At 72.1% G+C, this 113106-nt stretch carries 106 protein-coding genes and 1 pseudogene (1 of these 107 only partly in view); 55 read left to right on the top strand and 52 right to left on the bottom strand.

Annotated elements, in window-relative coordinates; all coding sequences use genetic code 11:
* Positions 1–585: the 5' portion of a tRNA(His) guanylyltransferase Thg1 family protein gene (locus tag AB0K00_RS17550; protein WP_363521912.1), read on the bottom strand. Its footprint begins 192 nt before the window's first position; 585 of the gene's 777 nt are visible here — the first part of the coding sequence; the start codon lies at positions 583–585; its stop codon lies beyond the left edge, outside the window.
* 25 nt (positions 586–610) lie between these two features.
* Between AB0K00_RS17550 and AB0K00_RS17545 the strand changes: the two genes are divergently transcribed.
* Positions 611–751 (top strand): hypothetical protein, encoded by a 141-nt coding sequence (locus tag AB0K00_RS17545; protein ID WP_363521910.1) that lies wholly within the window; start codon positions 611–613, stop codon positions 749–751.
* A 55-nt stretch (positions 752–806) separates the two neighbouring features.
* On the opposite strand, the gene AB0K00_RS17540 is transcribed toward AB0K00_RS17545, so the two are convergent.
* From AB0K00_RS17540 to AB0K00_RS17520, 5 genes and pseudogenes are all read right to left on the bottom strand, one after another.
* Entirely contained in the window at positions 807–1580 is a 774-nt protein-coding gene (locus AB0K00_RS17540) for a maleylpyruvate isomerase N-terminal domain-containing protein (RefSeq protein ID WP_363521907.1), read from the bottom strand.
* 180 nt (positions 1581–1760) lie between these two features.
* Positions 1761–2011, bottom strand: a pseudogene (locus AB0K00_RS17535) (IS630 family transposase); the annotation flags it as partial.
* 78 nt (positions 2012–2089) lie between these two features.
* Positions 2090–2599, bottom strand: coding sequence for an HIT family protein (locus tag AB0K00_RS17530; protein ID WP_363521904.1), 510 nt, complete (start codon positions 2597–2599; stop codon positions 2090–2092).
* Between the two features lie 5 nt (positions 2600–2604).
* Positions 2605–3174, bottom strand: coding sequence for a hypothetical protein (locus AB0K00_RS17525; protein WP_363521901.1), 570 nt, complete (start codon positions 3172–3174; stop codon positions 2605–2607).
* A gap of 12 nt (positions 3175–3186) precedes the next feature.
* A complete protein-coding gene (locus AB0K00_RS17520) occupies positions 3187–3714 on the bottom strand; it encodes a VOC family protein (RefSeq protein WP_363522142.1) in 528 nt (175 codons plus the stop codon).
* Between AB0K00_RS17520 and AB0K00_RS17515 the strand changes: the two genes are divergently transcribed.
* Positions 3635–4216 (top strand): hypothetical protein, encoded by a 582-nt coding sequence (locus AB0K00_RS17515; RefSeq protein ID WP_363522158.1) that lies wholly within the window; start codon positions 3635–3637, stop codon positions 4214–4216. The genes AB0K00_RS17520 and AB0K00_RS17515 overlap by 80 nt on opposite strands.
* Before the next feature lie 76 nt (positions 4217–4292).
* Positions 4293–4538, top strand: a complete 246-nt coding sequence (locus tag AB0K00_RS17510; RefSeq protein WP_363521899.1) for a hypothetical protein — start codon at positions 4293–4295, stop codon at positions 4536–4538.
* A 763-nt stretch (positions 4539–5301) separates the two neighbouring features.
* Here the strand turns inward: AB0K00_RS17510 and AB0K00_RS17505 are convergent.
* The gene (locus AB0K00_RS17505) at positions 5302–5496 is read right to left on the bottom strand and encodes a hypothetical protein (RefSeq protein ID WP_363521896.1); all 195 of its coding nucleotides are present in this window, start codon (positions 5494–5496) and stop codon (positions 5302–5304) included.
* 33 nt (positions 5497–5529) lie between these two features.
* Here AB0K00_RS17505 and AB0K00_RS17500 point away from each other — a divergent pair, with 33 nt between their 5' ends.
* Entirely contained in the window at positions 5530–5964 is a 435-nt protein-coding gene (locus AB0K00_RS17500; RefSeq protein WP_363521893.1) for a hypothetical protein, read from the top strand.
* Between the two features lie 322 nt (positions 5965–6286).
* Here the strand turns inward: AB0K00_RS17500 and AB0K00_RS17495 are convergent, their stop codons facing one another.
* The 12 genes from AB0K00_RS17495 to AB0K00_RS17440 form a co-directional block, all read right to left on the bottom strand.
* The gene (locus AB0K00_RS17495; protein ID WP_363521891.1) at positions 6287–6583 is read right to left on the bottom strand and encodes a hypothetical protein; all 297 of its coding nucleotides are present in this window, start codon (positions 6581–6583) and stop codon (positions 6287–6289) included.
* A 407-nt stretch (positions 6584–6990) separates the two neighbouring features.
* Complete coding sequence (locus tag AB0K00_RS17490; RefSeq protein ID WP_363521889.1) at positions 6991–7353, bottom strand: VOC family protein; 363 nt, start codon at positions 7351–7353, stop codon at positions 6991–6993.
* Between the two features lie 81 nt (positions 7354–7434).
* Entirely contained in the window at positions 7435–9876 is a 2442-nt protein-coding gene (locus AB0K00_RS17485; RefSeq protein WP_363521886.1) for a PQQ-dependent sugar dehydrogenase, read from the bottom strand.
* 204 nt (positions 9877–10080) lie between these two features.
* Positions 10081–12261 carry a peroxidase family protein gene (locus tag AB0K00_RS17480; protein WP_363521883.1) on the bottom strand — a complete coding sequence of 727 codons (2181 nt, stop codon included), beginning with the start codon at positions 12259–12261 and terminating at the stop codon, positions 10081–10083.
* Positions 12262–12808: 547 nt separating this feature from the next.
* A complete protein-coding gene (locus tag AB0K00_RS17475; protein ID WP_363521880.1) occupies positions 12809–13054 on the bottom strand; it encodes a hypothetical protein in 246 nt (81 codons plus the stop codon).
* Positions 13051–13371: a peptidyl-tRNA hydrolase gene (locus tag AB0K00_RS17470; RefSeq protein ID WP_363521877.1), complete on the bottom strand. Its 321-nt coding sequence runs from the start codon at positions 13369–13371 to the stop codon at positions 13051–13053. The genes AB0K00_RS17475 and AB0K00_RS17470 overlap by 4 nt, the downstream gene beginning before the upstream one ends.
* A 24-nt stretch (positions 13372–13395) precedes the next feature.
* Positions 13396–13938 (bottom strand): adenylyl-sulfate kinase, encoded by a 543-nt coding sequence (locus tag AB0K00_RS17465; RefSeq protein WP_363521874.1) that lies wholly within the window; start codon positions 13936–13938, stop codon positions 13396–13398.
* Complete coding sequence (locus AB0K00_RS17460; RefSeq protein ID WP_363521872.1) at positions 13935–14468, bottom strand: ferredoxin; 534 nt, start codon at positions 14466–14468, stop codon at positions 13935–13937. Before AB0K00_RS17460 ends, AB0K00_RS17465 begins: the two co-directional genes overlap by 4 nt.
* Complete coding sequence (locus AB0K00_RS17455) at positions 14465–14767, bottom strand: hypothetical protein (protein ID WP_363521869.1); 303 nt, start codon at positions 14765–14767, stop codon at positions 14465–14467. Before AB0K00_RS17455 ends, AB0K00_RS17460 begins: the two co-directional genes overlap by 4 nt.
* 51 nt (positions 14768–14818) lie before the next feature.
* A complete protein-coding gene (locus AB0K00_RS17450; RefSeq protein ID WP_363521866.1) occupies positions 14819–17632 on the bottom strand; it encodes a glycoside hydrolase family 9 protein in 2814 nt (937 codons plus the stop codon).
* 64 nt (positions 17633–17696) lie between these two features.
* The gene (locus AB0K00_RS17445; protein ID WP_363521864.1) at positions 17697–18110 is read right to left on the bottom strand and encodes a DUF2809 domain-containing protein; all 414 of its coding nucleotides are present in this window, start codon (positions 18108–18110) and stop codon (positions 17697–17699) included.
* Positions 18103–18777: a hypothetical protein gene (locus tag AB0K00_RS17440; RefSeq protein WP_363521861.1), complete on the bottom strand. Its 675-nt coding sequence runs from the start codon at positions 18775–18777 to the stop codon at positions 18103–18105. The genes AB0K00_RS17445 and AB0K00_RS17440 overlap by 8 nt, the downstream gene beginning before the upstream one ends.
* Before the next feature lie 59 nt (positions 18778–18836).
* On the opposite strand from AB0K00_RS17440, the gene AB0K00_RS17435 reads away from it, so the two are divergent.
* Entirely contained in the window at positions 18837–19721 is an 885-nt protein-coding gene (locus AB0K00_RS17435; RefSeq protein ID WP_363521858.1) for a helix-turn-helix domain-containing GNAT family N-acetyltransferase, read from the top strand.
* A 117-nt stretch (positions 19722–19838) separates the two neighbouring features.
* Positions 19839–21401: a hypothetical protein gene (locus tag AB0K00_RS17430; RefSeq protein ID WP_363521855.1), complete on the top strand. Its 1563-nt coding sequence runs from the start codon at positions 19839–19841 to the stop codon at positions 21399–21401.
* Positions 21402–21405: 4 nt separating this feature from the next.
* On the opposite strand, the gene AB0K00_RS17425 is transcribed toward AB0K00_RS17430, so the two are convergent.
* On the bottom strand, positions 21406–21717 hold the full coding sequence (locus tag AB0K00_RS17425) for a hypothetical protein (RefSeq protein WP_363521853.1): 312 nt from the start codon (positions 21715–21717) through the stop codon (positions 21406–21408).
* A gap of 142 nt (positions 21718–21859) precedes the next feature.
* Positions 21860–23524, bottom strand: coding sequence for a lectin (locus tag AB0K00_RS17420; protein ID WP_363521850.1), 1665 nt, complete (start codon positions 23522–23524; stop codon positions 21860–21862).
* Positions 23525–23793: 269 nt separating this feature from the next.
* Between AB0K00_RS17420 and AB0K00_RS17415 the strand changes: the two genes are divergently transcribed.
* Positions 23794–24924 carry a hypothetical protein gene (locus AB0K00_RS17415; RefSeq protein ID WP_363521847.1) on the top strand — a complete coding sequence of 377 codons (1131 nt, stop codon included), beginning with the start codon at positions 23794–23796 and terminating at the stop codon, positions 24922–24924.
* 20 nt (positions 24925–24944) lie between these two features.
* On the opposite strand, the gene AB0K00_RS17410 is transcribed toward AB0K00_RS17415, so the two are convergent.
* The gene (locus tag AB0K00_RS17410) at positions 24945–25820 is read right to left on the bottom strand and encodes a 2OG-Fe(II) oxygenase (RefSeq protein ID WP_363521845.1); all 876 of its coding nucleotides are present in this window, start codon (positions 25818–25820) and stop codon (positions 24945–24947) included.
* Between the two features lie 241 nt (positions 25821–26061).
* On the opposite strand from AB0K00_RS17410, the gene AB0K00_RS17405 reads away from it, so the two are divergent.
* Positions 26062–27207 carry a glutamate-cysteine ligase family protein gene (locus AB0K00_RS17405; RefSeq protein ID WP_363521843.1) on the top strand — a complete coding sequence of 382 codons (1146 nt, stop codon included), beginning with the start codon at positions 26062–26064 and terminating at the stop codon, positions 27205–27207.
* A gap of 58 nt (positions 27208–27265) precedes the next feature.
* Here the strand turns inward: AB0K00_RS17405 and AB0K00_RS17400 are convergent, their stop codons facing one another.
* Positions 27266–28462: a HAMP domain-containing sensor histidine kinase gene (locus AB0K00_RS17400; protein WP_363521841.1), complete on the bottom strand. Its 1197-nt coding sequence runs from the start codon at positions 28460–28462 to the stop codon at positions 27266–27268.
* A complete protein-coding gene (locus AB0K00_RS17395; RefSeq protein ID WP_363521838.1) occupies positions 28459–29115 on the bottom strand; it encodes a response regulator transcription factor in 657 nt (218 codons plus the stop codon). The genes AB0K00_RS17400 and AB0K00_RS17395 overlap by 4 nt, the downstream gene beginning before the upstream one ends.
* Before the next feature lie 155 nt (positions 29116–29270).
* On the opposite strand from AB0K00_RS17395, the gene AB0K00_RS17390 reads away from it, so the two are divergent.
* From AB0K00_RS17390 to AB0K00_RS17365, 6 genes are all read left to right on the top strand, one after another.
* Positions 29271–29756, top strand: a complete 486-nt coding sequence (locus tag AB0K00_RS17390) for a hypothetical protein (protein ID WP_363521836.1) — start codon at positions 29271–29273, stop codon at positions 29754–29756.
* Positions 29753–30808, top strand: a complete 1056-nt coding sequence (locus tag AB0K00_RS17385) for a peptidoglycan-binding protein (protein WP_363521833.1) — start codon at positions 29753–29755, stop codon at positions 30806–30808. The genes AB0K00_RS17390 and AB0K00_RS17385 overlap by 4 nt, the downstream gene beginning before the upstream one ends.
* The gene (locus AB0K00_RS17380) at positions 30805–31476 is read left to right on the top strand and encodes an ABC transporter ATP-binding protein (RefSeq protein ID WP_363521830.1); all 672 of its coding nucleotides are present in this window, start codon (positions 30805–30807) and stop codon (positions 31474–31476) included. Before AB0K00_RS17385 ends, AB0K00_RS17380 begins: the two co-directional genes overlap by 4 nt.
* Positions 31473–32675, top strand: coding sequence for an ABC transporter permease (locus AB0K00_RS17375; RefSeq protein ID WP_363521827.1), 1203 nt, complete (start codon positions 31473–31475; stop codon positions 32673–32675). The genes AB0K00_RS17380 and AB0K00_RS17375 overlap by 4 nt, the downstream gene beginning before the upstream one ends.
* Before the next feature lie 79 nt (positions 32676–32754).
* Entirely contained in the window at positions 32755–33132 is a 378-nt protein-coding gene (locus tag AB0K00_RS17370; protein ID WP_363521824.1) for a nuclear transport factor 2 family protein, read from the top strand.
* Positions 33129–33710 (top strand): hypothetical protein, encoded by a 582-nt coding sequence (locus AB0K00_RS17365; protein WP_363521822.1) that lies wholly within the window; start codon positions 33129–33131, stop codon positions 33708–33710. The genes AB0K00_RS17370 and AB0K00_RS17365 overlap by 4 nt, the downstream gene beginning before the upstream one ends.
* Positions 33711–33749: 39 nt before the next feature.
* Here the strand turns inward: AB0K00_RS17365 and AB0K00_RS17360 are convergent, their stop codons facing one another.
* The 4 genes from AB0K00_RS17360 to uppS all read right to left on the bottom strand — a co-directional run bounded on the left by AB0K00_RS17360 (position 33750) and on the right by uppS (position 37638).
* Positions 33750–34763: a transporter substrate-binding domain-containing protein gene (locus AB0K00_RS17360; protein WP_363521819.1), complete on the bottom strand. Its 1014-nt coding sequence runs from the start codon at positions 34761–34763 to the stop codon at positions 33750–33752.
* 64 nt (positions 34764–34827) lie between these two features.
* Positions 34828–35607, bottom strand: a complete 780-nt coding sequence (locus AB0K00_RS17355; RefSeq protein ID WP_363521816.1) for an amino acid ABC transporter ATP-binding protein — start codon at positions 35605–35607, stop codon at positions 34828–34830.
* A complete protein-coding gene (locus AB0K00_RS17350) occupies positions 35608–36606 on the bottom strand; it encodes an amino acid ABC transporter permease (RefSeq protein ID WP_363521814.1) in 999 nt (332 codons plus the stop codon).
* A gap of 249 nt (positions 36607–36855) precedes the next feature.
* Positions 36856–37638, bottom strand: a complete 783-nt coding sequence (gene uppS / locus AB0K00_RS17345) for a polyprenyl diphosphate synthase (RefSeq protein ID WP_363521811.1) — start codon at positions 37636–37638, stop codon at positions 36856–36858.
* A gap of 217 nt (positions 37639–37855) precedes the next feature.
* Here uppS and AB0K00_RS17340 point away from each other — a divergent pair, with 217 nt between their 5' ends.
* The 12 genes from AB0K00_RS17340 (at position 37856) to AB0K00_RS17285 (ending at position 49936) form a co-directional block, all read left to right on the top strand.
* Positions 37856–38608: a hypothetical protein gene (locus AB0K00_RS17340; protein ID WP_363521809.1), complete on the top strand. Its 753-nt coding sequence runs from the start codon at positions 37856–37858 to the stop codon at positions 38606–38608.
* A gap of 1 nt (position 38609) precedes the next feature.
* Positions 38610–39830, top strand: coding sequence for a phage tail sheath C-terminal domain-containing protein (locus tag AB0K00_RS17335; protein WP_363521807.1), 1221 nt, complete (start codon positions 38610–38612; stop codon positions 39828–39830).
* 12 nt (positions 39831–39842) lie between these two features.
* Complete coding sequence (locus tag AB0K00_RS17330; RefSeq protein WP_363521804.1) at positions 39843–40334, top strand: phage tail protein; 492 nt, start codon at positions 39843–39845, stop codon at positions 40332–40334.
* 1218 nt (positions 40335–41552) lie between these two features.
* Complete coding sequence (locus AB0K00_RS17325; protein ID WP_363521801.1) at positions 41553–42281, top strand: hypothetical protein; 729 nt, start codon at positions 41553–41555, stop codon at positions 42279–42281.
* Complete coding sequence (locus AB0K00_RS17320; RefSeq protein WP_363521799.1) at positions 42278–43780, top strand: phage baseplate assembly protein V; 1503 nt, start codon at positions 42278–42280, stop codon at positions 43778–43780. Before AB0K00_RS17325 ends, AB0K00_RS17320 begins: the two co-directional genes overlap by 4 nt.
* A complete protein-coding gene (locus tag AB0K00_RS17315; protein ID WP_363521798.1) occupies positions 43777–44115 on the top strand; it encodes a hypothetical protein in 339 nt (112 codons plus the stop codon). Before AB0K00_RS17320 ends, AB0K00_RS17315 begins: the two co-directional genes overlap by 4 nt.
* Positions 44116–44200: 85 nt before the next feature.
* Positions 44201–44593 (top strand): GPW/gp25 family protein, encoded by a 393-nt coding sequence (locus AB0K00_RS17310; protein WP_363521796.1) that lies wholly within the window; start codon positions 44201–44203, stop codon positions 44591–44593.
* The gene (locus AB0K00_RS17305; protein ID WP_363521794.1) at positions 44590–47160 is read left to right on the top strand and encodes a baseplate J/gp47 family protein; all 2571 of its coding nucleotides are present in this window, start codon (positions 44590–44592) and stop codon (positions 47158–47160) included. Before AB0K00_RS17310 ends, AB0K00_RS17305 begins: the two co-directional genes overlap by 4 nt.
* Positions 47147–47620, top strand: a complete 474-nt coding sequence (locus AB0K00_RS17300; protein ID WP_363521791.1) for a phage tail protein — start codon at positions 47147–47149, stop codon at positions 47618–47620. The genes AB0K00_RS17305 and AB0K00_RS17300 overlap by 14 nt, the downstream gene beginning before the upstream one ends.
* A gap of 14 nt (positions 47621–47634) precedes the next feature.
* Positions 47635–48696 carry a PASTA domain-containing protein gene (locus AB0K00_RS17295; protein WP_363521788.1) on the top strand — a complete coding sequence of 354 codons (1062 nt, stop codon included), beginning with the start codon at positions 47635–47637 and terminating at the stop codon, positions 48694–48696.
* On the top strand, positions 48696–49148 hold the full coding sequence (locus AB0K00_RS17290; RefSeq protein ID WP_363521785.1) for a hypothetical protein: 453 nt from the start codon (positions 48696–48698) through the stop codon (positions 49146–49148). The genes AB0K00_RS17295 and AB0K00_RS17290 overlap by 1 nt, the downstream gene beginning before the upstream one ends.
* Positions 49149–49150: 2 nt before the next feature.
* Complete coding sequence (locus AB0K00_RS17285) at positions 49151–49936, top strand: hypothetical protein (protein ID WP_363521782.1); 786 nt, start codon at positions 49151–49153, stop codon at positions 49934–49936.
* Positions 49937–50044: 108 nt separating this feature from the next.
* Here the strand turns inward: AB0K00_RS17285 and AB0K00_RS17280 are convergent, their stop codons facing one another.
* Positions 50045–52681, bottom strand: a complete 2637-nt coding sequence (locus AB0K00_RS17280; RefSeq protein ID WP_363521780.1) for a CHAT domain-containing protein — start codon at positions 52679–52681, stop codon at positions 50045–50047.
* Positions 52682–52764: 83 nt separating this feature from the next.
* On the opposite strand from AB0K00_RS17280, the gene AB0K00_RS17275 reads away from it, so the two are divergent.
* From AB0K00_RS17275 to AB0K00_RS17265, 3 genes are read left to right on the top strand one after another with little or no spacing between them, the layout of a single operon-like run.
* On the top strand, positions 52765–53925 hold the full coding sequence (locus AB0K00_RS17275) for a S8/S53 family peptidase (protein ID WP_363521777.1): 1161 nt from the start codon (positions 52765–52767) through the stop codon (positions 53923–53925).
* On the top strand, positions 53922–54524 hold the full coding sequence (locus tag AB0K00_RS17270) for a sigma-70 family RNA polymerase sigma factor (protein ID WP_363521776.1): 603 nt from the start codon (positions 53922–53924) through the stop codon (positions 54522–54524). Before AB0K00_RS17275 ends, AB0K00_RS17270 begins: the two co-directional genes overlap by 4 nt.
* Complete coding sequence (locus AB0K00_RS17265) at positions 54521–54994, top strand: hypothetical protein (protein ID WP_363521773.1); 474 nt, start codon at positions 54521–54523, stop codon at positions 54992–54994. Before AB0K00_RS17270 ends, AB0K00_RS17265 begins: the two co-directional genes overlap by 4 nt.
* Before the next feature lie 21 nt (positions 54995–55015).
* On the opposite strand, the gene AB0K00_RS17260 is transcribed toward AB0K00_RS17265, so the two are convergent.
* Positions 55016–56137: a YafY family protein gene (locus AB0K00_RS17260; RefSeq protein ID WP_363521770.1), complete on the bottom strand. Its 1122-nt coding sequence runs from the start codon at positions 56135–56137 to the stop codon at positions 55016–55018.
* Between the two features lie 99 nt (positions 56138–56236).
* Here AB0K00_RS17260 and AB0K00_RS17255 point away from each other — a divergent pair, with 99 nt between their 5' ends.
* The 4 genes from AB0K00_RS17255 to AB0K00_RS17240 all read left to right on the top strand — a co-directional run bounded on the left by AB0K00_RS17255 (position 56237) and on the right by AB0K00_RS17240 (position 58705).
* Positions 56237–56659 carry a VOC family protein gene (locus AB0K00_RS17255; protein WP_363521767.1) on the top strand — a complete coding sequence of 141 codons (423 nt, stop codon included), beginning with the start codon at positions 56237–56239 and terminating at the stop codon, positions 56657–56659.
* 73 nt (positions 56660–56732) lie between these two features.
* A complete protein-coding gene (locus AB0K00_RS17250) occupies positions 56733–57464 on the top strand; it encodes a sulfite exporter TauE/SafE family protein (RefSeq protein ID WP_363521765.1) in 732 nt (243 codons plus the stop codon).
* Positions 57465–57534: 70 nt separating this feature from the next.
* Positions 57535–57930 carry a VOC family protein gene (locus AB0K00_RS17245; RefSeq protein WP_363521762.1) on the top strand — a complete coding sequence of 132 codons (396 nt, stop codon included), beginning with the start codon at positions 57535–57537 and terminating at the stop codon, positions 57928–57930.
* A gap of 124 nt (positions 57931–58054) precedes the next feature.
* Positions 58055–58705, top strand: coding sequence for a hypothetical protein (locus AB0K00_RS17240; RefSeq protein WP_363521759.1), 651 nt, complete (start codon positions 58055–58057; stop codon positions 58703–58705).
* Here the strand turns inward: AB0K00_RS17240 and AB0K00_RS17235 are convergent.
* Together AB0K00_RS17235 and AB0K00_RS17230 are read right to left on the bottom strand one after the other, a co-directional pair.
* Positions 58671–59261: a hypothetical protein gene (locus AB0K00_RS17235; protein ID WP_363521756.1), complete on the bottom strand. Its 591-nt coding sequence runs from the start codon at positions 59259–59261 to the stop codon at positions 58671–58673. The genes AB0K00_RS17240 and AB0K00_RS17235 overlap by 35 nt on opposite strands.
* A gap of 107 nt (positions 59262–59368) precedes the next feature.
* On the bottom strand, positions 59369–59935 hold the full coding sequence (locus tag AB0K00_RS17230; RefSeq protein WP_363521753.1) for a TetR/AcrR family transcriptional regulator: 567 nt from the start codon (positions 59933–59935) through the stop codon (positions 59369–59371).
* A gap of 60 nt (positions 59936–59995) precedes the next feature.
* On the opposite strand from AB0K00_RS17230, the gene AB0K00_RS17225 reads away from it, so the two are divergent.
* The 5 genes from AB0K00_RS17225 to AB0K00_RS17205 all read left to right on the top strand — a co-directional run bounded on the left by AB0K00_RS17225 (position 59996) and on the right by AB0K00_RS17205 (position 64565).
* Positions 59996–60475 (top strand): DUF1772 domain-containing protein, encoded by a 480-nt coding sequence (locus AB0K00_RS17225; RefSeq protein WP_363521751.1) that lies wholly within the window; start codon positions 59996–59998, stop codon positions 60473–60475.
* A gap of 100 nt (positions 60476–60575) precedes the next feature.
* Positions 60576–60986 (top strand): hypothetical protein, encoded by a 411-nt coding sequence (locus AB0K00_RS17220; protein ID WP_363521749.1) that lies wholly within the window; start codon positions 60576–60578, stop codon positions 60984–60986.
* 3 nt (positions 60987–60989) lie between these two features.
* The gene (locus AB0K00_RS17215) at positions 60990–63137 is read left to right on the top strand and encodes a bifunctional polysaccharide deacetylase/glycosyltransferase family 2 protein (protein WP_363521746.1); all 2148 of its coding nucleotides are present in this window, start codon (positions 60990–60992) and stop codon (positions 63135–63137) included.
* Positions 63134–63817, top strand: a complete 684-nt coding sequence (locus tag AB0K00_RS17210) for an RNA polymerase sigma factor (protein ID WP_363521743.1) — start codon at positions 63134–63136, stop codon at positions 63815–63817. Before AB0K00_RS17215 ends, AB0K00_RS17210 begins: the two co-directional genes overlap by 4 nt.
* Positions 63818–63839: 22 nt before the next feature.
* Entirely contained in the window at positions 63840–64565 is a 726-nt protein-coding gene (locus tag AB0K00_RS17205; RefSeq protein ID WP_363521740.1) for a hypothetical protein, read from the top strand.
* 78 nt (positions 64566–64643) lie between these two features.
* On the opposite strand, the gene AB0K00_RS17200 is transcribed toward AB0K00_RS17205, so the two are convergent.
* The 3 genes from AB0K00_RS17200 to AB0K00_RS17190 form a co-directional block, all read right to left on the bottom strand.
* Positions 64644–65243 carry a hypothetical protein gene (locus AB0K00_RS17200; protein ID WP_363521737.1) on the bottom strand — a complete coding sequence of 200 codons (600 nt, stop codon included), beginning with the start codon at positions 65241–65243 and terminating at the stop codon, positions 64644–64646.
* A gap of 57 nt (positions 65244–65300) precedes the next feature.
* Complete coding sequence (locus AB0K00_RS17195; protein WP_363521734.1) at positions 65301–68171, bottom strand: AAA family ATPase; 2871 nt, start codon at positions 68169–68171, stop codon at positions 65301–65303.
* Between the two features lie 86 nt (positions 68172–68257).
* A complete protein-coding gene (locus AB0K00_RS17190) occupies positions 68258–69364 on the bottom strand; it encodes a hypothetical protein (RefSeq protein WP_363521732.1) in 1107 nt (368 codons plus the stop codon).
* A gap of 206 nt (positions 69365–69570) precedes the next feature.
* Between AB0K00_RS17190 and AB0K00_RS17185 the strand changes: the two genes are divergently transcribed.
* The gene (locus AB0K00_RS17185) at positions 69571–70587 is read left to right on the top strand and encodes a M36 family metallopeptidase (protein WP_363521730.1); all 1017 of its coding nucleotides are present in this window, start codon (positions 69571–69573) and stop codon (positions 70585–70587) included.
* 114 nt (positions 70588–70701) lie between these two features.
* On the opposite strand, the gene AB0K00_RS17180 is transcribed toward AB0K00_RS17185, so the two are convergent.
* From AB0K00_RS17180 to AB0K00_RS17170, 3 genes are read right to left on the bottom strand one after another with little or no spacing between them, the layout of a single operon-like run.
* A complete protein-coding gene (locus AB0K00_RS17180) occupies positions 70702–73080 on the bottom strand; it encodes an FdhF/YdeP family oxidoreductase (protein ID WP_363521727.1) in 2379 nt (792 codons plus the stop codon).
* Positions 73055–74308, bottom strand: a complete 1254-nt coding sequence (locus AB0K00_RS17175) for a cytochrome d ubiquinol oxidase subunit II (protein WP_363521724.1) — start codon at positions 74306–74308, stop codon at positions 73055–73057. The genes AB0K00_RS17180 and AB0K00_RS17175 overlap by 26 nt, the downstream gene beginning before the upstream one ends.
* Entirely contained in the window at positions 74301–75620 is a 1320-nt protein-coding gene (locus AB0K00_RS17170) for a cytochrome ubiquinol oxidase subunit I (protein WP_363521722.1), read from the bottom strand. The genes AB0K00_RS17175 and AB0K00_RS17170 overlap by 8 nt, the downstream gene beginning before the upstream one ends.
* A 159-nt stretch (positions 75621–75779) precedes the next feature.
* Here AB0K00_RS17170 and AB0K00_RS17165 point away from each other — a divergent pair, with 159 nt between their 5' ends.
* Entirely contained in the window at positions 75780–77171 is a 1392-nt protein-coding gene (locus tag AB0K00_RS17165) for a hypothetical protein (protein WP_363521720.1), read from the top strand.
* A gap of 30 nt (positions 77172–77201) precedes the next feature.
* Here AB0K00_RS17165 and AB0K00_RS17160 read toward each other — a convergent pair whose 3' ends face one another.
* The 4 genes from AB0K00_RS17160 to AB0K00_RS17145 all read right to left on the bottom strand — a co-directional run bounded on the left by AB0K00_RS17160 (position 77202) and on the right by AB0K00_RS17145 (position 81890).
* Positions 77202–77654: a hypothetical protein gene (locus tag AB0K00_RS17160; protein ID WP_363521717.1), complete on the bottom strand. Its 453-nt coding sequence runs from the start codon at positions 77652–77654 to the stop codon at positions 77202–77204.
* 102 nt (positions 77655–77756) lie between these two features.
* The gene (locus AB0K00_RS17155) at positions 77757–78953 is read right to left on the bottom strand and encodes a cupin domain-containing protein (RefSeq protein WP_363521715.1); all 1197 of its coding nucleotides are present in this window, start codon (positions 78951–78953) and stop codon (positions 77757–77759) included.
* A 125-nt stretch (positions 78954–79078) separates the two neighbouring features.
* On the bottom strand, positions 79079–80200 hold the full coding sequence (locus AB0K00_RS17150; protein WP_363521712.1) for a hypothetical protein: 1122 nt from the start codon (positions 80198–80200) through the stop codon (positions 79079–79081).
* A gap of 166 nt (positions 80201–80366) precedes the next feature.
* The gene (locus AB0K00_RS17145; protein ID WP_363521709.1) at positions 80367–81890 is read right to left on the bottom strand and encodes a hypothetical protein; all 1524 of its coding nucleotides are present in this window, start codon (positions 81888–81890) and stop codon (positions 80367–80369) included.
* 190 nt (positions 81891–82080) lie between these two features.
* On the opposite strand from AB0K00_RS17145, the gene AB0K00_RS17140 reads away from it, so the two are divergent.
* The gene (locus AB0K00_RS17140) at positions 82081–83553 is read left to right on the top strand and encodes a catalase (RefSeq protein ID WP_363521706.1); all 1473 of its coding nucleotides are present in this window, start codon (positions 82081–82083) and stop codon (positions 83551–83553) included.
* Positions 83554–83561: 8 nt separating this feature from the next.
* Here the strand turns inward: AB0K00_RS17140 and AB0K00_RS17135 are convergent, their stop codons facing one another.
* On the bottom strand, positions 83562–84908 hold the full coding sequence (locus AB0K00_RS17135) for a serine/threonine-protein kinase (protein WP_363521703.1): 1347 nt from the start codon (positions 84906–84908) through the stop codon (positions 83562–83564).
* A 204-nt stretch (positions 84909–85112) separates the two neighbouring features.
* Between AB0K00_RS17135 and AB0K00_RS17130 the strand changes: the two genes are divergently transcribed.
* Positions 85113–85784 carry an aquaporin gene (locus AB0K00_RS17130; protein ID WP_363521700.1) on the top strand — a complete coding sequence of 224 codons (672 nt, stop codon included), beginning with the start codon at positions 85113–85115 and terminating at the stop codon, positions 85782–85784.
* Here the strand turns inward: AB0K00_RS17130 and AB0K00_RS17125 are convergent.
* Both AB0K00_RS17125 and AB0K00_RS17120 read right to left on the bottom strand, forming a co-directional pair.
* Positions 85732–87264 (bottom strand): ATP-binding protein, encoded by a 1533-nt coding sequence (locus AB0K00_RS17125; protein ID WP_363521697.1) that lies wholly within the window; start codon positions 87262–87264, stop codon positions 85732–85734. The genes AB0K00_RS17130 and AB0K00_RS17125 overlap by 53 nt on opposite strands.
* Positions 87242–87979, bottom strand: a complete 738-nt coding sequence (locus AB0K00_RS17120; RefSeq protein WP_363522140.1) for a response regulator transcription factor — start codon at positions 87977–87979, stop codon at positions 87242–87244. Before AB0K00_RS17120 ends, AB0K00_RS17125 begins: the two co-directional genes overlap by 23 nt.
* Before the next feature lie 209 nt (positions 87980–88188).
* Here AB0K00_RS17120 and AB0K00_RS17115 point away from each other — a divergent pair, with 209 nt between their 5' ends.
* The 3 genes from AB0K00_RS17115 to AB0K00_RS17105 all read left to right on the top strand — a co-directional run bounded on the left by AB0K00_RS17115 (position 88189) and on the right by AB0K00_RS17105 (position 92421).
* Positions 88189–89055 (top strand): FAD:protein FMN transferase, encoded by an 867-nt coding sequence (locus AB0K00_RS17115; protein ID WP_363521694.1) that lies wholly within the window; start codon positions 88189–88191, stop codon positions 89053–89055.
* 52 nt (positions 89056–89107) lie between these two features.
* Positions 89108–90382, top strand: a complete 1275-nt coding sequence (locus AB0K00_RS17110; RefSeq protein ID WP_363521691.1) for a serine/threonine-protein kinase — start codon at positions 89108–89110, stop codon at positions 90380–90382.
* A gap of 149 nt (positions 90383–90531) precedes the next feature.
* Entirely contained in the window at positions 90532–92421 is a 1890-nt protein-coding gene (locus tag AB0K00_RS17105) for an FUSC family protein (RefSeq protein WP_363521688.1), read from the top strand.
* 37 nt (positions 92422–92458) lie between these two features.
* Here the strand turns inward: AB0K00_RS17105 and AB0K00_RS17100 are convergent, their stop codons facing one another.
* Positions 92459–93229: an alpha/beta hydrolase family protein gene (locus AB0K00_RS17100; protein ID WP_363521685.1), complete on the bottom strand. Its 771-nt coding sequence runs from the start codon at positions 93227–93229 to the stop codon at positions 92459–92461.
* 21 nt (positions 93230–93250) lie between these two features.
* On the opposite strand from AB0K00_RS17100, the gene AB0K00_RS17095 reads away from it, so the two are divergent.
* From AB0K00_RS17095 to AB0K00_RS17080, 4 genes are all read left to right on the top strand, one after another.
* A complete protein-coding gene (locus AB0K00_RS17095) occupies positions 93251–94528 on the top strand; it encodes an MFS transporter (protein WP_363521682.1) in 1278 nt (425 codons plus the stop codon).
* 218 nt (positions 94529–94746) lie between these two features.
* Entirely contained in the window at positions 94747–96696 is a 1950-nt protein-coding gene (locus tag AB0K00_RS17090) for a glycosyltransferase (RefSeq protein ID WP_363521679.1), read from the top strand.
* Positions 96693–97817 (top strand): glycosyl hydrolase, encoded by a 1125-nt coding sequence (locus tag AB0K00_RS17085; protein WP_363521676.1) that lies wholly within the window; start codon positions 96693–96695, stop codon positions 97815–97817. Before AB0K00_RS17090 ends, AB0K00_RS17085 begins: the two co-directional genes overlap by 4 nt.
* Before the next feature lie 13 nt (positions 97818–97830).
* A complete protein-coding gene (locus tag AB0K00_RS17080; RefSeq protein ID WP_363521674.1) occupies positions 97831–100206 on the top strand; it encodes an Hsp70 family protein in 2376 nt (791 codons plus the stop codon).
* Between the two features lie 3 nt (positions 100207–100209).
* On the opposite strand, the gene AB0K00_RS17075 is transcribed toward AB0K00_RS17080, so the two are convergent.
* The 3 genes from AB0K00_RS17075 to AB0K00_RS17065 all read right to left on the bottom strand — a co-directional run bounded on the left by AB0K00_RS17075 (position 100210) and on the right by AB0K00_RS17065 (position 105134).
* The gene (locus AB0K00_RS17075) at positions 100210–100926 is read right to left on the bottom strand and encodes an SDR family oxidoreductase (protein ID WP_363521671.1); all 717 of its coding nucleotides are present in this window, start codon (positions 100924–100926) and stop codon (positions 100210–100212) included.
* An 82-nt stretch (positions 100927–101008) separates the two neighbouring features.
* On the bottom strand, positions 101009–104569 hold the full coding sequence (fxsT, locus tag AB0K00_RS17070) for an FxSxx-COOH system tetratricopeptide repeat protein (protein ID WP_363521668.1): 3561 nt from the start codon (positions 104567–104569) through the stop codon (positions 101009–101011).
* Positions 104570–104684: 115 nt separating this feature from the next.
* Positions 104685–105134 carry an HIT family protein gene (locus tag AB0K00_RS17065; protein WP_363521665.1) on the bottom strand — a complete coding sequence of 150 codons (450 nt, stop codon included), beginning with the start codon at positions 105132–105134 and terminating at the stop codon, positions 104685–104687.
* Positions 105135–105271: 137 nt separating this feature from the next.
* On the opposite strand from AB0K00_RS17065, the gene AB0K00_RS17060 reads away from it, so the two are divergent.
* Both AB0K00_RS17060 and AB0K00_RS17055 read left to right on the top strand, forming a co-directional pair.
* Positions 105272–106210, top strand: a complete 939-nt coding sequence (locus tag AB0K00_RS17060; RefSeq protein ID WP_363521662.1) for a hypothetical protein — start codon at positions 105272–105274, stop codon at positions 106208–106210.
* Positions 106211–106273: 63 nt separating this feature from the next.
* Positions 106274–107287 (top strand): DUF6461 domain-containing protein, encoded by a 1014-nt coding sequence (locus tag AB0K00_RS17055; protein WP_363521659.1) that lies wholly within the window; start codon positions 106274–106276, stop codon positions 107285–107287.
* 90 nt (positions 107288–107377) lie between these two features.
* On the opposite strand, the gene AB0K00_RS17050 is transcribed toward AB0K00_RS17055, so the two are convergent.
* On the bottom strand, positions 107378–108274 hold the full coding sequence (locus AB0K00_RS17050) for an Hsp70 family protein (RefSeq protein WP_363521656.1): 897 nt from the start codon (positions 108272–108274) through the stop codon (positions 107378–107380).
* Between AB0K00_RS17050 and AB0K00_RS17045 the strand changes: the two genes are divergently transcribed.
* A complete protein-coding gene (locus AB0K00_RS17045; protein ID WP_363521653.1) occupies positions 108212–108394 on the top strand; it encodes an SRPBCC domain-containing protein in 183 nt (60 codons plus the stop codon). The two genes, AB0K00_RS17050 and AB0K00_RS17045, sit on opposite strands and share 63 nt — an antisense overlap.
* Here the strand turns inward: AB0K00_RS17045 and AB0K00_RS17040 are convergent.
* A complete protein-coding gene (locus AB0K00_RS17040) occupies positions 108307–108966 on the bottom strand; it encodes a Type 1 glutamine amidotransferase-like domain-containing protein (RefSeq protein WP_363521650.1) in 660 nt (219 codons plus the stop codon). The two genes, AB0K00_RS17045 and AB0K00_RS17040, sit on opposite strands and share 88 nt — an antisense overlap.
* An 84-nt stretch (positions 108967–109050) precedes the next feature.
* Positions 109051–110550 (bottom strand): HAMP domain-containing sensor histidine kinase, encoded by a 1500-nt coding sequence (locus tag AB0K00_RS17035; protein ID WP_363521647.1) that lies wholly within the window; start codon positions 110548–110550, stop codon positions 109051–109053.
* A gap of 256 nt (positions 110551–110806) precedes the next feature.
* Between AB0K00_RS17035 and AB0K00_RS17030 the strand changes: the two genes are divergently transcribed.
* From AB0K00_RS17030 to AB0K00_RS17020, 3 genes are all read left to right on the top strand, one after another.
* Positions 110807–111520, top strand: coding sequence for a lytic polysaccharide monooxygenase (locus AB0K00_RS17030; RefSeq protein WP_363521645.1), 714 nt, complete (start codon positions 110807–110809; stop codon positions 111518–111520).
* Positions 111521–111612: 92 nt separating this feature from the next.
* Positions 111613–112473 carry a molybdate ABC transporter substrate-binding protein gene (modA, locus tag AB0K00_RS17025; protein WP_363521643.1) on the top strand — a complete coding sequence of 287 codons (861 nt, stop codon included), beginning with the start codon at positions 111613–111615 and terminating at the stop codon, positions 112471–112473.
* Between the two features lie 166 nt (positions 112474–112639).
* On the top strand, positions 112640–113106 hold a 467-nt coding region (locus tag AB0K00_RS17020), incomplete at its 3' end, for a carbohydrate-binding protein (protein ID WP_363521640.1).

The following is a 113106-nucleotide window of genomic DNA, read 5'->3' as shown; positions in this document are numbered from 1 at the left end:
GCCGGCCGGGTAGTCGTTCCAGTTGATGCCGTGCTCGGCGAACAGCAGCTCCTGCGCCTGACCGGAGTGGACACCGTCCAACCGCTGGTACGGGATGACCGCCCGCGCCGCCATCGAGATGCTGTTGCGCACCGCGTCGCGCTGCCGCCAGATGAAATACCTGGCGACCTCGACCGGGTCCGCGACGGTGAACACCCGCGCGTCGAACATCGCGAGCTTCCCCGGCCGCCGCGCGTTCAACGTCACCGTCGCCACCGAAGCGGCCACGGAACACCACTTCTGCACCTCACCGCCGAACCACGGCTGCGTCCCGGTCGCCGCGAAGTCGATCGCGAGCACCGAGATCTCATCCGACTGCACGTAGGCGAAGACACTGCCGGAGATCTCCGCACACAACGCCTCGGCAACCGCGTCCATGTCCGCCATGAACGCCAGGTCGTACGGCTTCTGCGCACCACGCAGATAGCTGCCGAACGCCCGGCCGTCCACCCGCAGCACCGTGTGCGTGCGCCGCGGCAGGACCGCCTGCGTCACCCGCTCGTACGCCTTCATCCGGTCCCCGAGCCCGTCCCGATCGACGCCCATGCGCTCCCCCCGCCTCCCGCACTCGATGGCAACACGCGAAGACCACCCGGCGCACGCGGTTTTGATCGCCCAGTTGGTGCCGGCTGACGAGGACACGGTGCGGGACGTGATCCTGCGCACGGTGCACGGCCGGGTGATCCGCATCGGCCGCGAGGCCCTGCGCTAACCCCGGGCCCTAGCGGCGCCCGCTCACAACCGGCAGATGCGTCACAAGTGCGCGTTTACGCGTTTGGGTCCCAGTCTGCGAGCTGCTCCATCGGCTCGGGGTCGCCGGTGATCTCCAGGCCGTCGAGCGGGACGCGCTCGTAGAAGTAGAGGACCAGTTCGCTCGCAGCGCCTCGCATCGCCATATCGCCCGGCTCCGCGTCGGCGGCGAGGTCGTCGCAGCGGACGCCATCGGCGTTGAGGGTCAGGCGCCAGGAGCGGCCCTCGGTCGTGTGCAGGTCGATGGTCGCCGGCTTGAACGGCCAGGGGACGGTCGTCGCCGAGACGGTCATCAGGAACTCGTCGACGCCCTCGACCGCGACGTCCGTCGGCAGCGGCTGTGCGGTCCCCTGGGTGAGCTGGGCGTCGTAGGTGTGGACGGCGATCTCCTGGACCTGGTGCCGGGCCACGGCTCCGCTGGTCTCCGGGGCCTGCGAGTGGCCCCACCAGGTCCAGCAGCCGCGGTCCGGGCCGGCCTCGCGCATCGCATCGAGCATGAGCTCGGTCGACTCGGCGAGCCAGGCGTCCAGGGCTTCGCGGTCGCGAGGCGCGGTCGGGGCGCCCTTCGGGTCCGTCCTCGCCGGGGGCTCAGCGCCCGGGCCCGCCGCGATGATGGCGGCCTGGCGGCGGCGGCCGTCGCCGAGGTGCTGCACCAGTTCGCGCAGCGTCCAGTCCGGGCAGGTCGGGACCTGGACGTCAAGGTCGGGGGCGGACGCGATCGCGGCGCGGAACGCGGCCGAGCGGTCTTCGATCAGCCGCAGGACCTCGGGGAACTCCAAAATGTTTTGCACCTCAGCTGTGTATCAGTGCGCTCCGGCCGACGGGTAGCGAATTTGCCGGACGAACGCGTCGACAGCCGGCCGGAGCGCCGGCGCCGAAGCCGTCCTGAAACTCCACGCACTGCTCGCCAACGGCGACTTCGGCCGCCACTGCTTCCAGATCGGAGTACAACCTCTATGAGGACCACTGGACCGGCGGTTGATGCTCCGCAGGGTGTCGTCGCCGATCGAGTAGCAGCCATGGAAGTAGGTCACGCCATGGGTGCGCTTGTAGGTCGCCGGGAGCCGGTCGGGCCGTCCCTGCTCGACCCAGCTGCAGTCGGCGGTCGGGCGGATGCCGAGCGGGCCGAACTCGTCGAACGCGAAGTCCGGTCCGGGAAGCGGTCCAGGACGCGCTCGATCCGGTCGAGTTTGGCGTGGTAGCCGGGGTCGGTGGACTCCTTCCGTCTCGTCCAACCGGTTCCGGCCCCGCCGCCGCCACCGCTTCGACGTCGAGCCATCGGCGCCGCCGGATGGTGTTCTCAGCCGGCCGCCAGTGCCGCGCGGATGCGGGTGGCAAGGTCGGTGCGTTGCTGCGGGGTCTGCGGCAGGACGCCGTGCTCGGCCATGAGGGCGTGGTACTGCTGCCGCTCGTACGGCACGCCCGGTGGCAGCGGGGCCACGTGCCAGTGGACGTGGGCGTTGCCCTGCATGCTGCCGAGGGACAGCACGTAGGTGCGCTCCGGCTGGAGCACCTCGCCGACGGCGCGGGCGACCTTGTGCACCACGGCCTGCAGGCGCAGGTACGCCTCCGGGGTGAGGTCCCTGATCACGTCCTCGACGTGCTCGCGGGGCACCACCAGGGTGTAGCCGGGCAGCGTCGGATAGCGGCTGAGGAACGCGGCGTGGGCACCGTCGTCGTAGAGCAGCTCGTGCTCGTATCCGGGCTCGCCGTCGAGGAACGCGCAGATGAAGCACGGCCCCGACCGCACCCGCCGCTCGTACGCGGCAAGGTCCAGCGGCACCCGAGCACCCGGCTCGTCGAGGGGCATGCGTTTCAGTCCTCGCGGAAGCCGGGAGTGAAGGTCCAGGACGGGAACGCGGCGCGCAGCACGGGCAGGCGGTCGTCCCAGGCCGCCGGGCCGACGTGCATCGGGTGGATAAAGGTGAGCTGGCCGTCCCGGCGTCGGAAGCCCCAGCTGAAGCCGATCGCGGCGTGGACCCGGCGGCTCATGACGGCGTCGGGGCTGAAGCACAGGAAGTTGTACGCCAGCCAGTCGAGGTCCCCGGTGCCGGCGCGGAACGGGGCGTCGAAGAAGACCGGTTTGATGCCGAAGAACGCGTACGGGGTGTCGACCCCGCGGAACACCGCCAGGGGGTCGAAGGCGAACCCTGGGCCGCCGTCACTGCTGCGTACCAGTTGGATCCATCCGCATGCCGCGGCGTAGCCCTGCGCGGGGTGCTGGATCTGCGCCGTACACACCGGGAAGCTGAACGCGGCGGCGGCCGGGACCGACGCGTCGAGCAGGCCACAGCCCAGCTCGACCGGGTGATTGTTGCGAACCACGCCGGCCTCGACGGTGCCCGCGACCGACCGCAGCCGAAACGGGATGCTGGTGCTGCCCATCAATGCATTGTGTCAGCCGCCCCGGGGGCCGACGTGCAGCAGACAGAACTCGTTGCCCTCGGGGTCGGCGAGGACGGTGAAGGGCTCGGCACCGGTCTGACCGACGTCGACGGGGCGGGCGCCGAGGCCGAGGCCGACTGCCAGTATCGAAAACGAAAGGACGAGAGTCGTTCGGCCTCCGGCTCGCGGACGTACCGCGCCTGCCTGATCGAGAAGCTCCGCACCACCGATCTCAGTCCCCGGTTTGCGTTCAGGTCCGGCCAGTGGTCCAGCCCCGCACTGCTCCACGTATCGCCCTTCGACCGACGTGCCGACCTGCACCGACCGGCCCGATCGGTGCCCGCCGGCTGTTCGCCGGCTGCCCCGTACGGCCGAACGGCGGGCTAGTCCGCCCGGGTGACCCACTGGCACGCCGCGGTCACAGTCGGCAGGATCGGGGATCCCGACAACAGGAGCCCCCGTGCGCCGCGCCCTGCTCGCTGTACCGCTTCTGCTCGCCGCCTGCGGTTCCACGGAGACACCCAACGCCGCGACCACCATTGCCGCGGCTACGTCGCCGGCCTCGAGCACGGTTGCGGCCACCACCTCGCCCGCCGCTCCGTCACCGTCGTCGACTATTGCCGCGGGCCCGAAGCTCGGTACCGCGCAACCGTTCAGCAGTGACGGCAGCAGCGCCCGCCTGACCGCGTTCTCCGTCCGGCAGCCGACCGCGCTGAAGGCACCTAAGCCGCAGGCAGCGGGGATGGAGTGGGCATCCGCCGACGTGCAGGTGTGCGCCGACGTGCTCGGCCCGAACTACGACTACCTGTACGTGACGAACGACCCGTGGTCGCTGGTGTACGCGGACGGGACGACCGCAACCCCGTCGTCGGTGACGTACCAGCAGTTCGACGCCCCGGAGTACCCGATCACGGACCGGACGATCAAAGTCGGGCGGTGTATCCGCGGCTGGGTGACGTTCACGGCACCGGCAGGGAAGAAGGCGACGATGGTCGAATATCAGTCCAGGGACGGGAACGTGTTCGACTGGTCGACGGAGTGACGTTGAGCCGGCCCGCGACGCGCCGGAACCCCCACCCTGCCCGGCGTGTCGCCCATCGACGGTTAAGGATCCGCTCATGGCTGACCATCCTGTTGTCGCCGCCGCCCGAGGCCGCAAGGGGCGCGTCTACCAGTTTTCGCTGACGCTGCTGCCGCATCAAGGCGAGCAACCCAAGCACCGCACGTATCCGACGAAGGCCGACGATGATCCGAGCTCGATCCTGTCGGAACTTGCCGACATGGGCTGGATTCCGGTGTCGATGTCGACGGTGTCGTTCCCGGACTCGTCGGCGGTCCTCTGCGTGTACGTGTTCCGCCGCTGAACCACACCGCTGTAGTTCCCCGCCGCCTCTTGACCTGCGCGAACCCGGCCCGATCATGGACCTGTAACGGTTCTTCACGCCCCGGGTTGGCGGGTCGAGGAGACGTGGCTGGACCTTGACGGCCGCGGGGCTCGCACCTGGTACCGCGGTGGACCGGTGGGGCGCAGAACACTGGTGCACGACCGCGCGGCTGCAGGAGCTGTTGAGGGCGAGCGGCTGCGACTTCGGCGACTTGACGTTCGTAGAACCGGAGCGGCTCGTCGACGAAGGCGACGGGTGCGAGTAGCTACACGACGATCAGGGTCACGATGCCGGGGGCGCATACAGGCTCGTGTCACGGGTCATGGGCGGACACTCCAGCTGCCGAGCCTCCCACAAGGAATGGCGGGCCCCGATCGTCGACCCTGGCGGCCATTCCCCGATCTCAACCGCAGCGGCGGCGCCAAGCGGTAGCACCTCGACACCCGGCGCCCGCAGGATCGCATCCCATGCGGACTTCCGGACACCTGCCATCACTGCCGCTTCCACCATCGCCGTGGTGGGGAACCCGATCTTCAGGCGGTCCTCGTTGGCGCGCTTCCACGCCGTCCACGGCTCACGGTACGAGGCGAACAGCGATGCGATGGCGGTGGCGTCGAAGACGAGCGCCGACCGACTCTACGCCGTACGGCGCATCCAGCGTGCTGCCCATCGGCTACGGCGAGGCCGCCGAAATCGCCGTCCATCATCGCAGGTCACGGCGTTTCGGTCATCGACCGGCGACTTACCGCCGCGCCGTACACAGCGACGCATGTCTGGTCAGCCACTGCAGCGCGGGCGCCAACGCCACCGCCGGCTCGGCGGTGCCGCACCCGGTGCACCGCTCCGTCAGGTACCCGGACAGGTCCATCTCGATCCAGGCTTCTCCCCCGCCATCAGTACGGAGGATCTCCGACACGATCTCCCTGTACTCGTTCATGCTTCCATCGTCCTGCGGGCCGGATCAGGCTCCGTGTCGAAGCACATGCTCGGCAGGTGGCGCGCAGCAGGACGCCCGGCCGCTCCATGGCAACTGGACACGCGCGCTCGACGGCGTCTCTCAATCGAACAGTGCCAGCCCTTACGGACCGCTGACGAGCTGGACGACAAGTGCGGAAACGACCGCGACCACAAGCGTGATGAACATGACCAGGCTGAGCGTCGTCCGGCGCTTGACCAAGCCATTGAGGGCGAACAGGTCCGGAGCGAGGTCGCCACTTCCGGCGGCGGACCGGCTGACCTTGCGGGCCGGGTCCAGGAGTCCATCGGCGGCGGGTTGATGATATGGACCGCCGCGACCGCCGATAGGAGTTCGCTGAGGTTCTGGCAGGTCTGGCAATCAGCGCAGTGCTCGGCATGTTCCTTCGCGGCCCGCACGATCATCGCCGACATCCAGCCGGACGCGTAAGCCTAGACGCCGACCTCGCCGTTCTTCATGACCTGACCGGACGGCACGGAGCCCGACCACCCTGCTCCGATGGTCGGGCGCCTCCCCGCGGCCCCCACCGCCTCGACTCGGTCGGCTCCGGCTACGGAGCAGTCAACTTCGAGATTTCCGGGTCGGGCGCGTCGAGGTCCACATGCCGAATCTCCGGCAACGGCATCCCGGCGGGCGCAGCGTCGGGTCGTTGCGGAGGATCATCAGGAACCGATCGGCGTCGGTGGGCTGCTCCTCGCCGAAGAACTCGATGCGGTGGTAGTCGCAGAACGGGCCGCCAGGCAGGACGCGGTCATCGCCGCCACTTGTACGGCTTCTCCCCGCCACACGTGTAGACGACCCCGTCGAGGACGAACTGCTTCCCGAGCCGGTTCGTCGAGCATTCCGCGTCCGGGGTGCCGCAGCCCATGTCCTTCCCCGGCGAGCACAGGTTCGCGACCATCGGCGAGGCCGTATTGCCGCCGGACGTCGAGCCGGAGGTCGGGGCGGCCACCGGGGTGGAAGGCGTGGCCGGTGCCGGCGAGGGGTCAGAACCGCAGCCGGACAGGACAGCGACGAGAAGGACAGCCGCGGCGAACGAGGGCTTCATGCCGCTGATCCTTCCGGTGCGACGGTCGCCGTGTCGAACAGGCGGGGCACCGCGCCCAACGCCGGCATCACCGGGATCGTTGGAGCACCTCGCCGATGGCGCGGGCGACCTTGTGCACCACGGCCTGCAGGCGGCAGGTACGCCGCCGGGGTGAGGTCCCTGATCACGTCCTCGACGTGCTCGCGGGGCACCACGAGGGTGTAGCCGGGCAGCGTCGGATAGCGGCTGCGGAACGGGGCGTCGAAGAAGACCGGTTTGATGCCGAAGAACGCGTACGGGTGTCGACCCCGCGGAACACTGCAAGGAGGTCGAGGCGAACCCTGGGCCGCCGTCACTGCTGCGCACCAGCTGGATCCACCCGCACGCAGCGACGTAGCCCTGCTGGTGCTGCCCATCAATGCATTGTGTCAGCCGCCCCGGGGGTCGACGTGCAGCAGGCAGAACTCGTTGCCCTCGGGGTCGGCGAGGACGGTGAAGGGTTCGGCGCCGGTCTGGCCGACGTCGACGGGGCGGGCGCCGAGGCCGACGAGCCGGACCACCGCGGCCTCGACGTCGCCGTCCGCGACGAGGTCGAGGTGCACGCGGTTCTTGGCAGGCTTCGGGGTCTCGGCGCGCTGCAGGAAGACCGACGGCACGCCGTCGGCGCCGAAGAGGTGGATGCCGCCCTCCTCCTCGGGTCCGGCGGTGTAGCCGAGGGCGGCGGACCAGAAGCGGGACATGACGACCAGGTCGGTGGCGTCGATCGCGCACTGTGCGATGTGTGCGGACATACCCGGTCTGCTACCCGGCCGGCGCCGGACCCTAACGGCGGCGGTGCGGGCCCGTGGCATGTGGCCACGGGCCCGCACCGGTCACGGTGTGAAGCGCAATCGCACGATGACGTTGTTGAGCACCGTCGGTGTGCCGCCGTTCATGTCGTTGTTCGTCGAGGTGAGCCAGAGCCCGCCGTCCGGGGTCTTGACCACCGTCCGCAGCCGGCCCCAGGAACCGTTGAAGAAGGCCCGCGGCGTGTCGGTGGTGTTGCCGGTGATCTTCATGACCCACAGCCGGGTACCCCGGACGGCGGCCATGTAGATCCAGTCGTTGACAATCTCGATGCCGCTCGGTGAGGCGGACGAGGTGCTCCACTGCCGCACCGGGTTGACGAAGCTCGGGTTGCTGCAGGATCCCTCGCAGGTCGGCCAGCCGTAGTTGGAGCCCGGGGTGATCAGGTTGAGCTCGTCCCAGGTGTTGTCGCCGAACTCCGAGGACCACAGCCGGCCCTGGGAGTCCCAGGCCAGCCCCTGCGGGTTGCGGTGGCCGAGGCTGTAGACCCGGGTGCCGAACGGGTTGCCGGGCGCGGGCGCGCCGGTCGTGGTGACCCGCAGGATCTTGCCGTTGAGCGAGTTGAGGTTCTGCGCGCGGCTGCTGTCCTGACCGTCGCCGGTGGTGATGTAGATGTAGCCGTCCGGGCCGAACTTGACCCGCCCGCCGTTGTGGAACCGGTTCTTGGCGATGCCGGTGACGAGGGCCTCACGCGGGCCGATGGCGCCGTTCTCGAACTTGAAGCGGACCAGGCGGTTGTCCGACGCCGCCGTGTGGAAGGCGTAGACCCAGTGGTCGGTGGCGAAGTTGGGGCCGACGGCGAGGCCCAGCAGGCCACCCTCGCCGCTGGTGGTGACGGCCTCGGTGATGGTGCCGACCACCGTCTTCTGCCCGGCCAGGGTCACCCGGACGATCTCGAACCGGTCCCGTTCGGCGACCAGCGCGCTGCCGTCGGGCAGGAAGGCGATCCCCCACGGCAGGTCCATCGCGGTGTTGACGTTCCGGTCGAAGATCGGGTCGCCGCCGCCGGCCTGCGTCGAGGTGGTCACCGCGAGGGCCGGGCTGGCCGGTGAGGTGTTGCCGTTGGCGTCGTAGGCCAGCACCGTGTACTGGTACGTGGTCGCGGCGGTGAGGCCGGTGTCCGACGCGGTCAGGTCCGGCACGTCCGCGATCTGGGTGCCGTTGCGCGAGACACGGTAGCCCCGGACGCCGACGTTGTCGGTGGCGGCGTTCCAGGCCAACGACACCGTGTTCGCGGTGATCGCGGTGGTACGAAGGTTGCCCGGCGTGGTGGGCGGCTGGGTGTCGGTGCCGGGCGGGGTGGTGACGGCCAGGTTGTTGCTGCCCTGCGACGGGTTGCCGGCCGCGTCGTAGGCCAGCACGCTGAGCACGTAGGACGTGTTCGGCTGCAGCGTCACGGTGGCGGCGACGATGTTGCCGCCGACCTCCGCGATCACGTTGCCGCCGTTGTAGATGACGTAGCGGGCCACGCCGACGTTGTCGGTGGCGGCGTTCCAGGCCAGGTCGGCGCCGTTGGGCCGGACCGCGCCGACCACGCGCAGGTTGCTCGGCGCGGTGGGCGGCTGGCTGTCCGAGGGCGCGGTGACCCGCAACCGGTCCAGGTTGGGCCCGCCGTTGACGGTGGTGGCGGCGGCGCGGACCGTGTTCGTGCCGGCGGCCAGGTTCGCGGTGACGGTCTTCTCGGCCCAGCTCGTCCAGGCGCCGGTGCCGGGGAAGGTCAGCCCGGGCGCGGCGGGTGTGCCGTTGACGGTGATGTCCATCGGCCGGTCGACGGTGGTGCCATTGGCGTACCGCAACGTCAGCGGGTAGTTGCCGGCCGTGGTCACCGACACGGTGAACTGGACGTAGGAGCCGGTCACGTTGTCGTAGTTGACGAACCCGGTGCCGGTGTAGCCGGCGTGGTTCGACTCGACCAGGCCCTGCGAGATCGTCGCGCTCTCGGCCTGGTAGTCGGTGAACGCGGGTGGCGGCCCGGTGGTCAGGTTCCACTGCTGGCTGCCCAGCGCGGCGATGCAGGTCCAGATGTGCAGCTTGGCGGCGTCGGCGGTGCTGCCGTTGACCACGTCGACGCACTTGCCGGTGGCGGGGTTGACCAGCGTGCGGGCCGAGCTGCTGTAGGTCCACTGCTGGTTGGGGTTGGTCGCGGCGCAGTCCCAGATCTGGACCTTGGTGCCGTTGGCGTTGACGCCGCCGGCGACGTCCAGGCACTTGTTGCCGAGCGCGCGGATCGTGCCGTCGGTGCCGACGGTCCAGGTCTGCGCGGCGCTGGCGTTGCACGTGCCGAGCTGCACCTGGGTGCCGTTGACGGTGGTCCCGCCGGGGATGTCGATGCACTTGCCGGACGCGACGCCGGTGATCGGGCCGACGGTGTCGGCGAGGGCCGGGGTGGAGGCCGCGACCTCGAGGGCGGCGACGCAGATCGCGGCGGTGAGGACGGCGAGGATGCGCCTGATCGATGGGGAGTTCATCGGGTCTCCGTTCCTGACGCCGGCGCCGCAGGGCGGCACTCCGGTCGTTCGGCAGCGGTCCGTAGTTGTTAGTCAACTTTCCTTATCGAAGTCGCACAATATGTACCGTCGCGAATCCGGTCAAGTGGAGGGCCCGAAATGGCACACCGCAGGCCGTGAGGATGCCGAGACGGCGCAGGGCATCCTCAGGCCCGCATTGTCAGGTCAGCCGAGTGCGCAGCGCTTGCCGTTGACCGTGAAGTTCACCGGCAGCGCGCCCGTGACATTGTCCCAGGTGCCGTTGAAGCCCACCCCCGTCAGCGTCGCGCCGGCGGCAAGCGTGCCGTTCCAATTCGCATTGGCGATGGTCGCCGTCACCCCGTTCTGGCTGAACGTGCCGTTCCAGCCCTGCGAGAAGTTCTGGCCGTTGGCGAACTGCCACTGCAGGTTCCAGCCGTTGAAGGGGGCGCCGGACTGGTTGGTCAGGCTGATGTCGACCTGGAAGAACCCGGTCCAGGTCGTGATCACCCGGTAGGCGACCTTGCACGTGGTGGCGGGCAGGTCGTCGTCCGGGACCAGGAACACGTTGGGGTTGATGTCGGCGGCCGGCGTGTCGGTGTTGCGGGCGATGACCTGGGCCAGCGTGGTGTGGAAATCGATCCCGTACTGGCTCGCGATCGACGTCAGCCCCATGTCGTTGCCGTAGAAGAACCGGTCGCCGTCGCGCAGCGCGAGGAACTGCCTGGTCCAGATCGCGCGCTGCAGCTCGCCGAACTCGCTGCCCGGCACGTGCCGCTCGGCGATCATGCCGGTGAAGGCGTCGACGTTGTTGACGTTGCCGTAGACCGCGCGCAGGCGGGCGGCGGTGGTGCTGCGGCGCACCCCCGAGGTCGAGCCGTCGGCATCGCCGACGACCGTCGCGGTGCCGTCGATGTCGGCGGTCCGCAGGAACTCGAGGCTGTTCGGGTTGTCGGCGCCGGAGCCGGCCGGGAACGCGTCGGTGGCCTCGCCGGTGATGGCCGTGAACGAGGTCTTCGCCGGGAGCCCGTACGCCTGCCGGAGCTGGTTGTAGCTGGGCATGCCGTGGTCCCGGCCGCGCTCGATGTCGATCGCGCCGAGGTCGACGACCCCCTTGAAGCACGCCGGCAGCGTGGGGCCGTCCAGGCACGCCGGGTTGCCCGGGACAGGAACCTGGAACAGGACGCTGCGCAGCTGGTTGTCGATCATCTCGTCGTTGTTGTATTGCGACTCGGACAGGCTGGTCATGAACGGCCCGAGGCCGATGGCCGGCAGCAGGTCCGGGTTGAAGAACGCGACGTTCAGCGGGATGCCGATGGACACGTCCGCGCCGTCGACCTCCACCTCCAGGCCCTGCGCCCGGAAGGCGTTCAACTGGGCCGCGCTGTAACGCGACGCCTGCGTCTCCGCCGTGAACTCACCATGGATCTGGCTGTGCGCGCGGTATCCGACGACGGCGAACTCGTTGCTCAGCGCGGTGTTCACGTTCGCGTTGTAGCCGGTGTACCGGGGCAGGTTGACGCCCATCGCGGGCAGGAACTCGTTGTAGGTGATGTACTGCTGCTCGGCGATCACGATCCGCCGGGCGATCTGGAACCGGTCCTCCGCGCTGAGCGAGCCGGGCAGCAGGGCCGCGATCCGGTTGTGCTCCCTGGCGAAGAGCGTGTGCGTCGCGGTGAGGGCGACGTTCTCGTTGGCTCGCACGTCGCCGGCGACGGCGGCGTTGTTGGGGTTGGCCGCGAGCCGGCCGTCGACGTTCATCGTCGGGGCGGCGGCCGGGTTGCCCCGGGCCGTCCTGCGCGGCAGGTAGTTGCCCGGCAGCATCAGCGTCGCGGCGTTGTTGGCGATGTTGTTGTCATACGGCCCGTCCCGCATCCATTCGAGGCGCTGCTGCGTACCGCCGTACACGGCCCACGCGTCGATGTAGGAGCTGACGGTGTTGATCTGCTGGCGGGGGTTGGTGACGCCGGTCCCCGTCGCGGCGAGGTCCCGGGTGAACGGGATCACGCCGAGCGTGTTGGTGAAGGTTTCGAGGGGGTCGCCGGCGTTGAACGGGATGTTCGCGGACTCGGTGCCTCCCGCGGCCAGGCCGAAGGTGTGGTCGAGGAACTGACCCCACGTCCAGCCCCACTGCGTGACGCGGCGCTCGGAGAACAGGTTCTGGTGCGTGTCGTTGAAGATCCGGTTGCTGACCTGGCGGCTGTTCGGCCCGGTCACCGGCTGGCTGCGGCCGTCGGCGTAGCGCGCGGCGGCCACCCTGGAGTAGGCGGTGCCCACCTGGCCCTGGGTCGGCCGGGCGAGGTTGTTGCGGCTGCCGTCGAGGCTCTCCACCTCGAAGGCGACGGCGCCCTGGGCTGGGTGGGCGCCGAGCACCAGGAGGCTGGTCATGGTGCCGCCGAGTGCGACTAAGTGGAGCGCGCGCCGGAGTCGCCGGCGCAGGCGGGGGTTGCCCGGGTGATGGTCCGGGCTGGAAGAACGAGACATGGCTCCTCCCGCGTGGCTGGGAAGCCTCGCGTGTGGCGTGCCCGATGTTCGTGTCCGTGCCCGAGTTTCCTGCTGAACGCACAGTGCGTCGCGTGCCGTTCAGCCGGGAGGACGGCGAAGCAGGAGGACACGCAGGGAATGTGGGGTCTGGTCCGATGACGCGTCACGCGTGTCGGCCGGGTCTCGGCTCGGCAGGCGGGATGGCCGGCGCCGTGGGGCCAGTCTGGACCTGCTCCAGACTGGGGTCAATAGATGCGCATGAGTTTGACCAGTTTTTGTTAAGAACCTTGATTGTTCAGTTCGTGCGGCGCCTCAGACGGGAATCGAACCCGCTACACGCTGTTTTAGAGACAGCTGCCCGGCCGTCGGGCCCCTGAGGCTTGGATCAGGCTTGATCAGGGCTTGGATGGGGTGGCCCCGCCCCGTGCCGGGGCCACCCCAGTGTGATCGATCAGGGCAAGAGGGCCTCGTCGATCCGGTCACGGTGCCGGTCGTCGGCGACGCGGTCGCGGGCCGCGCGGAACTCGTCCGCGGTCAGCGACCGGCCGAGCTCGTCCAGCGTGCGCAGCACGAGCCGCTGGGACACGACCCGCCGGTTGAGGGTGTCCAGCGCCGCGGCCTGCCGCAGCACCTTGGCCTGCAGCCAGCGGATCGCCTTCGGCAGGTCCGAAGGGTCCGCGATGAGGTCGGTGGTCATGATTTCACCTCCCCTCGTGCTCCACGAAGGGCAACAGGGAGGTGCGAGAGAAGCCTGTATGCGGCCGGTTCGAGCGCGGCGGCGGTCAGCGCGCCGTCGAGGTCCGGCTCGTGAAACCTGACGTGCCGGTGGCCGGCGGCGCTCGCCTTGGCGCACAACCGATCCAGGGCGTCCTCGTCGCACGCGGCGAGCAGGACGAGCGTGTTGGAATCGGTGTGCCAGTCGCGGAACGCATCAGGGTGGGCGACGGCGAAGTCGAGCGCAGCGTGGGTCGCTTGCGTGGCCTGGGTCCCGGGCGGAAGATCGGCGCGGGTCACCAGATACAGACGCGGAATGCGGACCTAGTAGTGCGGCATGCCTCGATGGTAGCGATGCCAGCCGGTCAAGGCCAGCACCTCGGCTGCGAGCTCGCTGACAGTTCTGCCGTCGGTGGGGATCCGGTGTACCGACGGCGCCGCGGACGCATCGAGCGCCCTGGCCGCGGCGTCGCTGCGCTCGACGTGGCGCTGCAGGGCGGTGCCGATCTCACGCCGGGCGAGCCGCTCCCGGGCCGTGGCGTCGGACGAGGTGAGCAGGACCGCGGTGACGCGCGGGTCGTCGCCCATCGCGGCGGTCAGCTCCGCGACGTACCGGACGCTGACGGTGTTCGTGTAGATCATGCGGCGGTAGCCGAGGTCGCGGTAGTTGGCCCACATCGCGGCGAGGTTGCGCTCCGCGAGCCGGTGCTCCCACGGCGGCGGATGGGCAAGGTCGAGGTTGTCGCCCTCGATGACGCAGTGCCGCACCCCGGCGTCGGACAGCTGGACGTGCAGCTCGACGGCGACGCTGCTCTTGCCGACCCCGGACCTGCCGCCGAGGAACAGCACTTCGCTGCGGTCGCTCACAGCTCGGGCAGCCGTTCGCCGTCCCGGGCAGGCCGGCCGTGCTCGAGCCAGAAGGTGTACTGCCGCAGGTGCTCCAGCAGGGCACCGCTGTCGAAGGACGCGCCGTATGCCGTGAGCCCGTCGACGACCTCGCGCTCTTCGGGGCGCTCGGAGATCCGCCAGACGGCCGCGGCCTTGACGGTCCATTCGATGATCCGCTGCCGGTCACGCCACCATGCCGTGACATCGGCCGGGGCCCAGTGCTGGTCGCCGTCCATGGCGTAGCCGCCGAACGGATCCGCCAAGACGGCTTCGAGCAGGTCGCAGGTCTCGAGTTCGTCGCGCGGCTGGCGGTAGACGAACTCGGAGCCGTAGCCGTCGTCGTAGAGGACCAGGTCGGGCGCGTGCAGGCGGCCGGTCCAGCAGTTGTCGGTCTCCGCGCCGTAGAACGGGCCGGGGACGTTGCGCCAGTCCCGCTGCGGCCACGTGCCGAGGAATAGGGATCCGGCGTCCAGCAGCGCCACCGTCGGCAGCGGGTCCCAGTAGGTCATCGGGGCGAGCGCGGGCAGGGGCCGGTGCTGATGACGGTCCGGGTGGGGCCGTCGAGGATGACGTAGATGCCGCCCTCGACGATGTTGAGCCGGCCGCCGGGCATCGGGGCGCCCGTGCAGTAACTGGGGATCGGCAGCTGGTGCGCGACCGACATCGGCACGGGTGCGGTCGCCGGCGCCGCGGCGAGCAGGCCGAACGCGGCGACGGCGGCGAAGCGGACCGCAGCGCCGCGACCGCGGGCCGGCGACGGGCCGGACGCGGGCGGTGGCGTGTCGAGGTCGATCACGACGTCGGTCATTACACCGATGGTAGCCCCGGCGCGGGGAACGCCGGGGCTACCGAAGGGGCGTCAGGTCGCGGTGCAGGTGACCGTGGCCGGGTTGGTGTTCGTGCCGGTGAACGAGGCGCCGAACCCGGCCGCCGTCGACGCGGCCGGCGCGAGGGCGCCGTTCCAGTCGGCGTTGCGGACGGTGACGGCCGCGCCGGTCTGGGACCAGACGCCGGACCAGCCGTTGGTGACGCGCTGGTTGCCGGGGAACGTGAACGTGACCGTCCAGCCGGTGATGGCCTGACCGCCGGAGTTGCGCACGGTCACCTCACCGTTGAAGCCGTCGCCCCACTGGTTCGTGACGCGGTAGGTGGCCTCGCAGGATTTGCCCGTCGAGGTGCCGGTCGTGGTGACCGCGACGGGGTCGGACACCGTGGACAAATTGCCGGCGGCGTCGCGGGCGCGGACCGCGAACTGGTACGCCGTGGACGCCGTCAGCCCGGTGACCGCGGCGGTGGTGCCGGTGGCGGTGGCCACGACGACCGGCCCGGCGGTGCCGCCGAGGCGCAGGACGTCGTAGCCGGTGACGCCGACGGCGTCGGTGGACGCGGCCCAGGTGAGGGTCGCGCCGCTGCTGGTGACCGCCGACGCGACCGGGGTGCCAGGCTTCGACGGCGCGGTGACGTCACCGGTGGACGCCGCGGTGGTGACGGTGCCGGCCGCCGACGCCGCCGACGCGTTGCCCGACGAGTCCACGGCGACGACCGTGAAGCTGTACGCGGTCGACGGCGTCAGCCCGGTGATCGCCAGGGACGTGCCGGTCGTGGTGCCGACCAGCCCCGTGGGCGAGGAGACCCGGTACTGCGCGACGCCCACGTTGTCGGTGGACGCCGCCCAGCCGGCGGTGACCGACGTCGACGTGACGTTGGTGAACGCCGGGGTGCCGGGCGTGGACGGCGGGGTGGTGTCGACCGGGCCGGCGCCGGGGGCGTCGCCCCAGACCTTGGTGGCGCCGTCGTACAGCGTGATGTGGGTGTTGGGTGCCTGGGTGGCGCCGCCGGTCGGGAACGACCAGTCGTTGGTGGTGTCCCAGCTGCCCGCGGACGTGATGCGGAACTGGACCTCGCGCCGCCACGCGGACTGCCCAGCGGGTGCGATCTTCTGCCCGGCGCAGCTGACGGTGACGTAGTAGGTGCTGCCGCTGAGCAGGGTCGGCCCGGTGGGCGCGGAGCACTGGTTGTAGGCGCTGGTGAGCGAGATCTGCGACGGCGTGGTGGTGCCGTCGAGGGTGAAGTAGTAGCGGAACGAGCCCTGGTCGAGGGTCCGCGCCGGCCACGCCGACTTGTTGTAGACCATCGCCTTGACCTCGGTGAAACCGTTGCCGGTGGTGTTGAGCGAGGACTCGACGTACATCTCGGGGCCGTCGGGGGTCTCCGCGACCGGGAAGCCGGTGAGTGCGGTGCCGCCGTATTCGCGGTACATCCGGGCCAGGGCCGAGGTGAACCCGGCGTTGTAGTCGGTGGCGACCTCGTTCATCACGTAGTCGGAGCGGCTGTCGGTGTAGGCGTCGTTCGGTGACGAAGGTCCGCCGACGAGCGCGCCGTACAGGGTGTGCCGGGAGATCTCGGGGTTGGTGATCTGGTCGGTCCACGAGCCGTGCGCGGTGCGGTGGTGCGGGTTGCGCGGCGGGCTCGCCCCGAAGCCGATCATGTAGCTGGCGTGCCGCGGGTTGTCGCCGAGGATGTAGTTGATCTGGCGGACCCCGAAGTCGTGGTAGCGGGCCTTGCGGGTGGCGTCGGTGATCCAGTCGCTGTACAGCAGGGCGACGAAGCTGGTGTTGGCGGCGTACCGCAGCGAACCCCAGCTGTCCAGGACCGCCTGGCCGCCGGGTGAGGTGGGCACCTTCTGCCCGTTGACGCCGACGCTCCAGTAGTCGAGCCAGCGGTTGGCGTCGTCGACGTAGCGCTGCTTGCCGGTGAGCTTCGCCAGCAGCACGTAGCAGCCGTACGACTTGTCGTCCCAGGCGATCGTCCACTTGTAGGACTTCGTCGTGGTCTGGTTCTCGTTGCTGAGGTTGTCGTAGCCGGCCTCGGCCTTGGCGAGGTAGGTGGCGTCGTCGGTGGCGCGGTAGAGCCAGATGGCGCCCCAGACGAGCTCGTCGTTGAAGCCGCTCCACGAGTTGTAGTAGCTGGCCGCGTCGGTGATGCAGTCGCTGTACTTGCGCCGTACCGAGTCGGCGAACGCGTACAGCTGCTTGGCGTGGGTGACGAGCTTGTCGGCGTAGGTCGCGTCGGTGGGGCGGATCACGATCGACGAGGCGGCCATGGCGGCGGCGGTCTCACCGGCGAGGTCGGAGCCGCCACAGGTGGCGTCGATCTTGTACGACGGGCGTGCCATCGGCATCACCTCGGCGGGGCCCCACCAGGCGTGGTCGGGGTTGCCGGCGCCGATCTGTCCATAGAGGACGTTCGCCGACGGGTGCGCCTTGATGAAGTAGTCGTTGACGAACTTCAGGTTGTTGACCAGGTTCGTCAGCTGGCCCGACTGCACGTAGGCGTCGCGGTACTCCACGGCGCCCCACGCGAGCATGGTGGTGGAGAACGCCATCGGGAAGCCGAACTTGACGTGGTCGCCGGCGTCGAACCAGCCGCCGGTCAGGTCGAGGCCGACGTCGGCGCCGTCGGTGGTGGCGGCGTTGCCGCGCCAGCCGACGCGGTTCCACGCGGGTTTCGTCCCGGCCTGCTGGGCCTCGTAGAACCAGATCGACTTCTGCAGTGCCTCGGCGTAGTTGTATGCGGGGGCGGCCGCGGCCGGGGTCGAGGCGGCCACGGCGATGATCGTCGTGGCGGCGGCGACCCCGAGCGCCGCGACTGCGCCGAGAATCCTCCTGCGCATGGTGGTGCTCCTCTCCGGGTGCGGTGCGCGGATTGAACCCTGCCACCGCCCCGGAGCGGGGGTTTCACCGTCGTGCGGCGGTGTCCGCCCTGGTCGCGCTGTGAAACTTTCGCAGCACCAGCAGGTGCGCCAGGACCAGGGGCACGACGCCGACGGGGTACCAGGCGAGGTCGACCGGGTCGAACTTCACGCCGAACACGTACCGGGCCAGGAGGCTGCGGTCGGACAGTTCGGCCGGGACGCCGGTGAGCTGGAAGACCTCCATCGCCCAGCAGAAGGCGACCGCGGCGGCACCGGCCACCAGCGGGGTCGTTCGGGGCCGGATGAAGAACACCCCGGCGTAGATCATCGACGCGTAGAGCGCGGTGCCGGAGTACTGGCGCAGCGCGCCGTCGTCGACGGCCCGGATGGCGAAGGCGAGTGCCAGGAACGCCCCGGCGGCGGCGAGGGCCCACAGGCGGGCGGCGCGGTCAGACACGGGACGGGAACTTTACGGCGCGGCCGGTGTGCAGGTCGACGGCGGGGTCGCCCTGGCGGGGCCGGTCGCCGCTGAGCAGTGCGGTGAAGCCGAGGGGGACGCGGACGGCGAGGATCGCCGACGGGATGGCCGCCGCATCGTCGTCCACCAGGATCCAGTCCGACTCGTGGACCGTCCGGGCGCAGGGATACGGCGATGTGGGCGCCGCCGACGGGGTCTTGCGCGGGGACGGCGACGCGGACGGGCTTCCGGTCGTCGGCGGGCACTGCGTGAAGGTGAAGACGGTGACGACCGACGACGGGCGGACCTTCGGGTCGGCGCCGGGCAGACGGGTGACGAGTGCGAGGACGTACTCGTGGGTGTCGTCGGGGGCGATCAGCCCGTCGCCGTCGCGGTCCCAGACGACGCCCTGCTCCACGGCGGCGTCGAGCTGTTTCGTGGTCGCGACCGCGTCGACCCGGAACTCCGCGAGGTCGCCGCCCTGCACCGGCGTCACCGGTACGCCGGCGAGCTTCTCCAGCATCACCCGGTCGGCGCCGACGCAGCACTCGTCGTAGTCGGCCGGGGTGTCCTGGACCGCCTCGTCGAACGTGTCCGCGAACGGGCCGATGCAGCCGAGCAGCATCAGCGCCGCCAGCGCGAGGATCCATCCGGTTGATCGAGTCACGGCGCCGAGTATGCCTGCCCCTTGCCACCACCCTCGGTTACCTGACTATAGTCAGACATGTGAACGACGAACTGGTGGCGACCGTGCGCCGCTTCAACCGAACCGTGACGCAGCGCGTCGGCGCGCTCGACGACGAGTACCTGTCCCGCGGCCGCCCGCTCGGCCAGGCCCGGCTGCTGTGGGAGATCGGCCCCGGCGGCGCCGAGGTCGCCGCGCTGCGCGCCCGCCTCGGCCTGGACGCGGGCTACCTGAGCCGGCTGCTGCGGTCCCTGGAGGCCGACGGTCTCGTCGTCGTCTCCGCCGGCACGGGTGGCGACGCCCGGGTCCGCGAGGCCACCCTGACCGCCGAGGGCCGGGCCGAGTGGGCGGTGCTCGACCGCGAGTCCGACGACCTGGCGCAGTCGATCCTCGGCCCGCTCAGCGCCGGCCAGCGGGGCCGCCTGGCGACCGCAATGGCCGAGGTGGAGCGGCTGCTCATGGCCTCGATGGTCGAGCTCGCCCCGTGCCCGCCCGGCGACCCGCGGGCCCGCTCGTGCCTGCGCGCGTATGCCCGGGAGCTGTCGCAGCGCTTCGACGACGGCTTCGACACGACGGTCAGCAACCCCGTCGACGACGAGGACCTGATCCCGCCGAAGGGCGTGTTCCTGCTCGCGACCCTGTCCGGCGAGCCGGTCGGCTGCGGCGCGCTGAAGCTGCACCGGGACGGACCCGCCGAGATCAAGCGCCTGTGGGTGTCCGGCACCGTGCGCGGCCTCGGCCTCGGCCGGCGCATCCTCGGCGACCTGGAGCGGCGCGCCGCCGAGGCCGGCCGGCACTCCGTGCGCCTGGACACCAACCGCAACCTCGTCGAGGCGATCGCCCTCTACCGCTCCAGCGGCTACAAGGAGGTCCCCGCCTACAACGACGAGGCCTACGCCCACCACTGGTTCGAAAAGCCCCTCTGATCCGTCGGATCCCCGGCACTCACGGTCCGTAGTTCTGCTGATGCCGGCGCGTGCCCGGCCGGAGACGATGGTCCGGTCGGCGGCGAACCACGCGGCCCGAACGGCAAGGGGAGTCCGATGGCTGGCCCACCGCTGATCTACACCGCCTTCGCGGCCGCGCCCCGCTGGGTGATCCTCGAATGGGTGCTGCCCGACGACGCGACCGGCGTCGCCGTCTTCCGGGATCCGCCGCCGCCGGCCGGCGCGTGGATGACCGGCTGGATCTCCCGGAACAGCCTCACCGACCAGTCCTGCGAGCCCGACACGACCTACACGTACACCGTCTGCGCCTACTACGGATCCCCCGACGGCGAGTGCTCGACGAAACGGGTGACCACACCACGGACCCCGGTCACGCCGACCCCTCCGCCACCGCCGGCCACGGCGGCCGCGGTGATCAACCCGCAGGCCACCCTCGTCCCCCCGAACCTGGTCCGGCTGTCCTGGGGCACGATCAACGACCCGAACACCGTGAAACTCAAGATCTACCGCGAAGGCCCGGACGGCCGGCTGCTGCGCTACACCTATCCGCCGGATCCGCAGCCCGGACCGCCCGAGCATTTCGCGACCATGTACTGGGACCTGGTCCAGCAGCTGGCGGCGGACTACCGGTACACGTTCACCACCTTCAACCGCAACGGCGACTCGACGTCGGTCAGCACCAGCATCCGCGTGCCGGCGCCGCCGCCCATCCCGCACCTGCCCGGGTGGGTCGAGCCGTCGTCGAACATCCCGCACGCGGCCATCGGCTTCCCGTCGGTCACCGCGGTGTCGTGGGCGCCCGACCGCGTCGACGTGTTCTGGGTGAACCGCCGGGCCCCGGGAGCCGCCGCCATCGGCAGCGGGCCCAACCCGGACCCCGCGCAGATCACGCACGCCGTCGGGGTGTCGGAGCACTGGCGCGCCCCCATGACCATCCGCCTGCCCAACGCGGCGCTGGACGTCGCCGCGTCCTCGGACCGCGCCGGCAGCCTGGACGTGTGCTACCGCAGCGGCGACGAACTGTGGCACACGCGGTGGGCGCCGGAGCTCGGGCTGCCGGAGGACGCGAACGGCACCGGCTGGGCGCCACCGCAACGCCTCGGCGGCACCATGGCGTCCGGCCCCGCGGCGATCAGCGTCCGCGGCGGGCGCACGGACGTCTTCTACCGGACCCCGGACGGCATGCTCGGCCGGCGCTGGTTCGCGGACGGGCAGTGGCACGACGAGCAGAAGATCGCGGCCTCCATCGCCGGCAAGCCCAGCGTCGTGTCACTGAACCCGGCCCACCTCGAGGTCTACTACCGCACACCGGCGAAGCGGCTCGCATATCTCACGTCGCTGGACGACGGCCGCACCTGGCTGCCGGAGCAGGACCTCGGCGGCAACCTCGCCACCGACCCGATCGCGCTCGCCCTGGACGCCAAAGTCGTCAACGTGTACTACACACCGGCCGGGGGCGTCTACCTCAAGGTGCGCGCCTGGACCGACGGGCGCTGGTACGACGAGATCGACGAATCGGCGACCATGTCGGCACCGCCGTTCACCAGCACGCCACTCCTGGCGGACTTCGGCCTCGCCGCCGTGCGCACACAGCCGTTCCGCGCCTTCATGTTCTACGCGCACGTGCTGCCGACGCTGCTGTACCGCCGCTACCGATGACCGCTCAGAGATGCGGGATCGGCGGCGGGGCGTAGCCCGGCACGGCATGACCCTGCGCCAGCTCCCGCACGAGGTTGCGGACCGCCTCGGCCGTCCCGTTCGTCGAGGTGACGACGATCGCCACGTGCACGTCGTCATCGTTGAGCTGCGTCAGCGTGAAGTTGACGGCCACCGCGTCGTTGCCCCCGGACACGAAGTACTCGGTGTCGTCGGCCACCCACACCTCCAGGCCGGCCGTCTCCAGCCCGTGCACGGTCAGTCGCCGCGCGCCACCGAGGTCCGTGGACAGGTCATACGCGCCCCAGTGCAGGTCCATGTCGCCCTCCGTCACCCGCCGCCGTCACCTCGGAGTGTCCCACGCGCGGCGCCGCACAGGGCCGCACAGCACTGCGCAGTGTGAAGGCCGGGGACGCCGGGACGCCCCCACGCCCGCACACCCCGGGTGCCCGGCCGGTGGCTCAGAGGGTGGTCAGGTCGAACTGCTCCCACAGGCCGATCGCGGTCCGGTTCGCGATCAGCGCGACGGCGCCGCCCTGGTCCGCGCACACGTACCGGCCGTTGGCCCGCGACAGCAGGCTGACCGTGCCGTTGGCGTTGCGGATCAGGCCGAACCGCTCCCAGCCGCCGATCGCGGCGCGGTTGGCGATCAGCGGCGCGGCACCGGCCTGCTCGGCGCAGACGAGGAGACCGTTGATCCGGGCCCGCAGCGCCACGTCGCCGTTGCCGGCGTCGAGCAGGTCGAACTGCTCCCACGGCCCGGCGGCGGCCCGGTTGGCGATGAGCGCGGCGGCGCCGGCACCTTCGGCGGTGACGTACCGGTCGTTGGCGCGGGCACGCAACGTGACGGTGCCGGTGGCGGGAATCGTACCCCCGCCGCCGCCGTCAGCCACGACCGGCTGGGTCGGGCGGGTCGCGGTGATCGGGAGCTGTCCCTTGAGCATCCGGCCGCCGTCGGCGGTGAGGCGCAGGTAGTAGTCCGCCGAGCACCTGGTGCCGTCGGCGTCCAGGGCCAGCATGCCGGAGCCGGCGGGCACCATCGAGGCGTCCTCGGCGGTCTTGGCGATCTGGTTGCCCTCGTTGTACTCGTCGAACATCGAGATGTAGACGCTCTGCACACCGGCGCGGGCCATGTTGTAGAACTGCCGCCACATCATGTCGCCGTGCGCGCGCTGCCCCGCCGTCATGTCACCGGGCAGGATGCACGGCTGGTAGTCGATGCCGCGGGCGTCGCAGTCGGCCTTGTCGCCCACGGTGCGGTTCGTGTAGAACCAGTCGGACCCGGCCGCGTCGCCGATCCGCCCGACCATCCACGGCGACAGCATGTCGAAGGCGTGATAGACGTCGAGATAGCCGGCCCGTGAGTCATCGGTACCGAGCCGCCAGTGCGTCGGCACGCCACCCATCACGTAGCAGCCCTGCGCCTTGAACCAGGCGATGACGTCGAGGCAGGCGGCGGCGCTCCACGGGTGGTTGCCGTCGTTGAAGCCGAAGCCCCAGATGCCGACGACCGGCTTGCCGTTCTGCCGCGCGTAGGCACCGGACGCGGTGTGCGCCGACATCTTCGCCGTCCAGTCCTGCTTGATCTGCGCCTGCATGTCGGTCCAGCCGGACACGTCGTACATGATGTAGAACTTGCGGCCGGTCGCCTCCGCGGCCTGGCGGACCTTGCCGGCCATGGCGTCGCGGGTCGGCCCCTCGCCGCCGAACGGGTTGAACCGCTGCAGCGCCGCGGTGTCGCACCCGTGCTGCTGCATCCAGCGGAACTGGGTGTCCACGGTCTGCTGGTCGTAGGAGGAGTACAGGGTCGCGGGCTGGCCGTTGCCGAGGTTGCTGAACCCCGTCCGGTACCCCTTGGTGTACTCGCGCATGTCCGGCCAGCAGTGCACCGCGGTCTGGCTCGGCGTCGGCGCCTGCGACCAGTTCAGGCTCCAGTGCCACCAGCCGTTGATCGGCGCACCGTCCCCGGGCGCGGCGAACCAGCCCTGGTAGCCGACGGTGACCTTGCCGACCACGTCGCCGGGGGCACTGGCCGCGATGCCGCTCGGCGTCGCGTAGAACGCCGCCGCCCCGACCCCGCCGACCGCCAGCCCGGACGCGATGACCGTCCGCCGCGAGATCCCCATGCCGTGTTCCCCTCACCGATCCGTTCGTCAACTTTCCTAATCGTCGGTGAGCGTAGTTTGCGGCGATCTCTCCCCATGTGAAGAGATCATTGTTACTGGCTTAGATTCCGCTTTGGCTCCCCCGGCGCTCCGACCAGCCCGTCGACGGCGGCCGCAAGGTCCACCGAGCATCACCGGATGGTGATTACGCTCCATGGGTCACTCGACTACCATGAGCGTCTTCCGGTGGAAGTAGACGATCTCCGATCGCCAGGGTGGGATGACGATACGTGTCGCAGCTCTCGCGGATTCTCAGTGAGCCGGCCTGGCAGGGACTCGGGGCAATCATCGCGCTGACCGGAATCCTGATGACACTGCGCTGGGACTTTCTCCGAAGCCGACGCCGGCCACCGCCCCCCGTCGAACAGCGCGCCGAATACTTCGACCTCACCGACGAGACCCAGGAGCGCGAATACTACAAGAAGCTCGCCGCCAGCATTCGCAACGCCAAGGAGACGGTCTACCGGGTCGGCCGCGGATTCCACCACGAACGCAATTCGCCCATCTATCGGGCGCTGCTGCAGGCGGAAGAGGCGGCACTGGTCAACAACGTCGAAATCGTGCGGATCCAGGTGGGGGGCGTCGTCGCGGCCAGCTGGGCGGAAGGCTACGCGCGGCTGCTGGAGAAGTACCCGGAGCAGTTCCGCATGGTCGCGGACTTCGAATACACCGGCCACAGCGACATCGCGGTCGTCGACCCCCGGGGCCGGAATCCCCTCGTGAACCTGCTGTTCGAGAGCCGGGAACCGGGCCGGTTCGGACCGGTCGGCCGCGCGAAGATCGGTTTCATCGTCCGGGACACCAACGCCGCCGGCGACCTGCACCACCTGCTCGTCGAGCAGGCCAGGAAATCGCAGGCGCTCACCCCGCAGGGCATTCGCGACCTGTCCCGGACCTATGTCTACTTCGGCTGGGGCGTGCACATGGCATCGCGGAAGATGGCGCAGGACGCTCCCGGATCACAGCGCCTCGGCGTGGCGATCCTGCGCCGCTGGGAGCGCAACATCACCGCGATGATCGACCGGCCCGCGGACCGCACGACCATCGTCGAGACCGGCGACGCGGACGACTGGTTTGACGGTGTCGCCTACGAGATGTCCTGGTGGGAGAAGGAGCGGCTGACCCGGCTGGAGCGCAGGGCCTACGAGGAGGTGCCGGTGACGATCGAGATCAACGGACGGCCCGTGGACGCCTTCACGTTCGTGCCGCTGCCGTCGGCCGCAAGCCGGCGGGAGCTGCAGAGCGGCAGCTGGATCGACCTCGTCAAGGAGGGCGCGCTCGAGAACGACATGGTCCGCCTCCTGACCGACCTGCGGCAGGCGGGCGTGCCGTTCGACCCGCCCCCACCGGCGCCACTCTGACGATTTCAGGGCGACCGGTCTCAGGACCAGGCGACCAGCGCGCCGTCGGCGGTGATGCCCAGGTAGCTGGCGAGGGTCAGGCGACGCCCGTCCAGACCCGGCCGGACCTGGTGGTAGTGCCGCGGGTCGAAGATCACCGCGTCGCCCGCCGTGGCCCGCACGCTCAGCGGCGCCGCGCCGAGCGGCAGGTCGGGCCAGCACGAGCCGACGCGGAACCGGTCGTCGCCCGGCACCCACCGGCGCGGCCAGATGTCCGTCTCGCCGCCCGAGGCCGGCATGCGCAGGTAGAGCACGAAGCTGAGCTGCACGATCGGGACGGGCACCACGAACCCGGGCGGGAACTCGATCGCCAGGTCGTCCCAGTGCGGCGGCGCCCCGTTGCTGTTGTCCCGCACGATGCCACGAAACAGCGGCCGGCCGTCGTGGTGCAACTGCCGCGCGGTTGCGCCCCACGCCTCGGCCAGCAGCCGGAAGCACTGCGCGCGGACATCGGGCTCGCAGCCCTCCCAGAAATCCTCGGCGTGCCGGGCCTCGTCCCAATACGTCTGCGTAATGCGCCGCTGCGGCAGATAATGGTTGAGAATGGGCCCGAGGTTGAAGGTCGGGACCTGATAGCGCGACAGATCGAAGGCGTTCAGCCGGTCCTTCTCCAGCCGGTCCACCACGTCGTCGCAGTCCTGCGCCGCAACCAGACCCTTGACGTGAACGGCGCCGATCTGCCGCGTGGCCAGCGCTATGAGAAGCTCCCGGTCGAGCCGGTCGGTGGTGCGCAACCCGAAGAAGCCGTCGGATTCGATCATCGCTGCGGCACCCGATCTTTCGCTCGAAAGAGGCGTTACCTTCGAGTCTAGGAGCAATGGCGGCGGCGTACGATTGCCAGCGGCACGCAGTAGCACTGTGTAGTGGCAGCACCGATGCCGTCGCGCCGCCTAAGGAGGCCTCTCGGTGGGTGAAGTTCGCACGATTCACCACTGTGACCTGCGGAGCATATTCACGGCACCGCAGGGAAAGGCCGAGGCAGTCGGACTCGAGGCCGAAGTCGGCCTGATCCATCGCAAAACGCGGCGTAACGCAACGTATCCACAGTCCCTGGCCTTCCTCGAAGACCTGGTCCGTCAATTCGACGTGACACCACAAATGGACGGCCCCTGCCTGGTCGGCGTCGGCCTGCCCGGCGGCGCCGCGCTCACCCTCGAAACCGGCGGCGCGCTGGAATATTCGTCGCCGCCGTTCGCCACGGTCGCCGAAGCCACCGCCGACGTCCAGTTCCGGCTGCAACAGGCCGCCGCAATAGCCGACCGGCACGGAATCGCACTGCTCACCGGCGGCATCACGCCGTTCACCGCCGCCGACGACATCGCCTGGAATCCCAAGACCCGCGTCGGCGTCATGCGCGAATACTTCCGCCGCCTCGGCCACGACGGCGCCGACGCCGACGAGGTCATGGGACTGATCCTCTCGACGCAGACCACGCTGGACTACACCGGCGTCGACGACCTGATGACCAAACTGCGGCTGCTGGTCCGGGCCGCACCGGTCGTCGCCGCGCTGTTCGTCGACTCACCGGTCGCCGCCGGCGAGCCCACCGGCGCACTGTCGCGCCGCATGCAGTACTGGCGCCGCTTCGACCCCCGCCGCTGCGGCGTCCTCGACGTCGCCTTCAACGCCGACGCGACCATCGACGACCTCGTCGACTGGGCCGCGCGCCTGCCGATGATCTATCGCCTGGTCGAGGGTTCGCACGTGGCCGCGCCGCAGGTCCCGTTCCGGGACGCGATCGAGCACGGCTTCGGTGACGGCACCTATCCGACGTTCGCCGACTGGGAGCTGCACCTCAACCAGGTGTGGCCGCACGTCCGGGTCCGCCGCACGCTGGAGGTCCGGCTGCCCGACGCGGCGCCGTGGCCGTGGCTCGGCTCCGGAGCCGCCCTGTGGACCGGCCTCGTCTACGACCCGGAGGCCCGCCGCGCGGCGAACCACCTGCTGTCCGACCTGTCCGCGGCCGACGTCGACCGGGCCAGCGTCGACGTGGCCGTCAAAGGGCTCAGCGCCATGATCGGTCCGCGCCTGGTCCAGGACGTGGCCCGGGAGCTGCTCAGGCTCGCCCGCCAGGGCCTGCAGGCCCGCATCGCCGCCGGCCTGGAGCCGGCCGCGACACTCGCCCTGCTGGCGCCGCTCGACGAGATCTGCGAGACGATGCTGACGTTCGCCGACCAGGCCCTCGACACGTGGCAGCGCGGCGAGGACGCGTTCCTGGACGCCTACAGCATCCCGTGCCCCTGACGACCCCTGTGCACTGAAGGCCCCGTGCGCTGACCGGCCGCGGCCGCCGTCCGGGCGGTCAGTAGGGCGCCGCCCCTGGGAGCGTGACGGTGACGGTCAGGCCGCCACCCTCGTGCGGGATGGCGACCACCTCACCGCCGTGCGCCCGGGCGATCGAGCGGACGATCGACAACCCGAGCCCGGAGCCCTTCGCGGTCACCAGCCGGTCCGCGCCCAGCCGCCGGAACGGCTCGAACAGCGCCGGCACGTCGTACGGCGCCACGACCGGCCCGCTGTTGCTCACCTCGACCACGACCCGGTCCGCCGGGACGGCCCGGGTGGCCACGCTGACCCATCCGGTGCCGTCGGTGCGGTTGTGCCGCACGCCGTTCTCCACGAGGTTGTGCACGAGGCGCTCCAGCAGCAGCGCGTCGCCGCTGGTCGGCGCGGCGGCGGTGGCCTCCTCGACGGTGACGCCCGCCTCGTCGGCGTCGGCCTTCGCCTGGGCCACCACGTGCGACACCACGTCGGCGAGGTCGACCGGCGTGCGCTCGGCGATCTCCTGGTCGGACCGGGCCAGCAGCAGCAGCCCGGAGATGAGCCGCTCGTGCCGGGCGTTGATCTGCAGCAGGCTCTCGCCGAGCTGGAGGACGTCCGGCGAGGCGGTCCTGCGGTGCATGGCCAGTTCGACCAGGGCCCGGTTCAGCGTCAGCGGCGTACGCAACTCATGGGAGGCGTTGGCGACGAACCGTCGCTGCCCGTCGAAGGCATGATCGAGCCGCTCGACCATCCGGTCGAACGTGTCGGCCAGCTCCTTCACCTCGTCGTCGGGCCCCCGCAGGTCGATGCGCTGATGGAGGCTGCGGTCGGTGGCCGGGGCGGCGGCGATGCGGCGCGCGGTCGCGGTCACCCGGTGCAGCGGGGCGAGGACCCGGCCGGCGACGGCCCAGCCGGAGACCCCGGCCACCGCCCCGACCAGGAGCAGCGCGATCGAACCCTGGGTGAGCAGCGACGTCGTCGCGGCGTCCTGCAGGTCCGCCTGCTGCCGCCGCATCCACTCCAGCGCCGCGTCACCGGTCAGGACGGTGTCGTTCTCCCGGATGACCATCTGCCGGTCCCGGCCCGGCGGCCCGTCGACCAGCTCCGCCGCCGAGTTGGCCAGCTGCTGGCGGAACAGCACGTAGGTGACGCCGAGCAGCGACATCCCGGCCAGGAAGAACAGGCCGGCATACACGAGGGTGAGCCGCAGGCGCAGCGTCGGACGTGGCCGCCTCATGCGATCCGGTACCCGACGCCGGGCGTGGTCTCGACCACGGGTGGATCGCCGAGCTTGCGGCGCAGCTTCAGGATCGTGAGGCGCACGGCGTTGGTGAACGGGTCCACGTGCTCGTCCCACACCTTCTCCAGCAGCTGCTCGGCGGAGACCACCGCCCCGTCGGCCCGCAGCAGCTCCGCCAGCACTGCGAACTCCTTCTTCGCCAGCAGGACGTACCGCCCGTCGCGGGTCACCTCACGGCGGGCCGGGTCCAGGGTGATCCCGGCGCGGCGCAGCACCGGCGGCGCGCCCGGACGGGACCGGCGGCCGAGCGCCAGGACCCGCGCGGCCAGCTCCTGGAACGCGAACGGTTTCGTCAGGTAGTCGTCGGCGCCGAGCGACAGCCCGGTCACCCGGTCACCGACCTCGGCCGCCGCGGTGAGCATGAGCACCCGGGCCTGCGACCCGCCGGCGAGCAGCTCGCGGCAGACGTCGTCGCCGTGCACGAGCGGGAGGTCCCGGTCCAGCACCACCACGTCGTAGTCGTTGACCCCGATGCGTTCCAGCGCGGCCGCGCCGTCGTTGGCGACATCGACCGCGTGGGTCTCCTCGCGCAACCACTCGGCGATCGCGTCCGCGAGCATCCGCTCGTCCTCCACCACCAGCACCCGCATCCGACCAATGCTGCCACCGGCCGTGTTTCCTCCGCGTTGGCTGCATTTCCTCCGCGTTGGCTTGCCTGCAAACGCGGAGGAAACGGGCCGCGGCGTTGCATAAGCACCCGACAGCGGCCGGCGCCGTGCCGGCGGTGCGAGAAGGAGATCCTGACATGCGACGACACCTGTACGGCGCGACGGCCGTGTTCGCCCTGGCGCTCGCCCTGACCGGCTGCGGCGGCGACGACACGGCGGGCACGCCGAAGGCCGGGCCGACGGCCACCGCGAGCCTGGACCGGCAGGCGAAGGGCGTGAAGTTCGCCCAGTGCATGCGGGAGAACGGCATCGACGTGCCCGACCCGGAGCCGGGCAAGCCGGCCCTCATGCAGTTCAAGAACGTCGACCAGGCGAAGGTGGAGAAGGCGATGGAGGCCTGCCGCGAGTGGGCGCCCGAGGGCATGACCGGCGGCAAGCAGGACCCGCAACAGGCCGAGCAGATGCGCAAGTTCGCCCAGTGCATGCGGGACAACGGCGTCGAGTCGTTCCCCGACCAGGAGGGCAACGGCATCCGCATCGACGCGAAGGTCGCCGAGGACCCGGACTTCAAGGCCGCCAACGAGAAGTGCACCAAGGAGTTCATGCCGGGGCTCGGCAAATGAGGTCCGCGAAGGTCGTGACGGCCCTCGCCGTGACGGCCGCCTGCGCGGCGGCGGCCGTCGCCGTGGCCGGTTCGCGCCGCGGCGGCACACCCGAGCGGACCGCCGGCGCGCTGCCGCCCGCCACCGCGCAGGTGACCCGGCAGACGCTGCGCGAGACGCTCGACGTGGACGGCGAGCTGGGCTACGGGCCGACGCTGACCGCGACCAGCCGCCGGGCCGGCACCGTGACCTGGCTGCCGGCCGGCGGCACCGTGGTCGGGCAGGGGCAGCCGCTGTTCCGCGTCGACGACGTGCCAGCGGTGCTCCTGCTCGGCTCGATGCCCGCCTACCGGGCGATGGCACCCGGCACCGAAGGGCCCGACGTCGCCCAGCTGGAGCAGAACCTGCGGGCACTGGGCTATCAGGGTTTCACGGTCGACGACGAGTACACCGACGCCACCGCCGACGCGGTGCAGCGCTGGCAGGAGAAGCTCGGCCTGCCCGAGACGGGCGTGGTCGAGCTCGGCCGGGTCGTGTTCGCCTCCGGGACCGTGCGCGTCGACTCGCTCGAGGCGGAGACCGGCCAGGCCGCCGCACCGGGACAGCGGCTGCTCACGTACACCGGGACCGCCACCATCGTCACCGTGGACCTGGACGTCGAGGACCGCGCGGTCGCGAAGGCGGGCAACGCCGTGTCGATCACGCTGCCCGACGGCAAACGGGTGCCCGGCAAGGTCACCGAGGTGACCACGGTCATCGAGCCCGGCGCCGGGCAGGACGCCGAGCCGACGACCCGCGTCGAGGCGCTGGTCGCCCCCGACGACCCCCGCGCCGCGGACGAGTTCGGGCAGGCGGCGGTCGACGTGACGTTCACCGCGTCGGAGCGCCGGGACGTGCTCACCGTCCCGGTCGCCGCGCTCGTGGCGCTCGACGAGGGCGGATTCGGCGTGGAGGTCGTCGACGGCGCGGCCACCCGGCACGTCCCGGTCACCACCGGCCTCTTCGCCGGCGGCCGCGTCGAGATCACCGGCGACGGGCTGGCCGAGGGCACGACCGTCGGGATGCCGGCATGATCGTGCTGTCCGGCGTGACGAAGGCGTACGGCGGCGGGGTCACCGCGCTGGACCGGGTCTCCATGCACATCGAGCGCGGTGAGCTGGCCGCGATCGTCGGGCCGTCGGGATCGGGCAAGTCGACGATGCTGAACATCATCGGCACCCTCGACCGCCCGACCTCCGGGACCGTCCGCATCGACGGGCACGACGTCGCCGCGCTGTCCGACAACCGGCTGTCGGCGCTGCGCGCGACCCGGATCGGATTCGTGTTCCAGCAGTTCCATCTCGCCGCCGCGACCAGCGCGCTCGACAACGTGGCCGACGGGCTGCTCTACGCCGGCCTGCGCCTCGGCGACCGGCGGCGCCGGGCGGCCGCCGCCCTGGAGCGGGTCGGGCTCGGGCACCGCATGCGGCACCGCCCGCATGAGCTGTCCGGCGGCGAACGGCAGCGGGTCGCCATCGCCCGGGCGGTGGCCGGCGACCCGCCGCTGCTGCTGGCCGACGAGCCGACGGGGGCGCTGGATTCCCAGTCCGGCGGCGGCATCATGGCGCTGCTGCGGGAGCTGCACGCCGCCGGTACCACCGTCGTGGTCATCACCCACGACCGGGAGATCGCGGCGAGCCTGCCGCGGCAGGTCCGGATGCGCGACGGCCGGATCGTGGACCCCGCGGGGGTGCCCGCATGACGGCACTCGCGCCGGCGCGGCTGGGGCCGCGCGACGTCCTGCGGGTCGGCGGCGTGGGGCTACGGACCCGTCCCATGCGGGCGTTCCTGTCGGCGCTGGGCATCGCGATCGGCATCGCGGCGATGGTGTCCGTGGTCGGCATCTCGTCCTCGTCCGGCGCGGAGCTGGACCGGACCCTGTCGGCGCTGGGCACCAACCTGCTCACCGTCGCACCGGGCCGCACGATCCTGGGCGACGACGCGCAGCTGCCGCTGGACGCCGAGGCGATGATCGGCCGGATGGACGGGATCGGTGCGGTGTCGGCGATCGGGCGGGTAGGCGAGGACGCCAAGGTGTACCGGTCCGAACGGATCCCGCAGGTGCAGACCAACGGCATCGTCGCCTACGCGGCGCGCACCGACCTGCTCGGCACGGTGGGCGCGACGGTCCACAGTGGAGCGTGGCTGAACGCGGCGACGGAGCGATTCCCGGCGGTCGTGCTGGGCTCCCGCACCGCCCAGCGGCTCGGCATCGGCGCGGCCGGGCCGGACACCCAGGTGGTCGTCGGCGGGGTCCGGTGCACCGTCGTCGGCGTCCTGGACCCGGTGCCGCTCGCCGAGGAGCTCGACGCGGCGGTGCTGGTCGGGTGGCCCGCCGCGGCGCGGTGGCTCGGCTTCGACGGGCACCCGACCACGGTCTACACCAGGCCGGACGAGGCCGCATTGGCGTCGGTACGCGGGCGCCTGGCCGCCACCGCCAACCCTTCGGCTCCCAACGAGGTCGACGTGTCGCGGCCGTCCGACGCCCTCGCCGCCAAGCAGGCCACCAGCCAGGCGTTCGCCGGGCTGCTGCTCGGCGTCGGCGCGGTCGCCCTGCTCGTCGGCGGGGTCGGGGTGGCCAACACGATGGTCATCTCGGTCCTGGAACGCCGCTCGGAGGTCGGCCTGCGCCGGGCGCTCGGCGCGACCAGGGGGCAGATCCGCACCCAGTTCCTCGCCGAGTCGCTGCTGCTGTCCGCGCTCGGCGGGGCCGGCGGGGTGCTGCTCGGCGCCGCGGTGACGGCCGGCTACGCGGCATACAAGGCGTGGCCGGTCGTGGTGCCGCCCTGGGCACCGGCGGGCGGGCTGGCCGCGACCCTCGCCATCGGTGCGGTGGCCGGCCTGTACCCGGCGGTGAAGGCGGCCCGCCTGTCCCCCACGGAGGCGCTGCAGACCCCGTGAACGGCGGTGTCCGCCAGCATGTGGGACGGCAGGCTACCATCCTCGTCGGGTAGTGACGACCATCGAAGGGAGACGCCCGGTGCCGCAGACCGGACTGGACGAGGCGCTCGAGGAGCACCTGTCGGCGTTGCAGCGCAAGGACCTCGACGCCTACGCGGCGACGCTCGCCGACGAGGTGGTGCTGATCCTGCCCGACGGCAGCGTCCTGGACGGCAAGCCGGCGGTCGTCGAACTGCACCGGGAGATGTTCGCCGACGACAGCTGGACGCAGGAGCGCACCGTCCGCCGGGTGCTGCGGGCCGGTGACACCGGCTGGGTGCTCATCGAGTACCGCTTCGTCGTCGTGGACACCGAAGGTCAGGTCGTGTCGGACCGCCGGGCGTATTTCACGCTGACCTACGCGCTCGTCGACGGCCGGTGGCTGGTCATCGCCGACCAGAACACGAGACTGCCGTGACGGCACCACTGCCGGAGCCGCTGCCGGACCTCGACGGTGAGGTCGGCGGGATCGAGTCGCTGGTGGTCGACGGCCGCCGCTGGTATTTCGGCTTCTCCTACAGCTCCGACCTGGTGCTGACGCCCCTGATCGCGGACGCCGCCCAGATGGCCGAGTTCGCCGCCAGGCACATGGCGCAGACCGACGGCAGCCACGACGCGGCGTACTGGCTCGAACTGGTCGAGGACTCGGTGGCGGACTCCGGGCTCACCGACCAGCCCGAGCACCGGGTGATCGACACCGCGGCGCTGGCGCGGGAGCCGGCCGTGTCCTACCACCTGCGGTACGTGCTGGACGCCGCGGCGGGCTGGCAGGCGGACACGGTGTACGACGAACCTGAGGTCGTCGCCGCGTTCGGCACGATCGGGGTGCCGCCCAGCCGGCACGACGGCGACGGCATGGACCAGGTGGTGAACGCCCTGGGCGGCACCGGCCCGGCCCGGGCGGCGGCACAGCTGATCCTGCGGCGCTACCTGGCCGAGAAGCTGGACACGATCCCCGGCAACTGGCCCGAGGTGTTCGCCGCCCTGCGCCCGTGACGGCGGCGGCGCCCGCAGGCGCCGCCGCCGCACGCCGGGTCAGAGGTTGGACTTCGGCAGGCCGGGCGGGTTCAGCTGCGAGGTCTGCACCGCCTCGGTGTCCAGGTTGTAGGCGGCGAGCCACTGCTTGTACTGGCCGTTCTGGATCAGGTAGTTGATCGCGTCGGCCAGCACCTTGGCCAGCTGGTTGTCCTTCTTCGTGGTGGCCGCGATCAGGCCCTGCAGGGACTCACCGGCACCGGAGTAGACGCCGGCGTTGCGGACCGCGTCGGCGCTGCCCTGGGTCCGGCTGATCTGGAAGGCGATGCCGGGGTTCGGACCGAAGTAGGCGTCGATCTGCCCGGCGACGATCGCCTTGAACGTGGTGGGCGTGTCGGCGAAGTACTTGATCTCCAGAGTCTTGCCCTCGGCCTTCAGCTTGTCCTGCCACGCGACCAGGATCTTCTCCTGGTTGGTGCCGGCGCCGACGGCGACCTTGAGCCCGGCGAGGTTCTTGTAGTTCTTGTCGAAGTTCCAGGCGTTGCCGGCCTTCACGGCGAAGCCCAGGTTGTCCTGGCGGTACGAGGCGAAGTCGTACTTCTCCTTGCGCTGCTCGGTGTCGGTGATGTTCGAGAAGCCGACCTCGTTCTTGCCGGAGTCGATGCCGACGAACAGGTTGTCCCAGGTGTCGTTGTTGATCTCGGGTTTGAGGCCGAGCACCGCGGCGACGAGGCGGCCGAGGTCGGGCTCCGCGCCGGTGAAGGTCTTGTCGTCGTCACCGACGAACGCGAGCGGCGGGAAGCCGGTCGGCAGCGCGCCGAGGCCGATGGTGAGCTTGCCGTCGGCCTTGATCGCGGCGGGGACCTGATCGGCGAGGCTCTGCTGCTTCTCGACCTTGATCTCGGTCGGCTTGCCGATGCCGTTGGCCTGGGCGCCGATGGTCACCGTGCCGGCACTGGACGGGCTTTCGGCCTTCGCCTCGTCGTCACTGCCGCAGGCGGAGAGTCCCGCGGCGAGCACGACGGCGAGTGCTGCGGCCGAGAACGCCCGGCCGGTTGGTCTGACGGTGGTCATCTTTCTCCTTCAATGGTGGCCCGGGCGGCGCGTGGCCATCCGGGGGTCGTCGCGAACGGAAGCTTCACAGCACCTTGGAGAGGAACTCCTGGGTGCGGGCCTGTTGCGGGGCGTTGAGCACCTGGGACGGCGGCCCCTGCTCGACGATCACGCCCTCGTCGATGAACACCACGGTGTCGGCGACCTCGCGGGCGAAGCCGATCTCGTGGGTGACGATCACCAGGGTCGTGCCGGTGGCGGCGAGCTGCCGGATCACCGCGAGCACCTCCCCGACCAGTTCGGGGTCGAGCGCGGACGTCGGCTCGTCGAACAGCAGCAGGGTCGGCTCCAGCGCCAGCGCGCGGGCGATCGCGACGCGCTGCTGCTGGCCGCCGGAGAGCTGGCGTGGGTACGCGTCGCCGCGGTCACCGAGGCCGACCTTCGCGAGCAGTTCGACGGCCCGCTCGTGCGCGCCGGCCCTGTCGAGCCGCTTGTGTGCGATCAGCGGCTCCGCGACGTTGTCCCGTGCGGTGAGGTTGGGGAAGAGGTTGAAGCTCTGCGCCACGAAGCCGATGCGGGTCCGCTGCCGGCGCACGGAGCGCTGGGGCAGCTCGTGCAGGTGCGCGCCGCGGACCTCGACGCCGATCAGCTCGCCGTGCACGGCCACGTAGCCGAGGTCGGGCCGCTCCAGGTGGTTGATGGTGCGCAGCAGCGTGGACTTGCCCGAGCCGGACGGGCCGAGGATCGCCACGACGTCGCCGGGGTTGACAGTCAGGTCGACGCCGTTGAGCACCTCGCGGGTCCCGAACGACTTGTGCACGTTGCGGATCTCCAGCGCCGCGGCGGCGTTGAGTGTCGCCGTCATCTACAACCCCCTCCGGGTCAGGCGGACGCCGGCGAGCCGGGCCCACGAGTCGACGGTGAAGCGCCGCAGCCGCTGGACCGGCGTGGGCGGCAGCGCGCGGGCGTTGCCCCGGGCGTAGAACCGCTCGACGTAGAACTGCACGACCGACAGCACCGCGGTGATGACCAGGTACCAGGCGGCGCCGACGATCAGGATCGGCACCAGCGACTCGGGGTGCCGCGACTCCAGCACGAACACCGCGCCGAACAGGTCAAGCAGCGAGACGTAGTAGACCAGCGAGCTGGCCTTGACCAGGCCGACGAGCTGGTTGCCGTACGCGGGCACGATCGAGCGCAGCGCCTGCGGCAGGATGACCCGCCGCAGCTGCCGGGCCTTGGACAGGCCGAGCGCGTTGGCGGCCTCGATCTGGCCGGCCTCGACCGACAGGATGCCGCCGCGGATCACCTCGGCCGCGTACGCCGCCTCGTTGAGGCTCAGCGCGATGACACCGATGACCAGCGGCGTGAGGCTGCTGGTCTGCACCTCGGCGAAGACCGGCCCCCACGGGACGCCGACGCCGAGCCGCGGGTAGAAGTACGAGAAGTTGAAGGTGATGATCAGCAGCAGCGGCAACGGCAGCGCGCGGAAGAACCACACGTACGCCCACGAAAGGCCGTTGATCAGCGGGTTCGTCGACAACCGGCCGAGCGCGACGATCACGCCGAGGAGCAGCCCGACCACCGCGCTCAGCGCGACGACCTTCAGCGTGACCACGACGCCGTCGAGGATCGACTCCCGGGTGAAGTACGCCCAGAACTTGTGCCACTCGTAGTGGGAGTTGGTGAAGATGCCGGAGACGAACTGGGCGAGCACCACCAGCACGGCGGTGCTGACGATCCAGCGCCACGGCCGCAGCCGCGGTGTGACCCGCCGCTGCGCCACCTGCGGGTCGAAGCGGGTGACGGCGGCGCTGGCCGGCGGACTGCCGAGTGGCGGTGCCAGGGTTACGGGCTCGCTCATGCGCGTGCTCCATCGGGGATGACGACACTGCCCACGCCACCGGGCGCGAGCAGTGAGCCGTGCGGGATGTGGGACGGGGCTGCGCGCTGTCGCCGGGGGAGGTCGGTCGTCCCTCCGCCGGCACAGGTGCCTGCAACCTCAGTGCGCTTGCGAGGCGGATGCCGTTGCGAGCACTCGCCTACTGGAAACTTAAAGAGACGAGAATAAGTTGTCAATCCCTATCGGGTAACTAGTATTTAGAGGCCCGCGTCAGGCACCGAACCGGCGGTGGCGCGCCGCGTACGAGCGCAGCGCCCGCAGGAAGTCGACCTTCCGGAACCCGGGCCAGTAGACGTCGCAGAAGTGCAGCTCGGAATAGGCGGCCTGCCACAGCAGGAAGCCCGACATGCGGCGCTCACCGCTCGTGCGGATGACCAGGTCCGGGTCGGGCTGGCCGCTGGTGTACAGGTGCGCGGCGATCTGCTCGGCGGTCAGGCGCTGCGCGATGTCGTCGATGCTGTGCCCGGCGCGCCCCTCCTGTTCGAGCAGGGACCGGACGGCGTTCACGATCTCCTCACGCCCGTCGTACCCGATGGCGATGGTGAGGTGGGACGTCGCGCCGATGTGCCGGGTCCGCTCCTCGGCGAGCTTCAACGCGTGCATGGTCCTGTCCGGCAGCACCTCGAGCCGCCCGGCCAGATGCACCTGCCACGGGCTCCTCGGTCGGGTCAACCGTTCGGCGACGACCTGCTCGATCATCCGCATCAGGTTGTCGACCTCCGCCGAGTCCCGCTTGCGCAGGTTGTCCACGGAGGCGACGAAGACGGTGATGTGCCGGATGCCGACCTCGGCGCACCAGCCGAGCACCACGTCGAGATGCTCAGCGCCGTACCGGTGCCCGACCTTGGCGTCGTCGAAGCCCATCTGCCGCGCCCATCGGCGGTTTCCGTCCATGACCATCGCAAGGTGCCGTGGCAGGGCGGCACCGGCCAGCTGGGCGCGCAGACGCCGCGCGTAGAGCGCGTAGGCCGCGCCCATGAAGGACTGCACCATGTCCAGGACCCAACCACGGCCGGCGCGCGGCGGGCCCGCCGTTCATCCGTATCTGCACAGGGCTTTCACCGCACGCACACATCTCGCGCCGCGCCCTCCGGGCGCCGTGTCAGGTAGGCGACACGCCCGCCGGTATCTACCGGGGCCGCCGGCCGTCCTGCTTGCACCGGACACCACGCGCCGGCGCCACCCCCGCCGATCGATGAAGGGAGCAGCCATGCCTGAACCGGGCATCGTCGAGGCCGCGACCACCGCCCTGCTGGACTGGGTGGGCGGCGCCGGGCTCACGGCCCGCCCAGGCCCGCCCGGCGACACCGGCAAGGCAACCGACCGGCCCACAGACAAGCCCACAGACAAGCCCACAGACAAGCCCACTGACAAAGCCACTGACAAGGCCACCGGCAAGGTGGCCGACGTGCACGTGTGGCTCGTCGCGCTGCTGCCCGAGCAGGGCCTGCGCCCCAATACCGGGCTCGACCCGATCCGGTTCCGGATGCGGTTCCTGCTGGCCACCGCCCGCGCCGACGACGTCGCGGCGCTCGACCGGCTGCTCACCGCCACGACCACCGGCCCGCACCTGCCCGTCTTCGAGGAGGTGCCCGCCCACGTCTGGCAGGGCGCACCGGCCCGGCCGGCGTTCTTCGTCGACGTCCCCGGCCACCTCGACCGTCCCGTGCCCACGGCGCCGCGGGTCACCGCACCGCTGCGGATCGAGACCGCGCCGATGCGACCGCTGCCCGGGGTGGTCCTCGGTCCCCGCGACACGCCCCTGGCGGGCATGCGGGTCGAGACCACCGACGGCACCAAGGCCACCTACAGCGGCGCCGACGGCACGTTCGTCCTGGACGGGCTGCCCGCGGGCCGCACCGTCCGGCTGCTGCTGTCCGGCCGCGGCCTGCGATTCCACCACAACGTCACCGCCGATGCCGCCCTCCCGGCGGTCATCCGGTGCGAGATCAAGGAGGCATGACATGCCCTACTACGCGTCTCCCGGCGTGTACGTCGAAGAGGTCAGCGGCGGTGCCCGGCCCATCGGTGCGGTCGGCACCAGCACCGCCGGTTTCGTCGGCACCGCACCGGACCGCGACGCCCGGCGCCACGAGGCCGTCGCCGTCGGCAGCTGGTCGGAGTTCCTGCGGATCTTCGCCGGCAACGACGAGCCCGCCGGTACCCCGCTGTCCCGCGCCGTGTACGGGTTCTTCGACAACGGCGGCGGCCGCTGCTACATCGTCAACATCGCACCGGGCGAGCCGATCGCCGGCGTCGGCCGCACCCGCTCCGGGCTCGGCCTGCTGGAGGCGATCGACGAGATCGCGATCGTCGCCGCACCCGGGTACACCGACGTGCTGTCGCACGAGGACCTGCTGAAGCACTGCGAGAACCTCGGCGACCGGATGGCGATCCTGGACCCGCCGGAGGAGATCACCGACGTCGAACGGCTCGTGCGGGTCGCCACCGCCCCCGCGCCGAAGAAGCCGAAGGCACCGGAGAAGGACGGCCAGCAGCCGCCGCCCACCCCGCCGACCCTGGACGACGGCGGCCTGCGCCCCCGCAACAGCGACTACGGCAGCTTCTACCTGCCGTGGCTGGTCGTCCGCGACCCGCTCAACGGCGACGTCGTGACGACCCCGCCGAGCGGGCACGTCGCCGGCGTCTGGGCCCGCAACGACGGCCTGCGCGGCGTGCACAAGGCACCCGCGAACGAGCCCGTCCGGGGCGCGGTCGACCTCGCGTACCGCGTCACCCGCGCCGAGCAGGACCTGCTCAACCCGGCCGGGGTCAACTGCATCCGGTACTTCCCGTCCGAGGGCATCCGCGTCTGGGGCGCCCGCACCCTGGCCGCCGAGGCGTCGGAGTGGCGCTACCTCAACGTCCGCCGGCTCTTCTCGATGCTGAAGGAGTCGATCGGCGACGGCACCCGCTGGATCGTGTTCGAACCCAACGACGAGCAGCTGTGGCGCTCGATCCGCCGGGACATCAGCGCGTTCCTGACCCGCGTCTGGCGCGACGGTGCGCTGATGGGCTCGACCCCGCAGCAGGCGTTCTTCGTCAAGTGCGACGCGGAGACCAACCCCGCCGAGGTCCGTGACGCGGGCCAGGTCGTCGCCCTGATCGGGGTCGCGCCGGTGAAGCCGGCCGAGTTCGTCGTGTTCAAGCTCAGCCAGTCCTCCATCGGTACCGAAGCCCAGTAAGGGAGCACCTCGATGACCGCACCCGTCCCGACCCCGTCGGCGCAGCCCGGCAACTGGGTCGACCCGTATCGCGCCTACAACTTCAAGCTCCTCATCAACAACGTCACCGAGGGCCATTTCACCGAGGTGGGTGGGCTCGGCGTCAAGGTCGAACGGATCTCCTACCGGGAGGCCGGCAACAACAGCGTCGTGCGGGCCATCCCGGGCCGGGTCACGTATCCGCCGGTGACGCTGCGCTTCGGCCTGACCAACTCCGCGGACCTGTGGAACTGGCTGATGACCGCCGTGGACGGCAAGGTCAACCGCCGCAACGTCTCCATCGTCATGCTCGACGCCGCCGGGGTCGCCGAAGTACTGCGCTGGAACCTGATCAACGCCTGGCCGCAGGAGTGGTACGGCGCGCCCCTGGACGCCATGAGCCGCGAACTGGCCATCGAGACCCTGGTGCTCGCGCACGAGGGACTGCAGCGGGAGGCCGGCGGTGGCACCGCGGCGGCTGCGTAACCTGCTCGCCGGCTGCCTGCGGTGGGCCTCGGCGCGGGCCGCGGCGGTCGCCGCCCGGCCCGCCCCCGACCCGGCACCGACCGCCCTCGACGCCGCCCCGGGCGCCGGGGAGCGGTCGGTGCCCGGGGCGCCGGAGCACTGGCTGAGGACGGTCCGGCAGGGCGCACCGCACCTGCTGAGGGCCACACCGCCACCCATGGCACGGCCCCCCGGCCCGGCCACCCCGGCGCCGGTCGCTCGACCGTCCACACAGGACGGTGGTGCTGCGACGCCACGGCCCCACCATGGGCGGACCGCGACCGGTCCGCGCCACGACACCACCGCACAGCTGCCTGGGCCTGGTGCCCAGGGCGGGAAGCCGCCTGCCGTTACCCCCGTTGCGGCAGCGGACCGGGCGGCACACTCCCCCTTTGCGGAGGAGTGTGCCGTGCCGGCCCCCGTTCGCCCGGCACCGCAGGTCCACCCGGACCCGCCGGCCCGAGCGACGGCACCGCGGGATCACACCGACGACGCGGCGGTCGCACCCGCCGTGCCGCGGCCGCGCCCGGCGGCTCCCGAAGTCCGGACAGCCGCCCCAGATGTCCCCGGCGGGGCAACGAATCCGACGACGGTCCGCCGCCCCGACCGGGCACCGGGCACCGTGACACGCAGCCCCGGCCCAGTGGTGCTCCGGTGGCCCGACCTGCCGGACTCCGCCCGCATCGCGTGGGAGCCGGCTCCACCACAAGCCGCTCCACCACAAGCCGCTCCACCACAAGCCGCTCCACCACAAGCCGCTCCACCACAAGCCGCTCCACCACAAGCCGCTCCGACAGCGCCCATCTCACGAGGCACCACTCCCCCGAACCACGCCACACCCGAGCCCACCCGGGCGCGCAGTGCGCCGCAACCACCGCAGGCCCGGCGGGAACACGCACGGCCGCCCGCCGGACCGCACCCGGTCCAGGAGCACGTCATCGGCACCGGGCGCTGGCCGCGCCTCGACGGCGAGGGCACCGGCGGCGCGCCGGTCCAACCGGCACGGGACGCGCCGGGCGACGAGGACGGGCGGCACGAGGTGTGGCCGCCACAGGGCCGCCGTACACCGGCCGCAACGACGACCCGGGCACCGATGCGGTGGCCGGAACTGCCGGACGACACCCCGCAGTGGCGGGTCACGCCGCGACGCGGCAGCGAGGGCCGGATCCGCCGGCTCGACGAGGAACAGCGAGGACTGCCATGGAACGCGTAGCGTTCGTCGTCGACGACACCGGCGAGCGGATCGACTGCCTGCTCAACCCCGAGACGTTCGAGGTCAAACGGCTCGCCGGGATCAGGGCGCCCCTCGCCGGCGACGAGCGGCTCGTGGGGCGCGGCCGCACCGACGACCCGGTGCGGTTCACCGGTGGGGGCCGCACCGAACTGCTGCTGGACATGGTGTTCGACGTCGCCCTGGTCGAGTCGCGATCGGCCCCGCAGGACGTTCGGGAGCTGACGGCGAAGCTGTGGAACCTGGCGGAGAACTCCGCGGAGGAGTTCGGCGCGGTCCGGCCGCCGCTGATCCGGCTGGTGTGGGGCCGGTCGTGGAACGTGCCCGGGGTCATCGCCGCGATCGCGGAGCGCTTCGACGCGTTCGGCTCCACCGGCGCGCCGGGACGGTCGTGGATGCGGCTGAAGCTGGTGCGGGTCGACGAGCCGAAGCACACCGGCGCCGGCGACTTCGACGAGGAGCTGGCCCGCACCGGCGCCGGGGCGGCACCGGTCACGGCGCCCGCCGCGGTGCAGGCGCTCGGCGACGGCACGACCGCCGAGGGCAGCGCCGGTGCCAGGATGGACCTGCTGGCCGCGGAGTCGCTGGGCAGCCCGATGCGGTGGCGGGAGCTCGCCGAGCACAACGGTGTCGACGACCCGTTCGCGGTCGCGCCGGGCCGGGTGCTGTCGGTGCCGGCGCAGGGCGGTGCGACGTGATCCCCGCGGTGGACGTGACCGCCGCCGAAAGGGCACTCCCCGACGGCTGCCGGGTCGTCGGGGTGCGGGTCACCAGCCGGCTGTCGCAGCCGTCGCAGTGCGAGCTGACCCTGGACGACCCGCAGGGCCGGGCCCTGGACCTGCTCGGCGAGGCCCTCGTCGTGCAGGTGGCCGGGGACGACGGGCCGCTGTTCACCGGTGAGGTGACCGGCGTGGGGCTGACCCGGACCGCGGACGGCACCACCGAGACCAGGGTGACCGGGTATGACCTGCTGCACCGGTTGCGGGCCCGGCAGACGGTGCGGTCCTTCGAACACCTCGACGCGGAAGACCTCGCCAAAGCCGTCGCCGGGGACCTGCCGGGGGTGCGCGTCGTCGGCGGGGGTGACGGGCCGCGGTTCGAGCGGGTCGTCCAGCACCGGCAGCGTGACCTGCAGCTGTTGACGGACACGTTGAGCCGGGTCGGGTTGTTCGCCGTCCTGGACGGTGCCGACCTGCGGGTGCTGACCCTGCAGGGGTACGGCGAGCCGGTCGCGCTGCGCTACGGCCGGGACCTGCACCACGTCGAGGTGGCCGCGGGCATCGACCGGCTCGCGGCGCGCTGCGAGGCCCGGGGCTGGCATCCGCAGCGGGCGGCGGCGTTCACGGAGACCGCCGGCCAGCCGCGCCAGGGCCGCGACATCAAGCTGCGCCCGGACAGCCCCGCGCCGCTGACGCTGGTCGACGAGTCGGCGCGGACCGCCGAGGAACTCCGCGCCGTCGCGCAGGGCGCCCTGGACGCCAGCGCGGCCCGGGCGGTGACCCTGGACGGGGTCGCGGCCGGCTCGGCGGGGTTGCGGGCCGGGCGCCGGATCACGGTGCGCGGGGTCGCCCCAGCGCTGGACGGCACCTACGTGCTCACCGAGGTGGTGTCCACCGTGGACGCCGACGGCTACCTGGCGGCGGTGTCGACCCGGCCGCCGGCGCGGGAGGTGACCCGGTCCGCGACATCGCTGACGCTGGGGCGGGTGACCGCCGTGGACGACCCCGACGGCTGCGGCCGGGTCCGGGTGGCGTTGCAGGCGCACGGCGGTCTCGACGCCGGCTGGGTGTCGCTGCTGGTGCCCGGCGCCGGCGACGGCAAGGGCCTGGTGCTGCTGCCCGACGTCGGCGACTCGGTGCTGGTCGCGCTGCCGCACGACGCGTCCGGCGACGCGGTCGTGCTCGGCTCGCTGTTCGGCACCACGAAGGCACCCGACGGCGCCGGGGTGACCGGCGGCGGGGTGAAGCGCTGGTCGATGCGCACCGCGCACGGGCAGTCGATCGTCGTCGACGACACCGAACGGTCCCTGCGGGTGGAGACCGCCGACGGCAGCTACCTGCAGCTGGCGCCCGACGTGGTGCGGCTGCACGCCGCCACCGACCTGGTCCTGGAAGCGCCCGGGCACGGCATCACGGTCAAGGCCCGCTCGGTCGACTTCGAGCACGCCATCATCGCTGTCCCCGGAGGTCTGACATGAAACTCGTGACGGTGCGGGCGGTCGTGCGCTGCGGCCACGACGGCCGGGTGCAGAACGTCGCGTCGCAGCACTGGGTCACCGTCGGCGGCGACGACGTGCTCGTCGACGACGACCCGCAGGGCCGCGCGGTCACCGGCTGCCCCAACATCGGCCCGACCATGAAGCCGTGCACCACCACCCTCGCCGTGCAGTCCGGGTACAGCACCTGGATCCGCGTCGACGGCGACCGGGTCGCACTGTCCAGTGTGGACGGACTGACCGACGGCACGGTCCCCGGCACGGTGCACTACACGGTCCGCGATCCAGGGCAGACGTTCGTGGGGGCAGACGCATGAGCGGGCCGGAGCGCAGCGCAGGAGCCGCGAATCGGCATGACAGGTTGAGCTCATGCCGGCGCCGGAGCGCAGCGGAGGTGACGGCATGAGAGCGATCCGGTTCGCTCCGGCGCTCACCGCGGCCGGGTCGCTGTCCATGGTGGACGGTGACGCCGCGGTCCGGCAGGCGTTGCTGCTGCTGCTCGCCACCACGCCCGGCGAGCGGCTGATGCGGCCGCAGTACGGCTGCCATCTCAACCGGCTGCTGTTCGCCCCCAACGACCACACCACCGCCGGCCTCGCCGTGCACTACGTCCGGCAGGCGGTCCAGCGGTGGGAGCCGCGCGCGGAGATCGTGTCGCTGGACGCCGCGGCCGACCCCGACGTGGCGACCCGGCTCAACATCCAGCTGCGGTACCGCGTCCGCGCCACCCTCACCGCCGCCGTCCTCGACATCCCGCTGGACCTCAGTCCCGCGGCAGACGGGAGCCTGTCATGACCCTGCCGATCCCGAACCTCGACGACCGCACGTTCACCGACCTCGTCCGCGAGGCCCGCGACCGCATCGCCCGCTCCTGCCCCGGCTGGACCGACCTGTCGGTGCACGACCCTGGCATCGCCCTCGTCGAGGTGTTCGCGCACCTCACCGAGGTCCTGCTGTACCGGCTCAACCGGCTGCCGGACAAGGCCTACATCGAGTTCCTGAACCTGCTCGGCATCACCCGGCACGCGCCCGCGGCGGCGTGGACAGAGCTGACGTTCACCCGCACCGGCGGCGACCCGGCCCGGATCACGATCCCGGCCGGCACCAGGGCCGCCGCCACGCAGGGCGCCGACCCGCAGCCGGTGGTGTTCGTGACCACCGAGTCCGCGGTCCTCGGCGAAGGCCAGACCGAGGTCACGGTCCGGGCGCACCACTGCGAGCCCGTCGCCGCGGAGCTGCTCGGCCTCGGCACCGGCAGGCCGGGCCAGGTGCTGCGCACGGCACGGGCGCCGATCGTCACGACCACCGAGCACCTCGACGTGATGCTCGGCGTGCAGACTCCGGCCGAGGAGGTCGGTGACGGCGTCCCGGCACGGGAGCACGACGGCCGTTCGTTCGTCATCTGGCAGCCGGTCGCCGGATTCGCCGGGGTACCGTCCGACGCGCTGGTCTACCAGCTGGACCGCAGCACCGGCACGGTCACGTTCGCGCCGGCCGTCGACGCGGGCGGGGCAGCGGTCGCGGCGGTGCCGGCGGCGGGCCGGGAGGTGCGGATCTGGTATCGCGTCGGCGGCGGCGCGGCCGGCAACGTGGCCGCGGGCACCGTGACCGCGCTGCGGGACCCGGTGCCGGGGGTGCGGGTCGGCAACGCGAAGCCCGCGTTCGGCGGCCGGGACCTGGAGCCCGTCGACGCCGCGCTGACCCGCGGCCCGTATGAGTTCTTTGCGCTGCGCCGGGCGGTGACCGCCCGCGACTTCGAGCTGCTCGCCACGGCCGCGTCGGCGGCGGTGGCCCGGGCGACCGCGTTCACCCGCAGCACCATGTGGTCCTTCGCCCGGCCCGGCGAGGTCGAGGTGGTCCTCGTCCCGCACGTCGGCGCGGAGTCGCGGCCCGACTGGCGGCTGCCGGTGGCGAAGCTCCAGGAGGTGCAGGGCGAGGACGTGCGGCTGCTCACCCAGCAGGACCTGGAGGCCCGGCGGGCGCTCGGGACCAGGGTCGTGGCCGGGTGGGCCCGCTACAAGCCGGTGTCCGTGCGGGCCCGGGTCGTGGTCGGCGACCACGAGGACGTCGACGCGGTCCGCCGCCGGATCAACGACCGGCTGTACGCGACGATCAGCCCGCTGCCGACGCCGATGACGCAGACCGGCTGGGCGTTCGGTGAGCCGCTGCGCGCCTCCAACGTCTACCGGATGCTGGAGTCCGCGGAGCCCGGCGTGCGCTACGTCGACGACGTGCGGTTCGTGGTCGACGAGGCACCCGCCGGCATGGTCCGTTCGGTGGTCGCCGACCGGTTCCAGGCCGGCACCTGGTACGCCGGCTGCGGCGAGGTCGTGTTCCGCTCCACCAACGGCGGCGCCGGCTGGGAGCCGGCCGGGCGGTTCCCGGACGAGGAGGTCCGGCGGGTCGTCGCGGCCCCCGCGCCGAACCGGCCGGGGATCACCGCCCGCCCCGGCCTGGTCGCCGCGGTCACCCGCACCGCCGACGCGGCCAGCGCCCTGCACGTCTCCACCGACCTGGGCGAGACGTGGGTGCTGGTCGCGGCGCTGGAGCCGGCGATCGCCGACGTCGCGTGGGTCGACCGGGAAGGCGTCGCGACGCTGCTCTGCGCGACCGACGCCGGCCTGTACGAGGTGCCGGCCGAGCCCGGTGCGGTGCCGCTGCAGGTCCTCGTGGACAACACCGACCCGGGCCGCGGCTTCTCCGGCGTCCGCTCGTTCGTGTCCGAACGAGGTGCCCACGGCGTGGTCCTCGCCGCCCAGGCCAAATACGGCGTGTACCTGTCCACCGACAGCGGCACCGCCGGCACGTTCAGCCACGTGGGGCTGCGCGGCGTCGACGCCCGGGCGATCGAGATCCAGTACGACGGGCCGAGCACGGTGCTGTGGATCGGCGCCGGCGAGTCCGACCCGGCCCGCCCCGGGCAGGGCTGCCACCGGGCCCGGCTGTTCGAGGCCGACGTGCGCTGGGAGCAGCTCGCCGCCGGCTGGACCGGCGGCACCTGCTGGGACCTCGACTTCGCCGGGACGGCGGTGCTCGCCGCGACGCAGAGCGCGGGAGTCCTGCGACTGGACACCGCCAGCAAGACCCCGCAATGGGAAGCCGCCAACGTCAACGGCGGCCTGCCGCTGCGGGACCGGACCCGGTTCGAACCGGTCGCGTCCCTGGCCACCGGCACCCTGAACGGCCAGGACGGTCCCGTGCTCGCCGGCGGGCCGCGGGGCGTGTACCGCAGCGACGACGCCAAGGCATGGACGTTCACCGCCGACCGGGAGACCCGGCAGCCGGTGACGATCCCGCCGACCTGGCTGCTCTGCTCCGGCGAGCACGACGTCGAGGTGGTGCGTGCCAGTGCGACAGCCTGACATCGCGCGGCTCCTGCCGGCGGTCTACCAGGCCGCCGCGCAGCCCGGCAGCGTCCTGGTGGCGCTGCTGGACGTCATGGAGACCATGCACGCGCCGACCGAACGGCGCCTCGCCGCCGTCGACGAACTCTTCGCCGCGTACCGGGCCCCGGAAGGGTTCCTGCCGTTCCTCCTGCGGTGCGTCGCAATGGACCACATCGGACGGTCGCTGCCATCCGGCCGGCAGCGCGACCTCATCGCCCGCGCCGGCGAACTGGCCCGCAGCCGAGGCACCGGGGCCGGCCTGTGCGCGCTGCTGGAGACGGTGACCGGCGTGGCCGGGTTCGCCGTCGAGGAACCCGCGGACCAGCCGTTCCACGTCGTCGTGCGGGTCCCCGCCGGCGCCCGCGACCAGCTGCCGCTGATCCGGCTGGTGGTGCAGCAGGAGAAACCCGCCGCCGTCACCGTCTCAATTCCCTAGAAGGAGCCCTTGTCATGTCCACGAAGTGGGTCGTCACGACCGCCGCCGAACGCATCGTCCTGGACGACGCGAAGCAGGGCGGCACCACCTTCACCGTCACCAATCCCGGCAAGGCCGCGGACCGGGTCGTGTTCGAGCCGGTGCCCGGCACCGACGCGGACGGATCCTGGTTCACCGTCGACGAACCGCAGCGCCGGGTCCTGCCGGCCGCGTCCGCCTCGTTCCTGCTCAAGGTCCACGTCCCGGCGGACGCCCGGCCCGGCGCCTACGAGGTGCAGGGCCGCGCCTACTCGGCGGACTCCGCACCGGAGGAGTCCTCGGTGCTCAGCGGCCGGGTCGTCTTCGACGTCGCGGCCCCGCCCGCACCCCAGAAACGCCGGATCCCGTGGTGGATCATCGCGATCGCCGCGGCGCTGGTGGTCATCACCGTCGTCACGGTCACCCTCGTGCTCACGCTCGGCGGCGGCGAGGACAAGACCGCGCTGCCGGCGGCGTCGGCGACGGCCGCGGCCCCGACGTCCGGGCCGGTCCCGGTGCCGGACCTGGCCCGGCTGAACGAGACCCAGGCGCTGTTCGCGCTCAAGCAGGCGGGCCTGGTCGCCGGCACGATCAAGCACAAGCAGGACCCGTCCCGGCCGGACACGGTCATCGAGCAGAGCGTCGCGGCGGCCAAGACCGTCGCCGCCGGCACCGCCGTCGACCTGGTCGTCGCGGTGAAGCTGTCCCCGCCGGTGCTGAAGACCCCGCCGAACGAGAAGCTCAAGCAGATCGACGGCAGGCTCGTCTGGGAGCAGCCGGAGGCATACGTGACCCGCTGGCTGCTGTCGATGTCCGAGACGGTGTGCGTGCAGGGCGGCGCCATCCCGTACAGCTGCCTCAACTTGCCGGTGGTGTGGACCCGCACCGACACCAAGTCCTACGCACCGTCGCTGCGGGCCGCGCAGGCGCTCGGTCTCGCCCCGGCGAACGCGATCGTGAGCACCACCGGCGCGTTCATCTGGACGGTGTCTGCCGTCGACGACTTCGGCGGGTCCGGCCCGACCGCGGTCGTGCTGCCCGCCCAGATGGTGCCGTGATGGACCGCCAGACGAAGCTCGCGATCGCGGCCCTCGCCGTGGTGACGGCGCTGTTCGCCGGCGCCGCGGTGAACGGCCCGGACGACGACGGCGACGCCTTGCGGCATCCGGGCGGACTCGTCGAGTGGTTCGGCGCCAAGTTCGCCAAGACCCCGGCCGCCGACCCGGCCGACCTCAGCGCCGCCTGCCGCGCCGGTGACACATTCGTCGTGCGCGACGGCACCTGCGTGCTGAAGGTCGCCGCCGCCGGCAAGGGCCGCCGGACCGTCCGCCTGCGCACCGACAGCGACGTCGGCGTGCAGGCCCCGGCCCCCGGCCAGGACACGCTCGTGCGCAGCGACGCCAAGGCCGGCGACACCGTCACGGTGACCGTCGGTGACACCGCCACCGACATCGACCTCATCTGTGCCGGTGACCGCACCTGCACCCTCACCCTCGTGCGGGAGGACTAGCCATGGAACGCCTCCGAACCCCCTTCTTCATCGTCGCCCTGGTCGCCATGGCCCTGGTCGTCTGCGTCGAGCTCGGCGAGCAGCTGCTGGTCGGCGGCTTCGACGCCGGCTCCGCCCTCACCGACAACGCCGCCGCCCTCGGCGCGCAGGTGCCGGCCGGCGGGCACGTCGAACGCCCGTCCGGGGTGGGCATCCCCTACCTGGCGCTGCTGGACTTCGCGGCCCTGTTCACCGTCGCGCTGATGGCGGCGGGCCTGGTCGTGCCGCCACGGCTGCACGGGCGGCTGCAGGGCGTCGTGACGCTGGTCGTGGCGATCCTGCTGATCCTGGCCGCGATCGGGCTGATCCTGCTCGCGGTGGCGAAGCTGGTGCTCATGGTCGCGCTGCTGCTGGCGTTCCCGTTCGGCACGATCGCCTACCTGATCCTGTTCGGCTCGTTCCCCCGCGGGACGGCCACGGTCATCCTGTCGCTGCTGATGTTCCTCAAGCTGGTCTTCGCCGGTTCGCTGGTCGCCGCCCAGCCGAGGTTCCTGCAGAACAAGGGCCTGGTGCTGCTGACGCTCAGCTCGCTGCTGTGCAACGTGGTGGTGACGTTCCTGCACGGCCTGGTGCCCGGGGTGCTGGTCAGCATCACCGACGCGGTCGCCGGGATCGTGGTGGGGATCGTCGCGCTGATCTGGGCCGTGGTCCTGCTCGTCGGTGCCGTCGTCGGCATCGTCACCGCGGCCCGCGCCACCGCAGACACCGCCCGCACCACCGCGGCCGCCGCCGCACTGCCGGCGACCTGAGGCGCTGCCGTCAGCGTCGGCGCCTGGTGTACGGCACGTGCCCGGCGGGACAGGCGAGCGTTGCCTGCCCCGGCACCTGGCGGGCCACCCGCGCCCGGCCGCAACCGCTCAGCCGGCCCCGTAGCAGACGAACCCGGCGCTGCTGTAGCGGTCGTCGCCGTCCGCGGCGAGCTGGGCGGCGGCGAGGGCGGCCGCCTCGGTGCACCCGGTCCCGAGCCGCTTGTGGAAGTCGGTCATCAGGGTCCGGGTGGCCGCGTCGTCGACCGGGCCGGTGCTGGCCACGACGGTGCGGGTGCCGAGCTGCAGCAGCGTGCTGGTCAGGCCGAGCAGCTCCTCACCCGGGTGCACCGCGGACAGGCCGGTGTCGCAGCCGGACAGCACCAGCGTGCCCGGGGCCCGGTCCAGCACCGACAGGTCGTACATCGTCAACGGGCCGTCGGTGAGCCGCAGCGCGGAGAACAGGGCGTTGTCGGAGCGGAACTGGCCGTGGCAGGCGATGTGCCCCATGCCGGCGCCGTCCAGGGCGCGCAGCACGTCGGCGACGACCGCGCCGGGCCCGGCGAGCAGCCGCGAGCCGGGCGAGACCGCCGCGATCCCGGTGACCTCCCGCAGCGCCTGCGGCGGGTCGGCGGCACCGACGAACACGGCCGGGCCGGTCGGGCGGGGCGTGCGGTGCGCCCGCCACCACGTCGCCGCCGACGGGGTGACCCGCACGGCCCGGCCCCGGCAGCGCGGCAGCAGCGACCACGACAGCGCCTGCAGCTGCCCGGTCGGGGCCAGCACCAGGTCACGGTCGCCGACGAGGTCGTCCAGCGGGGCGAGCAGCATCCGGTCGAGGTTGGCGGCGGCGTGCTCGGCCGCGAGGGTCGCCGAGGCGCGGTGGCCGCGGCCGGTGACGAGCCGCCGCTGCGCGAACCGCAGCCCGTCCAGCTCGTCCAGGACCGGCTGGACCGGGCCGAGCGGCCGGTGCGTGACCCGGCCGCCGACCAGGACGAGGGCATGCAGGCACGCATCGACGGCGAGCAGGTCGACGAACGCCAGGTCCCCCAGCGCCGCGGTGAGCACGTCCAGCGGCGGGCCCGCGGCGGTCGCCTCGTCGGTGCCGTGCGCCTGCCAGGACCGGCGGCGCACCTGCTCCTCCAGGTCGCGCTGGCGCTGCAGGAGCCGGCCGGTGTGCGCGGCGCCGATCGGCGCGGCGGCCAGGTCGGCGTGGACGCGGCGCAGCCGGGCCAGGTCGCGGGCGATCACCGGGTCGCCGCTGGGCCGCGCCGGCGGCAGCCACAGGGTCGCGGCCCGGCACCGCTGCGACCACTGCAGCAGCTGCTCGGCCGGCTCATGCGTGACGGCCAGCCGCAGCCGGAACGCGGCCAGATCGGCGACGGTGCCGCCGCTGCGGACCCGCAGCTCGGTGGCGCCGAGGCTGGCCCGGTGCGCCTCGAACTCGCGCAGCCCGGCGTCGGCGCAGCGGGCCGCGGCGGGTGCGTCACCGCCGGCGAGGCTCGCGACCGCCCGCAGATGCCACCAACGGGCCCGCAGCGCGGCCGGGCCGCGGCGGGCGGTGCCGGCGGCGCGCGCCAGGCTCTCCGCGGCGCCGGGCCCGTCACCGACGGCAAGGGCGAGCTGTGCGGCGTCGAGCCACGACTCGCAGCCCGGCAGCAGCCAACCGGCGGCGGTCAGCTCCGCCGCGACCGCCCGGACCGCCCGCAGCGTGCCGCGGTCCGCCCGGCCGGTGCCGATGACCGCGCACAGCTCCACCGCGCGGGCCCGCGCCGCCATCAGCAGCCGTCCCTGCGCGGTGAACGCCCGCCGCGCGGCGCGGGCCGCGTCACGGGCCTCGGCGGCGCTGCCCCGGGCCAGCACGATCCGGGCGAGCAGCAGTTCCGCCTCGCCGCGGAAGGTGTCGAGGCGGCCGCGCCGGCAGATGTCGACGGCGTCCTGGGCCGCCTGTTGCGCCTCCGGCAGCAGCCGGGCGGAGCGCAGCAGCTCCGCGAGGTCGAGCAGGGCCTCGACGGGCAGCCCGGCCGCGCGGGTCAGCACCACCCGGGCCCGCTCGTATCGGGCCAGGGCGAGCGGGACGTCGCCGGCCTGTGCGGCGATGAACCCGAGGTTGTGCTGGACCTGGGCGGCCGCGGTGGGCAGGTCCAGGTCGGCGTAGATGGCGGCGGCGGCGCCGAGGTCGGCGGCGGCGAGGCGCTGGCTGCCGTGGTAGCTGTGCAGGATCGCCCGGTTGTTCAGGGCCCGAGCCTCCCAGAGCCGGTCGCCTTCGCGCCGGAAGACCCGCAGCGCCGACCGGTAACCGGCCATGGCCTCCTCGTCGTGGCCGAGCCGGCGAAGGATGAGCGCCCGCTGCATCACCGCCCGGCCCCGGCGCAGCCCGCGCAGGCTGCGCAGCGCGACGTCGATCTCGCGGACCGCGGCGGCGGGCCGGCCCAGGTCGTCCAGGACCAGCGCCAGGCTCATCCGCGCCTCGGCCGCCAGGGTCATCCGGTCGTGCCGCTGCGCGACCCGCAGCGCCGCGCGCAGGTGCCGGGCCGCGGCCTGCGCGTCGTCGGCGGAGCGCGCGGCCAGCCCCAGCGCCCGGTGCGCCACCGACGTCGCGTCGGGGTCCTTCGCCCGCCGGGTCGCGGCGAGGGCCGCCACGGCCAGGGCACGGGCCTCGTCCGGGTCGGCGGCGACCGCCTCGACGGCCCGGGTCGCCAACGTCAGCGCGGATGACTGCGGGTTCACAATCGCCGATCCTGCCATCGACGGGAACTGTCGTGTACCCGACGTATCGGCGGTGTCACTCGAACGTCACGTTGAACATGACTGACTTCGAAGGTGGACGCGTGGACCAGACCCGGCGCCTTGAGCGTTGGCGGCAGCGGCGGGCGGCGCACCTGGCCGGCCTGCAGTGGCTCGGCACCGAAACCACCGGCGGGCAGCCGGTCCGCTATGTCAGCGGCGAGCTGCTCGTCGTCGACGAGCACTACGACGACGCCCGGCGGGTCGTGGAGGGCCTCGGGCACCGCGCCGCGGAGGTGACGACCGACGAGCCGCTGCCCGGGGTGCGGCGGCTGCGGGCGCCCGGCCTCGACGCGATCCGCGCGACCCGGCGGACCCGCGAGCGGGCGTCCGACGGTGGCGCCGCCGGGCCCAACCATGTGCTGCTCGCTTCGCCGTTCGAGCAGGGCGGGCCGTTCGGCCGGCCGGTCGCGGCGGCGGCCGCGGCGATCCCGCAGTCCCCCGCCGGCGACGGCGCCGCCCGCGTCGTGGTCATGGACACCGGCGTGTGGGCCGACAGTCCGCTGCCGGTCAGCCTGTACCGGGTGGGCCTCAGCGACGTGGAGACCGACGTCGACGTCGACCGGGACAACATCATCGACTCCGACGTCGGGCACGCCAACTTCATCGCCGGGGTCATCCTGCAGGGCACCCGCCACGCGCAGGTCCGCATCGTCAAGGTCCTCGACACGTTCGGGGTCGGCACCGAGCTGGAGCTGGCGCTGCGCATCGCCGCCCTCACCGACGTCGACGTGCTGAACCTGTCGCTGGGGGCGTACACCGTCGACGGCGAGCCGCCGGTGCTACTGCGCTGGGCACTGAACCGGTTCCTGCTCGGCCGGGACCGGGTCGTGGTGGCCGCGGCCGGCAACGACGGCGTCACCGACCGGCCGTTCTGGCCCGCCGGGTTCGCCGGCGCCGGCGTGCCGTGGCGGCAGCAGGTCATCGCGGTCGCCGCCCACGACGGGCGGGTGCTGTGCCCGTGGAGCAACGGCGGCCCGTGGGTGACCCTCGCCGCGCCCGGCGCGGACGTGGTCAGCACCTACATCCACCACCCCGACTACGGCACCGGCTGGGCCGCGTGGAGCGGCACGTCGTTCGCGACCCCGCACGTGGTCGCGCTGATCGCCGAGCACACCGCATCCACCGGAAACGTGATTTCGGCGGCGAAGCAGGTGACGTCATCCTCGCCTCGATCGATCGGCGGGTACGCTGCTGTGCTGTGACGGCATTCGATCCGACCATCGCCCTGATCGAAGCCGCAGACGGCGACCAGCGAGCCTGGGACGCGCTTGTGGCCCGCTACTCCGGACTGGTCTGGGCCGTCGCGCGCAGCTTCCGCTTCAACGATGCCGACGCCAGCGACGTGTTCCAGGCGACCTGGTTCCGGCTGGTGGAGAAGCTCGGCCAGATCCGCAACGGCGACGGTCTCGGCTCGTGGCTGGCCACGACCGCCCGCAACGAGGCGATCGACATGCTGCGCCGGCGCGGCCGGGAATCACCGGCCGACGTCGCCGAGCACCTCGACCGGGCACCCTCCACCACGGACCTGCCGGAGGAGGAGGCGCTGCGCTCGGAGGAGCACCGGCTGCTGTGGCAGGCCGTGAAGCGGCTGCCGGAGCGGTGCGGGCGGCTGCTGCGGGCCATGGGGGCACACCCGGCGCCCAGCTACGCGGAGCTGGGCGCGGCACTGGACATGCCGGTCGGCAGCATCGGCCCGACCCGCGCCCGGTGCCTGGAGACGCTCCGCGGCCTGCTCACCGGCGAGCCGTCGGTGTCAGGCCCGACGGGGCAGCGGACTCTTGGTGAACGGAGGCAGGCATGACGCACCCACGTTCGGGTGAGGACCTCGGCGAGGCCGTGACGCGGATGTTCGTCGCCGCCGACCCCGTCCCCGCCGGGCTGCTCCAGGCCGCGTCGGCCGGCCTCGCCTGGCGCGACCCCGACACGGCCCTGGCCGCGCTGCTGCTGGACAGCGCCGTGGCAGGCGTCGCCGCCGGGGTGCGCGCCGACCCCGACGACAGCCAGCCGCGGCTGCTGAGCTTCGAAAGCGGCGACACCGTCATCGACGTCGAGGTCATCGTCGACGGCACCCGGGTCCGTCTCGTCGGCCAGGTGAGCCGGCCCGTCGTGGCCCCGGTCCACGTCCGGCACGCTGGCGGCGAGTGGTCCGGCGCCACCGACCGCCTCGGCCGCTTCTCGGTGCCGGACCTGCCGGTCGGCCCGCTGCGCATCCGGTGGGGCCCGGCCGACCCGGACACCGCCGCGGTCAGCACCGCCACGTTCCTCACCTGACCTGCGGCGCCGGCGGATCGATCACTCGCCGGCGCCGGGTCGGGTGCTACGGCGCCCAGGGGCCGTCGACGGACCAGGTGGTGTCGGCGGCGAAGTTCGCCGGGTTGTCGAACGGGTTGGCGTTGCTGGTGGCGGCGACGCGGCGGCCACGGTCCTGGTGAACCGGCGGGCGAGGTGCGCGAAGGCGTGCGTCAGGTCCTCGGGGCCGACCACCTCGATGTCGGCGTCGAACCGGGCGACGGCGGCGGCGAGGCTGGGCCACGACCACGATCCGAGTGTGACCCGGCAGCGGTCGGGGCCGAGCTCCTCGACGACGCCGTCGCGGGTGTAGCTGGCCACGGTGGCGGCGGGCAGGTCGAGGATCACCGTGCCCTGGCAGGGCCAGCCGCCGGAGGTGTCGGCGGAGCCGCGGAACTTGCCGATGACGTAACCGGCGACGTCTCCGCCGGGCAGCGCGCGTGGGGTGAAGCGGGGGCCGTTCGGGGTGCGCGGGACGATCCGGTCGGCGCGGAAGACGCGCCAGTCGCCGCGGTCGAGGTCCCATCCGACCAGATACCAGCGCCCGTCCCAGGTGATGACGTGATGCGGCTCGGCGCGCCGCGGCGGCCCGTCCACGGTCCCGGCGCCGGTCCTATCGCCGGTCCCGGCGCCGGTCCCAGCGCCGTAGTCGAACCGCAGCACCTCGTGGGCGCGGGCGGCCGCGCTGATCGCCAGGAGCACGCCGCCGTCGACCGGCGCGGCCGTCGTGCTCGGCCGCTGCACCGCGGTGACCCGCAGGGCGTCGACGCGGTGCCGCAGCCGGGTGGGCATGACCTGCCGGATGGTGGTCAACGCCCGCGCGGCGGCCTCCGCGAGACCGTTGCCGGGGGTGGTGGCGGCGACCTGCAGGGCGACGGTGAGGGCGACGGCCTGCTCGTCGTCGAACAGCAGCGGCGGGAGCTCGGCACCGGCGCCGAGCCGGTAGCCGCCGTCGGGACCTTTCACGGCGGCGATGGGATACCCGATCTCGCGGAGCCGGTCCACGTCGCGGCGCACGGTGCGCAGGCTGACGTCCAGGCGTTCGGCCAGCAGCCCGCCCGGCCAGTCCCGGCGGGCCTGCAACAACGACAAGAGCGCCAGCAGTCGGGCGGAGGTCTTCGGCACGCATCCGATTCTGCCCGGAGTAGGTGCCACACCCTGGCACCTACGCTTGCGAATCTTGGTCGCGTACCCAGGTCAACGCATGCCTCGACAGGAGCCGTCATGAGCATCACCACCACGACCCACCTGAACTTCCGCGGCGACGCCCGCCAGGCGCTGGAGTTCTACCAGTCCGTGTTCGGCGGCCGGCTCACCCTGGTGACCTACGCCGACGCCCACAGCGTCTCCGACCCGGCCGAGGCAGACCAGGTCATGTGGGGTCAGGTCCAGGCGGGCAACGGCTTCCACGTCATGGCCTACGACGTGCCCGGCAACCAGTCCTACAGCCCCGGCGACAAGCCGGTCTTCGTCTCCGTCCGCGGCAAGGACGCCGACGAGATCACCGCCCACTGGAAGGGCCTGTCCCAGGACGCGACCGTCGTCCAGGACCTCGGACCGGCCGGCTGGGCCCCGCTCTACGGCATGCTCCGCGACCGCTTCGGCGTGACCTGGGTGCTCGACGTCGCCGTGGAGTACACCGGCTGATCCCCCGCCGGCCGGTCGGTCCTCGTGGCCGGCGGCCTGGGCGGCACCCGCCGCGCCGTGTGAGGCTCTGCGGGTGTCTGGTCACGAGCTCGTCACCCTTGCCACCGCGTCCGGGGCCACGTTCGCCTTGGCGGTGCTGTCCGCGGTCGCCGGGTTCGGTGGCGGGGTCCTGCTGCTGCCGGTGTTCACGGCGCTGTTCGGGCTGCGGGTGGCGGTGCCGATCCTCACGCTGACCCAGCTGTCGAGCAACGGATCCCGCGCCTGGCTCAACCGCCGCGACCTGCACTGGCCGCTGGTCGGCTGGTTCGCCCTCGGCGCGGTGCCGTTCGCCGTGGGCGGCGGGCTGCTGCTCGCACAGGCGCCGCTGGGCCCGCTCAAACGGCTGCTCGGCGGGCTCCTGATCGCGATGGTGCTCTGGCGGCGGCTCGACCCGAGTCCCCGGCGTCCACCGGCCGGCGCGTTCGCGGCGGTCGGTGCGTCGTCCGGGCTCGGTTCGGCGCTGCTGGGCTCCGTCGGCCCGCTCACCGCCCCGTTCTTCCTGGCGTACGGGCTGACCCGAGCGGCGTACATTGGCACGGAGGCGGCCAGCGCGCTGGTCCTGCACCTGTCCAAGATCGCCGGCTACGGGGCGGGCGCGCTGCTGACCCGCGAGGTGCTGCTGTACGGCGTCGCGTTGACCCCGGCCGCCCTGCTGGGCGCCTGGGTCGGCAAGAAGCTCGTCGGGCGGATCAGCGACACGGTGTTCGTCATCCTGGTGGAGACTGGACTCGTGGTGGCCGGCGGGCTGTTCCTGGCCGGACTGTGAGCCGGCGTGCCGCCAGAAAGACGTGCCGTCAGGACGTGTCGTCAGGCCGTGTCGTCAGGAAAGGGAGCCCGTGAGCGCGCTGCCAGCACCGCCGTACTCGTTCAATGGTCTGCACCACACCCAGCTGGCGATCCCACCAGGTGCCGAGGACCAGGTCCGGGCGTTCTACGGCGACATCCTCGGCATGACGGAGCTCGAGAAGCCGCCGGCGCTCGCCGCCCGCGGCGGTTGCTGGTTCCGCAGCGGCGCCCTGGAGCTGCACTTCGGCGTCGAGCAGGAGTTCACCGCGGCCCGCAAGGCGCATCCCGGCCTCCTGGTCGCCGACATCGACGCGCTGGCCAAACGGCTGACCGACGCCGGCGTCACGGTCGACTGGGACGGCGACTTCCCCGGCCATCGTCGCTTCTACGCCTTCGACCCCTTGGGCAACCGGCTCGAGTTCCTCGAACCGGAGCCGGGCGTCTGAAGCGACTGAGCGGAAAGCAGCACCGCCGACACCAGGTGTCGACCCGGGACGAACACGACCGGGAGATGCGACTCGGCCTCGACCGTGACGAGTCGTCGGCCCCGGTGCCGGTAGCATCGGCGGCGTGACCCTGGTGGCTCCGACCCTGGAGCGCCTTGCGCACTCCGTCGAGGTCTTCAACGGATATGCGAACGCGGACCGGACCTGGCACGAGTTCGTCGCGCAGACGGTGCCAGGCGCGGACCTCGGCCGGGCCGACCACCGCCGGCTGCTGCACCGCTGGCTCAATTCGTGGGGCTGCCGCATCCGGTATCCGCGCGACGGCGAACCCGACCTGTTCGACGACGGGCTGGCCGCCTGGTGGGACGCCTTCGGCGCGACCCTGCCGGCCGGACCGCTACGCCTGGCCGGCGACGACGACCTCACCGCACTCGGCACCGCCTACGCCGCACTGGCGGCCGCACCGGCCGGACCCAGCCGCACGCTGGGACCGACCGCGGCCGCCAAGGCCCTCTATGCGCTGCGCCCGGACACCGTGATGCCGTGGGACGCCGCCATCGCGGTCGCCCTGCACGGCGCACGCGACGGCGCGGCCTACACCCGGCACCTCACGCTCGGGCGCGCCTGGGCCGCGGCCCTGGTCGCCGAGGCGGGCGTCGACGACGCCGAGCTGCCCGCGTTCCTCGGCCGCCCCGGCGTGTCGCTGGCGAAGATCCTCGACGAATACACCTACGTCTTCATCACCCGTCAGCACGATGCCCAGTGGCCGAGGTAGCCCGGCCCAGGGCGTGATCGGCGAGGATCCGGTTGTGGCCGCGGGCGAACAGCACCCGGCCCGAGCCCATCACCCGCTGCGCCAGCGCCTGCGCCGCCTCGGCCACCACCGGATCCTGCAGCACCGCGGCGATCTCGTCGTAGGGCCCGCGGACCATCATCTGGTCCTCACCCGCACCGTAGTAGTCCGAGTCCACGAACTGCAGGTGCGGATACCGCTCCTGCGCTACCGTACGCCGGCCGAACCCGGACTCCAATGTGGACTTCTCGACGATCATCAACGCGTCGACCGGCGAGCCGGGCGTCTTCGGCAGGACCTGATAGATGACCACAATGTCGGTGGCCCGCATGGTCAGCGCCGACAACCGCCCGGGGGTCGTGCCCGGCAGGCATGACAGCGCCCAGTACTCCCCCTCGCTCTTCGCCGCGTCGACGATCGCCGCGGTGACGTAGGCGGTCGCGACCTCGACGACCGGCTCGAAGAACTCGCCCCTCGCCAGCCGGTCGTATTTGCGCTGCATGGTCATGCCGCTGCTGCCGGCGCCGGCTTTGCGCATCCGAACGTCTCCTGCCGTCGTCGTGCGCCGGGCGTGGCGCACGCGGCGTGCACTGTCCGCCCTGGCCTTCCTGGAATGCCTTCTTGGAATGCCATTGAACACGCTCGTCACCCGGCGGCGGGCCCGGCGAACAGCTCGACCAGGACGGTGAGGCGGTCCGGCTCGCGGCCGGGGCGGAGGCGGCCGTGGCGGGCGAGGTCGGCGAGGCCGTGCAGCGCGCTCCACAGCGTCTCGGCCCGGGTCTCGTCGCCGCCGACGACCGCGGCCAGCGCCGCGAAGCCCGCCCGCAGCTGCTCCGGCGCGGCCGGCGTGGCGAACGCCAGGTCGGTCGGCCCGGAGAACATGGCCTCGTAGACCGCCGGGTGCTCCTGGGCGAACGCCAGGTAGCACTCGGCCACCGGTCGCAGCCGGAGGTGCGCGGGAACGTCCGGGCCGGCGCCGGCGAGCGCGGCGGCGATGTGGGTGAAGCCCTCGAGGGCGACCGCGCGCACGATGCCGTCGCGGCCGTCGGGAAAGTGGCTGTACAGCACCGGCTGGCTGAACGCGATCGCGTCGGCCAGGCGCCGGACGGTCACCGCGCCCCAGCCCTCGACCTGGGCGATCTCGCGGGCGGCGGCGACGATCCGGTCCCGCCGCGCCGCCCGGGCGAGCTGGGCCTTCGTGGGTGGCTTCACAACCAGATACTAGCAGTGCTAGATTCCTAGCACCGCTAGATTTCACCGAAGGAGCCACCGATGCTCGCCCTCACCATCGCCTGCGCCATCGTCGCCGCGGTCTGCACCGCCGTCATCTTCGGCACGGACACGCTCACCGCCCTCGTGCTGCGCCCCGCGTACGCCGAGATCGACGACCACGCCATGGTCCAGATCGTCGGCCGCAGCCACCGCCTCGGCGGCCAGCGCCTGCCCGTGCCGGGCGTGCTCAGCGTCGTCGCCGCCGCCCTGACCACAGTGAGCGCCCTGATCGCCGGCTGGACCGCCGCCGGCCTGACCGCGGCCGCCGGCCTGGTGCTGCTGCTGGCCTGGCTGGTCATCTTCAACCGCATCTCACTGCCGATCAACAAGGTGCTCATCGCCGCCAGCGACGCCGGCGAGACCCCCGGTAACGCCCGGTCACTGCAGGCACGCTGGGACTCGGTCATCACCCTCCGCACGGTCCTGCAGGGCACCGCTCTCATCGGCTTCTGCCTGACGATCGCCCTCGCCGGCCGCTGAGACACCGGCCGCCCTCCGACCACGGGGGGGGCAAGTAACAGCGCCCGCGGGTCCTCCGCTCCTTGATACGACCAGAACGTATCGCTCAAGGGACACATCAGTGCGGGAAGCGTTTGAGGGTGGTGCCGGCATACCGGCCGACCCTGTGTTCGTCGATCGCAGCGGCCGGCGCCGGCGGCTGATCACCGCGTTCGGCGCCGCCTTCGGCGTCGTGCTCGCGATGGGTGGCGTGCTGCTGGCCGCAGGTCTGATGGGCTCCTCGCCGGTGCCGCTGCCCGGCCTGCCGCAGGGTGGGCAGCGCGCCACGCACGGTGGTGTGGACGGCGCCGGCGCCCAATCGACCGGACCGTCCCGCCGTGCCTCGCCGACCTCGCGTCCGGGGCAGCCGGCCGGCGCCCCGCCGGCCACCAGCAGCGCCCGCCAATCGGCGACCCCCACGTCGGCGCCGGCCTCGCCCGGCAAACATGACAAGACGCATCCGGGCAACAACAGGCCGAGCAGGTCGACGTAGGCAATGGCGCGACACGTCTCACGCCGGCCTCCCCGTGCACACTGGCTCCTGCTGCTGTTCGGCAGCCTCATCCTCCTCGCGGAACTGTGCCTGCACGGGTATGTCAGCCACGCCGGCGGAGAAGGGACCGCCGCGACCCCGCACCGACCGGCCCTCCCCGCGGTCGAGCCGCTCACCGGCACCGGCCCGGTGCTGCGGATCGCGGCCGACGGCACCGTGCAGCGCGCGCAGCTGCCCGCCGGGGCCGTGGCGCTGACCTTCGACGACGGGCCGGACCCACGATGGACGCCACAGATCCTCGACGTGCTGCGACAGCACCGGGCCCACGCCACATTCTTCGTCATCGGTTCGAAGGTGAACCAGTACCCGGATCTCGTCCGGCGCATCGTGGCCGAGGGTCACGAACTCGGTGTGCACACCTACACGCACACCGAGCTGGCGGCGGTGCCCGCGTGGCGGCAGCGACTCGAGCTGAGTCTCACGCAGAACGCGATCGCGGCGGCGACCGGCCGGACCACCCAGTTGATGCGCCCGCCCTACTCCTCGACGGCCGATGCGGTCACCGCGGCGGACCTCGCCGCGCTGAGGACGGCCGGGGCCGCAGGCTACCTCGCGGTGCTCACCGACCAGGACACCGACGATTGGCGCAGGCCCGGCGTGGACGCGATCGTCGCGGCGGCCAAGCCGAAGGACGGCACCGGTGCGGTCGTCATGCTCCACGACGGCGGCGGTGACCGTTCGCAGACGCTCGAAGCGACCCGGCGGATCCTGACCGGGGCGCCGGGCGTCCGTTTCGTCACGGTGTCCGAGGGGCTCGGCCTGCCGGCGCCGCCGGCGGCGACCTTCGACGTGACCGCCCGGGGAGTGGCGCTGCGCTGGACGCAGTCGGTCGCCGCCTGGTTGAGCACGTTGCTGCTCTGGCTGCTGATGCTGGGCACCGGGCTGGCAGTGCTCCGCCTTGTGCTGCAGGTGCTGGCCGCCGGTGTGCACGGCCGGCGCGCACGCCGGTTGCGCGGCCGGGCGCGGTATCTCGGGCCGGTGTCGGTCATCGTGCCGGCGTTCAACGAAGCGGCGAACATCGCCGCGACGGTCCGGTCGCTGCTCGCCAACGACTACCCCGGGCTGGAGGTCATCGTCGTCGATGACGGCTCCACCGACGCCACCGCCGCCATCGTCGAGGGGCTACGGCTGCCGGGCGTGCGGCTGATCCGGCAGCGCAACGCCGGCAAGCCCGCCGCGCTCAACACCGGGGTCGCGGCAGCGCGCAGCGCGCTGTTGATCCTCGTCGACGGTGACACCGTGTTCGAGCCCGACGCGGTCGGGCAGCTCGTGCAGCCGTTCACCGATCCCGGGGTCGGCGCAGTCAGCGGCAACACGAAGGTCGCCAACCGGCGGGGGCTGCTCGGGCGGTGGCAGCACCTGGAGTACGTGGTCGGGTTCAACCTCGACCGCAGGATGTTCGACCTGGGCGAGTGCATGCCCACCATTCCCGGTGCGATCGGCGCGTTCCGCCGGCAGGCACTCATCGACGTCGGTGGCGTGCCGCCCGACACGCTCGCCGAGGACACCGACCTGACCATGGCCGTGCTGCGAGCGGGGTGGCGGGCCGTCTATGCCGACCGGGCGATCGCGTGGACCGAAGCACCGGCGACCCTCCGTCAGCTGTGGCGGCAACGGTACCGCTGGTGTTACGGCACCCTGCAGGCGATGTGGAAGCACCGCCGGGCGTTGACGGAACGGGGCAGTGCCGGGCGGTTCGGCCGGCGCGGCCTGATCTACCTGCTGCTGTTCCAGGTGCTGCTGCCGCTGACCGCGCCGCTGGTCGACGTCTACAGCATCTACGGCCTGTTCTTCCTGCCCGCCGCCAAGATCGCCGCCGTGTGGTGCGGCTTCACCGGCCTGCAGGTGCTGACCACCGCCTACGCGCTACGACTCGACCGGGAATCCTATGCACCGCTGTGGACCGTGCCGTTGCAGCAGATCGTCTACCGCCAGCTGCTCTACCTGGTGGTCGTGCAGTCCGCCGTCGCCGCCCTCCTCGGCGGCCGGCAACGGTGGCAGGCGATGGCACGCACGGGCCTGGCAACCACCGCGGTGCCCGGACAACCGTCCCAGCGCCGGGACGCACCATCGCTGCAGTCGCGCCGATGACCGCCGTGCCAGCCGTGAACAGCCGGCCACCCAGCGCGGCGGCGGTGTGCGGGCCGCGGCGACGCACGACAGGAATCCAGCCGTTGCCGGATGAGGACCTCGCTGCGGCACTGCGCGCCGCCGCTGACGGCGACGCGTCGGGCTTCACGACGTTGTGGCGCTCCCTGCAACCAGCGATCCTGCGCTACCTGCGGGTCGTGTGTGGCGACGCGGCGGAGGACGTCGCTTCCGAGACCTGGCTCCAGGTGGCCAGGGACCTGTCCCGCTTCAGCGGGGATGCGACGGCGTTCCGGGTGTGGCTGTTTCGCATCGCACGGCACCGCGGCATCGACGAGAACCGGCGGGCCTGGCGCCGCCGTGAAGAGCCGCACGACACCATCGATCCGCTCCGCGACGCCAACCCGGTGCAGGACGCGCTGGTGGACGTGCTCGAGCTGCACGGCACCGAATGGGCGCTCGAGCTGATCAGGACGCTTCCCGCCAACCAGGCCGAGGCGGTCATGCTCCGCGTCGTGGCCGGCCTCGACGTTGCCGGCGCGGCGAAGGTCCTGGGCAAACGGCCGGGTGCGGTACGGGTCGCCGCCATGCGAGGGCTGCGGCGGCTGGCCGCGAACCCGCAGGTCCAAGCGGCCCGCGGCACCCCGGACGGACCGACCGGCGAATCCCCGAGAGGCACCTGAGATGTGGCACCGGAATGACGTGGTGCGCCGCACCCGAAGCGGCTGGGACGACCCCGTGATCGACCGGCACACCGCCGAGCAGCTCCTCAACAGGACACCCGCGGCAGCCCAGGAGCACGGCGCGCTCAACGCGCTGCTGGCGGCCGCGACGGGTCCCGCGCGGCCGGACGAGATCGCCGGCGAGCGGGCCGCGGTGTCCGCGTTCACCAGGGAGTACCGCCCTTGTCCACGGCCGAGGACACTCGCACCACGCCCCGGACGAGGCGCCGGCATCGCCGTCACCGTGAGCGTTGCGGCCCTGCTGGTGGGGGGCACCGCGTACGCGGCCGGCACCGGCCGGCTTCCCGACGCACTGCAGGAGCTCCTGCCCGGCGCGGCAGCACCCGTCTCCGATCACGCCGCCCGGACGGCCCCCACCGATCAGGGCACCGGGCGGGCGGCACCGACGCCGCGCCCGTCGACGGGTCCGGTCCCGCAACCGTCAGCGACCGTACCCGTCGCCGCGGCCGAACTCGAGCGCCTGTGCAGGGCCTGGACAGCCTTCCGGGCCGACCCGCATGCGGGCCAGGTCACCGCCGAGGAACGACACGCACTGGCATCCGCGGCGGGCGGCGAGAACGACATCAACGGTTTCTGCCAGCGACTGCTCGACCCGACGCCACAACCTTCCGCGACCACCGGCAAGCCCGGCAACCCCTCCCCCGGCGCCGGCAAGCCCAGCCATCCGGGACGACCGCAGTCGCACTGACCGTTCCTGGGATCCGTGCCGCCATCCTCCGTCCGCCACGTCTCGCCGTCGCCGAGGCACCCGCCGAACCCACCCCGATCAGCCTCCGGTGCCGGTGGCCGCGCGATACGCCGCCACCCGCAGCATGCTGACCCGGTCCGGCCCGGGCAGCAGCTCCGGGTCCTCGCCGGGCAGCAGCTGCGAGGACACGACGGTGCGGCTGATCGCGTGCAGTGCCGCCGGTGAGACGGCGAGGTGCAGCACGGCCATGCGCCGCTCGGTCGGGTGCCAGAGGACCAGCAACCGCACCACGCCGGCCACCTCCCGCAGCGCGGGTCCGATCCGCTCGGTGCCGGCGAAGCGGGCCGCCTCGACGCGGGCCGGGCTCAGCGGTCCGTCGAACTCGCCGAGGAACGCCACCGCGGGCTGCTCCCCCGTCGCCGAGCCCGCCTGGTCGGCGTCCACCTCGAAGATCTCGTCGTGGGTGAGCTCGAACAGGCGCGGGCCGCGGGTAGCGGCGGAGCGGTCCGAGGCCGATTCGGCGTCCTCGCGGGTCAGCCAGAGGCTGATCATGGTCGTGCCGCCGTCCTCCCCGGTGAGCATCGCCAGTCCGGCGAAGCCCGGGTGGGCGGCGATCATGTCGGCGATCGGGTGGCCGTCGGCCGGCCGGGCCGCCGTGGTCTGCAGTCGTGCGAACATCGCTCCACCTCCGGTTGCTGGGGACGCAATCGTCGGTGACCGGCGGTGTCTGGGGCGTCAGTGGAACCACGCAGACTCGGCACGCAGAATCCACGCGGCGACCTGGGTCCGGTTGGCCAGTCCCAGTTTGTTCAGCAGATTCCGTACGTGCGTCTCGACCGTGCGCTCCGAGACCGTCAGCCGGTCGGCGATAGCCCGGTTCGCCAGGCCGTCCGCAACCAGCAGGGCGACCTCGCGCTCCCTGGCGGTCAGTGACGCGACCACGTCGTCCGCCACGCCGCCCAGATCGCGGAGCAGCGACGTGGCGTCGGTCAGGGTCGGTGTCATGCCGAGCCGGCGGGCCGTCCGGGCGGCCTGACCGGCCAGGTCCGCCGCCCTTTCCCGGTCGCCGCGAGCGTCCCTGGCCCGGCGGACCCTGGCGTGGGCGAGCTGCGCGAGCGCAAGGTCGGCGTGTGCGCCGATCCGCCGCTCCAGCTCCTCGGCGGCCTGCAGGTGGCCGATGGCCGTCCCGTGGTCGCCGGACGCGGCGGCGAGGCCACCCAGCACGCGGGCGAACGCGCCGCGGTATCCGTAGGTGGACGCCTGGTACAGCTGCGCGTACGGCAGCAGGCCGCGGTACCCGGCGGCCACGGTCGCGGGGTCTGCGAAGGCCGCCCCGAGCTCGCCCGCGATGGCGACGATGGCCGGCCAGCGGATGTCCTCGGGCAGGTCCGGCAGCGCCGTGACGAGCCGCGCGTACAGCGCACGGGCCGTGTCGACGTCACCGCTGGCGAACAGGTACTCGGCGGCGATCGCCAGCACGATCGGGCGCGCATCGGCGTCCACGACCGACGCGATGTCGAAGGGGCCGCCACCCGGGCCGTCACCGGATCCGCCGGCATCGGACCACGGGTCGGCGAAGCTGCCGGTCTTGCGGCGGATGTCCAGCGTGTACGCGAGGTGCTGGCCCTGCATCGAATGGTCGCCGCAGCGTTCGGCGAGCGCCTGCCCCTCGTCGGCCAGCCGCTGGGCGTCGGGGAACCGGCCGGCGAGCATCGCGCGGGCGGCCCGCGCCCGGAGCAGGTGCCAGCGGGCCACCGGCCAGCCGAGCCGCTCGGCGAGCGAGGCCAGGGCGGCGATCTCGCGGTCCGCCTCCGCGACCGCGCCGAGGCCGAGGCACCCGTCGATGCGCCACAGGCACGCCCACAGTGGCGTCTCCGGCCGGTCCGGGACCGCAGCGAGCGCGCGCAGGCCTGCGCCCATGACCGTCCGCTCACGCATCGAGTCCGGTCCGCCGGCGAGCGTCTCGTGCGCGTGCATCGCGTCCACGACGGCGGTGCTGCCGCCGTCGTGGCGCGCCATCGCCATGGCCTGTGCGCTCAGGGTGTGCGCCTGCCGGGCGAGGTCGGGAGCGGTGACCGCCAGCTGCGCGACCGCCATCGCGTGCTGCGCGAGCACCTGGGCAAGCGTCCCGGAATCGGTCCCGCCCAACGCGGTCTCGGCCCGCACGCACAGGTCGGCGATGATCCGGTTCGGCTCCTCACCGCCGATGCCTCGCACCACGAGCGCGGCGCGCGCCAGCAGGTCCGGCCGGCCGAGCCCGGCGGCGAGGTCGGCGCCGGCCACGCAGTGCCGCAGCGCCCCGGCCACCCGCAGGTCCAGGAACTCCGTCTCGGCCAGTCCGAGCAGCAGGTCGGCGTGTTCGGCCGGGTCGAGGCCGGCACCGCCGGCCAGTTCGATCGCTCGGCGGAACCAGTGCGCCGCGTCGGCGTGGTCGAGCCCGCGCAGCGACACCGCCACCGCGGCCCGGCAGGCGTCCACGGCCGCGCGGCAGCTCGGCGCGTCGGTGGCGGCGCGGACGCGGTGCCGGGCGATGTCCGCCGCCCGGCCCGCCGAGGACGGCGTCGCGGGCATGCCGGCCAGCGCGTCGGCGATGCGGCGGTGCCAGCGAATCCGATCGGTCCGCGGCAACTCGTCGTACGCCGCCTGCCGGACCAGGGCGTGCGTGAACATCATCCGGTTCGGCACGGCCGCGTCCTCGGCGAGGATCCCGGCCGACACAGCCTCGGCGAGCAGCTCCGCGAGCCCGCCCGGCGACCGGACCGCCGCCGGATGCGACGCCTCGCCGGATGCCGCAGCGACGAGCGTGACGTCGAACTCCTCCCCGATCACGGCGCAGGCGCCGAGCAGCGACCGGCAGTCCGGGCCGACGCTGTCCAGGAAGACACCTGCGAGCGGATGCAACGCGTCGGGCAGGCCACCGCCGCCGGCGTGCAGGACGCGCGCCATCTCCCGCACGAACAACGGGTTGCCGCCGCTGCCCCGGTGCACCCGGGCCGGCCAGGAAGGATCCACCCGGCCGCCGGTGGCATGCAGGTACTCGGCGACGTCGGCGGGTGTCCACGGTGCCAGCCGCAACGTCCGGGCCGCGGGCAGCACGGCGGCCCGCGGACCGAGGCCGCCGGCGTCCCGGGTCGCCACGGCGAGGATCAGCCGCGTTCCGGGAAGCTCGGCGGCGGCGTGGCGCAGCAGTTGCATGGTGGCGTCGTCGGCCCACTGCAGATCATCAAGCGTGATCAGCAGGCCGGCCGCCGGCACCGCGGCCAGCAGCGCGCCCGCGGCCCGCTCGATCGCGACGAACCGAGCCTGCGCCGGCGGGCCCGGTCCCAGCTCGAGGAGGTCCGGCGACAGGCCCAGCGCACGGCCCGCGGCGAACACCCGCGACCACGGCCAGAACGCCGGTACCCCTTCCTCGGCCACAGCCCGGCCGGACAGCGCGACCATCCCGGCGTCCGACGCGGCCCCGGCAAGCCACGAAAGCATCGTCGTCTTGCCGATGCCCGCCTCGCCGCACAGCACGACGAGTGCACCCTGCTGCGCCGCGGCGCCGGCCACGACCCGGGCGAGTTCTTCGAACTGGTGACGGCGGCCGACCAGGTGCGCACCCATACCCGCATTGTGCCGGGCGAGCCGAGCACCGCTTGGCGGCGGTACTCGGCTCGCCGCCGATCACCGGTCCCGTCGTCGGATGAGGCTCAGCTCTGGCGCAGCGGCGGCAGCGGAACGGGCACCCCGAGCGCCGTCGCACCTGCCCCGACGCCGCCCTCGCACGTGTTGGGCGGCGCGGTGCCGATGCCACGCGTCGAGGGCCGCTCGGCCGCCCAGAACATGAAGCCCAGCATGCCGGCGGTGGTTCCCGCGCCGTTCGGCGCAGCCGTCTGCACATACGGCGCGAGAGCCTTGGTCACCGACGTGCCGTAACTGGTGCACTCCGGGCGGACCTTGCTGCCCTCGGCGATGTACAGCCCGCCGGTGAACTTCGCCGGCGCGAGCGGCGGCACCGGCGGACTGAACTGTGACTTGCCGTCGATGTGCTCCTGCCAGTTGCTCTGCGCGGTCGACGCCGACGGCTGCCGCGCCGGCACCATCGCGTTGGCGAAGTCGAGCACAGGGGCGTCGGTGCGCAGCCAGTCGGCGCTCGCCTTGCGGTTGACGTCGATGAGCCAGCGGTCTCCGGCGGCGACGTCGATGGTGAGCCGCGCGGTCGGGTCGGTGCCCGCGGCGTTGTACGGGTGGACCGCCCGGTACGCCGAGATGAAGTTCTGCAGCTGCGTCAGGTTCGGGCTGCTGTTCTGCTCGTAGTCGATCTCGATGCCGACGCCGAACTGCGTCGCCACGGCGGCGGCGCGCTGCCCCAGCAGCGTGCCGTTCTGCGCCAGCGCGGTGTCCCAGTCGCCGGTGTAGGTGATCCCGCCGATGGAGAACATCACCCGGATGCCCCGGGCAGTGAAGTAGTTGACGATCTCCTGGGTCATCCCCCGCGGCACACCGTTGACGTTGCCGGCGTCGGTGGTCTGGTTGAGCAGCCGCAGCGGGTTGACGAAGCTCAACACCACCAGGTTCACCGACGGCCGGCCGTCGCCGCGGTCGACGAGCCAGTGGTTCTGGCTGTCGAACTCGGCCGCGGTGCGCACGGCCGCCCACAGGCAGGCGTCGTTGCTGCAATGCCACGCGCCGAAGACGGACACGGGGGTGACGGCCGCGGCGGCGGGCGCCGCCGGGCCGGCCAACGGGAACAGCGCCAGCAGCACCGCGGCGAGCAATGTGCCCGCGCGTCGACGTGAACGGACCGACCGCAACATGGTGGACCTCCAGGCTGACTGAAAAGACTCTTTGCTGAAACAGCGCCGTCGGCGGTGCCGCCGTTACACACCCCGGCGGTTTCGTGTAACGCGCCACGGGGCTGCGCCGCCAGTTCAAGCAATCGCCGTACGACAACTGCTGAACGTGACAACTGCTGAACGTGACAACTGCTGGACGAGACAACTGCTGAACGAAAGGAGTCGGTATGCGACGAAGTCTCACGCTGACCACGGTCGCGCTGGTGGCCGCCGCCCTGATCCCGGCGACACCGGCACGGGCTGCCGTCACCTCCGCGCCGGGAATCGTCTTCGCCCCCAACCCGGTCCAGACCCTGGGCCGTGAGGACCTCACCGACGCCAAGGACGCCGACCTGCCGGTGTTCGCCGCGGCGTACCGCCGGGTGACCTTGACCGACCTGGACGGCTCCGGCGGGCTGGCCGGGCGGTACGTCGTGGTCAAGAGCTCCACCGGCAAGGCCGCGACCCTGGTCGACGGCGCGTTCCCGGCCTGGCACCGCGACTCGGACCAGTTCGAGCAGGTGATGGGCTACTACTGGGTCACCACGGCCCAGCTGTATCTGCAGCACCTGGGCTTCGGCTCGACGCGGCGCCCGGTCAACCAGCGCCGGATCGAGCTGCGCATCGACCAGTACGGCGGCGACAACTCGTTCTTCCGCGACGACAAGGCGAACATCACCCTGGGCAAGGGCGGCGTCGACGATGCCGAGGACGCCGAGGTGATCGTCCACGAGTACGGCCACTCCGTGCAGGACGGCCAGGTCCCCGGCTTCGGCACCACCCTGGAGTCCGGCGCCATCGGCGAGGCGTTCGGCGACTACCTCGCCGTCGCCGTCACCAGCTGGGCGACCGGCACCCCGACGGCGACGCCCGAGGCATGCGTCGCCGACTGGGACTCCACGTCGTACACCAGCAGCACTCCGCACTGCCTGCGCCGCCTCGACGGCAACAAGCACTACCCGGCCGACGTCATCGGCGAGGTGCACGCCGACGGCGAGATCTGGTCACGGGCCCTGTGGGACATCCGCACCGCGCTCGGCGACACCCGCGCCACGACCCTCATCGTCGAGGCCCAGTTCGCCTTCGCACCCGACACCACGTTCGCGGCAGCGGCCCAGGCCACGGTCGACGCCGCCCAGCGGCTCTACGGTCCCACGGCGGCCGCGGCCGCGCGTTCCGCCTTCACCGCCCGCGGCCTGCTGTAGGCCGACAAAGCGCCGGCAAGCGCCGGCAAAGCGCCGTCCGGGCCCGCCGGTGCCAGCCGGGTCCGGACGGCGCCGCATTTGCCGGCGCGGTCCGTAGCCGGCAGGCGACGATGGTCAACCCGCACCGGCCTGCGAGGCCCCCGGTGCAGGTGCTGGCGTGACCTCGACGACGAGGTGCTTGGTCACCGGCTGTTCGCTCTGGGTGCTGACGTCGGCGATCCCGCACAGGACGTTCAGCTCCGGCATGTACCCGGCCGCACAGCCGGGTGGCAGGTCGTAGCGCACCGCGCGGTACCCGTGGACGGTGCGCTGCGTGCCGTCCTTGGAGAAGCTGGTCACGTCGACGAGGTCGAACTCGTCAAGGCCCCGGCCGCGCATGTCGTCGTCGTTCATGAAGATGACCGTGCGGAGTCCCTTGAGGCCGCGGTACCGGTCGTCGTTGGAGTAGATCGTCGTGTTGAACTGGTCGTGGGAGCGGATCGTGGTGAGCAGCAGGCGCCCGCTGCCGGGGTCGGTGTCGTGCGGCAGCGCTGGGTGCGAGAACTCGGCGCGGCCGGAAGGCGTCTGGAACACCCGTAGGCGGGCCGGTTGGGCGATCCGGAAGCCGTGCGGGTGGCGGGCGCGGCGGTTGAAGTCCTCGAAGCCGTCCAGGACGCGGGCCATCGTGTCGCGGATGCGGTCGTAGTCGGCCGCGTAGTCCTGCCAGGGGGTGCCGCTGTCCGGCAGCGTGGCCCGGGCGAGGCCGGCCAGGATGGCGGGTTCGGAGCGCAGTTGCGGTGAGGCGGGCTCCTTCATGCCGTAGGAGATGTGCACCATCGCCATGGCGTCCTCGACCGTGACGCCCTGCTCGCCGCCGGCCTGGCGGTCCCGTTCGGTGCGGGTCAGGCACGGCAGGATGAGCGCGCGGCGGCCGTGCACGAGGTGGCTGCGGTTGAGCTTGGTGCTCACCTGCACGGTCAGGTCGCAGTTGCGCAGCGCCTCGGCGGTGTACCGCAGGTCAGGGCTGGCGAGGGCGAAGTTGCCGCCGAGCGCGACGAAGACCCGCACATCACCGCGGTGCATCGCCTCGATCGTCTCGACCGTGCCGAGGCCGTGCTCGCGGGGCGGCCGGATCCCGCAGACCGCCTCGAGCCGGTCGAGGAACTCCGCGGCCGGGCGGTGGTTGATGCCGCAGGTGCGGTTGCCCTGCACGTTGCTGTGCCCGCGGATCGGGCACGGACCGGCGCCCTCGCGGCCGATGTTGCCGCGCAACAGCAGCAGGTTGACGATCTCACGGACCGTGTCGACGCCGTGCTCGTGCTGGGTCAGGCCGAGGCACCAGGCGATGACCACGCGTTCGGAACGCAGGTAGGAGCTGGCGAGCCGGCGGATGTCGGGCTCGGTGACGCCCGAACCGTGGACCAGGTCCGGCCACGGGGTTGCCGCGACGAGCTCGCGGTACTCGTCGAACCCGTGGGTGTGGCGGTCGATGAAGTCCCGGTCCAGGACGCCGGGTTCGCGGGCGGCGGTCTCGAACACGGCCTTGGCGACGCCGCGCAGCAGGGCCATGTCGCCGCCGATGCGCACCTGCACGCTCATCGTGCCGATCCGGGTGGTGCGGAAGGTGGCCATGTCGGCGAACTCGTGCGGGACGATCGTGCGCCGGGAGGCGGCTTCGCGCAGCGGGTTGATGTGCACGAGCTGCGCGCCGCGCCGGTCGGCGTCGGCCAGCCAGGTGAGCATCCGCGGCGCGTTCGAGGCGGCGTTGTCGCCCATCACCCAGATCGCGTCGGCGGCCTCCCAGTCGTTCAGGTCGACGGTACCCTTGCCGGTGCCGATCGCCGCTGCCAGCGCCCGGCCGGTGGCCTCGTGGCACATGTTGGAGCAGTCCGGCTGGTTGTTCGTGCCGAACTCGCGGGTCCACAGCTGGTAGAGGAACGACGCTTCGTTGCTGAGCCGCCCGGACGTGTAGAAGGCCGCCTGGTCGGGGCTGGGCAGTGCCCGCAGCGTCGCGCCGACGAGCGCGAACGCGTCGTCCCAGGAGATCGGCCGGTACGTGTCGCTGGCCGGGTCGTATTGCAGCGGTTCGGCGAGCCGCCCCACCGCCTCGAGGTCATGGTCGCTCCACTGCGCCAGCTCGCTCACCGGGTGCGCGGCGAAGAAGGCGGCGTCGGCGTCCGCCCGGGCGAGCTCCCAGGTGACGTGCTTGACGCCGTTCTCGCAGATGTCCAGGTGCAGGCCGTTCGGATCGTCGGGCCAGGCACAGCCCGGGCAGTCGAAGCCGCCGTCCTCCTGGTTCATCACGAAGAGCGCGCGGACGCCCTCCATCGGCTCCCCGGCGCGCCTGAGCACCGCGCCGACGCTGCGGGCGGCGCCCCACCCGGCGGCCGGATGGTGGTACTCGTGGCGGGAGTACCCGCCGTGTTCCGCCGGGCCGCGGCCGAGCGCCGGCACGCCGGGCACCGCGCCCATCATCCGTTGTTCTGCGTCACCGGTCTCGTCGGACTGCGGCACGGCCGTTGCTCCTCTCAGTGTCGATGTCGGTGGTTGCCAGGCCGAACGTGGCGACGGCGCAGGCGATCAGGCAGCCGACGCCGACGGCGAGGGGCCAGCCGGAGCCGACGACGCTGGTCAGCACGACGCCGGCGAGCAGCGTGACCGCGGCGGCAACGGCCTGCGCCATCCGGTGCGGGGTCCCGGGACCGGTCGCCGGTCGGGTGGCGGCGGCCGCAGCCGGCTCGGCCGCCGGGTCCAGGCGTCCCCGTAGGAAGAGGTGGAACAGCAGGACCAGCGACGGCACCAGGACCACCGCACCGGCGGCGACCGCGACGATGACGGCGAGCAGCGTGGTCCGGCCGGCGGCGGCCTGTTCGACCGTGAGCCCCGGCAGGGCGAACGGGCGTTGCGCCAGGGCCCAGCCGGCCAGGGTGGCGGCCACGGCGAGCGCCGCCGTCACCCGCGACGGGCCGAACCGGCTCCGCCAGACCAGCACCAGGGTCGCCAGTCCCGCCGCCGCGGAGATGCCGACCATGACCGCACCCCCGTCGCGGGTGAGGCCGTCGTACAGGGCAGGTGCGTCGGCGCGAGCGACGAGCAGGCCGGCGAGGGCGAGGCCGCCGGCGACCACGCCGGAGCCGAGGGCGCGGGCCCGGAAGTCGAGTTCCAGGCTTTGCTCACCGAGCCGGCGCGCGTCGGCGGCGAGGTACACCGCCGCGAGGTGACCGCCGGCGGCCACGCCCAGCACGCCGATGACGACCGAGGTGGGATTGAGCCAGCTCGTGACGGCGTTGCCGGCCGCGTTGCCGACGGGGACGCGGCCCGAGGCGATGCCGCCCACGGCGGCGGCCAGCGCGAACGGCGTCAGCATCGAGGCGACCGCGAACAGCACCTCGACCAGGTGCCGGCCGCGGCCGCCGCCGACCTGGCCGCGCAGCGCGTACGAGACCCCGCGCAGGATGATCCCGACGGCGGCGATGAACAGCGGCGCGGCGAGCGTCGAGGCGATCGAGCCGAACACGACCGGGTACGCGGTCCAGCACACGGCCAGCACGAAGATCAACCACACGTGGTTGGCCTCCCACACCGGACCCATCGCGTGCCGGGCGTGGTCGCGGGTCGCGGCGGGGTCGGTCCGGCCGGGGCGGGTCAGCAGCATCCACAGGCCGGCGCCGAAGTCCGCGCCGGCCAGCACCGTGTACGCGGCGAGACCGGCGAGGATGAACACCATCGGGACCTCAGCCATCGTCGTGCACCTCGACGGGGATCCGGCTGAAGCGGCGCAGCAGCCACCCGACCGCGACGGCGAGCCCGGCGTACACCAGCACCAGCGTGCCGTACCCGACGGGGATGCCGGGCGCGCCGGTGACCGCCTCGGTCGTGCGCATCACGTCGTACACGACCCACGGCTGGCGGCCCACCTCGGTGGTGACCCAGCCGGCGAGCAGCGCCACGATCGACAACGGACCGGCCGCCACCGCGGCGCGGTAGAACCAGCGCGACCGGGGCAGGCGCCGGTGCCGCAGCCGCACGTACAGGAACAGCAGGCCCAGCAGCGCCAGCAGCGTGCCGATGCCGACCATCGTCTGGAACGCGAAGCGGACCACGTTGACGGGCGGTATGTCGTCCGCGGCCACCGCGTCGAGGCCCATGACGGTGCCGTTGGGGTTGTGCAGCGCCAGCAGCGACAGCAACCGCGGGATCTCGAGGCCGTAGACCACCTCGTGCCCGTTGTACCAGCCGCCCAGGTGCTCCGGCGCGCCCCGGGTGGTCCGGCCCAGCCCTTCCAGCGCGGCCAGCTTCACCGGTTGGTGCTGCGCCACCTCACGGGCGGCCCAGTCGCCGACGATCACCTGCAGCGGCGAGGCGACCGCAGCGGTGGACATCGCCACGGTCAGCGCCGTCCGCTCGTACCGGCGCCGCCGGCCCCGCAGCAGCGCCCAGGCGTACGGCGTGGCCACCGCGAACCCGGCGACGATGTATCCGGCGAAGTACATGTGCACGAACTCGTGCCAGAAGTAGCTGTTGCCGAACAGTGCCCCCCACGGATCGGCGTCGACGACCACGCCGTCGCGCATCGTGAAACCGGTGGGATGGTTCATCCAGCCGTTGACCGCGATGACGAACAGCGAGCCGGTCACCCCCGCCACGACCACGGGCACACCGCACAGCAGATGCAGCCGTGGCGGCAGCCGGTCCCACCCGTAGACGTAGATCCCGATGAAGATCGCCTCGGTGAAGAACGAGAAGCCCTCCAACGTGAACCCGAGGCCGAACACCGCACCGAACCTCGCCATGAACTGCGGCCACAGCAACCCCAGCTCGAAGCTCAAGATCGTGCCGGTCACCACGCCGACGGCGAACAGCGCCAGCATCACCTTCGACCAGCGCCGCGCCAGGGTGGCGAGCACGGGATCGCCGGTGCGCAGCGAACGCCACTCGCAGAACAGCACCATCGTCGGAAACGCGATCCCGAAACAGACCAGCGGGATGTGCACGGCGAACGACAGCGCCTGCATCTGCCGCGCCTGCCACAGATAGTCCGGATCGACCGGCACGCACCACCTCCGGCGTTCGTCGCCCTGACCGTTCGGTCGGTCGGGCCGCTACCTTCCCCGTGCCGGTCAGAAGATGCCGGCGACATCGGGCCCGGGAGCGGTGGGTGGTACGGCGCGGTTCGACGGCGCGCGGGGGCCGTCCGTCGCTAGGCTCCGCGCATGGGGACCGGGGCTGTCGTCGCGCCATCGGTGCATCTCGACGCTGCCGACCACACCCGGCTCGGCGCGCTGGGGATCTCGGTCGAGGGTGACCTGGACGGTGTCACGGACCGGCCGTCCGCCGGCGACGGTTCGGCGCCGCTTGCGGACCTCGCCGCCGCGGTCCAGCTGGGCGCGGACCGGGGCGCGCTCGTCGCGGTCGGCGACCGGGGGCGGGATTCGCGGGCGTGGCACCGGGAGGGCGCCCACCGGCTCGCCGCGGCGACGGAGGCCTCGGCCACCGCATCCGCCGCGCGACCGCTGGCGCTGGTGCTGATCCCGGCGGCGTCGGCGCCGCAGCCCGGGCCGATCGTGGTGCTCTCACCCGCGGAGTCGGTCTCCTCGTACGAGCTGTACGTCGGTGCCGCGCTCGCGGCCGCGTCCGGTCGCCGGGTCGAGCACCTCAACGGCCGTGGCTCGCAGGGATCCGCCGGGCATGCGGACCTGCCCGCGCGCGCCGCGGCCCGGGCCGGCGCCACGCAGTGGCGGGAGCGCGCCGAGCCCCGTCCTGAGCGGGCACTGCACGGCCTCGTCACCCGCCCGGCCGTCATCGTCGTGCCGGTCCCCCCGGGCTCGGCCGATGCCGCGGCCGTCATCGCGGCCCACGCCGACGCCGATGTCGTGCTGGTCTTCGACGCCGCGCACGCCCGCTACTCCGCCACGGTCGCCCGGGAGGTGGCGAGAACGGTCGAGCTGGCGTTCGGGGTGGAGACGAGCCTTGCGGACCGGCAGAGCACCGACCGGCCGGCGCGGTCAGCACCGGCCACGGAAAAACCGGTCCCGGCCGGCGCGCCCGCGGCGACGGAACGCATCGGCGAGTTCCCCGCGATCCGCGCCTCCGACGTGATCCACGTCCGGCTCACCGACACCACGCTCGAGCTGACGAACCGCACCCGCCATCGCGTCCGGCTCTGCGTCGCACTGGGATCCGCGGTGGAGCCCGGCCGGGCGCGCGCGGCGTTCGAAACGCTGCTGGAGCCCGGGATGTCACTCGCGGAACCGACCGACGCCGTCGCCGACCTGGCGCCGCCCACGCGGGTGCTGCGGCACTGGAGTCACGGCTCGGCCGAGGTCTACGAGGGAGGCGACCGGCGGCTCCTGCGGGTCGAGGCGTCGGTGCTCGCCGCCGACGGCCGGACACACGCCTCGCGTGCCTACGAGCCGCGCAACGGCCTGGATTTCTCCGTCACGGCCGGCGATCTCAAGGCATTGCTCGGATCCGGGGCGGCGAGGACGTTCCAGTTCGACGTCGCGCCGCCGCGCGTCGTGGCGCGGGCGCCCCGGGACCTGTTCGTGGCGTTCGAGTCCGCGTTGAGCGTGGGCACCAGCATCCTGGCCAGGTCCCCCTCGTGAGGCCACCGCCGGGCCGGCCCCGCGACGCGCTCAGGTCTCGTCGAACCGGACCCGAATCCTGACGAGCGCGGTGTGCACGCTCGCGCGGTCCGCCAGGTAGGCGGCGACGGCGCCGGCATCGGCGTCGGCGGCGAGCGGCGCGGTGCCGATGGCGAGCACGATGTAGCGCCGGCCGACGGCATTCGCGGTCCAGTCGTCGGTGACGTCGTGACTGAGCCACACGCCGGCGGGTGTGCACAGCTCGACCCGCATCGCGCGCAGCGACGCGTAGAGCACGTCGGTGCCGATGGGCAGGATCTCACCGTCGACGTCCAGCCGCCTCAGGCCCAGCGCCGCGATCGTGTCCGCGAACGTTCCGTCGTCGTGTGCCGAGATCGGATGCACGAGGACGAAGGCGGTCGGCTCACCGAACGGATTCAGCGCCGACCAGGCAGTCATCCCGATGTCCACAGTGGAGGCGGTCGTCAGTGTCGGTTCGCTCACGATTTCAGGCTACCGAAAACCGGTCCGGGAGGACGCCGGTTGGCGCGACCCTCAAGGGCACCACGTCACCGGCGTCCGCACCGGACAGACCCGAGCGGAGGATCAGGATGCGGGCCACGCCTTGGCCTTGGCCTTGGACCGGTCGTACCAGATCACCGGCGCCGGCTTGTCGTCGAGCGGCAACGACTCGACGAACTGTGTCGTCACGTCGAGATGGTCGGCGACCACCTTGACCGGGTTCGAGGCCAGCCACTTGTTGGCGGAGATGTCGGAGTACTCCGGGTACTTGAAGATCTCGACGAAGATCAGCTTCTCGTCGCCGGTGTTCTGCACGTAGTGGCCGGCCACCAGGGGCACGATGCCGATGTCGCCCGCCGTGTAGTCGAAGGTGCGGGCGAGCCCGTTCGAGTCGAAGATCGTCATCCGCGCCTGGCCCTGGATGTAGTACTGCCACTCCGCGGCCTTCGGATGCCAGTGCAGTTCGCGCATGCCGCCCGGCTCCACCTCGACGAACGCCGCGGAGATGGTCTTGGCGGCCGGGAACACGTTCACGTCGACGATCCGCACGCGGCCCGCCTCGGACTCGATCGGCTCGACGTCGGCCATGTGCAGGGTGAACGGCGAGGGCACCTTGCCCGCCGGCACCGGCCGGTCGACCTCGGCGATGGGGCCGGGCAGGTCGGCCCGGAAGATGTACTTCTCGGACTTGGGGAGGCTGCCGATCTCGGCGACGGTCTTCTTGAGGTTCGCGGCCACGACGTCCTGCGGCGTGTGGGCGAACCAGTCGGACAGCAGGAACGTGAAGTTCTCGGAGAAGTCCGGGTCGCTGAACACCAGCAGGAACTCGACGCCGTCTTCCAGGCCCTGGATCGAGTGGGGAAGCCCGGCCTCGAAGTTCCAGAGGTCGCCCGCCTTGACGTCGTCGATGAACGACCTGCCGTGCTCGTCGATCGCCGTCAGGCGGCAGCTGCCGACGAGCACGAGGGCCCACTCGGCCTCCTTGTGCCAGTGCAGCTCGCGATAGGCGCCCGGCTCCAGGGCCATGTTCACCCCGGCGACGTCGAGCGACGACGGGATCTCCCGGTTGGTGACCTCGCGGGCCCAGCCCCCCTCCTCCAGACGCTGGTGGGCGTCGGAGAACGAGTACTTCATGTTGGCCATCGTGCCGTTGTCGGTGGCCGGCGGCACCAAGATGTCCGGGTTCTCCCTGTCCCGCCAGATGTCCCGGGGGCCGAGATCGAACCAGCCCTTGTTGTCGGACTCCCTGATCGGGTGAGGGATGCTTTGCACGGCGGTCACGCTGTCTCCTCCCATTCATGGGCAACAGGTTCTCGCCGAGCGCCATACCCGGGTCCCGTCGCTTCACGCCCGGGGACCGCGGCGGCACGCCGCCCCGCAGTCGCCTCATCCGACCGGCGCCCCGGTCAGCGACGGGGCGGGTTGCGTCTGCGGGTCAGCGGAGGCAGCAGGGGCAGCAGGGGTACCTCCGGGGACCGGTCCGACGACCACTTGGCCGGTGGTGCGAACGTGAACGCGGCGAGGGCGAGCAGCACCGCGTCGTAGTTGACCCGCCAGCCGGCGAAGTCCCGCCATGCCTGTTCGCGGTCGGTCTTGACCGGGACGCCCTCACCCGCGAGTTCGTCGTAGACCTCGTCGAACTCGTGCTTCGCGACCGAGATCTGCTGCCCGGGCCACTGCGGGTCCGGGTCGAAGCCGATGCCGAAGACGCCGGCGATCTTCCGCAGGGTGATGTAGCCGGCCCTGATGCACAGCTGCGCCTCGGTCGATCGTTCCTGATCCAGTGTGGACGCGGTGATCGAGGCGGCGTCCAGGACCGCGCCCGCCGCGGTCACCCAGGAGCGCCTCGGGTCGGGTGAGCGGAAGTAGGCGATGGCCGGAAGCGAGGTGTGGGTCTCCTCGATGTCGGTGAACCAGCTCTGCCAGGTCCGCCACACCTCGTCGAGCCGGTCGAGCCCGTCGATGCGGGTGTAGCGGATCAGCAGTTCGGCCGGTGAGGGCGGCGACCCGGCCCGGATGTCGAGCCCGGCCACGGCCGCCTCACGCCGGGAGAACGACGCGTAAGTCGAGGGCAGGTAGCTGATCAACATGGCGATCACGCCGATGCCGAAGGCCGCCTGCGTGAACGCCAGAACGGTGGACGGGAGATCCTTGGGCACCACGAAGCCCAACGTGAACATCGACGAACCGCTCAGGACGACGGCGTGGCGCACCGGCCGGACGCCCAGCGCCCAGTACATCAGCACGTAGCCCGAGCCGATGAGCAGCAGCCAGGCGACCGCCAGGCTGATCAGGCCGAGCGGCCCGTACAGCGCCATGGCACGTTCCTGCTCGACGTAGTCCTTCGCGTACCGGTACCGGAGGTGGAACGGCACCCGGACGCCACGGAACACCCAGCGGGTGAGCAGCATCGGCGTCGCCCGCGGCACCACCAGGGTCTGCACCGCGGAAATGGCGGTCGCCAGGACCGTCACCGCGCCCGCGGCGAACACGACAACCGACGGCAGCGTCCCGGCCATCGTGCCCATGGTCAGTCTCCTTGCCGTCGGCCTCTGCGACACGTTCGGCACTGCCACGGTCCACGACCGCTACGTCGTCATGAACAAACCGCCGGGTGCCGACACCGCCCAGTGTGTCAACGTGACCGGCTCCAGATTCCCGGTCACGGCAACGCGCGGCGGCTCGACGCCCCGATCACCCGCGTCGAGCCACCGTTGCCGGCGGGGCATCCGCCGCGATCTGCTGCACCACGGCCGAGGCCATCCGGATCGAGCCGATGCCGGTCGGGTGGAACGGGTTCGCGCTGTCCAGCCCCTGGATGTCGGCGCCGAGACGGTCACTGTCGGGCGTGCACAGCGGGGCCAGCCGCGGCGTGGCGACGCTGAACTTGTACTTGTGCGCACCGCTGACGAGCACGTCGTTGAGTGCCGTGTTGCGGTTGGACAGCAGCGTGATGTTCGTCGGGTCGAGCCCGTTCGCGTTCGCCGGACCCTTCGCGTCGGCGCAGTCCGCGTCGGGGTTGAACACGTCGTACGACGTCATGACGATGATCTGCGGCCGGCCCGGCAGGTTGTCGAGGGTCTGCAGCAGCTCGCCGTAGTCCCGGTCGAACGCGGCCAGCCGGTAGTCGAACTCCCCCTGGGTGAGGTTGTCGTGGCAGTCGGCGACGGCGTAGCAGTACGTGAGGAAATCACCCCAGGCGAGGTCGTTCGGACCGATCACGACCGCGACGTATTTCAGCCCCCGCACCTGCTGCAGCAGCCCGACCTGGCTGGGTAGCGTCTGCCCGCCGCGCACCTGCGGGCCGAGCAGGCCGCTCGGGATCGACGCCCCGGAGCAGGCCAGGTTCAGCACACGGGCACCCTGCATCCTGCCGATCTCCCCGGCGAGGGAGTCCGAGCTGCGCCCGCAGGCGGTGTCGTCCGCGGTGGCGCCGGCGACCGGGGCGCCCCCGACGCGCGCGGCACGCGAGTCGCCGATCACCGCACCGGCGTAGCCGGTGACCTTCGGGCCGACCGGCATGGGTGCGAGGTGCCGGGTGCCGACGAGGTCGGCGAGCGACCGGACGCCGTGCAATCCCTGCACCGTGCCGGTGTACGCGAGGGCCCCGGCGCCGGCCCAGGCCAGCATCGTCACCGTGACGGCGACGGCCGTCATCCGCAGGCTCTGCGCCACGCCGCGGTGCCACAGCTGCGACACGGACTGCTGCCGGTGCGGTGCCCGGCTCTGCCGCCGGAGGGTGGCCAGCACGCGGATGTAGCCGACGGCCGCGGTCGCGGCGAGGGTGAAGGCGAGCAGGCCGAGCGTCGCCCAGCCGTACCAGCGCAGGAATCCGTTGCCGACCGCGGACATCGCGGCGGCTCGCACGTGCGGCCCGGTCGTGGGGTCGATCGCGGCCGCGGCCGCGGCGTTGCGCTGGATCGGGCCGAGCGTCAGCTGGGGGCGCAACGGTCCGAAGACCTGCAGCGGCGCGATGTCGATGCGGGTGTTGCCGATCTGCACCAGCTGGGCCGGGCCGGACAGCGACAGGCCGGGCGGGCGCGCGCCGACCGACAGCTCCTGACCGGCGATCGCCAGCTCCTGCGGCGGTGTCAGGCCGACCGTCGCGGGGATGCCGACCAGCAGGCAGAACGCCACCAGGAGCACCGTCGGCAGGGAACGTGCCTCCCGCAGCACGGCACGCAGCCCGCGCGGCCGGGATCCGTTGTCGAACGTCACGACTCTCTCAGCACTTCCGTTCATGGGCACCAGGGCACCCGCGCTCACCTCCCGCGGACGGCCGCAACAGTACCCGGCACGGCGCCCCGGCAGCGTTGTTCGCGGGCCGGTGTGATGCAGGCACACGAGGGTACGGCGGGGATTCCGGCTGGACACAGCGACGCAGGTCCGCAGCGAAGGGGGCAAGGCAATGAACAACCGACCACACAACACGACCACCAACACCGGCATTCCCACGTCCAGCGACGAGCATTCGCTCACCGTCGGCGCCGGTGGTCCGAATCTGTTGCAGGACGGCGTTCTGATCGAGAAGCTGGCCCACTTCGTCCGTGAGCGTGTCCCCGATCGCGTGTATCACGTCAAGGGCAGCGGTGCCTTCGGCTACTTCGAGGTGACCGACGACGTCACCCAGTGGACCAAGGCCGCCTTCCTCAACAAGGTCGGCAAACGCACGCCGATCCTTGCCCGGATCTCGACGGTGGCGGGCGAGGAGGGGTACCCGGACACCGACCGGGACGTGCGGGGCTTCGCCGTGAAGTTCTACACCGAAGAAGGCAACTACGACATGGTCGGCAACAACACGCCGGTCTTCTTCGTCCGTGACCCGATGAAGTTCCCCGACTTCATCCACTCGCAGGAACGCATGCCCGACAGCGGCCTGCGCGACAACAACATGCAGTGGGACTTCTGGACGGGCTCGCCCGAGTCGGCGCACCAGGTGACGGTCCTGATGAGCGACCGGGGCACCCCGCGCACGCTGCGGCACCTGCACGGCTTCAGCAGCGACACGTACATGTGGCAGAACGCCGGCGGCGAGAAGTTCTGGGTCAAGTACCACTTCAGGACCGAGCAGGGCATCCAGAACATGACCGACGCCGAGGCCAGGGCCATGAAGGGCGAGGACCTCGACTACCACCGGCGCGACCTGTGGGAGGCGATCGGCCGCCAGGACTACCCGGCGTGGCGCCTCGAGATGCAGATCATGCCGTACGAGGACGCGGCCGGCTACCGCTTCAACCCGTTCGACATCACGAAGGTCTGGCCGCACAAGGACTATCCGCTGATCCCGGTCGGCCGGATGGTGCTCAACCGCAACCCGGAGAACTTCTTCGCCCAGATCGTGCAGGCAGGGTTCGAGGTGTCGAACATGGTGCCGGGCATCGGGCCCAGCCCGGACCGGATGGTGCTGGGACGGATGTTCGCCTACGGCGACTCGCAGCGGTACCGCACCGGGCCGAACTACGCCCAGCTGCCGGTCAACCAGCCGCTCGGCGAGGTGCACAACTACAACAAGGACGGCCCGATGCGCTACCACCACAACGGCAACCAGCCGGTGTACGCGCCGAACAGCTACGGCGGGCCCAAGGCCGACGCGCGGCGCTACCGCGACGCGGGCTGGTTCGTGGAGTCCGCCGAGATCATGCGTACCGCCTACGAGGCGCACCGCGACGACGACGACTTCATCCAGCCCGGCACGCTGTACCGCGACGTGATGACACCCATCGACCGCGAGCACCTGGCCGGCAACATCGCCTGGCACCTGAACCAGGGGGTGGAGCGCTTCATCCAGGAACGCGCCGTCAACGACTACTGGGCAAAGGTCGACCCCGACCTCGGCGCCCGCGTCGCCCGCGAGATCGGCCTGACGGCCGCGTCGCGATAGCGGCTCCCTTATGGCTGGGCCGCCGTGCGGCACTGGACGCCGTTGAGCAGGAAGGCGTCGGGGATGCCCGCGGCGCCCCGGCCGTCGATCGTGGTCCCGATGTCGTGCACCGACGCGCCGGCCGCGAGGTCCGGGTGGCCGGGCAGGGGCGCCACGCTCACCCGCTGCCCCTGCTGCAGCCAGACACCGTTCCAGCCGTCCCGTATCCGCTGGCCGTCCTGGAGGTCGAACTGCAGCGCCCACTGCCGGACGTCGGCGCCGCCGGTGTTGGCGATCGACAGGGACACGGACGCGCCGCGGTCCCAGGTGTCCTTCACCTGGTACGTCACGCTGCACGTCGACCCCGCCGCGCTGTCGGACGGGGAATCACCGGGCGGTGCGCCGGCGTCGGTCGTTGGTTGCTTGGCCGGGTCCGAGCTGCCGGCCCGCCAGGACCCAGCGGACACCGCCGGACGTATCTGGCCGGCCACGGTGGCGGTGACCGCCACCCCGGCCGCGGCGGCCAGCACCGCCGCGACCGCCACCGTCACCGCGACGCGGCCGCTCCGCCCGCCGCGTCGCGGTGGTGTCGCCAGCAGCTCCACCGTGCCGGTCAAGGTTCGCGGTTCGGTGTCCGAGGGCGGCGGGCCGTTGTCCACCGCGCCCACCCGCACCCCTGACAGCGCGGCGAACTGGCGGGCGAGTGTGGCCGCGGACGGCCGCAGCACCGGCTCGGCGGCGACACAGTCCTGGTACAGGGCGGCGACCTGCAACGGCATTCCCGGGATCACCGGCAGCGGGGTCGGCCCCGGGTCGCCGCGCAGCAACCCGTCCCTGCGGTTCGCCGGCGGCCGGCCGGTCAGCGACGTGAACAGCATGACGCCGAGGGCGTAGACGTCGGCCGCCGGGCCATCCGTCTCCCCGCCGGAAGCCCGGCGCACCCGGGGACCGGCGAGTGCGGCGATGCCGAAGTCGACGACTTTGACGCCGGTGTCGGTGAGCATGATGTTGCCGGGTTTGATGTCGCGGTGGGCGAGGCCGCGGGCGTGTGCGGCGGACAGCGCGGCGGCGGTGTGGGCGCAGACCTCGACCGCGGCGCGCCAGTGCAACGGTCCGCGGGCCAGGCGGGCGGACAGTGTCTCGCCGTCGAGGAGCTCCATGACCACGAACGGTTCGTCGCCAGCCACGCCGTAGTCGTAGACCGCGGTCACGTTGGGATGGTTCATCAGGGCGGCGGCGGCCTGCGCCTCGGCCTGCAGCCGATCTGCGTCCGGCAGCCGGGTGCTGAGCAGCTTCACCGCCACCCGCCGTCTGAGCACCTCGTCAAAGGCCCGCCAGACGACCGACATGCCGCCCTCACCGATGGGCTCGATCAACCGATACCGACCAGACAACACCCTTTGTTGCGCAACCACCCGGAACAGTCTGCCACGCGCCTGGCCGCCGGCGTCCCGAGCGGAATCCCGGTGCGCCTGCCGGACCACCTCGCCCGCGGACGGCCTAAGTCCAGGCGACTCGGGCAGTAGACCGAGGTGCTCCGTCCGCACAGGCGAACGACCCCTACTGCTGAGGAGGACGACATGCACAGGCACGCTGCCTACGTCACCGAACTGCTCGGTACGTTCTTCCTGGTGTTCACGGTCGGCACGAGCGTGCTCACCGGGAGCCCACTCGCGCCGCTGGCCATCGGCGCCGCGCTGATGGTCATGGTGTACGCCGGTGGCCACGTATCCGGCGGCCACTACAACCCGTCGGTGACGATGGGTGTGCTGCTACGGCACCGGATCACGGTCGCCGACGCCGTCGCGTACTGGGTGGCCCAGATCCTCGGCGGTGTGCTGGGCGCCGCCCTCGCGTACTGGGTGGTGAACCCGAGGCGTTTCGCGACGCTGTCCCTGTCCGGACGGTCCTGGCTCGCGGCGGCGCTCGTGGAGGCGTTGTTCACCTTCGCGCTGGCCTACGTCATGCTCAACGTGGCGACGAGCCGCAGCAACCCGAACAACTCCTTCTACGGCCTGGCGATCGGGTTCACCGTCACCGCCGGCATCGTCGCCGTCGGCCCGATCTCCGGCGGCATGTTCAACCCGGCGGTCGTGGCCGGCGCCTTGGTGATGGGGCTCATCACCTGGTACACCGCCGCGATCTACCTGGTCGTCCAGCTGCTCGCCGGTGCCGTGGCCGGTGTCGTGTTCCTCGCGCTCAATCCGGACGAGGTGGAGTCGAGACCACGGGTCGAGGAAGCCGTACGGTGAACCGCGTCCTGCCCGGCCGGCTGTCCACGCCGACGCCGCCGCCGTGCCCCTCGACGATCGCCTTGACGATGGCGAGCCCGAGCCCGCCGCCACCGGCCGAGTAGCGGCGGGACGCGGCGCCCTGGGTGAACCGGTCGAAGACCTGGGGAAGCAGCTGGGCCGGGATGCCCGGGCCGTCGTCGACGACGCTGAGCTCGGCGTGGTCCCCCGACACGGCCAGGCCGGTGGTCACCGTGGTGCCGGGCGGCGTGTGGACCAGGCCGTTGGCCAGGAGGTTCGCCACCGCCCGGTGCAGGCCGGCCTCGTCGCCGGTCACGATCACCGGCTCCTGCGGCAGGTCGAGCCGCCAGCCGTGGTCGGGGCCGGCGACGCGCGCGTCACTGACCGCGTCGATGACGAGCCAGGACAGGTCGACCGGCGCCGTGGCCGGCGGCCGCTCCGAGTCCAACCGGGCGAGCCGGAGCAGATCCTCCACCAGCACGGTCATCCGCATCGTCTCGGACTCGACCCGGCGCATGGCGTCGGCCACCTCCGGCTGGACACCGGCCCTGCGGCGGGTCAGCTCCGCGTAGCCGCGGATCGCCGCCAGCGGCGTGCGCAGCTCATGGCTGACGTCGGCGCTGAACCGGCGCAGCCGCGTCTCACCCGCGTGCCGCGCGGCGAGAGCCTCGGCGACGTGGCCGATCATGCGGTTGAGCGCGGCGCCGACCCGGCCGACCTCGGTGCGCGGGTCGGCCTCGGGGACCCGCACCGCCAAGGCGACCTCGCCGCGATCGAGTGGCAGCTCGGCGACCCGTTGCGCGGTGGCGGCGACCCGCTCCAGCGGGCGCAGCGTCCTGCGCGTGATCAACCCGCTGAACACCGCCGCCAGGACCAGGCCGACCAGGCTGACACCGGCCTCGACGGCGGCGAGTTGCAGCTGCGCGGTCTGCAGCGGGGCCAGCGGACGCCCGATGATGAGCTTGTCCCCGTCGGCGGACCTGGCGGCGAACAGCCGATAGTCGCCGAGGCCGGGCACGTGGCGGGTGACCGGGCGGTCCAGCGGCAGACCCCTGAGCGCCGTCGTCTGCTGCGGGGACAGGTTCTGCTGCGCCCCGGTCGCGGTGTCACGCAGCCCGGAGTCCGTCACCGTCTCGCCGACGATCCGGGTGAGCACGGTCTGCGCGTCCACACCCGGCGCGTTGGTCAACGGGTTGTTCACCGGCGGCGAACCCGGCACCTGGATCTTGCCGTCGGTCTTGTCGAAGGACACCACGCGACCGGACGTCGTCCCCAGCTGCCGGTCGAGCTGGGCGATCTGCAGGCGGTGCACGACGAGCCCGGTGACGACGCTGAGGGCGACGCACACCGCGGCGAGCAGCACCACGTTCTGGACGATCAGTTGCGTACGCAGCAGCCTGGACGCCCACCAGCGCGTCCACCGATGCGCCCACCGATGCGTCCACCGGCGCGGGTGCTCAGTCGGCGGGTCGCAGGACATACCCGGCACCCCGCACGGTCCGGATCATCGGCGCCCGACCGGCGTCGATCTTCTTGCGCAGATGGGAGATGTACAGCTCGACGATGTTCGTCTGGCCGCCGAAGTCGTAGTTCCAGACCCGGTCGAGGATCTGCGCCTTGCTCAGCACCCGGCGTGGATTGCGCATGAGGAACCGCAGCAATTCGAACTCGGTGGTGGTCAGGGCGATCGGCTCATTCGCGCGGTACACCTCCCGGCTGTCCTCGTCGAGCGTCAGGTCACCGACGACCATTGCGGTGGGCTCGGGCCTGGCCATGGCGCTCGTCCGCCACATCAGCCCGCGGAGCCGGGCGAGGAGTTCCTCGAGGCTGAACGGCTTGGTCACGTAGTCGTCGCCACCGGCGGTCAGGCCGGCGACCCGGTCCGCAACGCTGTCCCTGGCCGTCAGGAACAGCACCGGGAGCTCGGGGGCCTCGGCGCGGAGCCGGCGCAGCACCTCCAGGCCGTCCAGGTCGGGCAGCATGACGTCCAGGACGACCGCGTCAGGCAGCACCGAACGCGCGAGGCGGACCGCGGTGGCGCCGTCGCCGGCGTGGCGCACGTCCCAACCTTCGTAGCGCAGCGCCGTCAGCAGCAGGTCGGCCATCGCCGCCTCGTCCTCGACCACGAGCACCCGCACCGGCCTGCCGTCGGCTCGGCGCAGCTCACGTCCGCCTCGCGCCGCGACGGGTGGCATCAGATCCGTGCCGGTCCGGGGCGCCTCGTCCACAGCGTCACGGATCCAGCTCGATCACGGGTCTGCGCATGAGGCTCCTCGTTGAAAACAGGACTCCGTCAGGCAGGGCACAGGTTGCAGATAGGTCCGCTACCCAGCATGGGACCCGCGACACCGGCCGTGGCCGGATTCCAGAACGGCCCGGACTGCACGAGAAGGGTGAGGCCAGGATGCGTCAGGCCGACACGAACGACCGGAAACTGAACGGCGACATCGAGATGCGTCAAGGCAACGGGAGCCACGTGGGCACCGCGCTGTGGCCGGTGTGGGACTCGACGCTGCACCTGATGGTCACCGATCGAAGCCGGCTCGCCGCGGCCCGGAAGCTGGTCATCGAGCAGGTGACCGCCATCGACGAGGCGTGCAACCCGTTGCGCCCCGACTCGGAGGTGCGCGCGCTGCGGCGGGCCCGGGGCCGACCGGTGCGGCTGAGCCCCCTGCTGGCCGAGCTCGTGGCCGTCTCGCTGCGCGCGGCGCTGCTCAGTGACGGCTGCCTCGACCACATCTCGCTCGACCGCATCTCAAGCGAGGTCCTGCGCGCACCCGGCGAGCCGGCCGGGACGATGCTGGATCTGAGCACCATGGCCAGGGCGTACGCCGTGGACCGTTGCGCGCGGCTGGTTCACGAACGTTGCGGCGCCGGGGTACGCGTCGCCATCGGCGGCGACATCGCCGTCGCTGGGCAACCTCCCGCCCGCGGGTGGGCAAGCCTGATCCGGTCGGCTCCGGCCGCTCGCGACCCCCTGCTCACCCTGGATTGCACCATGTCGACCACGGCCGGTCCGCAGTCATCGGACCGCGATGCGTCGACGCGTTCCACGGTTCGTCCGGGCAGCCGCTCGGCCGTCCCGCTGTGGCGGTCCGTGTCGGTCGCCGCGGCGCCGTGCACGTATGCCAAGGCGCTCAGCATGGCCGCGATGATGCGCGGCCGCGCCGCACCGGACTGGCTCCGCGGACTCGGTGTGTCGGCCCGGCTGGTGGCCACGAACGGTGAGGTGATCACCGTGGGGCGCTGGCCGGCGCACGGGCTCGGATAGCCGTGGGGCCGGCGTGGTAGGGGCACAGGATCCGTTGGCCGGTCGGTACCGGTTGATCGAGCCCATCGGTGAGGGCGGCATGTCGGTCGTCTGGCGGGCCTATGACGAGGTGCTCAGACGGCGGGTGGCGGTGAAGCTGCTCAGCACCCGGCTGCCAGACGCGGGCCGGCTGCGCGCCGAGGCACAGGCCGCCGCCCTGCTCAACCACCCCAACGTCACCGCCGTCTACGACTACGGCGTGGCTGGCGACGAACCGTTCGTGGTCATGGAGCTCCTCGACGGCGAGACACTGTCCGCCCGCCTGACCCGCGGACCGTTGCACTGGCGCGCCGCGGTCGAAGTCTGCGCCCACACCGCCGCCGCGCTGTCCGCCGCACACGCCCGCGGCCTCGCCCACCGCGACATCAAACCCGGCAACATCATGCTCACCGACACCGGCGTCAAAGTCGTCGACTTCGGCATCGCCGCACTCGCCGGCCGTCCGGTGGACGGCCCGGTCGTCGGCACACCGGGCTACCTCGCTCCCGAGCGCCTCGCCGGCGAGATCGGCGGGCCGGCCGTCGACGTCTACGCCCTCGGCATCGTGCTGTTCCAGTCGTTGACCGGACGCCGGCCCGCCGGCGTCGACGGGCTGGTGCGCGACGACGTGGAGCTGACGGTGCCGCTGGTCCCAGGGATGCCGCCGGAGGTCGCGGCGCTCTACCAGGAGTGCCTCGCCGTCGACCCGGGCGCGCGGCCGTCCTCGGCGACCCTGGCGAGCCGGCTGGCGGCCCTGGCGGGGATGGGGACGGGCGCGTTGGACGGCGGCCCGCCGACCTCACGCACCGGAACCGAGCGCACCGGGACCGAGGACCCGCGGACCGCGCCGCCACGCCGCGGCCCGCGGGTTCCTCGCACGGTGCTCGGCGCGGCGCTGGCCGCCGCCGTGCTGGCGGCGCTGGCGCTGACCTTCGGCACGCTACGGCTCCCCAGCACCGGTCTGCGGGCCGCACCGTCGTGCACGGTGGGGTACCGGGTCACCGAGATCTGGCCCGACGGCGCAACCGTCGCACTGTCGATCACCAACACCGGCAGGACCGACATCACGCGCTGGGCGCTCACCTTCGACCTGCCGGACGGCGTGCGGGCACGACCCGGCTGGAACGGCACCTGGCGTCAGCAGGGCACGCACGTCAGCGTCGCCGCCACCGCGGACAACGCGTACCTCGCCGCCGGCGCGTCGGTCGGCGACGTCGGCACGAACGTCGACGGCAAGGACGCCGGCACTGTCCCGGAGCGCTTCACGCTCAATGGAAAACCCTGCCGCAGCGGCGCACCGCTCTCCTGACGCGGCCCCGCACATTCACCCCGAGATCAGTGCGCGGCCGCCGGTGACATGGCCACCGACCGGGTACCGCAGCGGAAAGGCGCAACGAGACCGGGAGGTGATGCGCCGCGTCCCGGTCCAGGCTCGCAGGGCGGACATACGGTCCGGTGGTGCCGCCGTGGCTGGCCGAGGTGGTGCGGCCGCGCCCGATCTCGCCGCCGTGGCCGCGGATGATCCGTGCGCCACTGGTGATCTGCCTGCCGCTTGCCGTGGCAATGATGACCGGGCACCTGCTGACCGGCCTGCCCGTCGCGATGGGTGGCCTGATCAGCTCGGTGGTCGAGCGCGGCGGCCCGTACCCCGGACGGGCCAAGCGGCTCGGCACGGTCCTTGTCCTCGGCAGCGCGCTCGGCCTGACGATCGGGATGCTGACCTACGGCAGGGGCTGGATCGCGGTAGCGGTGATCATGGTGCTGGCGCTGGTGTCGGCCGTGATCAGCGCCGCCGGCAACGTCGGCTCGGTCACCGGGATGCAGCTGCTGCTGTTCGCGGTGCTGGGCACCGGCCCGCTGGGGATGATGGGACCGTGGTGGTCGGTCGTGGGCCTGTTCCTCGCCGGAGCCGCCTGGGGCACCGGGCTGTCCATGCTCGGCTGGTTGTTCGTCCCCCACGCGCCGGAGCAGCGCAGCGTCGCCGAGGCGTACCGGGCCGTCGCGCGGCTGCTTCGCGCGATCGGCACGCAGACGTTCGACGACGAACGGGCCCACCTCACGACCGCGCTCAACACGGCCTTCGACGAGATGCTCGCCGCACGAGCCACGGTGGGCGGCCACGACACGCGGCAGATCCGCCTGATGGCCGCGCTCAACCAGACCCATCAGATCGTCGAGGCCGCGATCACGCTCGCCGGCGAGGGGACCCGCCCGCCGCCGGCCGCCGCCTGCTACCTCGACGCCGTCGCCGACACGATCCAGCACACCGCGGCGGGGCACGCGCCCGCGCTGCCGCCCGCGACGGACACACCCGGTGGCCGCGCACTGCACGAGGCCCTGGCCGGCACCTCCGACGTCCTGGCCGGCGGTGCCGTGGCAGCGCGCCGACCCGCCGCACGCGGGCACGAACAGCTCCGGGCCTCCCTCGCCGCGGTCCACCCCGGGCGGCTGGTCCGGCTGTTCGCGCTGCGGCTGGTGCTGTGCACGGGCGTCGCCGCGGTCGTGAGCGAGGTCGTCGCGATGCAGCGTTCGTACTGGGTGATCCTGACCGTCGTGGTCGTGCTGAAGCCGGACTTCGGCTCGGTGTTCGCCCGCGGCCTGCAGCGCGGCATCGGCACGGTGGTCGGTGCGGTGGTGGGCGCCGCTCTGCTCGCGACCGTGCCGTCCGGCCCGCTGCTGCTGATCCCGATGGCCGTCCTCGCGTTCCTGCTGCCCTACGGGTTCAGCCTCAACTACGGCCTGCTCGCCACCCTCCTCACCCCGCTGGTGGTCCTGCTGATCGACCTGCCATCCGGAGCCGGGTGGCAGCTGGCCCAGATCCGGCTGGTCGACACCCTGGTGGGCTGCGCCATCGTGCTCCTGCTCGGCTACCTGCCGTGGCCGAGCAGCTGGCACGTCGATGTCGCGGCGCGGTTCGCGGACACGGTGTCGGAGGTCGGGTGCTACCTGCAAAAGGCGTTCGGCGAGCGGCCCGCCGGCCGCTACCTACCGCGGCGCGAGGCCGACCGGCGGCTGTCCGACCTGCGCACCGTGTTCCAGCAGTCGCTGGCCGAGCCGGCCCGGATCAGCCGGCCCGTGACCGCCTGGTACCCGGCGGTCGTCGCGCTGGAACGCACCCTCGACGCCATCACCGCCACCGCGGTCGTCACCGACCGCGGCGCGGCCCCGCCCACCGGCTCGGCCGTGCACCAGCTGGTCGATGCGATCGACGCGATCGGCGAGTCCGTCCGCCACGCCCACCCGCCGCCCCGGCAGCCGCTGCCCACCGAACCGGCGGCGAGGCCGGTCGCGGATGCCGTGTGCACGCTGGAACGGCTGCTGTGGCGTCCGGGGGATGCCACGGCGTGACACGTGCCCGCCCGCCGGCGCTCCCGCGAGCCGGTCCTCAGGACGGCAGGGGGAGCCAGGCGAGGACGTCGCGGATCTTGTCGTCCCAGTGGGTCCACTCGTGGGTACCGGCGCTGAACTGGGCGGTCAACGGGACGCCGCGTCGCGTGCAGGCGTCGCGGAAGCGGACGTTGCCGTCATACAGGGCGTCCTCCGTGCCGCACCAGGCGAACAGCGGCGGCGGGTCCGTGACCTTGTCCAGCAGCGCGAGGAGGTCGTTGTCGCTGCCGTCGAACGGGGTGTCGCCGAACACGCGCCGCCACATGAGCGGGTCGACCTCGGAGACCATCGTGCGCATCCGGTCGCCGAGGTCGAGCACGCCGGAGAGGCTGGCCGCCGCGCCGAAGCGCTCGGGGTGGCGCAGGGCGAGCTTGAACGCGCCGTAGCCGCCCATCGACAACCCCGCCACATAGGTCTCCTCGGGGCGGGCGGACAGCCGGAAGAAGCTGCGCGCGATCGCCGGCAGCTCATCGGCGACGAAGGTCCAGTACGGGCGGCCCCACGCCTCGTCGGTGTAGAAGCTGCGCTGGACCTGCGGCATGACCACGGCGATGCCGAGCTCGGCGACGTACCGCTCGATCGAGGTGCGCCGGGTCCAGATGGTGTCGTCGTCGCTGAGGCCGTGCAGCAGGAACAGCGTCGGCACGTCGCCGTCGCGGCCGCTGCCGGACATGCCGATCTGCCCGGTGGTGCGCTGGGGCAGCACGACCGTCATGGAGGTGCTGAAGCCGAGGACGTCGGAGAAGAAATCGCAGCGCATCAGAGCCATACCTCACCCTAAGGTGGGTGGGTGGAACGCCGCGCCAACGCCGCCCTCGCCGCGTTGTCGGTGGCCACCTTCACGTTCGTCACCGTCGAGGTGATGCCGATCGGGTTGCTGACCCTGATCGCCGACGACCTGGGACGCACCCGGGCCGAGGTCGGGTTGCTGCTCACCGGGTATGCGGCGGTCGTGGTGCTGCTGTCGGTGCCGATGGCGGCGCTGACGCGCAAGATGCCGCGGCGGCTGCTGCTCGGCGCGACCCTCGGGGTGTCGGCGGCGGCGACGGCGGTGTCCGCGCTCGCGCAGAACTACGCGACGCTGCTCGGCGCGCGGCTCGTCGTCGGGCTCACCCAGGCGCTGTTCTGGTCGATCGTGGCATCGACCGCGACCGCGATGTTCCCGCCGTCGCAGCGCGGCCGCACGGTCGCGCGGATGTCGATCGGGGCGTCCCTGGCGCCGGTGCTCGGCGTGCCGCTCGGCACGTGGCTGGGGCAGCAGCTGGGGTGGCGGGCCGCGTTCTGGGTGATGGCCGTCGTCGGCGCCGCGACCTGCGCGGCGGTGGTGGCGCTGCTGCCCGCGGCGCTGCCGTCAGGGGCCACCGCCGCACGGGCCGTCGCCCCGGACCGGCGGCGCTACCTGCTGCTCCTGCTCGTCACCGCGGTGGGGATCACCGGGGCGATGGCCGCGCAGACATACGTGACGCCGTTCCTGCTGGACGTGACGCACTTCGCCGCGTCGTCGCTCGGGCCGCTGCTGCTGGTCTCCGGCGCCGGCGGGGTCGTCGGCACACTCGTCGTCGCCCGGTTCCTGGACCGGCACCCATGGCCGGCCCTCGCCGTGCCCCTGGCCCTGCTGTGCGCGATGGCGGTCGTGCTGTTCACCGCGGGCACGGTCCAGGTCCTCGCCGTCATCGCCCTCGCGGTCACCGGCGCGGCGTATGCGGCCTTCGCGGCCGGGGTGCAGAGCCGGGTCCTGCAGGTCGCACCCGGCACCACCGACATGGCGTCGGCCGGCAGCAGCGCCGCGTTCAACATCGGCATCTCGGCCGGCTCGTTCATCGGCGGGGTGATCATCGAGGACGTGAACGTGCGGACGGTCGCCCTCGCCGCCGCCGTCCTCATCGCCGTGGCCCTCGCCGCGCTGCTGACCGACCCGCTGCTGCCCCACCCACCGCTGCCCGACCCGCTGCTGCCCGATCCGCTGCTGCCCGATCCACCGCTGCCGGCGGCCGGCCCGCAGGCAGCGGCGCCCGAACCGCCGAAGGCCGCCGCATATCCGGAAAAGTCCGGTCATCCGAACGTGTGACCGCTGTCGGATCATCTACATTCCGTTGTGTATCAGCCGGAAAACGCCGGTACATCGACCCGGCTTAACCGCTTCCAGCAGCCAGAACACCGATACGGAAATCCACCTGCGCGAATTGCTGATCGGCCGGAAGTGTACTCGGCGCGATGGGCGGGCTCCCCTACGATCGGGCTAGTTCAGGCACTTTTTCCGCGGGGTCGGCGTGAGGGGGCAGGCAAGTGGCGGACGAGCAGACCGCGACCGTCCGCACCACGCCGGCCGAGAAACGAGCGCTGGCGCGGCGCCTTCGCGACGCCGACACCCACCGTGCCTACGCGGCCTGCAACACCCTCACCGGCCCCCTCACCACCCCCACTGGCCCCCACCTGCCGGTCGTGTACAGAAGCACGGCCCGCCCGGCGCAACGGTTCATGCTCAGCGTCCTCATTTCGCTGAACTTTCTCACCGCGATCGTCTTCATCGGCTGGCTCGCGCTGCCGCGGCACATCCCGGGCGCGATGTCCGGCGCGTCCGCCGCCGACTGGCACGTGATCGTGGCGCGGGTCGCGTTCTGCTTCGTGATCCTCGTCGAGTTGGTGCGGCTGCTGCAGAACCTCGCCGTGTGGGTGTTCGCGTGGAAGGCCGCCGACCCGGTGCCGATGGTGCCGGAGCCCGGGCTGCGCATCGCGATGCTCACCACGATCGTGCCGGCGAAGGAGCCGATCGACGTCGTCGAACGGTCGCTGAAGGCGATGCAGAGGGTCCGCTACCCCGGCCACGTCGACATCTGGATCCTCGACGAGGGCAACGACCCGCGGGTGAAGGCGATGGCGAAGAAGCTCGGCGTGAAGCACTTCAGCCGCCGCGGCATCCCGGAGTTCAACCAGCCCGACGGGCCGTTCCGGGCCAAGACGAAGGCCGGCAACCACAACGCGTGGCGCTTCACCCACGAGCACGTCTACGACGTGGTGGCGCAGATGGACCCCGACCACGTGCCGCTGCCGAGTTTCCTGGAGCGCACCGTCGGCTACTTCCGCGACCCTGACGTCGCGTTCGTCGTCGCCCCGCAGGTGTACGGCAACATGTACGGCGGCTGGGTCGTGCACGGCGCGTCGGTGCAGCAGTACCTGTTCAGCGGCCTCATCGAACGCGGCGGCAACGGCCTGGGCGCGCCGCTGCTCATCGGCACCAACCACCTCTACCGGCCGCTCGCGTGGGCGCTGATCGACGGGTACCAGGACAGCATCATCGAGGACCATCTCACCTCGATGGTCGTCATGGGGTCGAAGAACCCGCTCACCGACCACCGCTGGAAGGGCGTCTACACCCCGGACGTCATCGCCGTCGGCGAGGGCCCGACGACCTGGACCGACTACTTCAACCAGCAGAAACGCTGGGCCTACGGGGTGTGGGAGATCCTGCTGCGCCGCAGCCGGCCGCACCTGAAGAAGCTCAGCGCCGCGCAACGGCTCTGCTACGGCCTGGTCCAGTCCTACTACCCGAGCGTCGCGCTGTCCGCGGTCTCCGGGACCCTCGCCACCGCCGCGTACCTGGGCTTCGGCATCGGCGCGATGCGGGTCGAGTGGCAGCTGTGGCTGATCCTGTGGTCGGCGAGCATGGGCAGCTGGGCGCTGCTGTGGCTGTGGCTGCGCCGGTTCAACCTCGCGGAGCACGAGCGCCGCGAGCTCGGCGTGCACGGCATGCTCCTGGCGTTGTTCGCGGTCCCGGTGTACGTCGTTGCCGGGGTCGCCGCCCTGCTGCGCCGTCCGCTCGCGTACGCGGTGACCGCGAAGGGCCGCCTCGCCAGCGCCGACAACCCGAAGTCGTTCCGGCTGCACGCCGCGTGGGCGGGGGTGTCCGCGGCGCTGCTCGGGGTGAGCTGGTGGCTCGGCCACCACTCCGACGCGCTGCGGTTCTGGTCCGCGCTCAGCATCGTCGCCGGGATCTCGCCGCCGCTCATCGCGTGGATCACGTGGCTGCGCAACCGGCGGATCACCGTGCAGGAGGCCGACCTGACCCAGCAGACCGGCCCGCTCGTCATGACCGTGCGCGGCAAGGCCGCCGTGGTCCGCGAGTCGATCACCACCACGTCGACGATCCGGCTGTCGGACCTGCCGCACGTGCCGGGCCTCGACCTGATCGTCCCCGGTGGGCGGCCCGCGCCCGTGGTCGAGAAGGAGCCGGTGTGATCACGCTGCCCCGGCTCATGCTCGCCGCGCTGCTGCTCGTCGGCGGCTACACGTTCGTGGTCGCGCCGAGGGTCGCCGCCGAGACCGGCCCCGCGGTCCGCTGGGAGACCAAACGGGCCGAGCCGCGCCCCACGTTCACACCCGGCCCCACCCCGCAGCGCCCCACGTCGTTCCCGCAGCAGGGCAAGGCGTTCTTCGGCGTGTTCACCTCGCGCGGCCCAGCCGACCTGACCGAGTACGACGGGTTCGTCGCCGCCGCCGGCAAGACGCCGCAGGTGATGATGTTCGCGCAGGGCTGGGCGGTGGCCAAGACGTTCGACCGGCAGCCGTTCGACCGCATTATGAACCGCGGCATGCTGCCGATGCTCGCCTGGGAGCCGTGGAACTTCCGCTCCGAGTCCAAGCAGGACCGGCAGCGCGGCGAACAGCCCGACTACAAGCTGTCGAAGATCACCGGCGGCGCCTACGACCCGTACGTGAAGGCGTGGGCCGAGGGGATCAAGAACCTCGGCTACCCCGTCGCGATCCGCTTCGCGCACGAGATGAACGGCTACTGGTATCCGTGGTGCGAGTCCGCCAACGGCAACCGCAAGGGCGACTACGTCGCGGCGTGGCGGCACGTGCACGACCTGTTCCGCGCCGCCGGCGCCGACAACGTCATCTGGGTGTGGAGCCCGAACGTCGCCTACGACGGCTCGACCCCGCTGCAGCAGCTGTACCCGGGCGACGGTTACGTCGACTGGGTGGGCCTGTCCGGCTACTACGGCACCGGCGGCCTCGAGCAGTACCAGACCTTCGACCAGATCTACCGCAAGACCCTCAACGAGGTCCGCAACATCAGCAAACGGCCGATCGTCATCACCGAGGTTGCCGCCACCGACGCCGCCGGCCGCAAGGCCGAGTGGATCACCGACCTGCTCAAGACCCTGCCGAAGCACCCGGAGATCATCGGGTTCCTCTGGTACGAGTCGGTCAAGGAGACCGACTGGCGCATCGCGGCCACCCCTGCGGCGTCGAAGGCGTTCGCCACCGGCATCGCGCAGCAGTACTTCACCGCCACCTACTCGCCCGACATGGTGCCCCGCACGGCAGTCGCCGCGGCGACCCCCAAAGTCAGTTAGCAAGGAGCACCCCGTGACGGGATACGTCGTCGGCATCGACCTGGGCACCTCCAACACCGTCGCGGTGATCCGCTCCCCCGACGGGCGGCGCCGCCCGGTCCTCTTCGACGGTGCGCCGCTCATGCCGTCCGCGGTGTTCCTGCAGGACAACGGCCAGCTCGCGGTCGGTCGCGACGCCCAGCGCCTGGCCCAGCTCGACCCGGGCCGCTACGAACCCAACCCGAAGCGCCGCATCGACGAGGCCACGGTCCTGCTCGGCAACACCGAGGTCCCGACCCGGGAGATGCTCGCCGCCGTGCTGCGGGCCGTCGCCGTCGGCGTCGCCGAGGTCACCCGCACCCCACCGCCGGTCGTGCTCACGTACCCGGCGTCGTGGGCGCACACCCGCCGCTCCCTGCTGCAGGAGGCCGCGGCCCTGGCGTCCTGGCCGCAGGTGAGCCTGGTGCCCGAGCCGGTCGCCGCCGCCCGGTACTTCATCAGCGCCCTCAACCACCCGCTGCCCCGCGGCGCGGCCATGGTCGTCTACGACTTCGGCGGCGGCACCGTCGACATCGCCGTCGTCCGCCACGACGAGGCCGGCTTCACCGTCGTCGGCGCCGGCGGCCTCGAGGACGTCGGTGGCCTCGACATCGACGCGACCCTCGTCGAGCACGTCGGCGGCCAGCTGCGCCGCTCGGATCCGGCCCTGTGGCAGCGCCTGCAGCACCCGGTGACGTCGCAGGACCGCCGCGACCGGCGGCTGTTCTGGGAGGACGTCCGCGGCGCCAAGGAGATGCTGTCGCGCACCGCCACCGCCCCGATCTCCGTGCCCGGCGTCGAGGCGGCGCTGCACCTGACCCGCGACGAGCTGGAGGCGCTGGTCGAGCCGATGCTGCGCCTGACGATCGCGGAGACCGCGCGGGTCGTGGCGAGTTGCAAGCTGGCCCCGAACCAGCTCACCGGGATCATGCTCGTCGGCGGGTCGTCGCGGGTGCCGCTGGTCGCCCGCATGCTGCACCGCTCGCTCGGCATCGTGCCGACCGTCCTCGAACAGCCGGAGCTGCCGGTCGCCGAGGGTGCCGTGGTCCACCCGGCGGAGCTCGCCGGGGCACCCGCCACCGGAACGGCGTCGGTGGGTGGCCCGCCGAGGCAGACCTCCTACCAGACCCAGGGCTACCCGGCGCAGCAGGTCACGGGGCACAGCGGCGTCGTCTACGGCACGCAGTCCTCCGCGGCCGTCCCGGTCTCCCCCGTCTCCCCCGCCGACGCCCCGGTGTCGGCGGTGCCGGTCTCCGGGATCCCGGTGTCCGCCGCGCCCGTCTCGGGGTTCCCGGTGTCCGCTGTACCGGTGTCCGCTGTACCGGTGTCCGCACCGCCGGAGCCCGTGTCCGGTTCCCCTGCGCCGCCACCGGTGGAAGCGCCCCCAGGAAAGCGGCGCCGCCTCGCGCTCATCGCGGCGGCGGTCGTGGTGCTGCTGCTCGCCGCCGGTGGCGCCGCCTGGTGGCTCACCAGGCCGGACCCGCTCGGCTCCTGGGAGACCCTGCCGAAGGTGCCGACCAAGGTCGGAGACTCCCCCGTCGACATCGAGGGCGCCGGCGCGGCGTTCCTCGACGACAAGCTGTACATCATCGGCGGCTACACCGCCGACAACCCGCGCGAGCAGCTGAACACGGTCTGGATCTACGACACCAAGTCGGGTGCGTGGAATGCGGGGCCGCCGCTGCAGTTCGCGACGACCCAGATGGCGGTGGTGGTGACGCCGGCGAAGGAGCTGTACATACTCGGCGGCTTCACCCAGGCCGGCGCCACCGAGAACACCTATCGGCTCGAAGGCGACGCCTGGGTGGAGAAGACCGAGCTGCCCGAGGCCCGCCTGGCCGGTGCCGCGGTCTGGGACGGCACCACGATCGTCTTCGCCGGTGGTGTCGGCAAAGACCGCAAGGCGAAAGACACGATCTGGACACTTGCCGACGACGGCGAATCCTGGACTGTCGCAGGCAAGCTGCAACACGCCCGCACCAAACTGACCGCGGGCACCGACGGCGCCGGCACCGTCTGGTTCATCGGCGGCAGCGACGAGGGGCAGACGTACGCGGACATCGACGTGCTCGTCAAGCAAACGGTCACGCCGAGCACGATGAAGCTGCCCGAGCCCCGCCAGGGCGCCTCCGCCGTCGTCCTGGAGGGCCACGGCCTGTGCGTCCTCGGCGGCAACAACGGCGACAAGTACTTCCAGTGGTGGTGCGAGGAGGACGGTGTCGCCGATCGGCTGCCGAAGCTCGCCGTCCCCCGCGCCGGGATGGCCGTCACCACCACCGGCAGCACCGTGTACGCGGTCGGCGGCTACAACACCGCGAAGAACTCCAACGGCAGCCGCGACGCGGAACGCTTCACCGCCAAGGAGTCCTGAGCGCTACCGCAGGTTCAGGCCGCCGTCCAGGACGATCACCTCGCCGGTCAGGTAGGTGTTGGCGATGACGGCGGCGATGAGGTCGGCGACGTCCGACGGCTGGGCCGGCCGGCGCATGGGGCTGGCCGTGTTCCACAGCGTGTGCGCGTCGGCCCAGTCCGCGGTCAGTGGCGTGTCGACGAGCCCGGGCGCGACGGCGTTGACCCGCACGTCGGGGCCGAGGGCCGCGGCCAGCAGCTTCGTGACGTGGTTCAGCGCGGCCTTGCTGGCGGCGTACGCGATCGAACTGCCCTTCGGGCGGACGCCGGCGTGGCTGGTCACATTCACCACGCAGCCGTTGGACTCCCGCAGCGCGGGCAGCGCCGCCGTGCACAGCAGCCACGGCGCGATCAGGTTGACGTCCAGCAGCCGCCGCCAGTCCGCGGCCGTCAGCGCCTCCAGGTCCGCGTGCGGCACCGGCCAGCTGATCCCGGCGTTGTTCACCAGCACGTCGAGCCGCCCGTGATCGGCCAGCACCCGCGGCACCAGCCCGGCCGCGGCCGCGTCGTCGGCCAGGTCGGCCTGCAGGTAGGCCCCGCCGAGCTCGGCGGCGAGGGCGGTCCCGGCGTCACGGCTCGACCGCGAGTGGATCACGACGGTCATCCCGTCGGCCGCCAGCCGCCGCGCCGTCGCCGCCCCGATCCCCGACGCCGACCCGGTCACCAACGCCACCTTCCGCATCACGCCAGCCTAAGGTCCGGCACGCCACCGCCGGCGCGCCGCCCGCCCGTTCCCGCCGTTCCCGCCGCGGCGTGTCCGCAGATCACCCTCTGCCTCGCGCCTGACGCAGGCCCTCCTGTGCATTGGTGACGACGGAGTGATCGGCGCCGAGTGTCGCCGGGGTCGCCGCCAGGTTCGCCTCGAACAGGGCGATGGCCCGGCGTCGATGCCCGGCGGCGAGGTGCGCGTGGGCGAGGTTGTTGCGAGCAGCCAGGGTCTCCGGGTGGGCGGCGCCGTGCACGCGCATCTTGTCGGTGAGGGTGGCCTCGAACAGGGCGATGGCCCGGTCGAGTTGCCCGGCCGAGCCGTAGGCCGCGGCGAGGTTGTTGCGGGCGCTGAGGGTGTTCGGGTGGTCCGGGCCGAGCACCAGTGTCAGGTCGGCGATGCTGGCCTCGTGCAGCGGGATGGCCTTCGTGAACTGGCCGGCCTGCTGGTAGGCGGTGGCCAGGTTGCTACGGCACGCGAGGGTGTCGGGATGCTCGGCGCCGAGGACCCGCGTCATCTCGGCAAGTGTCGCCTCGTGCAGGGCGACGGCCTTGTCCGCCATCCCGGCCTTTCGGTAGGCGATGCCGAGATTGTTGCCGGAGACCAGTGTTTCAGGATGCTCGGCGCCGAGCAGCCGGGTCCGTTCGGCGAGTTCGGTCTCGAAGTGCGGAATTGCCATTTCGGGTTGCCCGGCCGCCATGTAGGCACCGGTGACGTTGCTCCGGCAGATCAACGTGTCCGAGTGATCCGGCCCGTAGAGCCGGAGCGCGTCGGTCAGGGCGGCCTCGTACAGCGGGATGGCTTTGCCGAGCTGACCGGTTGCGGTGTAGGCGTTGGCGAGGGTGTAGCGCGCGGTGAAGGTGTCGGGGTGGTCGGGGCCGAGGATGCGTTGTGTGTCGGCAAGGGCGGCCGCGAGGTGCGGGATGGCTCGGCCGGATTCCCCGGCTGCCTGGTAGGCGCGGCCGACGCGGCTGCGGGACGTGAGCGTGTCGGGATGGTCGGGGCCGAGGATGCGCAACTCGTCGGCGAGGGCCGCCTCGAAGTGAGGGATGGCCACGTCGAGTCGACCCGCCACGGTGTAGGCGTTGGCAAGCTCGACGCGGCAGCTCACGACCGCAGGGTGGTCGGGACCAAGGACGTGCCGGGCGTTGGTGAGCGCGTCCTCGCGCAGCCGTATGACGTGCTGGAGTTCTCCCGCCGCGGTGTACGCGTCAGCGAGCCTGGTGCGCGCGTGGCCGGTGAACGGGTGGTCGGGGCCCAGCGCCCGCTCCATGTCGGCGAGGACGGCCTTGTGCAGCGGCACGGCCGAATCGAGCTGTCCGGCCGCCTCGCGGGCACTGGCAAGGTCGCTGCGGGCAAGCAGGGTCTGCGGATGGTCCCGACCGAGCGCGCGCTCCGCGTCGGTGATGTTGGCCTGCAACAACGGCACGGCCCGGTCCAGTTGCTTGGAATCCAGGTAGGCGCGGGCGAGGTTGCCACGGGTGATCAAGGTGTGTGGGTGCCCGGGGCCGAGCACGCGACCCATGTCCGCGATGATGTCTTCGTACATCAGAATGGCGCGGTCGTTCTGCCCGCTCCTGGAGTAGGCACCGGCCAGGTTGTTGCGGGCGGGGAGGGTAAGGCCGTCATGGGGCCCGACGACCCGCTCCAGGTCGGCGACGACGCCTTCGAGCAGAGGAACAGCCCGATCGAGATGCCCGCCTGCGCTGTAGGTGCTGGCGAGCGTGTTCCGCATGCTCAGGGTGTCACGGTGGTCGGGACCGAACACGCGTTCGCTGACCTTGACGGTCTCCTCCTGAAGGGAGACCGCGCGATCGAACTGGCCGGCGTCGGCGTAGGCCTCGGCGAGCTTGCTGCGGGTGGCCAGGGTACCGGTGGCGTCGGGTCCGAACAGTCGCTGCATGTCGGTGACGGCGGCCTCGTACATGGGAATGGCCACCGCGAGCTGGCCCGTGGCATGCAGGAACGTCGCGGCCATCTCACGCAGCAGTGGTGCGCGATCCCGCGTGCCGCGGCGGTAGCTGTCGTGCGTGGCCGAGGCCAGCACATGGGGCAGCAGCGTCCGCCAGGCCGGCCACCCCTCAGGCGTTGTCGCGGTCTGCTTGGGCACGTGCTGGAAGAGCAGATCCTGCACGGACCAGATCGCGCGAAGTCGAACGAGGGTCGGCAGTGGACGGCGTACCGCGGCGGCAAGGAGCCGGTGGACCGTGATGGCATTCGGATCACGCCGGACGAGGCTCCGCTGGGCGAGCGCGCCGACGATGTCGCCGAAGCGGATCTCGTCGCGTGCGGCGTCGGACAGCGGCGCCGGCAGCAGCTCGGGGTGTGTCGTGAAGAGGTCCAGCGGGATCGGCTCCGGGCCGAGGAACGCACACAGCCGCAGCAACTGCTCGGCAGGCGCCGGCCGTTTCATCGGCCACCATCGAGGTCTGCCAGGGTCGTCCAGGCTCGATCGCGACACGTCCCACACGGTGGCGACGGTGTGTTCGTAGCCGAGAACGTGGCCCTTGTCGAGCAGTTCCTCGCCGCGCGTCCGGAGCAGGACCAGATAGTCGCCGGGCGGCGTGCCGGTGGTGGCGAGGTAGGCGGCGGCCTGCTCGACCGCGAGCGGCAGCCGGTCGAGCCACTCCACGATCTGCGCGGCGATGGTCTCGTCGACGGCCGGCACGTGCCGGTGCAGCAGGCTGACCGCCTCGGCGACGGTCAGCACGTCGACGTCCACCTGGGAGCCGAGGGCCTCCCAACCGCTCCGGCGGCTGGTGATGATGATGTGCCCTGTGCCTGACCGCGGTACCCAGTCCACCAGGCCGGTGGGCTCGCCCCCGGGGCCGATCGGGTCGCCGGCGTTGTCAAGGACCAGCAGCCACCGCAGCCCGGTGGAGCTGAGGGCGCGTTTGACCTGAACCGCTGTCGTCGGCACGTCCGTCACCGTGACCCCGAGCGCGGGGGCGAGCGCGGCAATCTGGCCGGGGACGAAGGCGGGTTGTTCGGCGTCGATCCAACCGACGAGGTCGTAGTCGTCACGCCGGCGATGCACGTACTCGGCGGCAAGCTGGGTCTTGCCGACCCCACCAGTGCCCCGGAGCGCCTGGACAGCGACGGCGGATCCCCAGTAGAGGCCGGTCTCCACGTCAAGAAGGAGGTCGTCCCGGCCGACGAAGTGGGGGTGGTGACCGGGCCAGCCACCAATCACCTCCCGTCCGCCAGCGGCGCCGGTTGGTGCCGCGGTGCCGACAGCGGCGCGGAGCGTCCGGATCAGCCCCGATGAGAGGACCTGGCCCACCCTGACGCGCTCATACTGAAGGTTGAACGCAATCAGCTCGGGAAAGGCCTCGCCCTCCAGCAGCAGCGGATGCACCGGCCTGCCCCGGTCCAGGGCCCGCCCAACTTCCAGCCGCACCCATGGCCTGCCGGCCGCCGCGGGGGACATCACGACGATCAGGGCCGCGCACGCGTCAACCCGGTGGCGAAGTTCCCGATCCCAGCGTTCCCCGCTGGTCAGACCTGTTTCAGGTTCCCGGTCGAACCAGACGGGCACCCCCGCGTCGGCGAGAACCTTGGCCAGCCAGTCGACCGCGGCGGCATCGGCGTGAGCGTACGAGATGAAGACATAGCTCACGCGAGCACACTCCCTCGAGGCATGCGACGACCAATATCGCAGCATGCCCCCTCAGGCTGGGCCAACCCGACGATCGTCCACATCTCCTCCTGCGGCCATGAGCGGAAGTCACCAGTCAGTCCGTCGACGCGATGGCGTCTTTGATCGCCTGCGCGTCGCTGTCGAGGAGCGACCTTTCACGTTCCGGCGGCTCGGCCTTGAGGGTCCAGCCGTCTCCTACGTAGCGAGGGATGACGTGCAGGTGGAAGTGGAAGACCGTCTGGAAGGCGGCTTCGCCGTCACAGAGGAAGACGTTGATTCCCTCGCAGCGCATGGTTGAGCGTCGCAAGGCCCGTGCCATGTCATGACCGACCGACCAGACGTGAGCGCTCGTGGCTCGATCGAGGTCTTCGAGGCCCACCGCGTGCTTGCGTGGCACGACGAGCAGATGGCCGGGTGTGACGGGGTTCAGGTCCATGAAGACCACGACGGTCTCGTCCTCATGCACCACACTGGCCTCGCCCTGTCCGGCCACGATGGCGCAGAAGATGCACCCCTGCGCCGCCGATGTCGCGCTCTGTGTCATGCGCGCCATGGTCCCAGCGCGCCCAGACAGGTGCTACCGAGTTGTTGCTGCGGGTGGCCGCACCTGGGCACGTGGCTTCAGCAGGCATGCAGCGCGGTACTACTCTCCGCTGCATGCCTGACGATCACGTATACGGTGTGCGGCTCTTCGTCCCGGGCGCTGCGGCGACGATGGCTCAGTGGCAGGGCGCGCTCGGACGGTCCGGTCTGACGCTGGACGATGAGTCACTGACGTCGCAGCACCTTGGCTTCCGCGCGCTGGCGGAGTGGGTGGACAACGACGGCTCGTTCGGCGAGGCGTTCAGTCACGGCACGGTGTCGGCGGAGGAGCAGCACGCGATCGCCGCGGCCGGCAGTGCCTTGGTCCTGGATCTGCCGGTGTACCTCGGCGCGGCGGCGGGCGAAGTGGCGACACTGATCGCCGCGCTGGGCGACGCCGGAGCGCTGGGAGTGCGGCTCGAGCAGTCGAAACTGGGCTGGTCCGTCACCCACTGGCTGCGGAGTCTCGAGGGCGGCAACCCGTGGATGCTCTACCGCTGCGCCGTCGTGGTGCTGCAGGACCACGGCGTGTCGCGTTCCTGCGGCATGCACGCGTTCGGGTTGCCGGACGCGCGGGTCGAGGCCCCACCGTCCGAGGCCAACCGGCTCCTTGGCGAGTTCAACGTGTACCAACTGGCGGAGGAACCCGTGCTGGTCAGCGGCGACACCTTCAGGCCCGACCTGGAGACCCCTCGCCGCCGCCTCGAACGCTGGCCCGATGACGGGTACCCGCCGGGCCACGCTTGCCACAACCCCTTTGGCGCCTGGCGTCTGGGCGCCGAGGGAGGCGAGGCGGACTCGCGCAGCGAACTTCGACCCGTGTTCATTCCCGCGCTGGTGGCCCTGCTCACCGCCGCCGAGGCAGAGGCCGGTCGGAGCCTCCGCCGCGACGAGGTGGAACGCGTCACCAGCGAAGGCATCTGCATGATGATGCCCCACGCCGACGCGCGGCAGCTCGAACGCAGTCGCGGTTACGCAGACCTCGAACCCGAGCTCGCCTGGAGGCAGTGGCAGGTCCTGCGCGAGTCCCGAGCCTGACAAACGCCGCGATCCGCGACGCGTACCGCTGACGGACGAGCGCTCAGGTGGAAGAGGATGTCGATGATTGACCAGGATGTGGCGTGGTACCGGCGGATGCTCGACGCACGGCCAGATCTGCTCTACACCCCGTGGTGCTGGACGGTTGTGCAGCCGTTGACCAAGGCGGTCACCGTGGCGGAGGTCGTCCGGCGGCTCGGCGGGGAGCCGGCAAGCGTGGAGGACCGCGCTGGATGGAGCTTCGACGAACCCGACGGGACCTTGCATCTGCGGCAGGTGGGGCCCGCCGTGCTCATGTGCCAGACCGAGGGTTGGGAAGGTACCCGGGACGAGGCCCTGCGATGGTTGTCCGACGGCGCCTCGGTGCACAGTTCCTGGTGGAGTGACGCCAACGCACGCAGTTTGCTCTGCTACGCCGCCTTCGGCCGGGTGCTGACGCGACTGGAGGACCTCGCCGACGACGAGCCCACCGGTGAACAGCCCACCGCCCTTGACGAGGACCGCACCGTGCTGCGCGACGACCTGCGTTACCCGGCACAACTGGCCTTCGTCGAACGGCGTACCAGCGTCCGGCTGGACCACGCCTGGCTGGATGCGCCCCACGCGACGGTGGTCATCCGCAGGCCGATCCCGGACGACCCGCAACCGCCGGGCACGTTCGGCTCGACCGACCCCGATCTGACCGCCACGTTCCTGCTCGCCGACGAACCCACCCAACGCGACGCGCTGCGCTGGCTGCTCGACCTGCTCGCCGACGAGCAGGACCTGCGTGGCGAGCCCGCGGTTCGCGCCGTGCTCGACGCGTTGCCCGGGGACTGGCCGACCGGCGAGGACCTGTCGCATCAGTTGCGCATGCTGCAAGCGGCGCTGACCCGGGCGGTCGACACCAGCCCGGGAATGTCGGCCGAGCGCTGGCAGCACTACTACCGCATGCGCGCCGGTGAGGCGTTTGCCGCGACGGTACCCCGTCCGCCCGGGCCGTCGTACCGAACGGACGCGTTGTGGTTCGCCCAGCAGGCGCTGCAACAGCGGTGGCCGACCGTCCGCGCGGAACTGTGGCAGCGGGCACGGCGGTAAGGCCGGTAGCGGACGTCGGCCGCTGACCCCCGCAGCGCGGCAGGTGCATGCGACCCGCTCCGGCGCGCGCGACTTCTGGCAGTCGGGAAGCTAGCGGACCGCGACGAGTGCACCCTCGGCCACGACCGTCTCGGGACGCTCCAGCGTCGTCGGGGCCACCGCGATCGCGCGGTGCAGAGCGGTGCTGGCCAACGGGATCCGGCTGGAGCCGCCGACCAGGAACACTGTGCCCAGGCGAGCGGCGGCCGGGCCCGCGGCCCACAGCGCGGACTTCGTCGCGGCCACGGTGCGCTCGACGATCGGAGCGGCCACGGTCTCGAACTGCTCGCGAGTCACCAGCAGTTCGTCGTCGAACAGCGGGACCTGAATCAGTGTCGAGGGCGCCCGCGACAGCATCTCCTTCGCGGTGCGAACGTCCTCGTGCAGCGTCCAGCGGGCGCGGCGATCGGCGGGCGTGGTGGGATGCTCCAGGCGTACCCAGGCCGCGGGGTCGCGCCCGGCGTAGACAGTGGCGAGGTGGCGCAGCAGCGCGGCGTCGACGTCGCGGCCGCCGGTGTCCGTCAGGCCCTCGGCCGCGGCGACGTCGAAGCCGCCGTCGCGGTGCACCAGGACCGTGGCGTCGAACGTGCCGGCGCCGAAGTCGTACACCACGATCGCGGCGTCCGGCTCCACCGACGCCCCGTGCAGGCGGGTCAGGAAGCGGGCTGCGGCAACCGGCTCGGGCAGCAGGTCAACCGCCGGGGCACCGGCCCGGGTCGCGGCGGCGATGAGCGTCTCGCGGCGCGTCGGACCCCACGCGGCCGGGTGGGTGATGGTGACCGGGGGCGTGGCGCCGTCCAGCGTGCGTCGCGCTTCGTCCAGGACCCGGGTCAGTACCGCAGCAATCAGGTCGGCAACGGCGAACTCGCGGTCGCCGAGCAGCAGGTGCCCGTCGTCGATGCAGCGCCGCGGGAGCTCGTCTACCGAGCCTTCACCGATCCGGACCACCTGGCGGCGTGGATGGCCGCCCGGGTGGCGATTTACCCGAACTTCGTCCAGCGCCCTTCGGATATCACCTCGACGGTGCCGTCAACGACCTCGATGGCCGTCTGTTCGTCGATGGCGTAGGCCGGGGCGCCGATGTCGGCGGCCCATCGTTCTGCGTTGGCCAGGGTGTTCATCGGGAAGGCGTCCAGGTGCGGGAAGATCGAGAAGTCGACGACTCCCAGGGTGCGGTCGTCCGGTGCGGACGGCCACTCGACGAACTGCGCGCCGATGCGGGGCGTCATCACCATGTTGCCGGCACTCACGCCGACCCAGACCGTGTCGGGTAGCGACGGCAGCAGATCGGCCAGGCCGGACTCCCGCATCCAGTGGCACAGGTACGTCGCGTCGCCGCCGTCGACCAGGAGCACGTCGGCCTCCTGGACCCAGGGGACCCATCGCTGCGTGCCGATGGTGGGCAATGCGGTGAGCTCGAGGACACCGAGCGACGCCCAGCCCAGGCCGGACAGGTGCTGAAAGTCGGGCTCGGCGGCGACGAAGCCCCGCACCGATTTCGGACCGCACATCGGGTGACCCCACTGTGCTGTCGGGACGCAGAGGGCGTGGCACTCGGCGATCGGCTTGCCGAGCAGCCGCACGAGCGCCGTGTGGATGCTCGGGTTCGTGACGCCGCCCGAGGTGAGCAAGAGTTTCAAGATGCCTCCGAACTCGCGCGGGAGGTGGATGTGCCTGACGACTGGGGAACGAGCCGGACTCATCGTAGGCCGATGCCGGGATTGTTACTCGGAGGCCGGGAGCAGCACGCGGAACGTGGTGGCCCGGCCCGGGTCGCTCTCGACCTCGGCGGTTCCCGCGTGTGCGGTGACGATCGCCGCGACGATCGACAGGCCCAGTCCGGTGCCGGTCTTCTCGCTGGTACGGGTGCGGGCCGGGTCCGCGCGGTAGAACCGTTCGAAGACGCGCTGCGCCTCGTCGGGGGCGAGCCCGGGCCCGGTGTCGGTCACCTCGACCACGGCCTGCCCGGGGCGGCGCGACAACCGCACCGTCACGTCGGCGTCGACGCCTGTGTGCGTGAGCGCGTTGGCGACGAGGTTGGCGATGACCTGGCGCAGCCGTTGCTCGTCGCCGGTGACGACCAGCGGCGCCGGCGTGGCGACGTCCAGCGCGAGCGGTCGGTCGCGCGCCACGGCGTGGAAGCCGTCGAGGACGTCGGAGGCGAGCGCCACCAGGTCGACCGGCTCCACGGCCAGCGGGCGCTGCTGGTCGAGGCGGGCCAGCAGCAGCAGATCGTCGACGAGCACGGCCATCCGCCGGGACTGGTCCTCGATGCGCCGCACCAGCCCGGCGGTCTCCTGCGGGTCCTGGACGGCGCCGTGGCGATACAGCTCGGCGAACCCACGAATGATGGTGAGCGGCGTGCGCAGCTCGTGCGAGGCGTCGGCGACGAACCGGCGCATCTGCTCCTCCGACGAGCGGGCGGTCGCCTCGGACGCCGACCGGGCCGCGAAGGCGTCCTCGATCTGCTCGATCATCAGGTTGAACGCCCGGCCGAGCCGGCCGACCTCGGTGCGCGGGTCGAGTTCGGGCGCCCGCCGGGACAGGTCGCCGGCCGCGATCACCGCCGTGGTCTGCTCGATCTGGGCGAGCGGCCGCAGGCTGGCCTGGATCAGCCAGACGGTCAGGACGGCCACCGTGGCGACGATGCTCAGCCCGACCAGCAGCACGAACCAGACCAGCCGGCCGACAGTACCGTCCACATCGGACAGCTGGGCGCCGATGACGATGTGCTGGCCGCCCGGCGCGCTGACGGACAGGACCCGCCACCGCATCGTGCCGTGCAGGCCGCGAACCGTGAACGGCCCGGTCCTGGACAGGTCGGCGCGCTTGAGGTCGGGCGGGTCCGCGGGTAGCTGGCGCGGCAACGAGCTAACCAGCCTGCGGTTGGTGTCCAGCGACTCGATGAGGAACAGGTCGGGAAACTTCAGGCTCGCCTTCTGGTCCTCCGGCACCGGGAATTGCAGCTCGGTGTGCCCGGCGGTGAGCTGCTTGCGGGCCTGGTCGCCGAGGTCGGCGAGCTGGCGGTCGATGCGGCCGGTGAGCTCCTCGCGCAACGCGGTGACGGTGGCCACGCCCACGACCGTCACGGCGCTGGTGACCAGCCCGAGCACCGCCACGACGAGCTTGACACTCAGCGGCGTCCGGCCGAGCACGTCGGCCGGACCCGGCCACGGCGGGACCCGGCGGCCGATCCTGGGCGTTGCCTGCGATACCAAGCGCATCCAACATGGTGCGACCGGCAACCTTGAGCCCGGCTGCGAACCACCATGGGATCTGCTGGGACCCGGGGTCACGGTCCCGGTCACCTGGGCGCCGCATGGGTTCGGATGGGAGCGACGCGCGCTCACAAAGCGGTCCGGGTCGATGTCGCAGAAACTGTTGACAAACTTAACTGTATTGACGTTCCCTGATGGAAAGGTCGACGTCGGTGGGCGGACCGGTCGGCAACAGATGGCTCTCACCTGCCGAAGGAGCGACATGACCCTCCGAAGAAGACTGGCGGTCCTGGCTGCCGCCCTCCTCACCGTTCCGCTGATCACCGTGATCTTCTCCGCCTCGCCGGCCGGCGCGCACGGCTGGGTCACGAGTCCACCGAGCCGCCAGGACCAGTGCGCCACCGGTGTCGTGGCGAACTGCGGCTCCATCCAGTACGAACCGCAGAGCGTCGAGGCCCCCAAGGGTTCCCGCAACTGCAGCGGCGGCAACAGCAACTTCACGGTGCTCGACCAGGAGAACAAGGGCTGGCGCGTCACGAACATCAGCAGCTCGACGACGTTCTCGTGGCGCAACACCGCCATGCACCGCACGCTCAACTGGCAGTACTACGTCGACGGCAACCTGCACCAGACGTTCACCAACGGCAACGCGCAACCGCCGCAGGTCGTCAACCACAACGTCACCGGGCTGCCCAGCGGGCGGCACAAGGTCCTCGCCGTCTGGAACATCTACGACACCGCGATGGCGTTCTACGCGTGCGTCGACGTCAACGTGGGTGGCGGCGGCGGTGGCCCCACCACCCCGCCGCCGCCGACCGGCAACTGCGGCGCGGCGTGGAGCGCGTCGGCCGTCTACACCGGGGGCATGACGGTCTCGCACAAGAGCCGCAAGTACACCGCTCGCTGGTGGACCCAGGGCGAGGAGCCGGGCACCACCGGCGAATGGGGCGTCTGGCAGGACAACGGCGCCTGCTGATCCGGAACCTCCTGGTCAAGAACAGGGCCGTCCGGCTCGGGGTGTCCCGGGCCGGACGGCTCCGAGCACCCGATCGAGCGGAGCCCGCGCCGATGCACCTGCGCAGCCTGAGCGTCGCGGCCGAGCGCCGCCTGAGCGTCGCGGCCGTTGTCGCGGTCGCTGTCGTCGGTCTCGGTCTGGCGGCGTGTTCCGGCACGTCGCCCGGTTCCGGACGGGTACCGGTCGCGGCGCCGACCTCCGCCGGCCACGACCACCAGCACCCCGCCGGCGGACCGGTTGGGTCCGGCGCGCCGGGCGGGACGGTCGTCGTGCACGCCGCCGACGAGTTGCGCGCCACGTTGACCCAGCTCGCGCCGAAGTTCGAGGAGGCGTTCCCGGGGGTCCGGGTCGCGGTGGAGTACGGCCGCGGCGCCGAGCACGCCGGGCACATCCTCGCCGGTGCACCGGTCGACGTGTTCGTGTCCGCGGACGCGGTCGCCACCACCCAGGTGACCGCCGGGCACGCCCGCGGTACGCCCGCCGTCGTCGCCCGCAACCCGATCGTCATCGCCGTCCCGCCGGGCACCGGGATCGCCGGCGTCGCCGACCTTCTCGGCACGCGGGTGGCGTTGTGCGCCGAGACCATCCCGTGCGGCCGGATGAGCCGCGCCGCGCTCGCCGCCGCGGCCGTCGACGTGCGCCCCGTTTCCGTCGAACCGGACCCGGCCGCCGCCCTGACCCGGGTCCGCACCGGTGCCGCCGACGCCGCGCTCGTCTACCGCACCGACGTCGTCGCTGCCGGCAACGACCTGCGCGCCCTCGACTTCGCCCAGGCGCTGCGCATCGCCGACGAGTACACCGCCATCAAGGTCTCGACCGGCCCCAACACCGTCGGCGCGGACGCGTTCGTGGCATTCCTCGGCTCCGCCCTGGCCCGGCACGTCTTCGCCGACGCCGGCCTGTCACCCACCTGACCGGCGGACGAGCCTGTTGGCCCGTTAACGCTGCCGACTCTTACATTTAATAGTGTTAACTGATAGCTTCCTCACCATCGATCCATCGATGGTGAGGAGTTCAATGAGATCTCAACGTCGTAAGTTCGCACTGGCAGCGGGCGTGGCACTGACCATCGTGACGACCATGGTTCTCGTGCCCACGATCCAGGCACAGGCCGGCAGCGCCGCCGTCCAGGCCGCCTGCACCGCCCCGGTCTGGGCGGAAGGCAACACCTACACGGCGGGCACCCAGGTCACGTATCAGGGCCACACCTACCGGGCGCTGCAGACGCACACCGCCTACCCGGGCGCCGGCTGGACCCCGTCCACCACGCCGGCGCTGTGGACGGATCTCGGCACGTGCACCGGTGGCGGCGGCCCGACCACACCCCCGCCGACCACACCGGCGGGAACCCCGTCCGCACCGGGCAACTTCCGGGTGACCGCGACCACCAACACCAGTTTCTCTCTGGCGTGGAACGCTTCGACGGGTACCGTCACCGGCTACCGCGTCTACGAGGGCAGCACCGTGCGGGCGACCGTGACCGGCACCACCGCCACGGTGTCCGGGCTGGCGGCCGGCTCGACCCACACCTACACCGTCAAGGCGTA

Origin of the sequence: Dactylosporangium sp. NPDC049525 (genome assembly GCF_040676755.1) — a bacterium.
GTDB lineage: Bacteria > Actinomycetota > Actinomycetes > Mycobacteriales > Micromonosporaceae > Dactylosporangium.
This window is presented reverse-complemented; position numbering and strand designations above follow the sequence as displayed.

Excerpts from the sequence above, each read along its gene's own strand:
- AB0K00_RS17545 (WP_363521910.1), top strand. The coding sequence starts at position 611 with ATGGCAACACGCGAAGACCACCCGGCGCACGCGGTTTTGATCGCCCAG.
- AB0K00_RS17530 (WP_363521904.1), bottom strand. The coding sequence starts at position 2,599 with ATGCCCCTCGACGAGCCGGGTGCTCGGGTGCCGCTGGACCTTGCCGCG.
- AB0K00_RS17525 (WP_363521901.1), bottom strand. The coding sequence starts at position 3,174 with ATGGGCAGCACCAGCATCCCGTTTCGGCTGCGGTCGGTCGCGGGCACC.
- AB0K00_RS17520 (WP_363522142.1), bottom strand. The coding sequence starts at position 3,714 with ATGGTGGTCGCGGCGTTGGGTGTCTCCGTGGAACCGCAGGCGGCGAGC.
- AB0K00_RS17510 (WP_363521899.1), top strand. The coding sequence starts at position 4,293 with ATGGCTGACCATCCTGTTGTCGCCGCCGCCCGAGGCCGCAAGGGGCGC.
- AB0K00_RS17505 (WP_363521896.1), bottom strand. The coding sequence starts at position 5,496 with ATGAACGAGTACAGGGAGATCGTGTCGGAGATCCTCCGTACTGATGGC.
- AB0K00_RS17495 (WP_363521891.1), bottom strand. The coding sequence starts at position 6,583 with ATGAAGCCCTCGTTCGCCGCGGCTGTCCTTCTCGTCGCTGTCCTGTCC.
- AB0K00_RS17490 (WP_363521889.1), bottom strand. The coding sequence starts at position 7,353 with ATGTCCGCACACATCGCACAGTGCGCGATCGACGCCACCGACCTGGTC.
- AB0K00_RS17485 (WP_363521886.1), bottom strand. The coding sequence starts at position 9,876 with ATGAACTCCCCATCGATCAGGCGCATCCTCGCCGTCCTCACCGCCGCG.
- AB0K00_RS17480 (WP_363521883.1), bottom strand. The coding sequence starts at position 12,261 with ATGACCAGCCTCCTGGTGCTCGGCGCCCACCCAGCCCAGGGCGCCGTC.
- AB0K00_RS17475 (WP_363521880.1), bottom strand. The coding sequence starts at position 13,054 with ATGACCACCGACCTCATCGCGGACCCTTCGGACCTGCCGAAGGCGATC.
- AB0K00_RS17460 (WP_363521872.1), bottom strand. The coding sequence starts at position 14,468 with ATGACCTACTGGGACCCGCTGCCGACGGTGGCGCTGCTGGACGCCGGA.
- AB0K00_RS17455 (WP_363521869.1), bottom strand. The coding sequence starts at position 14,767 with ATGACCGACGTCGTGATCGACCTCGACACGCCACCGCCCGCGTCCGGC.
- AB0K00_RS17450 (WP_363521866.1), bottom strand. The coding sequence starts at position 17,632 with ATGCGCAGGAGGATTCTCGGCGCAGTCGCGGCGCTCGGGGTCGCCGCC.
- AB0K00_RS17430 (WP_363521855.1), top strand. The coding sequence starts at position 19,839 with ATGGCTGGCCCACCGCTGATCTACACCGCCTTCGCGGCCGCGCCCCGC.
- AB0K00_RS17425 (WP_363521853.1), bottom strand. The coding sequence starts at position 21,717 with ATGGACCTGCACTGGGGCGCGTATGACCTGTCCACGGACCTCGGTGGC.
- AB0K00_RS17420 (WP_363521850.1), bottom strand. The coding sequence starts at position 23,524 with ATGGGGATCTCGCGGCGGACGGTCATCGCGTCCGGGCTGGCGGTCGGC.
- AB0K00_RS17405 (WP_363521843.1), top strand. The coding sequence starts at position 26,062 with ATGGACGGCCCCTGCCTGGTCGGCGTCGGCCTGCCCGGCGGCGCCGCG.
- AB0K00_RS17400 (WP_363521841.1), bottom strand. The coding sequence starts at position 28,462 with ATGAGGCGGCCACGTCCGACGCTGCGCCTGCGGCTCACCCTCGTGTAT.
- AB0K00_RS17395 (WP_363521838.1), bottom strand. The coding sequence starts at position 29,115 with ATGCGGGTGCTGGTGGTGGAGGACGAGCGGATGCTCGCGGACGCGATC.
- AB0K00_RS17390 (WP_363521836.1), top strand. The coding sequence starts at position 29,271 with ATGCGACGACACCTGTACGGCGCGACGGCCGTGTTCGCCCTGGCGCTC.
- AB0K00_RS17385 (WP_363521833.1), top strand. The coding sequence starts at position 29,753 with ATGAGGTCCGCGAAGGTCGTGACGGCCCTCGCCGTGACGGCCGCCTGC.
- AB0K00_RS17380 (WP_363521830.1), top strand. The coding sequence starts at position 30,805 with ATGATCGTGCTGTCCGGCGTGACGAAGGCGTACGGCGGCGGGGTCACC.
- AB0K00_RS17375 (WP_363521827.1), top strand. The coding sequence starts at position 31,473 with ATGACGGCACTCGCGCCGGCGCGGCTGGGGCCGCGCGACGTCCTGCGG.
- AB0K00_RS17360 (WP_363521819.1), bottom strand. The coding sequence starts at position 34,763 with ATGACCACCGTCAGACCAACCGGCCGGGCGTTCTCGGCCGCAGCACTC.
- AB0K00_RS17355 (WP_363521816.1), bottom strand. The coding sequence starts at position 35,607 with ATGACGGCGACACTCAACGCCGCCGCGGCGCTGGAGATCCGCAACGTG.
- AB0K00_RS17350 (WP_363521814.1), bottom strand. The coding sequence starts at position 36,606 with ATGAGCGAGCCCGTAACCCTGGCACCGCCACTCGGCAGTCCGCCGGCC.
- uppS (WP_363521811.1), bottom strand. The coding sequence starts at position 37,638 with ATGGTGCAGTCCTTCATGGGCGCGGCCTACGCGCTCTACGCGCGGCGT.
- AB0K00_RS17340 (WP_363521809.1), top strand. The coding sequence starts at position 37,856 with ATGCCTGAACCGGGCATCGTCGAGGCCGCGACCACCGCCCTGCTGGAC.
- AB0K00_RS17335 (WP_363521807.1), top strand. The coding sequence starts at position 38,610 with ATGCCCTACTACGCGTCTCCCGGCGTGTACGTCGAAGAGGTCAGCGGC.
- AB0K00_RS17330 (WP_363521804.1), top strand. The coding sequence starts at position 39,843 with ATGACCGCACCCGTCCCGACCCCGTCGGCGCAGCCCGGCAACTGGGTC.
- AB0K00_RS17325 (WP_363521801.1), top strand. The coding sequence starts at position 41,553 with ATGGAACGCGTAGCGTTCGTCGTCGACGACACCGGCGAGCGGATCGAC.
- AB0K00_RS17315 (WP_363521798.1), top strand. The coding sequence starts at position 43,777 with ATGAAACTCGTGACGGTGCGGGCGGTCGTGCGCTGCGGCCACGACGGC.
- AB0K00_RS17310 (WP_363521796.1), top strand. The coding sequence starts at position 44,201 with ATGAGAGCGATCCGGTTCGCTCCGGCGCTCACCGCGGCCGGGTCGCTG.
- AB0K00_RS17305 (WP_363521794.1), top strand. The coding sequence starts at position 44,590 with ATGACCCTGCCGATCCCGAACCTCGACGACCGCACGTTCACCGACCTC.
- AB0K00_RS17295 (WP_363521788.1), top strand. The coding sequence starts at position 47,635 with ATGTCCACGAAGTGGGTCGTCACGACCGCCGCCGAACGCATCGTCCTG.
- AB0K00_RS17290 (WP_363521785.1), top strand. The coding sequence starts at position 48,696 with ATGGACCGCCAGACGAAGCTCGCGATCGCGGCCCTCGCCGTGGTGACG.
- AB0K00_RS17285 (WP_363521782.1), top strand. The coding sequence starts at position 49,151 with ATGGAACGCCTCCGAACCCCCTTCTTCATCGTCGCCCTGGTCGCCATG.
- AB0K00_RS17280 (WP_363521780.1), bottom strand. The coding sequence starts at position 52,681 with ATGGCAGGATCGGCGATTGTGAACCCGCAGTCATCCGCGCTGACGTTG.
- AB0K00_RS17265 (WP_363521773.1), top strand. The coding sequence starts at position 54,521 with ATGACGCACCCACGTTCGGGTGAGGACCTCGGCGAGGCCGTGACGCGG.
- AB0K00_RS17255 (WP_363521767.1), top strand. The coding sequence starts at position 56,237 with ATGAGCATCACCACCACGACCCACCTGAACTTCCGCGGCGACGCCCGC.
- AB0K00_RS17235 (WP_363521756.1), bottom strand. The coding sequence starts at position 59,261 with ATGCGCAAAGCCGGCGCCGGCAGCAGCGGCATGACCATGCAGCGCAAA.
- AB0K00_RS17225 (WP_363521751.1), top strand. The coding sequence starts at position 59,996 with ATGCTCGCCCTCACCATCGCCTGCGCCATCGTCGCCGCGGTCTGCACC.
- AB0K00_RS17215 (WP_363521746.1), top strand. The coding sequence starts at position 60,990 with ATGGCGCGACACGTCTCACGCCGGCCTCCCCGTGCACACTGGCTCCTG.
- AB0K00_RS17210 (WP_363521743.1), top strand. The coding sequence starts at position 63,134 with ATGACCGCCGTGCCAGCCGTGAACAGCCGGCCACCCAGCGCGGCGGCG.
- AB0K00_RS17200 (WP_363521737.1), bottom strand. The coding sequence starts at position 65,243 with ATGTTCGCACGACTGCAGACCACGGCGGCCCGGCCGGCCGACGGCCAC.
- AB0K00_RS17195 (WP_363521734.1), bottom strand. The coding sequence starts at position 68,171 with ATGGGTGCGCACCTGGTCGGCCGCCGTCACCAGTTCGAAGAACTCGCC.
- AB0K00_RS17190 (WP_363521732.1), bottom strand. The coding sequence starts at position 69,364 with ATGTTGCGGTCGGTCCGTTCACGTCGACGCGCGGGCACATTGCTCGCC.
- AB0K00_RS17185 (WP_363521730.1), top strand. The coding sequence starts at position 69,571 with ATGCGACGAAGTCTCACGCTGACCACGGTCGCGCTGGTGGCCGCCGCC.
- AB0K00_RS17175 (WP_363521724.1), bottom strand. The coding sequence starts at position 74,308 with ATGGCTGAGGTCCCGATGGTGTTCATCCTCGCCGGTCTCGCCGCGTAC.
- AB0K00_RS17165 (WP_363521720.1), top strand. The coding sequence starts at position 75,780 with ATGGGGACCGGGGCTGTCGTCGCGCCATCGGTGCATCTCGACGCTGCC.
- AB0K00_RS17150 (WP_363521712.1), bottom strand. The coding sequence starts at position 80,200 with ATGGGCACGATGGCCGGGACGCTGCCGTCGGTTGTCGTGTTCGCCGCG.
- AB0K00_RS17140 (WP_363521706.1), top strand. The coding sequence starts at position 82,081 with ATGAACAACCGACCACACAACACGACCACCAACACCGGCATTCCCACG.
- AB0K00_RS17130 (WP_363521700.1), top strand. The coding sequence starts at position 85,113 with ATGCACAGGCACGCTGCCTACGTCACCGAACTGCTCGGTACGTTCTTC.
- AB0K00_RS17125 (WP_363521697.1), bottom strand. The coding sequence starts at position 87,264 with ATGTCCTGCGACCCGCCGACTGAGCACCCGCGCCGGTGGACGCATCGG.
- AB0K00_RS17120 (WP_363522140.1), bottom strand. The coding sequence starts at position 87,979 with ATGCCACCCGTCGCGGCGCGAGGCGGACGTGAGCTGCGCCGAGCCGAC.
- AB0K00_RS17115 (WP_363521694.1), top strand. The coding sequence starts at position 88,189 with ATGCGTCAGGCCGACACGAACGACCGGAAACTGAACGGCGACATCGAG.
- AB0K00_RS17100 (WP_363521685.1), bottom strand. The coding sequence starts at position 93,229 with ATGGCTCTGATGCGCTGCGATTTCTTCTCCGACGTCCTCGGCTTCAGC.
- AB0K00_RS17075 (WP_363521671.1), bottom strand. The coding sequence starts at position 100,926 with ATGCGGAAGGTGGCGTTGGTGACCGGGTCGGCGTCGGGGATCGGGGCG.
- AB0K00_RS17065 (WP_363521665.1), bottom strand. The coding sequence starts at position 105,134 with ATGACACAGAGCGCGACATCGGCGGCGCAGGGGTGCATCTTCTGCGCC.
- AB0K00_RS17055 (WP_363521659.1), top strand. The coding sequence starts at position 106,274 with ATGATTGACCAGGATGTGGCGTGGTACCGGCGGATGCTCGACGCACGG.
- AB0K00_RS17035 (WP_363521647.1), bottom strand. The coding sequence starts at position 110,550 with ATGCGCTTGGTATCGCAGGCAACGCCCAGGATCGGCCGCCGGGTCCCG.
- AB0K00_RS17030 (WP_363521645.1), top strand. The coding sequence starts at position 110,807 with ATGACCCTCCGAAGAAGACTGGCGGTCCTGGCTGCCGCCCTCCTCACC.
- modA (WP_363521643.1), top strand. The coding sequence starts at position 111,613 with ATGCACCTGCGCAGCCTGAGCGTCGCGGCCGAGCGCCGCCTGAGCGTC.